This window comes from Psychroflexus maritimus (assembly GCF_011089875.1).
In the GTDB taxonomy this organism is placed as follows: domain Bacteria; phylum Bacteroidota; class Bacteroidia; order Flavobacteriales; family Flavobacteriaceae; genus Psychroflexus; species Psychroflexus maritimus.
Window position 1 is genome coordinate 1 of the sequence record NZ_JAANAS010000024.1, and the last position, 80969, is coordinate 80969.

69 protein-coding genes, 1 other RNA gene and 3 pseudogenes are annotated in these 80969 nt (G+C 33.1%); 35 read left to right on the forward strand and 38 right to left on the reverse strand.

Annotation, left to right across the window (positions count from 1 at the left end; genetic code table 11):
• The first annotated feature begins 236 nt into the window (after positions 1 to 236).
• The gene (locus G7034_RS02100) at positions 237 to 1421 is read left to right on the forward strand and encodes an IS110 family transposase (protein WP_166399234.1); all 1185 of its coding nucleotides are present in this window, start codon (positions 237 to 239) and stop codon (positions 1419 to 1421) included.
• A 489-nt stretch (positions 1422 to 1910) separates the two neighbouring features.
• On the forward strand, positions 1911 to 2633 hold the full coding sequence (locus tag G7034_RS02105; RefSeq protein WP_187349848.1) for an SDR family oxidoreductase: 723 nt from the start codon (positions 1911 to 1913) through the stop codon (positions 2631 to 2633).
• Between the two features lie 207 nt (positions 2634 to 2840).
• Here the strand turns inward: G7034_RS02105 and G7034_RS02110 are convergent, their stop codons facing one another.
• From G7034_RS02110 to G7034_RS02120, 3 genes are all read right to left on the reverse strand, one after another.
• Positions 2841 to 4181: a hypothetical protein gene (locus tag G7034_RS02110; RefSeq protein WP_166399312.1), complete on the reverse strand. Its 1341-nt coding sequence runs from the start codon at positions 4179 to 4181 to the stop codon at positions 2841 to 2843.
• Between the two features lie 55 nt (positions 4182 to 4236).
• Positions 4237 to 4872: a MarC family protein gene (locus G7034_RS02115; RefSeq protein WP_166399313.1), complete on the reverse strand. Its 636-nt coding sequence runs from the start codon at positions 4870 to 4872 to the stop codon at positions 4237 to 4239.
• Between the two features lie 324 nt (positions 4873 to 5196).
• Positions 5197 to 5931: a TrmH family RNA methyltransferase gene (locus tag G7034_RS02120; RefSeq protein WP_166399314.1), complete on the reverse strand. Its 735-nt coding sequence runs from the start codon at positions 5929 to 5931 to the stop codon at positions 5197 to 5199.
• 25 nt (positions 5932 to 5956) lie between these two features.
• Here G7034_RS02120 and tamL point away from each other — a divergent pair, with 25 nt between their 5' ends.
• From tamL to accD, 3 genes are read left to right on the forward strand one after another with little or no spacing between them, the layout of a single operon-like run.
• Positions 5957 to 8524: a translocation and assembly module lipoprotein TamL gene (gene tamL, locus G7034_RS02125; protein ID WP_166399315.1), complete on the forward strand. Its 2568-nt coding sequence runs from the start codon at positions 5957 to 5959 to the stop codon at positions 8522 to 8524.
• A 54-nt stretch (positions 8525 to 8578) separates the two neighbouring features.
• Positions 8579 to 9646, forward strand: a complete 1068-nt coding sequence (fbaA, locus tag G7034_RS02130) for a class II fructose-bisphosphate aldolase (RefSeq protein ID WP_166399316.1) — start codon at positions 8579 to 8581, stop codon at positions 9644 to 9646.
• Positions 9647 to 9667: 21 nt separating this feature from the next.
• Complete coding sequence (accD, locus tag G7034_RS02135; RefSeq protein WP_166399317.1) at positions 9668 to 10525, forward strand: acetyl-CoA carboxylase, carboxyltransferase subunit beta; 858 nt, start codon at positions 9668 to 9670, stop codon at positions 10523 to 10525.
• Positions 10526 to 10722: 197 nt separating this feature from the next.
• Here the strand turns inward: accD and G7034_RS02140 are convergent, their stop codons facing one another.
• Both G7034_RS02140 and aroB read right to left on the reverse strand, forming a co-directional pair.
• A complete protein-coding gene (locus G7034_RS02140) occupies positions 10723 to 11373 on the reverse strand; it encodes a YggS family pyridoxal phosphate-dependent enzyme (protein ID WP_166399318.1) in 651 nt (216 codons plus the stop codon).
• Positions 11374 to 11438: 65 nt separating this feature from the next.
• Positions 11439 to 12515 (reverse strand): 3-dehydroquinate synthase, encoded by a 1077-nt coding sequence (aroB, locus tag G7034_RS02145; RefSeq protein ID WP_166399319.1) that lies wholly within the window; start codon positions 12513 to 12515, stop codon positions 11439 to 11441.
• 164 nt (positions 12516 to 12679) lie between these two features.
• Between aroB and G7034_RS02150 the strand changes: the two genes are divergently transcribed.
• Entirely contained in the window at positions 12680 to 13873 is a 1194-nt protein-coding gene (locus tag G7034_RS02150) for a proline dehydrogenase family protein (protein WP_166399372.1), read from the forward strand.
• Positions 13873 to 14394 (forward strand): DinB family protein, encoded by a 522-nt coding sequence (locus G7034_RS02155; protein WP_166399320.1) that lies wholly within the window; start codon positions 13873 to 13875, stop codon positions 14392 to 14394. The genes G7034_RS02150 and G7034_RS02155 overlap by 1 nt, the downstream gene beginning before the upstream one ends.
• A 113-nt stretch (positions 14395 to 14507) precedes the next feature.
• Here G7034_RS02155 and G7034_RS02160 read toward each other — a convergent pair whose 3' ends face one another.
• Positions 14508 to 15482: a bile acid:sodium symporter family protein gene (locus tag G7034_RS02160; protein ID WP_166399321.1), complete on the reverse strand. Its 975-nt coding sequence runs from the start codon at positions 15480 to 15482 to the stop codon at positions 14508 to 14510.
• A 168-nt stretch (positions 15483 to 15650) separates the two neighbouring features.
• Here G7034_RS02160 and queA point away from each other — a divergent pair, with 168 nt between their 5' ends.
• The 4 genes from queA (at position 15651) to G7034_RS02180 (ending at position 18825) form a co-directional block, all read left to right on the forward strand.
• The gene (gene queA, locus G7034_RS02165; protein WP_166399373.1) at positions 15651 to 16700 is read left to right on the forward strand and encodes a tRNA preQ1(34) S-adenosylmethionine ribosyltransferase-isomerase QueA; all 1050 of its coding nucleotides are present in this window, start codon (positions 15651 to 15653) and stop codon (positions 16698 to 16700) included.
• Positions 16701 to 16833: 133 nt separating this feature from the next.
• Positions 16834 to 17169 carry a rhodanese-like domain-containing protein gene (locus G7034_RS02170; protein WP_246166718.1) on the forward strand — a complete coding sequence of 112 codons (336 nt, stop codon included), beginning with the start codon at positions 16834 to 16836 and terminating at the stop codon, positions 17167 to 17169.
• A gap of 13 nt (positions 17170 to 17182) precedes the next feature.
• Positions 17183 to 17452 (forward strand): heavy-metal-associated domain-containing protein, encoded by a 270-nt coding sequence (locus tag G7034_RS02175; RefSeq protein ID WP_166399322.1) that lies wholly within the window; start codon positions 17183 to 17185, stop codon positions 17450 to 17452.
• A gap of 26 nt (positions 17453 to 17478) precedes the next feature.
• A complete protein-coding gene (locus G7034_RS02180; protein WP_166399323.1) occupies positions 17479 to 18825 on the forward strand; it encodes an MBL fold metallo-hydrolase in 1347 nt (448 codons plus the stop codon).
• Positions 18826 to 19029: 204 nt separating this feature from the next.
• On the opposite strand, the gene G7034_RS02185 is transcribed toward G7034_RS02180, so the two are convergent.
• The gene (locus G7034_RS02185; protein WP_187349849.1) at positions 19030 to 21621 is read right to left on the reverse strand and encodes a TonB-dependent receptor; all 2592 of its coding nucleotides are present in this window, start codon (positions 21619 to 21621) and stop codon (positions 19030 to 19032) included.
• Positions 21622 to 21839: 218 nt separating this feature from the next.
• Between G7034_RS02185 and G7034_RS02190 the strand changes: the two genes are divergently transcribed.
• Positions 21840 to 21992, forward strand: a complete 153-nt coding sequence (locus tag G7034_RS02190; RefSeq protein ID WP_166399324.1) for a hypothetical protein — start codon at positions 21840 to 21842, stop codon at positions 21990 to 21992.
• 235 nt (positions 21993 to 22227) lie between these two features.
• Here G7034_RS02190 and G7034_RS02195 read toward each other — a convergent pair whose 3' ends face one another.
• Genes G7034_RS02195 through pyrR form a run of 4 tightly spaced genes read right to left on the reverse strand, consistent with a single transcriptional unit; the run spans position 22228 to position 24945 of the window.
• Positions 22228 to 23142 (reverse strand): ribonuclease Z, encoded by a 915-nt coding sequence (locus G7034_RS02195; RefSeq protein WP_166399325.1) that lies wholly within the window; start codon positions 23140 to 23142, stop codon positions 22228 to 22230.
• A 1-nt stretch (position 23143) separates the two neighbouring features.
• Positions 23144 to 23476, reverse strand: a complete 333-nt coding sequence (locus G7034_RS02200) for a ribonuclease Z (RefSeq protein ID WP_166399326.1) — start codon at positions 23474 to 23476, stop codon at positions 23144 to 23146.
• Positions 23469 to 24404, reverse strand: a complete 936-nt coding sequence (locus G7034_RS02205; RefSeq protein WP_166399327.1) for an aspartate carbamoyltransferase catalytic subunit — start codon at positions 24402 to 24404, stop codon at positions 23469 to 23471. Before G7034_RS02205 ends, G7034_RS02200 begins: the two co-directional genes overlap by 8 nt.
• Before the next feature lies 1 nt (position 24405).
• On the reverse strand, positions 24406 to 24945 hold the full coding sequence (pyrR, locus tag G7034_RS02210; protein ID WP_166399328.1) for a bifunctional pyr operon transcriptional regulator/uracil phosphoribosyltransferase PyrR: 540 nt from the start codon (positions 24943 to 24945) through the stop codon (positions 24406 to 24408).
• 141 nt (positions 24946 to 25086) lie between these two features.
• On the opposite strand from pyrR, the gene G7034_RS02215 reads away from it, so the two are divergent.
• Together G7034_RS02215 and G7034_RS02220 are read left to right on the forward strand one after the other, a co-directional pair.
• The gene (locus G7034_RS02215; RefSeq protein ID WP_166399329.1) at positions 25087 to 26205 is read left to right on the forward strand and encodes a TlpA disulfide reductase family protein; all 1119 of its coding nucleotides are present in this window, start codon (positions 25087 to 25089) and stop codon (positions 26203 to 26205) included.
• A 173-nt stretch (positions 26206 to 26378) separates the two neighbouring features.
• Complete coding sequence (locus tag G7034_RS02220) at positions 26379 to 27386, forward strand: fasciclin domain-containing protein (protein ID WP_166399330.1); 1008 nt, start codon at positions 26379 to 26381, stop codon at positions 27384 to 27386.
• 169 nt (positions 27387 to 27555) lie between these two features.
• Here G7034_RS02220 and G7034_RS02225 read toward each other — a convergent pair whose 3' ends face one another.
• The 3 genes from G7034_RS02225 to G7034_RS02235 form a co-directional block, all read right to left on the reverse strand.
• The gene (locus G7034_RS02225) at positions 27556 to 29532 is read right to left on the reverse strand and encodes an alpha-ketoacid dehydrogenase subunit alpha/beta (protein WP_166399331.1); all 1977 of its coding nucleotides are present in this window, start codon (positions 29530 to 29532) and stop codon (positions 27556 to 27558) included.
• 331 nt (positions 29533 to 29863) lie between these two features.
• Positions 29864 to 32530 carry a hypothetical protein gene (locus tag G7034_RS02230; protein ID WP_187349850.1) on the reverse strand — a complete coding sequence of 889 codons (2667 nt, stop codon included), beginning with the start codon at positions 32528 to 32530 and terminating at the stop codon, positions 29864 to 29866.
• 79 nt (positions 32531 to 32609) lie between these two features.
• A complete protein-coding gene (locus tag G7034_RS02235) occupies positions 32610 to 32837 on the reverse strand; it encodes a hypothetical protein (RefSeq protein ID WP_166399332.1) in 228 nt (75 codons plus the stop codon).
• A 224-nt stretch (positions 32838 to 33061) separates the two neighbouring features.
• On the opposite strand from G7034_RS02235, the pseudogene G7034_RS02240 reads away from it, so the two are divergent.
• Positions 33062 to 33361, forward strand: a pseudogene (locus G7034_RS02240) (IS4 family transposase); the annotation flags it as partial.
• 100 nt (positions 33362 to 33461) lie between these two features.
• Here G7034_RS02240 and pgi read toward each other — a convergent pair.
• The 4 genes from pgi to pfkA form a co-directional block, all read right to left on the reverse strand.
• Positions 33462 to 35105 carry a glucose-6-phosphate isomerase gene (gene pgi, locus G7034_RS02245; protein ID WP_166399333.1) on the reverse strand — a complete coding sequence of 548 codons (1644 nt, stop codon included), beginning with the start codon at positions 35103 to 35105 and terminating at the stop codon, positions 33462 to 33464.
• Between the two features lie 4 nt (positions 35106 to 35109).
• Complete coding sequence (locus G7034_RS02250) at positions 35110 to 35976, reverse strand: N-acetylglucosamine kinase (RefSeq protein WP_166399334.1); 867 nt, start codon at positions 35974 to 35976, stop codon at positions 35110 to 35112.
• Positions 35977 to 36040: 64 nt separating this feature from the next.
• Entirely contained in the window at positions 36041 to 37036 is a 996-nt protein-coding gene (gene gap / locus G7034_RS02255) for a type I glyceraldehyde-3-phosphate dehydrogenase (protein WP_166399335.1), read from the reverse strand.
• A gap of 35 nt (positions 37037 to 37071) precedes the next feature.
• Positions 37072 to 38058 (reverse strand): 6-phosphofructokinase, encoded by a 987-nt coding sequence (gene pfkA, locus G7034_RS02260; RefSeq protein ID WP_166399336.1) that lies wholly within the window; start codon positions 38056 to 38058, stop codon positions 37072 to 37074.
• Positions 38059 to 38309: 251 nt separating this feature from the next.
• Here pfkA and G7034_RS02265 point away from each other — a divergent pair, with 251 nt between their 5' ends.
• Positions 38310 to 38687, forward strand: a complete 378-nt coding sequence (locus G7034_RS02265; protein ID WP_166399337.1) for a hypothetical protein — start codon at positions 38310 to 38312, stop codon at positions 38685 to 38687.
• Between the two features lie 10 nt (positions 38688 to 38697).
• Here G7034_RS02265 and G7034_RS02270 read toward each other — a convergent pair whose 3' ends face one another.
• Entirely contained in the window at positions 38698 to 39204 is a 507-nt protein-coding gene (locus G7034_RS02270) for a cupin domain-containing protein (protein WP_166399338.1), read from the reverse strand.
• Complete coding sequence (locus tag G7034_RS02275) at positions 39201 to 39773, reverse strand: pseudouridine synthase (protein WP_166399339.1); 573 nt, start codon at positions 39771 to 39773, stop codon at positions 39201 to 39203. Before G7034_RS02275 ends, G7034_RS02270 begins: the two co-directional genes overlap by 4 nt.
• A 140-nt stretch (positions 39774 to 39913) precedes the next feature.
• Here G7034_RS02275 and G7034_RS02280 point away from each other — a divergent pair, with 140 nt between their 5' ends.
• Complete coding sequence (locus tag G7034_RS02280) at positions 39914 to 40549, forward strand: Crp/Fnr family transcriptional regulator (protein WP_166399340.1); 636 nt, start codon at positions 39914 to 39916, stop codon at positions 40547 to 40549.
• Positions 40550 to 40627: 78 nt separating this feature from the next.
• Here G7034_RS02280 and G7034_RS02285 read toward each other — a convergent pair whose 3' ends face one another.
• The 6 genes from G7034_RS02285 to cysQ all read right to left on the reverse strand — a co-directional run bounded on the left by G7034_RS02285 (position 40628) and on the right by cysQ (position 47854).
• Entirely contained in the window at positions 40628 to 43663 is a 3036-nt protein-coding gene (locus tag G7034_RS02285) for an SbcC/MukB-like Walker B domain-containing protein (RefSeq protein ID WP_166399341.1), read from the reverse strand.
• A 192-nt stretch (positions 43664 to 43855) separates the two neighbouring features.
• Complete coding sequence (locus tag G7034_RS02290; RefSeq protein WP_166399342.1) at positions 43856 to 44059, reverse strand: putative signal transducing protein; 204 nt, start codon at positions 44057 to 44059, stop codon at positions 43856 to 43858.
• Positions 44060 to 44251: 192 nt separating this feature from the next.
• Positions 44252 to 45508, reverse strand: a complete 1257-nt coding sequence (locus G7034_RS02295) for a sulfate adenylyltransferase subunit 1 (RefSeq protein WP_166399343.1) — start codon at positions 45506 to 45508, stop codon at positions 44252 to 44254.
• A gap of 39 nt (positions 45509 to 45547) precedes the next feature.
• Positions 45548 to 46453, reverse strand: coding sequence for a sulfate adenylyltransferase subunit CysD (gene cysD, locus G7034_RS02300; RefSeq protein WP_166399344.1), 906 nt, complete (start codon positions 46451 to 46453; stop codon positions 45548 to 45550).
• Complete coding sequence (gene cysC, locus G7034_RS02305) at positions 46450 to 47046, reverse strand: adenylyl-sulfate kinase (protein WP_166399345.1); 597 nt, start codon at positions 47044 to 47046, stop codon at positions 46450 to 46452. The genes cysD and cysC overlap by 4 nt, the downstream gene beginning before the upstream one ends.
• A complete protein-coding gene (gene cysQ, locus G7034_RS02310; protein WP_166399346.1) occupies positions 47039 to 47854 on the reverse strand; it encodes a 3'(2'),5'-bisphosphate nucleotidase CysQ in 816 nt (271 codons plus the stop codon). Before cysQ ends, cysC begins: the two co-directional genes overlap by 8 nt.
• Before the next feature lie 208 nt (positions 47855 to 48062).
• Here cysQ and fsa point away from each other — a divergent pair, with 208 nt between their 5' ends.
• The gene (gene fsa / locus G7034_RS02315; protein ID WP_166399347.1) at positions 48063 to 48716 is read left to right on the forward strand and encodes a fructose-6-phosphate aldolase; all 654 of its coding nucleotides are present in this window, start codon (positions 48063 to 48065) and stop codon (positions 48714 to 48716) included.
• Positions 48717 to 48963: 247 nt separating this feature from the next.
• Positions 48964 to 49827, forward strand: coding sequence for a sigma-70 family RNA polymerase sigma factor (locus tag G7034_RS02320; RefSeq protein ID WP_166399348.1), 864 nt, complete (start codon positions 48964 to 48966; stop codon positions 49825 to 49827).
• Between the two features lie 123 nt (positions 49828 to 49950).
• On the opposite strand, the gene G7034_RS02325 is transcribed toward G7034_RS02320, so the two are convergent.
• The gene (locus G7034_RS02325; RefSeq protein WP_187349851.1) at positions 49951 to 51570 is read right to left on the reverse strand and encodes an amidohydrolase; all 1620 of its coding nucleotides are present in this window, start codon (positions 51568 to 51570) and stop codon (positions 49951 to 49953) included.
• Between the two features lie 303 nt (positions 51571 to 51873).
• On the opposite strand from G7034_RS02325, the gene G7034_RS02330 reads away from it, so the two are divergent.
• The 4 genes from G7034_RS02330 to G7034_RS02345 all read left to right on the forward strand — a co-directional run bounded on the left by G7034_RS02330 (position 51874) and on the right by G7034_RS02345 (position 55686).
• Positions 51874 to 52752: a DUF368 domain-containing protein gene (locus G7034_RS02330; RefSeq protein WP_166399378.1), complete on the forward strand. Its 879-nt coding sequence runs from the start codon at positions 51874 to 51876 to the stop codon at positions 52750 to 52752.
• A 6-nt stretch (positions 52753 to 52758) separates the two neighbouring features.
• The gene (locus tag G7034_RS02335) at positions 52759 to 53775 is read left to right on the forward strand and encodes a DUF368 domain-containing protein (protein WP_246166720.1); all 1017 of its coding nucleotides are present in this window, start codon (positions 52759 to 52761) and stop codon (positions 53773 to 53775) included.
• Positions 53775 to 54503 carry a shikimate dehydrogenase family protein gene (locus G7034_RS02340; protein ID WP_166399349.1) on the forward strand — a complete coding sequence of 243 codons (729 nt, stop codon included), beginning with the start codon at positions 53775 to 53777 and terminating at the stop codon, positions 54501 to 54503. Before G7034_RS02335 ends, G7034_RS02340 begins: the two co-directional genes overlap by 1 nt.
• A gap of 64 nt (positions 54504 to 54567) precedes the next feature.
• A complete protein-coding gene (locus G7034_RS02345) occupies positions 54568 to 55686 on the forward strand; it encodes a serine hydrolase domain-containing protein (RefSeq protein WP_166399350.1) in 1119 nt (372 codons plus the stop codon).
• 87 nt (positions 55687 to 55773) lie between these two features.
• Here G7034_RS02345 and bcp read toward each other — a convergent pair whose 3' ends face one another.
• A complete protein-coding gene (gene bcp / locus G7034_RS02350) occupies positions 55774 to 56226 on the reverse strand; it encodes a thioredoxin-dependent thiol peroxidase (protein ID WP_166399351.1) in 453 nt (150 codons plus the stop codon).
• A 30-nt stretch (positions 56227 to 56256) separates the two neighbouring features.
• Between bcp and G7034_RS02355 the strand changes: the two genes are divergently transcribed.
• From G7034_RS02355 to G7034_RS02375, 5 genes are all read left to right on the forward strand, one after another.
• On the forward strand, positions 56257 to 56919 hold the full coding sequence (locus G7034_RS02355; RefSeq protein ID WP_166399352.1) for an endonuclease III domain-containing protein: 663 nt from the start codon (positions 56257 to 56259) through the stop codon (positions 56917 to 56919).
• 4 nt (positions 56920 to 56923) lie between these two features.
• A complete protein-coding gene (locus G7034_RS02360) occupies positions 56924 to 57631 on the forward strand; it encodes an acetolactate decarboxylase (RefSeq protein ID WP_166399353.1) in 708 nt (235 codons plus the stop codon).
• A 233-nt stretch (positions 57632 to 57864) separates the two neighbouring features.
• Positions 57865 to 58470, forward strand: a complete 606-nt coding sequence (locus G7034_RS02365; protein WP_166399354.1) for an anthranilate synthase component II — start codon at positions 57865 to 57867, stop codon at positions 58468 to 58470.
• Between the two features lie 97 nt (positions 58471 to 58567).
• Positions 58568 to 59356: an indole-3-glycerol phosphate synthase TrpC gene (locus tag G7034_RS02370; RefSeq protein ID WP_166399355.1), complete on the forward strand. Its 789-nt coding sequence runs from the start codon at positions 58568 to 58570 to the stop codon at positions 59354 to 59356.
• A 114-nt stretch (positions 59357 to 59470) separates the two neighbouring features.
• The gene (locus tag G7034_RS02375; RefSeq protein WP_166399356.1) at positions 59471 to 61480 is read left to right on the forward strand and encodes a DUF349 domain-containing protein; all 2010 of its coding nucleotides are present in this window, start codon (positions 59471 to 59473) and stop codon (positions 61478 to 61480) included.
• Positions 61481 to 61611: 131 nt separating this feature from the next.
• On the opposite strand, the gene G7034_RS02380 is transcribed toward G7034_RS02375, so the two are convergent.
• The 7 genes from G7034_RS02380 to G7034_RS02410 form a co-directional block, all read right to left on the reverse strand.
• Positions 61612 to 63036 (reverse strand): tetratricopeptide repeat protein, encoded by a 1425-nt coding sequence (locus G7034_RS02380; RefSeq protein WP_166399357.1) that lies wholly within the window; start codon positions 63034 to 63036, stop codon positions 61612 to 61614.
• Between the two features lie 92 nt (positions 63037 to 63128).
• The gene (locus G7034_RS02385; protein ID WP_166399358.1) at positions 63129 to 64307 is read right to left on the reverse strand and encodes an aspartate aminotransferase family protein; all 1179 of its coding nucleotides are present in this window, start codon (positions 64305 to 64307) and stop codon (positions 63129 to 63131) included.
• Positions 64307 to 66052: an OstA-like protein gene (locus G7034_RS02390; RefSeq protein WP_166399380.1), complete on the reverse strand. Its 1746-nt coding sequence runs from the start codon at positions 66050 to 66052 to the stop codon at positions 64307 to 64309. Before G7034_RS02390 ends, G7034_RS02385 begins: the two co-directional genes overlap by 1 nt.
• A 328-nt stretch (positions 66053 to 66380) precedes the next feature.
• Positions 66381 to 67667: an adenylosuccinate synthase gene (locus tag G7034_RS02395; protein WP_166399359.1), complete on the reverse strand. Its 1287-nt coding sequence runs from the start codon at positions 67665 to 67667 to the stop codon at positions 66381 to 66383.
• Between the two features lie 6 nt (positions 67668 to 67673).
• Positions 67674 to 68126, reverse strand: coding sequence for a Fur family transcriptional regulator (locus G7034_RS02400; protein WP_166399360.1), 453 nt, complete (start codon positions 68124 to 68126; stop codon positions 67674 to 67676).
• A 16-nt stretch (positions 68127 to 68142) separates the two neighbouring features.
• Positions 68143 to 70353, reverse strand: coding sequence for a RelA/SpoT family protein (locus G7034_RS02405; RefSeq protein WP_166399361.1), 2211 nt, complete (start codon positions 70351 to 70353; stop codon positions 68143 to 68145).
• A 22-nt stretch (positions 70354 to 70375) separates the two neighbouring features.
• Entirely contained in the window at positions 70376 to 71608 is a 1233-nt protein-coding gene (locus G7034_RS02410) for a M48 family metallopeptidase (RefSeq protein WP_166399362.1), read from the reverse strand.
• 188 nt (positions 71609 to 71796) lie between these two features.
• On the opposite strand from G7034_RS02410, the pseudogene G7034_RS02415 reads away from it, so the two are divergent.
• Both G7034_RS02415 and G7034_RS02420 read left to right on the forward strand, forming a co-directional pair.
• Positions 71797 to 72152: pseudogene (locus G7034_RS02415) on the forward strand (type II toxin-antitoxin system RelE/ParE family toxin).
• Complete coding sequence (locus tag G7034_RS02420) at positions 72142 to 72432, forward strand: helix-turn-helix domain-containing protein (RefSeq protein WP_166399363.1); 291 nt, start codon at positions 72142 to 72144, stop codon at positions 72430 to 72432. The pseudogene G7034_RS02415 and the gene G7034_RS02420 overlap by 11 nt, the downstream one beginning before the upstream one ends.
• Positions 72433 to 72613: 181 nt before the next feature.
• On the opposite strand, the gene G7034_RS02425 is transcribed toward G7034_RS02420, so the two are convergent.
• From G7034_RS02425 to G7034_RS02435, 3 genes are all read right to left on the reverse strand, one after another.
• Positions 72614 to 74398 carry a T9SS type A sorting domain-containing protein gene (locus tag G7034_RS02425; protein WP_166399364.1) on the reverse strand — a complete coding sequence of 595 codons (1785 nt, stop codon included), beginning with the start codon at positions 74396 to 74398 and terminating at the stop codon, positions 72614 to 72616.
• Positions 74399 to 74528: 130 nt separating this feature from the next.
• Complete coding sequence (locus G7034_RS02430) at positions 74529 to 76313, reverse strand: T9SS type A sorting domain-containing protein (RefSeq protein ID WP_166399365.1); 1785 nt, start codon at positions 76311 to 76313, stop codon at positions 74529 to 74531.
• 95 nt (positions 76314 to 76408) lie between these two features.
• The gene (locus G7034_RS02435) at positions 76409 to 76660 is read right to left on the reverse strand and encodes a T9SS type A sorting domain-containing protein (protein ID WP_166399366.1); all 252 of its coding nucleotides are present in this window, start codon (positions 76658 to 76660) and stop codon (positions 76409 to 76411) included.
• Between the two features lie 106 nt (positions 76661 to 76766).
• On the opposite strand from G7034_RS02435, the pseudogene G7034_RS02440 reads away from it, so the two are divergent.
• From G7034_RS02440 to rny, 5 genes and pseudogenes are all read left to right on the forward strand, one after another.
• Positions 76767 to 77807: pseudogene (locus G7034_RS02440) on the forward strand (IS5 family transposase).
• A 473-nt stretch (positions 77808 to 78280) separates the two neighbouring features.
• Positions 78281 to 78571 carry a hypothetical protein gene (locus tag G7034_RS02445; protein WP_166399367.1) on the forward strand — a complete coding sequence of 97 codons (291 nt, stop codon included), beginning with the start codon at positions 78281 to 78283 and terminating at the stop codon, positions 78569 to 78571.
• A complete protein-coding gene (locus G7034_RS02450) occupies positions 78571 to 78861 on the forward strand; it encodes a cell division protein ZapA (RefSeq protein ID WP_166399368.1) in 291 nt (96 codons plus the stop codon). Before G7034_RS02445 ends, G7034_RS02450 begins: the two co-directional genes overlap by 1 nt.
• 57 nt (positions 78862 to 78918) lie before the next feature.
• Positions 78919 to 79027: non-coding RNA, 6S RNA (gene ssrS, locus G7034_RS02455), on the forward strand.
• 53 nt (positions 79028 to 79080) lie between these two features.
• A complete protein-coding gene (gene rny, locus G7034_RS02460; RefSeq protein WP_166399369.1) occupies positions 79081 to 80646 on the forward strand; it encodes a ribonuclease Y in 1566 nt (521 codons plus the stop codon).
• Positions 80647 to 80969: the final 323 nt, after the last annotated feature.

Genomic DNA, 80969 nt, shown 5'->3' on the forward strand with positions numbered 1-80969 from the left:
CGGGCTCATATCTTTGTATTTTTAAACAGTTAAATCATTAAAGCTAGGGTAGCAAATTGTTTGCGGGCTAGTTACAATCATTGATTGATAATGCTGATAAAGGCAAATCTATCCTAGTCTTTTTCTTAAAGATTCAATAGTACCTAAATACTATAATTTAGTTATAGATATTGTATTACATGAGCAAAGTCTTAGAGAAAAATTTTAATGATTATTACGCAAAAAATACTTTTATTATGAATTTAAAATTTTCAGTAGGTCTTGATGTGTCAAGTAAAAAAGTAGATGCTTGTATAAGCACGATAGACTGTAATCAAAGCGTGAAGGTTAAGTCTTCTTGTAGTGTTTCTAATTCAAAAGCAGGCTTTTTAAAGCTAGTAAAATGGATTGATAAATGGACAAAAAAAGAGTCTATTCCAATAGTTGTTAGCTTAGAAGCTACTGGTGTTTATCACGAAGAACTTGCTTATTATCTAGATGATGCAGGGTATAGAGTTTCTATTATTTTACCAAACAAAGCAAAAAAGTATTTACAATCTATTGGCTTAAAAAGTAAGAATGATAAAATAGACGCTAAAGGTTTGGCACAAATGGGGGCAGAACAAAATTTATCTCAATGGATTAGACCTAAAGATGTTTTTGTAAGCCTAAGGTCTTTAACACGACAGTATCAATCCATTCAGGAATCGATTACGGTAGAAAAGAATAAGCTACATGCAGAAGAACAATCAGCTTTATCAAACAAGCATGTGATTAAGCAAATGAAAAGCCATATACGTTTCTTAGAAAAGCAAAAAACAAAGACAGAAATTGCTATCGAAGAAGTCATAAAAAGTGATGAGGAGCTAAAATTAAAAGTAGAGAATATTTGCACAGTTAGAGGATTATCAATACTTTCTGTAGCTACTGTTATAGCAGAAACAAATGGATTTAATCTGTTTAAAAATTACAAGCAACTAGTGAGTTATTCTGGGTATGATGTTGTAGAAAATCAATCAGGTTCTCATAAAGGCAAGACAAAAATATCGAAAAAGGGAAACTCAAGGATTAGACGAATTTTACACATGCCATCGTTAATAGCAATAGGTTCAGAAGGGACAGTTTTTAAGAACCTTTACCTTAGAGTTTATGAAAGAACAGGCATCAAAATGAAAGGTATTGTCGCTGTTCAAAAAAAATTATTGTTAACAATTTATTACTTGTGGAAAAAAAACGAACCCTTTGATATTAATTATCAAAATAAAGGAAATAAAAATATCCAAGAGGAGGAGAAGGAGCTTTCCTCTCGGTACGCCTCTGAAAGAGGCGAAAAAAATAGCCAAACAAAAAGTTTGGCTATACAAGGTAAACATCCAGTGAGTGATCAAAGTATGCTTCCTCTCGGTAAAATCAAAGATAAAAAAATTATGGTTGAAAATTAAAAAAATGTTTGGATTTAAAGATAGTACCTTTTCACTTCCATCCCTAACGCAAAAAACCATACAAGTAAATAATGTTTAATCCGTTTTTAAAAATGTGTTTTATTTTTTTGGTTTAAGTCAAATCCTACTTTTCATTTTGAATTCCGTTTCAAATCTTTAAAATTTGAACAAGCAATAGGAATGGGATTTATCCCATTCACAACACCAATCCAACAAATAGGATTTAGCTAAAATTTTTAACCAGCAACATCAGAAAACAAAAACAACAAAGAATTGGGCTAAAGCCCGTGCACAATGCATTATCTTATTCCCCCCATCTGAAGATGGGGGCTATTGATTTCATTTATGATTTTGAATTTTAATTAATGTCATTGTATTTTGAATTATTTTTTATAATTCAATAGGAATCTAAATATTGAAGGTTAAAACTTTTTAAAACTTAACCTAATCAATACCACATCAACTAAATTTGAAAAAAAAATTAAAAATATGCAAAATATAAAAGGAAAAGTAGCTTTAATAACAGGGGGAAGTAAAGGAATTGGGTTTGGAATTGCAGAATCACTTATGCAAGTAGGAGTAAATGTTGCCATTACTAGTAGATCAAAGACTTCAGCTGACTTAGCTGCAGAAAAACTAAACAATAAATATTCAGAAGCAAAAGCCATCGGTGTAAAATCTGATGTTAGGCATTTGGAAGATCAGCAGGAATCTGTTAAACAGATTGTGAAGGAATTTGGTCAACTTGATTTTTTGATTGCTAATGCAGGTTTAGGGCAATTTGAAAGTATTATTGACTTAACAGAAAATCAGTGGAATGAAGTAATTGATACTAATTTAACTGGTGTTTTTTATTCTATTAAGGCTGCGGTAGATGAGCTTATAAAAACAGAAGGATATTTTATCAGCATTTCTAGTTTAGCAGGAACTAACTTTTTTGCTAAAGGAAGTGCTTACAATGCAAGTAAATTTGGAGTAACCGGGTTTACACAAGCTGTAATGTTAGACCTGAGAGAACATGGAGTGAGCGTAGCTACAATCATGCCAGGCTCTGTAACTTCTCATTTTAACGAGCACACTCCAGATGCATCTGACGCTTGGAAAATTCAGCCAGAAGACCTAGGAAAACTTGTGGTAGATATGTTTCAAATGAATAAAAGATCTTTACCTAGTAAGGTTGAAATTAGACCCGCAAGACCTGACAAAAAATAATCATCACAAGAATAGAGTATAATAAATTGAAAAGTGATTTTTAACTTTGATGAAATATAGTCAAACCTTTTTTTATCAAATTCTTTAGAAATCGCTTTTTATTTAGTTCGTTTCCATTTGATTAGTTATTGAAAAAATAATGGTTTTAACTAATTTATAAAAGTATGTAATCAATCTAATTTTCTTTAGTTCAAAGCAAGATTAATCCTAAAAATATATATTGGTAACTAAATTAAATTGATTATAATCGCTTCTATTAAATACATTTATTGGGTCATTATTATTTAGATTTTCTTTAAAGACATAAAGTAAATCAAAATTCACACCTTTTAAAAAATTGGCATCATAACGTACACGTGCGTTTACTTGCCAATATTCGTCAATATTATATTTGTTCAAATGAAAGTTATCAATTTCGGGACCAAGCATCTGAATATATTCAACTGCAAAATAGAGCTTACTCTTGGGAATAAAATATTCTCCTTTCAATAAAAAATTATGGGCGTCTCCCAAACCTTCCATTCTAGACCTTGCGGTTGAAGTATAGTACCAATCTCTTCCTAATTCCTTAGGAAACAACATTCTACCTGTTGCCAACGAATAAGAATAAGCTCCTGTTATGCTATAGGTTGAATTGGCATACCTAATTCGTGTACTAATTACTTGAGGACGTTCGTCAGGTTGAATGTAGCGATGAACATAAGCTAACTTACGATTAGTTTTTAGTGGATGTTGATAAGTGTATTGCATACCTAAATTAAACTTTCCTAATGTTTTACGAATTTCGGCAAAACTCATAGTCATGATATCATCTAAATGAAATTGATAGTAATCAATACACCATTGATTATGTTGAAAATTATAATTAAATATCCCAGATCCTCTGCTGTTATATTGGTTTTGATAATCTGCCACCTGACCATTAGGTTGGAAACCATTGGTAATTAAACCAATTGCCTCGTTATTGTTAAACCAGTTGGTCGTAGAGCGTACCAAAGTGTGAGTAAGCCACCAAAATTTTATTTGATGCTTAGAATTTATAGCATAAGCGGTGTTTAAGCCTCGGTAAATAAAAGGTCGCATTCTACCATCGCTTATGCTAAACATAGGTGTTTCAACAAGCATATTTCCTAACCTAATTGATGTTTTTTTAGATTGATAATTCAGGTAGAATTCTTCTAAAAGGAAAAAATTAAAGTTATTTCTATTAAGTACGTCGTAAAGTTCATATTCCCACTTGGTAAATTGCCCTGTTTCTTGGTCTTTTTCAGCAATAACAGAGGAAAAAGTTTTTGTTATATATCTCCCTCCAACAGCTAAATCCAAACCTTTCCATCTTCCTGAATTTAATTTTAGTTTAAGGCCTGATGCATTAGTGTAATAATCAGAAAGGCTTTCGCTATTGTTGGTGTGCATAAAAAAATTCCTGAATTCTCCTTCTAGGCTAGCCTGCTTTATAAAATGCCATTTAGCCTCCTGTTGTTTATTTTTTTGGGCATTTAAACTTAAAGTAAAAACTATAAATAAAAAGTATAAGGTGTTTTTCAATTGATGCAATTTTGGCAAAATTGAAAAAAACATTTCATTTTATCCGTAACAAAAGTTACCCTGCAATGATATCTTGAAAAATAGGTTTGAAACCTGATAAGAAAAATTCAATAGCTATTACCATTACAATTAGCCCCATAAGACGCATTAATACATTATTTCCAGTTTGACCCAGAATTTTTATTATTTTAGAAGCACTTAAAAGTATGATTAAAGTAATCGCAAATACCGCTAAAATTGCGCCAAGTAGAACTAACTTAAACTCTACATCCTGAGCATCTTCCATCATTACAATTGCGTTAGTAATTGCACCCGGTCCTGTAATCATAGGTATAGCTAAAGGAGTAATTGAAATATCAGAAACATAAGTTTTTATTTCTTCCTGTTTTACTTTTACGGTACCAAGTCTTGCTTGAAGCATATCCATTCCCATTAAGAAAAAAATAATTCCTCCAACTACTCGAAAAGAATTGACAGAAATACCAAAAAAATTAAATAAAACCTGACCAGAAAATGCAAAAATAACCAAGGTAATAAACGAAGTTAAAATAGCTTTTTTTGCAGTTAAATTTCGGTCTTGTTTATCCAAATCTTTAGTCATAGTCATAAAGATTGGCATTACTCCTAAGGGATTGATAATGGTAAAAAATGTGGTAAAACACAAAACGCCAAAAGTAATTAGTTCATTCATTTAGAATTGCTTAAACAGAAAATTAAAAGTGCGCAAAAATACTAGCTTATTTTGAAAGTAGAAAATGTAAAAAGAAAGTTTTTTTTACATTTCACAAGAGCCTTGATCAGTGAAAAAGAAGGCAAGATATTTTAGCTTTAGTAAAATTATAAAATCAATGTAAGAATCAAATTAGGCTATTTAGCTCGTTCATTTTCTACTATATACCCTTGCTCTTAATTTGTGTACACTTTCGGGATGTAAATGACTAACAGCCTCATCTTGTAAAAAGTAATTTCGCTTTATTAATATGGCCTATAATAATCTAGTTGTTAAAAATTAAACTTACAAAAAACTTTTACGTTTAATTTCACTTGTTAAAATAGCTCCAGCCATGGCAACGTTTAAACTTTCAGTATCCTGAATTTTACCATATTGAGGTATGCTTACTTTAAGATCAATGAGGCTTTCAACTGAGGGTCTAATTCCATTAGCTTCGTTTCCTAAGACTAGAACAACATCTTTAGCATTGTAGTCTGTATTATAAATAGAGCAGCCATCCATAAAAGCTCCTAGTTTTAGACGTTTTTCCTCGCAAAGGAATTCCTCGAGTTGGGTGTAGATTACCTCGACCCTAGTTAACGAACCCATACTAGCTTGAACTACTTTAGGGTTGAAAGCATCAACCGTATCTAAAGAACAGACCAATTGTTTAATACCAAACCAATCACACTGCCTAATAATTGTTCCTAGATTACCAGGGTCTCTAATTCCATCTAAGACAAGACTAATTCCAGAAGAATTGAGCGTAAATGCCTGGGGAATTTTGAAAACCGCTAAAGCTACTTGTGGAGTAGTTAAATTACTTATTTTTTTTAATTCTTCTTCAGTTATAAAGCTACAATTAGAAGTTTGTTGAATAAAAATATCGGTAGTTGAATATAATGCGTATAATTCAAACTTACTTTTTAAAAATTCTTTGATTACTTTTACGCCCTCGGCAACAAAAAGTTGATTTTTATATCTAAATTTCTTTTTTTGCAAATTAGTAATTAACTTAATTTGGTTCTTGCTGAGCATAATTTTAAAATTTGGTATAAGTTACTTGGAAAAATTTTTAGCAAAAATATCATTTATAATTGTAATAATCATTCTTCTTGTTTCATGTAATGCCACTAAGCATTTTAATGAAGATGAATTTTTATTAACTGAACATCATTTTGAGGAGGATGAAAATTCTATTCGCCCCAGAAAGTTCAGAAATACACTAAAATTAGAACCTAATACAAAAACTTTTGGCACCCCTTTAAAGTTGCATATTTATAACCTTGCTAAACAAAAACCAGATACCTTATTTGAGCATTGGTTTTATAAAAAGCCTAGGCGACCAAAACGAATGGTAAATTTGCTTTCTAAAAAGCAAGTCGTTAATTTAAAAAATTCATACATAAAACTTAACGAACGAATACAAGATTTAGGCGAAAAGCCAGCCATACTAGAAAAAGAAAAAATTGAAGCTACTAAAAACAATGTAAAAGCTTGGTATTGGAATAATGGTTGGTTTAATGCTAAAATTAGTCATGAAGTTAAAAAAGATTCATCAAAGCGAACAGCGCGTATAGATTACTTTATTCGTCCAGGAAATGCTTTTATGATTGATAGCTTAACGGCCTCCATAGATTCGCATGTGGTAGATTCTATTTATCAAGCCAATACAAGTTTTTCTTCTATAAAAATAGGAAAACAATTTAAAACTGAAGACTTTGATGTTGAACGAGAAAGAATTACTCGCTTAATGAGAAATAATGGAATCTTTAACTTTAAACGAGAGCACATCAAATTTACCGCAGACACCATTGATACAGACGGAAAAGTAAATATAAGCTTGCGCATTGAAGATTTGGCTAAAAACAAACAACTGCCAGATTCTTTAGCTCAAGGCTATCAATTGAAAAAAATAAGTGAAGTTAATATTTTTACTAATTACTCGATAGACAATAAAAACGCTATTGTTTCCGATAGTGTGCATTATAAAGGTTATCAAGTTTATTCCTTTGGGAAACTAGAATATAAACCTAAAGTCTTGACAGATGCGGTTTTTATTAAAGAAAATCAACTCTTTAGCGAAAAGCAGCGTACTCAAACTTTTGAGCGTTTTTCAGATATGCGTGTGTTTAAATACCCCAACATTCAATACCAAGATGACCCAAGAGACAAAACGGGAGAGAGTATGATTGCAAACGTATATTTAACACCCAGAGAAAAATTTGGATTTTCCATCAGTAATGATGTTTCACAAAGTAATATTGTAGATTTTGGTTTAGGGTTTAATACTTCTTTGTTGGTTAGAAATGTGTTTAAAGGTGCTGAAATTTTGGAGATTTCTGGAAGAGGAATTATTGGTTCTTCAAGTGATGCTGCTAGTTCTAGCAATCAGTTTTTTAATGTTAATGAAATAGGAGCCAATGCAAGATTAAGTTGGCCAAAAATTGCTTTTCCTATTAAAACAGATCGACTAATAGCCAATGATATGTCGCCTTTTACTTCCTTAAACATCGGTTTTAGTTCGCAACAAAATATTGGTTTAGACCGAAGAAACTTTACGGGAAGCTTTTCTTATGCTTGGCAACCTAAAAAAAGAATTTCTCATCAATTAGATTTACTCAATGTTCAATTTGTAAATAACCTAAATTTAAATAATTACTTCAATGTATTTGGTAATTCATTTAATCAACTAAATAATTTAGCTTTGAATTATCAGGAGTTTTTAGAGCCTAGTTTATTTGAAACAAATCAAGAAGGAGAGCCTACAAAACTTATTATTCCTCAAGGTACTGATGCCTTTATCAATGAACTTCAATCAACTAATGTTCCTTTAAACGATGAAGAAAACCAATTGGCTTCTTCAATTATTGAACGCCAAGAACGTTTAACAGAAAACAACCTTATTATTGCTTCCAATTTTGTTTATAATTATTCTGATCGATTAAACATAGAAGACCAAGCTTACTTTCAATTTAGAGGAAAAGCAGAATTAGCAGGAAATTTACTTGCAGGTTTAGCCTCTCCACTTGGTTTAGAAAGCAATGATAATAACAACTACGATTTATTTGGCGTTCAATTTTCGCAATATGCAAAAACTGAATTAAGTTTTATAAAACAGTGGGATATTGATAAAAAGCGAGTGATTGCTACTCGGGCTTACACCGGCATTGCTATTCCTTATGGAAATGCTAATTCTATTCCTTTTATTCGAAGTTTCTTTGCTGGCGGTCCCAACGATAACAGAGGTTGGCAACCATACGATTTAGGTCCAGGAAAAACGGGTGGGGTAAACGACTTTAATGAAGCTAATTTTAAAATAGCACTTAATGCCGAATACCGTTTTAACCTTTTTGGCTCGTGGAATGCTGCTCTATTTGTAGATGCAGGAAATATATGGAATGTTATGGATAATGTGACCGATGAAAATGCTATCTTTCAGGGGATTGAAAGTCTAGGTGATTTAGCCATAGGATCTGGATTTGGTATTCGCTACGATTTAAGCTTTTTTGTAATTCGAGTAGATGTTGGTTTTAAAACTTTTGAACCTAATCCGCAAGGAGGTGATTGGTTGAATAATTACAATTTTAGCCATGCCGTTTACAATTTTGGAATTAACTATCCTTTTTAAACAATTAAATTTTATTACATTTGACCTTTATTTTAAATCTGAAAACAACTACTTATGAGTCATAATATTAAACCTGGTGTAGCCACCGGAAAAGAAGTTCAAGCAATTTTTAAACACGCTAAAGAAAACGGCTATGCCTTACCCGCTGTAAATGTGATTGGTTCTAACTCAATCAACGCAGTAATGGAGACCGCAGCTGAATTAAATTCGCCTGTAATTATTCAGTTTTCTAACGGAGGGGCTCAGTTTAATGCTGGTAAAGGACTTCCAAATGAAAACGAAAAAGCTGCAATTTTAGGGGCTGTAACTGGTGCAAAACATGTTCACGACCTAGCTGAAGCTTATGGTGTAACAGTAATCCTGCATACCGATCATTGCGCTAAAAAATTATTACCTTGGATTGATGGACTTTTAGACGCAGGTGAAGCTTTTTATAAAATACATGGTAAACCGCTTTACAGCTCACACATGATCGACCTTTCTGAAGAGCCTATTGAAGAAAATATAGACCTCTGTAAAATCTACTTAGCTAGAATGGCTAAAATGGAAATGACCTTAGAAATTGAACTAGGAGTAACTGGCGGCGAAGAAGATGGCGTTGATAATACAGACGTTGATGTTTCTAAATTATATACACAACCTGAAGAAGTTGCCTATGCCTACGAAGAACTGAGTAAAGTAAGTGACCAATTTACCATTGCAGCAGCCTTTGGAAATGTTCATGGAGTTTATAAACCTGGAAATGTAAAATTAACACCTACTATTTTACGTGATTCTCAAGCTTATATTTCAGAAAAATATGGTGTTGCTGAAAATCACATCGATTTTGTTTTCCATGGTGGAAGTGGTTCTACCAATGAAGAAATTAAAGAATCTATTGGCTATGGAGTCATTAAAATGAACATTGATACCGATTTACAATATGCCTTTAACGAAGGAATTAGAGATTATATGACTAGTAAAATTGATTACTTATCATCTCAAATAGGGAACCCTGAAGGTGCTGATGTTCCTAATAAAAAATACTACGATCCTAGAAAATGGTTGCGAGAAGGCGAGCTTACTTTTAAAAATCGCCTAAAACAAGCGTTCAAGGATTTAAACAATGTAAATACCCTTTAATACTCATTTAAATATTTTATTATGGCTTGGTTTAAGCGAAAGAAAAAAGGTATTCAAACTAGCACAGAAGAGAAAAAAGACACTCCTAAAGGATTGTGGTATAAATCTCCTACGGGAAAAATAATTGATGCTGAACAACTGGCAAAAAACTACTATGTTAGTCCAGAAGACGATTATCACGTAAGAATTGGAAGTAAAGAATACTTTGAAATTTTATTTGATGAGGCTAAGTTTGAAGAGATTGATGCGCATCTAACCTCAAAAGATCCGCTTAAGTTTGAAGATACAAAAAAGTACAAAGACCGCCTTAAACAGGTTCAGAAAAAAACTAATTTGAAAGATGCTATTCGCGTGGGTGTAGGCAACTCTAAAGGAAACAAGTTAGTTGTAGCAGCCATGGATTTTTCGTTCATTGGTGGCTCTATGGGATCGGTAGTTGGCGAAAAAATAGGAAGAGCTGTAGATTATTCAATTAAACACAAACTTCCTTTAGTCATTATATCTAAGTCGGGGGGGGCTAGAATGATGGAAGCAGCTTTATCACTCATGCAGTTAGCCAAAACCTCTGTGAAATTAACTCAACTTGCAGAGGCTAAGTTGCCTTATATCTCCTTATGTACAGACCCAACTACAGGTGGAACTACGGCTTCATTTGCTATGCTTGGAGATATTAATATTGCAGAACCTGGCGCATTAATTGGTTTTGCAGGACCACGAGTGGTAAAAGATACCACCGGAAAAGATTTACCTGATGGCTTCCAATCTTCCGAATTTTTAAAAGAACATGGCTTTTTAGATTTCATATCACATAGAAAGGAATTGAAAAATAAAATTAATTTGTACATCGATTTGATTATGAATCAACCGGTAAGGGCATAATTAAACTATATTAAAACCATAAAAAGAGCCAACAAAATTACTTGTTGGCTCTTTTTATTATTAGCTAAGCTTAACGGGAGTTTTTTCGGTTTTACGAACAAAATAACACGCGAACTAACAAATTTTCTTTTTGCTCTAAAGCTTAACTAGAAATAAAAGTTGTTTTTAAATTTAGTAAATCTAAGTAAATGAAATTGTTAATCGCGGGCTCCAAAAATTTTACTTCCAATTCTAATCATGCTACTCCCCTGCTCTATTGCAATTTTATAATCGCCAGTCATTCCCATAGAAAGCACGTCAAAATTATGCGATGATTTTAACTGTTCGTATAAATTCTTAAGTAGAGTAAATTCTCTTTTAATTTGTTCTTTATCATCTGTAAAAGTTGCCATTCCCATTAAGCCTCTTAGTTTTACATTCGTGTAATTTTTTAATTGTTCATCAGCTAAAAACTCAATTATTTCTTCTTTAGTCATTCCATATTTAGAATCTTCTTCTGCAATTTTCATCTGAAGCAAACAATCAATTACACGATTTTCTTTCTTAGCCTGTTTATTAATCTCTTTCAACAATTTCATTTTATGAACTGCGTGAATCATTTTTACATAAGGCGCCATGTATTTCACCTTATTGGTTTGAACATGACCAACCATGTGCCATTCAATATCTTTAGGCAAAGCTTCCCACTTATTGGTCATTTCCTGGATTTTATTTTCGCCAAAAATGCGCTGTCCAGCTTCGTAAGCTTCCATTAAATCTTGAATTGGCTTGGTTTTAGAAACAGCTACTAAAGTTACATCAGAAGTAAATTCTGCTTTAATCGATTCAATATTTTTTGCAATATCCATAAAATTTTTTCCTTTGGTTCAAAGTAAATGAAGTTTACTTAATTGAAAAATTAATTGTCAAAAATTTAAAGCTTTAAACTGTCATAATAGTTAAAAGCATCATTAATTAACGATTCAGGAACTTGACAATCTATCTTACACTTACCAATTTGGTCAAGCAAGACAAAGTTAACCTGATTACCAAAATTCTTCTTGTCGAACTTTGTTAATTCAATAATTTGAGAAATATCCTTAGAAGTAAATTCTATTTTTGTGAAATACTTTCCAATAAGAGCTGAAATTCTACTTAAATCGTTTTCAGAAAATTGGTTAAGTTGAACCGATAAAAAACTAGCTAAAATCATTCCTACAGCTATAGCTTCTCCGTGTAGTAGGTATTTTTGTGGATGGTTTAAGAAATGAGATTCAATAGCATGACCAAGGGTGTGGCCAAAATTAAGTGTTTTTCTCAATCCATTTTCATTGGGGTCTTTTTGGACGATGCTAGACTTAATTTGAATAGATTCAAGAATTAACTCATCTAAGGCAGATATATTCATTTGATGCATTTGCTCAAATTTTTCCCAATAAGCTAAACCCTTAATCAACCCATGTTTTAGCATTTCAGCCAAGCCACTTTTCATTTCTTTTGGAGGAAGAGTGTTTAAATAAGTGGTATTGACATATACCTTCGTTGGAAATTGAATAACACCAACTTGATTTTTTAAACTTCCTAAATCAACACCATTTTTCCCACCAATTGCAGCATCAACCATGGCGAGTAACGAAGTAGGGAAATGAAAAAAATCAATTCCTCTTCGGTAAGTAGAAGCAATAAACCCTCCTAAATCGGTCACTACTCCACCTCCTAAGTTGATGAGTACCGAATTTCGGTCGGCTTTTAAGTCGGCTAAGGATTCCCAAACTTGAACACAAGTAGTTATTGTTTTATTTTCTTCACCAGCGGGAATTTCTATCACTTCAATAGGCAATTCTGTTGGAAAATTTTTAAGAAATTTTGTTAAGCAATGCACGTGAGTGTTCTCATCTACCAAAATAAAAATCTTTGAATAAGCCATGGAGTTAATCCAATTAGACAACTCATTTTCAGCAGTTTGAGAAACAATAATTTCTGAATTATCAAAACTAATACGTTCATTCATAATATCTAATGTTAAATACACAAAATTAAAGGAATTAGATGCAAAAAAATAGCTTTTGTAGTGATATATTTATGGAAATATTTGAATAAATTCGCCCAGCGAAAATGAAGATTATTAGTTTTAATGATTCTCATTCACAAAATCACTATTTAACGAGTACATCTATGATAGATACTAAAATATTCAACAACACCAAACGGGCTTTTATTTTAAAATCTGACTCTGATTTAAGGCGTTCTATTTTCATTTTTAGATTAATGAGTATTCCTTTTTTAGTGCCTTTACTTACCTTTTTTACTAACTTATCTTTAAAACTTAGGTTACCCGTAGAGTGGATTATTCGAAAAACTATTTTTGCTCAGTTTTGCGGAGGAGAATCTCAAGAAGAATGTTTACCATTAGTAAAATTAATGTATGCTAAGAAAGTTCATTCGGTACTAGATTATTCGGTAGAAGGAAAAGAAACCGAAGAAGATTTTGACAAAGCAGCTAATAATAAAATTAGAATTATTGAATTTGCTAGTGAAGCTAAAGAAATTCCTTTTGCAGTTGCTAAACCTACAGGCTTAGGAAGGTTTAAAATATGGCAAAAAGTAAGCTGTAACGAAGAACTTTCTGATAAGGAAAAGCAAGAATGGGAACGCATAAAAGCTAGATTTGAACGTGTTTGCCAGGCCGCTTACAACCACAACACCAAACTTTTAATTGATGCTGAAGAATCTTGGATGCAAGACGCTGCAGACCGATTATGCGAAGAAATGATGAAAAAATTTAATCGAGAAAAAGTGATTATATACAACACCTTACAATGCTATCGCTGGGACCGTTTAACCTACACCAAAGACTTATACGAAAAAGCAAAACAAGAAGGTTTTAAACTAGGTTTCAAAATTGTGCGTGGTGCCTACATGGAAAAAGAGAATAAACGTGCTAAAAGAAAAGGGTACCCAACACCAATTTGTGAAAATAAAGAAGCTACTGATGTAAATTTTAATGCAGTAATGACTTATTGCTTAGATAATTTAGATTACATCTGCATGTTTATCGGTACTCATAACGAGGTGAGTAGTTATATGGCTTTACAATTACTAGGACAAAAAGGAGTTTCGTTAAATGATGACCGAATTTGGTTTGGTCAATTATACGGCATGAGTGATCATATTAGCTATAATATTGGAGCTGAAAATTCTAACGCTATAAAATTACTTCCTTTTGGTCCCATTCGTGATGTAGTGCCTTATTTGATTAGAAGAGCTGAAGAAAATTCTTCTGTACAAGGAGAAGCAGGAAGAGAGTTAGCGCTTTTATTAGAAGAAAAACAACGAAGAGATGGGCAATATGTAAAACGCGTAGAATAATGAAAAAGAAAACACTTGCCAAAAACGAATATGATTCCTACTACCAACTTTACTTAAACTTAGTTGATGAAGAAACTGAACTCATTCAAGGCTTTAAAGAAGAACACAAGAAAAATCTTCACTTTTACCAAAACATACCTGTTGAAAAACTTCATTATCAATATGCTGAAGGAAAATGGACACCAAAGGAAGTTTTCCAACATATTATTGATACAGAACGTATTTTTTGCTACCGAGCACTTCGAATTGCAAGAAAAGATTTTACAGAATTACCAGGATTTGACCAAGACGCGTATGTCCCTAATTCGTATGCCAACTTAAAAAGTTTAGAACAATTACTTGATGAATATTCAAGTCTTAGATTAGCCAATATTTCACTGTATAAAGGCTTTAGTAATGAAATATTAAAAAACTTAGGAAAAGCTAGTAAAGGTCCTGTTTCTGTAAGAGCAATTCCATTTATTTTAATGGGGCATGAAAAACATCACATCAACATATTTAAGGAAAAATACAAAATTTAACACCTATTACAATTCATTTTTTTTAAACTCTTGGATAGAAATTGTTTTGCAGTAAGCTAGTATTTGATTTATGCGCAAGCTAACGAAATTATTATTGGAATTAAACAAGTTTTTTATTGGTTCATATTTACTCTTCTTGAATATCGATTAGCAAAAAAGCTAATTACAAATAATTGTAAAGCATGATAAAGCATAATGGGGAGAAGAATAATTCCTAATGGCAAACTTGCGGGAAGTAATATTTTGGCAAAAACACTTCCATGAACAAGTGATTTTTTTGTTCCGCAGAATTCAGTTGTGATTTGGTCTTTAATAGAAAAGTTGAAAAACTTTGAAATAGCTTTAGAAATAAAATTTATGCTTATAAACAAAATTAGCACACCTACTCCTACTCCGCTTAAATGTTGAAAACTAATGGAAGAAAATAAATTCATTTCAAAAGAACGTGCAAAGCTTTTATAGATAATCAACAAGATGATACTTTTATCAAACCAACTTAAAAAAAACTTATTTCGATTAGCCCAACTCCCCAAAAACTGATGCAGAAATAACCCAACAATTACGGGAAGTAAAATTTCAAGCAATAATTGATAATAGATTTGCGATAAATTAAATGAAGTTTCTTCGCTAGAAATAAATAGACTTAACCACAGCGGAGAAACAAATAGCCCGATTAATCCTGAAATGCTTGCATTGAAAATTGCGGCAGGCACATTTCCTTTAGCTAAACCTACCATGACCACAGAAGAAGATACCGTAGAAGGTAAAACAGCCAAAAAGAAAAAACCTAACCAAAGATTAAAGTAGTCTTCAACTGGAATAATTAAATAAACTAAAAGTATAAGTAAAGGAAAAACAAGGAAAGTTACAGACTGTACAGTTAAATGCAACTTCCAATTTCCTAAATCAGCTTTCATTTGGCTAGGATTTAGTTTTACCCCATAGAAGAAAAAAATAAGGGAAATTCCAAGTGAAGCTACTTGGTCTAAAGCTTCACCTGAAGAACATACCGCCCAATGCGGAAAGCTGAATGCAAGAGCAACACTAATTAATATACCTAGTAAAAATGGGTCAAAAAAAGCTCGCATTTTTCAGTTTAGTGATTAAAATAGTTCAACAAAATAAAGAATTTCTTTTCTTTAAAAAAGCCTTTTTAAACAGAATATTAAATTAAACTAAAATAATCTCGTTAATCACTTGACAAAGGGGGTTTCATAATTGTATATTTGCCAACTTTTAAAACACGAACTATGGGAATGAAATTATCACAATTTGATTTTAACCTACCTGATGAACTATTAGCCGAATATCCTGCCGAAAACAGAGATGAGTCTCGCCTTATGGTCTTGAATAGAAAGGAAGGTACAATTGAGCACAAAATGTTTAAAGACCTAATTGAATATTTTGATGAAGATGATGTGATGGTTTTTAATAACACCAAAGTTTTTCCTGCGCGTCTTTATGGAAATAAGGAAAAAACAGGAGCTAGAATTGAAGTTTTCTTACTTCGTGAGCTTAATGCAGATACCCGCCTTTGGGATGTTTTAGTTGATCCAGCAAGAAAAATTAGAATTGGTAATAAACTTTATTTTGGAGAGAATGAAGAATTAGTTGCAGAAGTAATAGACAATACCACTTCAAGAGGAAGAACGCTTCGGTTTTTGTTTGATGGTTCTTACACTGAATTTAGAAAAAAATTGAAAGAACTTGGCGAAACTCCATTGCCTAAGTACATCCAGCGTGATGTAATTCCGGAAGATGAAGAACGTTACCAAACTATCTACGCTAAACAAGAAGGAGCTGTTGCCGCTCCTACCGCTGGCCTTCACTTTTCAAAGCATTTGATGAAACGTCTTGAAATTAAAGGTGTTAACTTTGCTGAAGTCACTTTACACATTGGTTTAGGTACCTTTAACCCTGTTGAAGTTGAAGATTTATCCAAACATAAAATGGATAGTGAAGAAATATCTATTGAAGAAGAAGCTACTCAAATTATAAATAAAGGTAAAAAAACAAAAAGAAAGGTGTGTGCCGTAGGCACCACAGTAATGCGAACTTTAGAATCGGCGGTAAATGCAGACCATACACTGCATGAATATGAAGGATGGACAAACAAATTTATTTTTCCTCCTTATGATTTTAGTATAGCTAATTGTATGGTTACTAACTTCCACATGCCTAAATCAACTCTTTTAATGATGATATCTGCTTTTGCTGGCCATGAATTAATGGAAAAAGCATACAAAGAAGCCATCAAAGAAAAATATAGATTTTATTCCTATGGAGATGCTATGCTGATTTTATAATCAGTTTAATCCCTCTATTGAAAATCCTTAGTTTTTTTAAACTAAGGATTTTTTTTACTTTCAATTAGTAGCTGGGCTTAGTAACATTGGTTACAATTGAAATACTGAATAATTACTATTTTTGTTTGAAAAAATGAGCTTATTCAATAAATTAAAAAAAGACTCTAATACAATGACTAAATCTGAAATATTTTCCAAAAAAGAATTTAAAAATCATGTAGAAAATACTAATGTAACGCTAATTGATGTAAGAACACCAGAGGAGTTTAGGGAAGGAAAAATTTATCACGCTAAAAATATCAATTATTTTGATAATGAATTTGTAGCCAAAATTAATGAATTAGATAAAGAAAAACCCGTATATTTATACTGCCGAAGCGGAAATAGAAGTCAGAAAGCCGCCAAAAAAATGAAAAAACTTGGTTTTAAACATATTATTGACCTTGAAGGAGGTTACATGAATTGGTAAAACAATAAAAACTATGAGAGAATCACTTATTATACAAAATTTAAAATGCGGTGGATGTGCTTCTACCGTTATCAAACAACTAGAAAACTTAGAAGGAGTTTCTAAGGTGGATGTTGAAGTTGAACTTAGCCAAGTAAATTTTGATTTACAAGCTAATTACTTAATGGAAGAAGTAAAAATACGATTAAAAAAAATTGGCTATCCTGTAGAAGGGGAAGCTAATAGCTTTGGAAGTAAAGCCAAATCTTATATTAGCTGTGCCACAGGAAAAATGAGCGAATAAAAGTGTAACCTTAAAAAAAAAATACGATGATTATTAAACAATATAACGACGAAGCTTTAGCCCATTATTCTTACGCTATTATAAGCGAAGGAAAAATGGCTTTGGTTGATCCCTCTCGAGACCCGTCTCCCTATTATCAATTGGCAGAAGAGCATAATGCGAAAATAGTTGCTGTGTTTGAAACACACCCTCATGCTGACTTTGTAAGTTCACATTTGCAAATTCACAAAGAAACTGGAGCAACGATTTATGTTAGTAAAATGGTAGGTGCAGATTATCCGCATACTAGTTTTGATGAAGGCGATGAGTTTCAGTTAGGAAAAGTGAGCATTAAAGGTATTCACACCCCTGGACACTCACCAGATGGCATCACTTTTTACGCAAAAGATGAAAGTTCTGGAGACCAAGCTATGTTTACAGGTGACACTCTTTTTATAGGTGATGTTGGTCGCCCAGATTTACGCGAAAAAGCAGGTAATATGACTGCTAAAAGAAAAGAATTAGCAGAAATGATGTACCATACTATTCAAAATAAATTTAATGGATACGATGACGAAGTTCTAATTTATCCCGCTCATGGGGCTGGAAGCTTATGTGGAAAAAACATGAGTGATGCTGCCAGTTCAACTTTAGGAAATGAACGAACAGGAAATTGGGCTTTTCTAGCTAAAAGCAAAGAAGATTTTGTAAAAGAAATTTTAAGTGACCAACCTTTTATTCCTTCCTATTTTGGCTATAATGTAGAAATTAACAAGCGTGGTGCACAAAATTATGAGTTGTCAAAAGCAAAAGTACCAACACAATTAAATGTAAAGTCGGTTGAAAAAGATTACCTGGTAGTAGATGCTAGAGATGAAGCTGAATTTAAAAAAGGTCATTTGCCTGGAAGCATCAACATTATGGGAAGAAGTCAGCAGGATAAAATTGAAACTTGGTTAGGTGCCATTGTGCAACCAGAAGAAAAGTTTTATCTTGTTGTAGGCAGTTACGCCGACAGAAATCGTTTATTGAGTAGAATTGCTAAAATTGGTTATGAATCTCAAATTCTTTCGGTAGTGGTATTAGCTAAGAACGCTGAAGTAAAAAAGCAGGAAAAACTAAACCTTGAAGATTTCAAATCTAATCAAGAAAAATACACCATTATAGATATAAGAAATATACCTGAACATAATAATGACCCTAAGTTTGAGGCGGCAATAAACCACCCTCTAAATGAATTAAGAGAAAGTGCTAAAAACATCGACACCACAAAGCCTGTAATAGTTCATTGCGCAGGGGGTTACCGAAGTGCTGCAGGCACTAGTATTATTCAATCAATTATTGGAAATGATACTGATGTATATGATTTAAGCACCGCTATTGAAGAGTTTTAATTTAAAGTCTAACTAATAGTTTAAAATACCTATTTCATAAGATTGAAATTTAATAACAGAAAAATCTCAAGTTTCAATAACTAAAGGGTGAAATGTAATTTAGACAAATACATTCCTTTGACCAATTAGTTAAAAGTTGAAAGTTTGAAATAAAAAAAACGAGACCTGTTAAGGTCTCGTTTTTAAATTAAATTAAATTTCAAATTAGAAATTATACCTTAATGCAGCATTAAACGTTGTTCCATTTAAAATAATAAGTCCAAATCTATCAGATTGTTGAATAGCATCATTATCAAACAAATTATAAACATTAGCTGTAAATGTTAAACTCTGACCACTAATATTAAAGTCGTAATTAAAACCAGCATCTGAAATACTATAAGCAGGAAGCGTACCCACATTTTCAGTTTGCACAGAGTTGCTATCATTTTTCCATAATTGATCATACATATTGATATTGTAATATAAAGAAAAACCTTCAAATGGAGTTGCTCTTATACCTAAACCTGCAGAAAACTGAGGGGCATTAGGTACTTTTATACCATCTCTATCCGTACCGTTTTCTGTACCTACAAGTTCACCTGTTTCATCATTATAAACAGAAACATTAGAAGAATCTTTAAACTGCCAGTTTCCACCAGAGATAAATCCAGTAAAAGTTACTGCATTAATTGGTCTGTATTGTAAATCAAACTCAAAGCCTTTGTGTAATTGTCTTACTCCTCTGTCGAAAATATTCAGCTCAATATCGTCACTTGGGTCATCTGGAGTTCCGTTATCATCAATACCATTATTTAAGATAACTCTATTATCCCAATCGGTGTAATAAAAATTCAAATTCGCTCTAAAGTTTTTATCATCATTTTCAAAAATAAAACCAAGCTCTAATCCTGTAATCTCTTCGTTATCTACAGATGGGTTTTCAAAAATTGCATTTGAACTTCTAATATTTTGGAAAATATTATCTAAGAATGGTTGTCTAGAATAAATACCAAGGTTTGTGAAAGCCTTCACATTTTTACCTATAGCATAAGAAGAACCAGCCTTTAAGTTATATCCAATTTTATTCTCTTTTTCAGATTTACCTGGATCGTCAAATCTTCCTTCTCTTTGGTAAGATTGATTAGATAATGCACCCTGAAAGTAAGCAGTTAAACCATCTTTATCGTATTCAATTTGAGAGAATAAACCTTGATAATTAATATCTTCAGAATAGTCATAGTCAATTCTTTCATCTTCATCTGCGAAGTTAAATAAAGCTGCCCAAGGAGTTGCATCAAATCTTTCTGTTACAACTGCACCATCAGGTCTGTCATTACCCCATCCAGAAAGACCATAAAAGTCGATTACTTGTCTGAAGTGATCACCTGTGTAAAATCTAATATCAGAACCAACACTAAATTCTAGTGATTCGCTTAAATCAGTAGTAAGAGTTGAAACAAGGCCATACCATTGGTGATTATTCATAGAACCTCTTCTAATGTATCCTGCACCAAGCGGAGCTCCATAATCACCTCCAACACCTATTTGTTGATTTTGTGCTGTAATTGCAGCATAATCTAATTGACCAAATAATGGGCCGTCGCCATCAGGATCGGCGGTACGGATTCTTCCATCACCTCTTGGTCCAGTTCCTCCACCTCTACCCCAAGAGGCATAAGCAACAGATGATAATTGAGTTTTTTCATCAATGTCCCAATCCCAGTTAAAGTTTAATACTGGTTTATGATAAAAATTCTGTCTTTCCGATTCAATACCATCCTCAGTATAGCCCCAGTGTTGATTAAACTTTGGGTCTGCATCTAAAACTTCTTGAGATTGTGACCATCTTTGACCATGTAATTGAGGCGCACCTGTTAACAATAAATTAAATGTATGGTCATCATTAGGTCTATATCCAGCAGATAAAAAATAAGTTTGTCCTTGACCGTAAGTTCCTTTTGCCCATTTTCTATGACCTTGCCAGTGATCTAATAAAAAAGAGAAAGACCATCCATTTTCATTTTCACCAGTATCATAAGAAGCTGTTGCTTTCATGTAACTATCGTTACCCCCTAGCATTCTAAAAAATCCACCTTTTTCTCTTTCTGAAGATTTCATAATAAGGTTGATTGTACCACCAACAGAAGATATGGCTAATTTAGAAGCTCCTAAACCTCTTTGAACCTGAACAGCATTTGCTACATCGGCAATACCTGCCCAATTAGACCAATAAACTCTACCATCTTCCATACCGTTTACAGGTTGTCCGTTTAATAAAGTAGCAATATTGGTTTGATCAAATCCACGCATAAAAATTTGAGAATCACCAAACCCTGTTTGACCAGACACATAGGTAGATGGGGTATATTTAATAATTTCAGGCACTTCCACATTTCCTACAGCTCTTTGTTGGATTGTGCTTTTAGTTACAGTTGAAACTGCAACTGGAGTTGCTCTAGTATTCGCTAAGTCAATTACTCCGCTACCTACAACAACCACTTCTTCTAATTGACTGCCAGCTTTCAGTCCAATTTCACCTAAATTGATTGAAGAATTAGAAGTTAAATCGAATTTTAACTCACGTGTTGTAAAACCAAGAAAAGAAATTCTGATTTTACCAGTTGTTGAGCTTACCTTTAAGGTAAAATCACCATCAAAATTTGTAGTCGTTCCATCGCTAGAGCCATCGACTTCGATATTTGCTCCTGGGAGTGGAATTGACGTTTCTGAATCAACAACAGTACCAGTAACCGTTCCTTGTGCAAAAACAATACTACTTACAAATAGCATTAAAATAAGTAAATAATTTTTCATCTTTTTTATGTTTATTTTTATATCTCAAAAGTAGATTTAGATTAAAGTAATTAGGTTAGCTAAATTTTATTTTGATTTTAATTTTGTGTAAACTGATCACTAGGTTACTTTCAGATGAAAAGAACTTATCACAGCTATACATAAACTTCTTAAAAAGTCGCTATTTATTAAGGATAAACAATCAAATCGCTAAAAATAGAATACACAAATCTAGTAACTTGAGTCTTAGTTACGAATTCACTAAAGGAAAGAAGAATAGCTTATTGAGTGATTTATTTAATTCATCTGGTCTAGAAAAAAACATTAAAAACCCTTTAATTGAATTAGAATTAGAGAATTCACTTAGGCATCGCATCAACCAAAAAAAATAGACTCAAGGATTGAATTATTTGATGAGAAGTCCATTTATTTTGGCTTAAATTGTGTTACCGTAAAGTTAATTAATAAATAAATCAAGTGTTTTTTTAAAAAATGGCACTAAATGTAAAACAAGCAAAACAAAGCCTTTCAATGTTAAGCAATTTCAGTGGTCTGCAAATGGATTGGTTTTCCTTGGAAAAATAAAAGCTACTTATACGTAAGATGAAGAAATATAGGATGTGAACTTTATTCGATATCAACTTTTAATCCTGTATAAGCATAACTAGCAGGTTCAAAAATTTCTTGTGCTTCTTTGACAAATAAATTTAAGTCTTTGTATCGAGCAGAAAAATGGCCAAGCAGCAAGTGTTTGGCTTTTGCTTTTCTAGCAATTAATGCGGCTTCAGTAGCTGTAGAATGTCCAGTTTTATGGGCTAAATCTTCATGCGATGCTGAAGCTAAAAAAGTAGATTCGTGATAAAGTAAATTAGTGTAACTAATTAACGGAATTAGTTTTGGATTATACGAAGTATCGCTACAAAAAGAATACGACTTAGGTAGATCTGGGGCTTCAGTGACTTTTTGAAAATCAATTTCTTCACCTGTTTCTGAAATCACATTTTTAGACTGTTTCAATTTGTTGAAGTAAACTGGATTAATCTTTAAATCAACAGCTTTTTGGTAATTTAGTTTACGTTCTCCAGGTTTTTCTTGAAAATGAAATCCATTGGTATAAACTCTGTGCAATAATGGGAGTGTTTTAATCTTGATTAAGTCGTCTTCAAAAATCACTTCAGAAGTTGTACTTGTTAATTCATTAAAGTTCAATTTGTAGGACAGAAATGAAGCACTAAGTTTCAACTGAATTTCAACAAATTCTTTAATACCCTTCGGGCCATGAATGCACAAACTTTCTTTTCTGTTAAGCAAACCAAAAGTAGTTAATAAACCCATTAAACCAAAGACATGATCACCATGCAAGTGAGAAATAAAAATATGCTTAAGTCTTGAAAATTTCACCTTTTGTTGGCGCAATCTTACTTGGGTGCCTTCGCCACAATCTATCAAAAACAAGTGTCCTTTTACTTCTAGAATTTGAGCTGTAGGATGGGCATTTGATTTTGGACTTGCAGAATGACAACCTAGAATTGTTAATTGCATATCAAAAACCTAATTCTCGTTCTAGTTCTTCCATATTCACCATATCTTCTGCTTCTACTAAAGTAGGAACAACGTTTAATTCTTCAGGAACTTCGTCAATATTTATAGTGTCATTTACAATGACGAAAGATTTTTTGGATGATCGATGGTGATTAGAAATCTCTAAATAAGCTAACAATTCATTTAATTGCAATTGGCCATATTTCAGTAAGTCAATTACTAAATTATCATTTTCAAATTGATGATGAATGCTTCCTATAAAATCGGCAAATTTTACAGCATCATCCTTTTCATCCCTTAATAAAATATAGTTGTTTTTCTTTTGGCTAATCATAATTTTTAATTTTTGAAGCTAGTAAATACAAAACAGCCATTCTGATGGCTACTCCATTTTCTACCTGATTAAGAATAATGGCTTGGTTAGAGTCAGCTACATCACTGGTAATTTCAACACCTCTATTAATTGGGCCAGGATGCATAATAGTAATTTCTTTATTCAATTTTTGTAATCGCTCAAGGTTGAGTCCGTATTGTTGTACATATTCTCTAGTGCTTGGAAAATAAGAATTGTCCATACGTTCGTTTTGAACCCGGAGCATATTTGCCACGTCACACCAGGCAAGCGCACGATCTAAATTAGGTTCAACTTCAACACCAAGATGTGCTATATGTTTGGGCATCAAAGTTAAAGGTCCACAAACCTTTACCGAAGCACCTAATTTTTGAAGCGCAAAAATATTACTTAGAGCTACTCTAGAATGCAAAATATCACCAACAATCACTACTTTTTTTCCTGCTACATCGCCAAGTTTCTCACGAATAGAGAAGGCGTCTAAAAGTGCTTGGGTAGGATGTTCATGTGCGCCATCACCAGCATTTACAATGGAGGCATTTACATTTTTAGACAGAAAGATGCCTGCCCCGGGATTAGGGTGACGCATGACCACTAAATCAACTTTCATTGATAAAATATTGTTCACGGTATCTACCAAAGTTTCTCCTTTTTTCACAGATGAAGAGGCTGCAGAAAAATTAACTACATCGGCGCTTAATCGTTTTTCAGCCAATTCAAATGAAAGCCTTGTACGTGTTGAATTTTCAAAAAACAAATTAGCGATGGTCACATCTCTAAGTGAAGGCACTTTTTTAATTGGTCGGTTAATTACTTCTTTAAAGTGATCTGCTGTTTCAAAAATCAGCTGAATGTCTTCTTCGCTAATGTATTTAATTCCAAGTAAATGATTTACGCTAAGTTCTTTCATTTTATTCATCAATCAAAATTACAGAATTTTCTTTGTTGTCTTCAGACCAATTCACTTTTACTTTTTCTTCATTAATTACATCTACATGTTTACCCACATAGTCTGGTTGAATAGGTAAATGTCTGCTAAACCTTCGGTCTATTAGACAGAGTAATTCAACTTCTAAAGGTCTCCCAAAAGATTGCAGTGCCGTAAGCGCAGAGTTAATGCTTCTTCCGGTATATAAAACATCGTCTATAAAAATAACGCGTTTTCCATCTACTACAAACGGTATTTCTGTAGTATTGGCTTCAAGTACTTTTCCAGAACGTCTAAAATCATCGCGGTAAAAAGTAATATCTAGTTTACCAAATTCTACATCGGTTAAGTCATAGTCATTCTTTAAAATTTCTACTAAACGTTCGGCAAGGGCAACGCCTCTAGGCTGTAAACCAATTAAAACTGAATTTTGAAAAGTGGTATGGTTTTCAACCAATTGACAAGCTAAGCGTTGAAGCGTAACTGTCATTTCAGATGAATTGAGAAGCTGTTTCTGACTCATAAGCTATGATTTCCAGTAGCAAAAATACTTAATTATAACTAGTTTTTGCAGATTTAAAAAAACGAAATTTGAATAAATTGTCAAATTCTTCGTTTTAGTCGATGAGATACTTATTTTTGTAGAAAATTAAATGATTTTAAAATGATACAAAGAAATGGATTTTTTGCACTCGTGCTTATGTTATTGTCGTGTGGAAACAACGAACAATCAAAAATAATTGGTACAGTTGAAAATGTTGAAGATGGAGTTAAGGTTTACCGCTCTACATTAGGTGAACAAAATAACGCAGTACCCAAAGATACAGTTGTTTTGAAAAATGGAAAATTTGAGTTTTCCTTAAAAGATGCCGTACCCCAAGAATTAGGTGTGATTAGAATAGACGGGGTTAACACCAATATTTTTTATATCAATGATAATCAAGATATAGTGTTTGATATTTATCCAGACAGCACAAAAACTTTTAAAGTAAATGCTGGAAAAAACAACAAATTAATGAGTGAGTACCTAGACATGATGAATGAGTTTAGAAGTGGCATGCTCAACTTTCAAAATGAATTAAGAGCGGCTACCGTTAAAGAAGACGCTCAAAGTTTAGGAACTATAAAAAAAGAAATGCGCTCATTTGAAAATGAGAAAATGAAGGAAGTAAAAGCTTTTGCTGATGGTAATACTGAATCTGTTGTTGGTATGATTGCTTATTCTGACTTACTGAACCAGAAAAAAGTAAACAATAAAGAGTTAAAAGAATTCTACGATAAAGCAACAGATGAGGTGAAAAATCACGTTATGGGTAGAATGATTAAAGAGAAAATAGCTAAATTTAATGCTACTGATATTGGTGCTGTTGCTCCCGATTTTAAAGGACCAACCCCAGACGGAAGTGAACTTGAACTCCACCAATCGCTTAAAAAATTAACTTTAGTAGATTTTTGGGCTTCTTGGTGTAAACCCTGCCGAATTGAAAACCCAAACATTGTAAGTATCTATAATGATTACAAAGACCAAGGTTTTCATGTAATTGGTGTATCCTTAGACCGTCAAAACCAAAAACAAAAATGGATTCAAGCTATAGAAGATGATCAATTAACCTGGGACCATGTCTCTCACCTAAAGTTTTGGAAAGATCCAATTGCTGTTCAATACGGAGTAAGATCAATACCACAAGCCTACCTATTAGATGAAGATGGAGTAATTATTGCAAAAAACTTAAGAGGAAATCAGTTAAGAGAAAAAGTAGCTGAATATTTAAAAGAAAATTAATTCTTTCAAATTTCACATATTTAAAGAGTAGGTAATTGATAAATAACTACCTACTCTTTTTTTGTTTTAACATTTCAGTGAATTACTAGTTAAAACAATCATAAACTAAAATTAAGAAGTAGGAATAATTGACTTTGTGATGTCTTATTAACGTAAAACCTAATATTATTACTATGAGAATTTTTAAAAATTTATTTTTATTGACAATTTTGAGCTTTGGCATAGTTGCTTGCTCAAGCGATGACGATTCTAGCGGAGCTGTAATTCAGACACCTACAGTTATTGAAGCAGCAGAAGGGGCTGGTTTAACCACTTTATTAGATGCTGTTGATGCTGTTGATGGTTTAGAAACCACTCTTTTAACAGCCGATGCAATTACTGTTTTTGCTCCAACTAATGAAGCTTTCAATGATGCTTTAGCAGCCTTTGATGCAGCCGATTTAAACGAATTAGTTGAAGCCATTGGAGGTGTTGAAAACCTAGAAATTGTTTTGGGCTTTCACGTTGTTCCTGCCGTAGCTTTCTCAACTGATTTAGCTGAAGGAGAACAAATGTTTGAAACATTAGCTGGACAAGAAATTACTGTAACAGCAGAAGGAGGAAGCGTAAGCCTAACCGATGCTAACGGAAACACAGCCAATGTAATTCAAGCTGATGTTGAAGTTCAAAATGGGGTTGTGCATGTCATTGATGGTGTTTTATTACCTGAACTTGAACTACCGGAAGAAGAGTTACCAAATTTAGTAGAAGCTGCTGAAGCTGCAGGATTAACAACCTTATTGCAGGCCGTTTCTGCTGTTGATGGGTTAGCAGATAGTTTGTTAAGTGCTGAAGCAATAACTGTTTTTGCTCCAACAAATGAAGCTTTTGACGATGCACTAGAAGCCTTTGATGCAGCAGATTTAAATGAATTAGTTGAGGCTATTGGTGGAATTGAAAACTTAGAAACTGTTTTAGGATTTCATGTAGTTCCTGCCGTTGCTTTTTCAACCGACTTAAGTGAAGGTGAACAGGTTGTACCTACTTTAGCGGGACAAGACTTAACCGTAACCAAAACAGGTGAAAATGTGAGCGTAACTGATGCTAACGGAAATGTTTCTAATGTAGTTACAGCAGATGTAGCTATTGAAAATGGAGTTGTTCATGTAATAGACGCAGTTTTATTGCCTAATCTTGATTAATTAGTTGTTTGTTTATTGAAGAAATGCCTTTTGAAATGAATTTCAGAAGGCATTTTTTTTCATGCTAATTTTACTTAATGCTTAGATATTGTCTTTTCAATTAATGGGTAAAAGCTCTCCAAAAGATGAGTTTTTTTTAAGTTTTACTACCCCAATCAACGCCCTAAGATTAATAGGCTAACAACTCTTCTATTGTTTTTTCTAACCTTGACTTAGCCAAAAACTGTTCTTCCAAATTAGTGGCAAAAGGAACTGGTGTTGGTAAACTCGAAACGCGTTGAATTGGTCCATCAAGATACGCAAAGCAATTTTCTGTAATTAATGCTGAAATATCTGAAGCTAAGCCTCCAAAACTAGTATCTTCTTGAAGTACAATTACTTTTCCTGTTCGTTTTACCGAAGCAAAAATTGCTTCTTCGTCTAACGGACACAAACTTCTTAAATCGATTATATCTAAACTAGTTTCAGGATGTTTTTCTGCAAAGTCTAAAGCCCAATGTACGCCAGCTCCAAAAGTAATAATACTCAATTGGTTTCCTTCTTTTAGGTGATTAGCTTTTCCTAAAGGAATAGAATAATAATTTGTTGGCACTTCTTCTCTTATACTTCTATACAAAGCCTTATGTTCAAAAAACAGCACTGGATTTGGATCGTTGATAGAAGCAATTAACAAGCCTTTTGCATCCGAAGGAAAGGCTGGATAAACCACCTTTAAACCGGGCGTTTTTGTAAACCATGCCTCGTTGGTTTGCGAATGGAAAGGCCCCGCTCCTACTCCTGCACCACATGGCATTCGTACTACCACATCGGCGTTTTGATTCCAACGATAATGTACTTTAGCTAAATAATTGACTATAGGATTAAAACCTGAAGTCACAAAATCGCCAAATTGCATTTCCATCACCGATTTCATTCCGTTGATGGACAAGCCCATCGAAGCAGAAACAATCGCTGATTCGCATATAGGTGTGTTTCTTACCCGTTGGTTTCCAAACTGTTCTACAAAACCATCGGTAATTTTAAAAACCCCTCCGTATTCAGCTACGTCTTGCCCCATGATTACTAAATCTTGGTGTTGTTCCATAGATTGTCTTAATCCCTCAGAAATAGCATCTACAAATCGTTTTTCAGCTTTTTCTTCTGAAGCTTCAAAAACTTCATGTGCATAAGCTTGATAAACGTCATTTAACTCGGTTTCTAAATCGGCTTCAATGGGAGCTTCATCAAAAGCAAGTTTCAGGTTTTTATTAATTTCAGCCTTAATTTGCTTTTCCATTTCATCAATTTCAGCTTGGCTAATTAATTTTTCTTTCAGCAGAAATTTTTGGAAATTACTAATGGGGTCTTTGGCTTCCCAATGTTGCATTAAATCGTCTGGCACATATTTTGTCCCACTTGCCTCTTCATGACCTCTTCGTCTAAAAGTTTTAAATTCTAATAAAACAGGACGTGGGTTTTCACGCACAGAAGTGGCAATTTCATTCACTTTTTCATAGACTTCTACAATATTATTTCCGTCTATAATATGTGCTTCCATGCCGTAGCCTTTTCCGCGATCGGCGATATGTTCGCATTTGTATTGTTCAGAAGTTGGTGTGGATAAACCGTAGGCGTTGTTTTCTACGCAAAATAAAACGGGTAAATTCCAAACTGAAGCTACATTTAATGCTTCGTGAAAATCGCCTTCGCTTGTACCACCTTCACCAGTAAAAACAGCTGTAAGTTTTTGCTCTTTTCTCAATTGATGAGCAAGTGCAATTCCATCGGCAACTCCTAATTGAGGGCCTAAATGAGAAATCATTCCCACAATTTTATAGTCTTGGGTTCCAAAGTGAAAACTTCTGTCTCTACCCTTGGTAAACCCGTTAGCTTTTCCTTGCCACTGCGAAAAAAGGCGATTGAGTGGGACGTTTCGTGTAGTAAATACCCCTAAATTTCGGTGCATAGGAAGTATGTATTCATCTTCATGAAGCACCGATGTTACGCCAACAGAAATAGCTTCTTGGCCTATGCCAGAAAACCATTTAGAAATCTTTCCTTGGCGAAGAAGAACCAGCATTTTATTTTCAATTAATCGCGGTTTTAATAAAGTTTTAAAAAGTAATTGATAGGTATTTTTATTGGGTTGATTTGACTTAAAATCCATTCATTGAATAGTTAAAATTTAAAAATCAAATTTAATTGAATTAATTTAGATTTCCTGAAAAAGTTGAAGTATTTATTACTGAACAAAATAGATGTTTCATTTTTAAAGAGTAATCAACTTTACTTTTTTACTCCGCAATTGCCATATATTACCTCTTTAAAAAGTTCGTTTCTTAGTATTTATACTTATTTCTGCCTGACTTGCAGATGTAGGCAGGTTGACAAAGTAAGAATAGTGAACTCAGGTTATGAATTTGTTGGTACTAGCTTTTATTTTTTTGTTCTCGCTTATAAAGACGTAAAAAATAATATCAATTCAACTTTTTAAATTACTAAAAATGATAACCCAACTTAAACATAATGATTCTGGGTTGGATAAAAATGCGTTGGTCACTTATTACAAATTCATTCACCGAATTGGTGTTTCTAAAATTGACATCAAATAAATTAGTAACATCTACACCAAACCCCCACGGGCTGTCTTCTTTCTGGTAAAACAAAGAAGCATTACCAATCTCAAAGGTGTTGGTTTGGTTTTGGGTTAAATTGTTGTAATAATTAAAGGTATAATCTGATTTAAAAATAAAATCTTCTAAAAATCGGTAGCTTATGTTTATGTACGGACTGGTTTGTAGAAAATCGTTATCAATTTGAACTGAGCTAAGTGTTGTAAAATTTTGCTTGAAACCGACCTCAAAGTTTGGTAAATCTTTAAATCTTGATTCGGCTTTAAGCTCATAATTATAGGCATTTGAATTGTAAGCAATGGTATCGTTATTAATAATACGTTTATAATCATTTAATCGAATACCTCCACTTAACGAAAAACTGAGTTTTCTTATTCGCTTGGTAATTGAGGTATTTAAATTGTAAGAATTTTCAGGTAAAGAAGTATAAATACTAGTGTTAATTTGGTCTATCCCTTCAATTTGGGTTACATTTCTAATGCTTTCCTCTCTTCGGGTATAACCTAAACTGGCATTAGCAAAAATTCCTTGAAACAAATTAAAACGCGAATACCTTAATCGGAAGTCGTGAAATAACTCATTTTCTAAGGCTTCATTTCCTTGGTAAAGCTGGTTAAAGCTTAATAAACGTAAGCGATTTGCAAAACGGTCTGGGCTACCAAAAGTGCTTCGTAAGTTGTAATCAAAGTTTAATTTTTCGCTTGAATTTAAATCGTATTTCAGCATTAATTCAGGTAAAGTCACCCATTTTTGCTGATTGACTTCTTGCTGACTAAACTGATTTACTTGCCAATGAAAAGAATGCATAATTAATCCTGGGCGTATGCTTAGTTTGTTGATTTTTGTTTTGTATTGAAATCCAAAATAAGCATCTAAAAGACGAAAGTTTAAATCGTTATTAAATCCTGCATCTTGAAAGTTATTGGTACTTCCATCCTCAAGAATTTGTTGGTCTAAGCTAAAATAATCAACATCAAAGGCGCCTAAACCAACCACAGGATAAATGTGATGAAAGTTATGCAAAACCCAATAATGCTTGGCATCTATTTGAGCAGATTTAGTCTGATTTTTAGTCTGTTGAAACAAATTAAAGGTATCTCCTTCAATTTGAAGCGGAATAATATCTGAAAAAATAGGTTGATTAAATAACCAATCGTTGGTATTTTCGCTTTCAGCAAACCTAAGATTGGTATTAATACTTGTAGTGTGTTTGTATGAAAATTGCTTGTTGAGACTTAAACTAGAGTTCACTTCAAATTTTCTAGGTTGTTGGGTGGCATTGACAAAAGTTTCGCGAGAAGGGGTTAATGAGTTTAAAGTTGATGTAGCCGTTGCATCAGAATGTTTCACTACTAAATCGCCAATTAAATCGGTATCACTTACATTATCATACCTAAATTTTAATTTATTAATGCTAAAAAGTAATTCTTGCTCAGAAGTTTGTGTTCTGTTTTCATCTTCAATATTACCAGTTTGGTAAACCATTTCACTTTCAGTAAGTGTTTCTATAATTCCACGGTTAATAATAGAGTATGCATTAAGCTCCCAATTTCTCCCTAAATCTTGCGAAACACTTCCGGCACCAAAATCATTTTGATTAAAGACAAAATCTTCATTCATTAAAAAGCTAGCAAAATCACTATTTCTCATATTAGCCATTGCGCTTGGGCGATCCATCATGGAGGCAAAACCTCCTTCAAAATTCATATAATCACTAAAAGTAAATGCCTTCTGCCCGGCGTTATTAAAGTCGCCTATAAAGTTAATAGAGGTTTTGGGGCTGTAATAAAACAAGGTAGGATTTACGCTATACCGGTCTTGGTGCCCACCTCCTACTTCCACATCACCAAAAACAAATTTGCGTTTAACTTCTTTAAGTTTAATATTTAAAGCCATTTTATCACTGTCTTTTAAACCTTTTAGAAAAGCCACTTCAGAGTAATTATCCAGGGCTTCTACCTCATCAACCGCATCTGCTGGAATGTTATTGACTCCTAATTTAGCGTCACCAAAGAAAAACTCCTTGCCATCTACCATTAATTTCTGTACAGGTTTGCCGTTTACTTTTACATTGCCTTCACGGTCCACCTCAACACCAGGAAGCTTTTTAAGAATATCTCTTAATTTTCGTTCATCACCCGTTTTAAATTGATCGGTGCGGTAGGTAATGGTATCTTCCTTAACCACCACAGCCATTTCTGACTTAATAATCACATCCTCTAATGTTTCTGTACTTTCTTTAAGTTGGTAATTTTTGGAAGTAGAAGCATTTATTTTTAGTGTATCTTTTAATTTAGAAAAGCCCATGTGGGTGATTTCTATTTTGTATAAAATATCTTTAACAAGATTGAGTTTATACCGTCCTTTTTCATCGGTAATAGCAAAGGTAATTTCTTCATCTGCTTCAATGGGCGAAGCAATTAAGTTAGTGTAAGGCAGGGCAACACCTGTGGTATCTTGAACGGTGCCGGTTAGGTTTTGTGCTTGAATAAAATTGATAAAAAAAAGAAAAATTAGTAGTAATCGATTCAAAATATTTTTTTTAAAAATTAAAAAATAAAAACTAAAGGTGGTCTTTCAACCACCTTATTTAACTTTTAAGTATCACTTTTTAAGGTTGTAATTCAAGTTGGACTACATTTGTGCATCTAATGTAAAATGAACTAAATGCCATCCAAGCATATTCATGGTTACCACCAGAGTAAGCTAATGCAGCATTATAAATTTCAACGCCTTCAGCTAAACAACTTGAAGAACTAGGTTGTGGTGTATTTGCTTTAAATCCACTACTTCCAAAAGCAAACACTCCCATTACTAAAGTTAATATTAATTTTTTCATTTTTCTAAAATTTTAATTTTGTTTTAAAAAGGTTCTTTTTACAAGAACAACATCCAATCTTTCTAAAGAAAGTGGTAAGAGATCCATGAAAAAACGTAGATTTGCAATCGTGAGTTGGATGTATGTTTTTTCATACGTTAACGACAAGAAGTCTCTACCTAGTAGAGGCTTTCTTTATTTTGGTTTTACTTTTCAAAGAAAAAAAAAATGAAACTACCAAATTTATTTTTTACTTTTCATTAAAACTAAACTTACAAGCCAAAACATTTTGGGGTACAAGCTAAAATGCTGTTAAATCACAGATATACATTGCTTTGATTAATTATTTACTCTTGGAACTGATAAGAAGAACAATAGATAAAACAAATACAGCATTCTCAAATCTCACTGAAAAAATAAGATTCTGCTTGTATCACTATCTTACTCTAGACTACGTTTGTAATCAAGTTAAGGAGGGGGGTAAGAAAGTTCTACCTAATTCACAAATGGAAATAAAACATAGGATGAACTTATTTTTAGGGTAAAAGCTATAGTTGTAACGCATTTATTGGGCTAAGACTCTGGTTTTAGTCAAAACTAAAAAAGTTTTGGATGCTAGTGAGTTAATAATTAAAAAAGCAAGGTTTATGACCTTGCTTTTTTATATCGGTTGATCAATTGTACTGTAGAAGGATCATGATTTTGCATTTCTGACGAGGTAAAATCCTTAAGAATATGATTAGCTAATTGTTTGCCAAGCTCAACCCCCCACTGATCATAACTAAAAACATTCCAAATAAAACCTTGAACAAATATTTTATGTTCATACATTGCTATTAAGCTTCCTAAAACTTTTGGAGTTAATTGCTCGGCTAAAATAGTATTGGTTGGTTTGTTTCCTTCAAAAACTTTAAAATTCAAAAGTTGGTCAATTTCCTCTTTAGATTTTCCCTGACTAGTTAATTCTTTCTCAACTTCGGCAGCTGATTTACCTTTCAGAAATGCTTCAGTTTGAGCAAAGAAGTTTGACATCAACAAATCTTGATGATGTTGATTTCCATGCAGTGGCTTTAGAAAGCCAATAAAATCGGCTGGAATAAGTTGTGTGCCTTGATGCATCAATTGAAAAAACGCATGCTGCGAATTAGTTCCTGGCTCTCCCCAAACAATAGCTCCGGTTTGGTAATTTACTTTTTGACCATCTCTACCAACTGATTTACCATTGCTTTCCATACTGGCTTGTTGTAAATAAGAAGCTAACTTCTGAAGATACTGAGAATAAGGAATAATAGCTTCACTTTCAGCTTGATGAAAGTTACCATACCAAACACCAAGTAAAGCAAGAATTACAGGAATGTTTTTATCAAAATTAGCAGTTTCAAAATGAGTATCCATTTCATGAGCACCTGCTAGTAATTCTTTAAAATTATCAAATCCTAAAGCACATGCAATTGATATACCGGCAGCACTCCATAAAGAAAAACGTCCTCCAACCCAATCCCACATAGGAAAAACGTGAGCCTCATCTATCCCAAAATCTATCGCTTTAGTTACGTTAGCAGACACAGCTACAAAATGCTTTGCTACTTGAGATTGTTGGGTGTGTTGCAAAAGCCACTCTCTTGCTGTATTGGCGTTATTTAGAGTTTCTTGAGTTGAAAATGATTTAGAAACAACAATAAACAAAGTGGTTTCAGGATCTAATTGATTTAATACCTCATGCACATGGTCTCCATCAACATTAGAAATAAAATGAGTTTTTACAGACTTTTGATAATACGCCAAAGCTTCAACTACCATATTAGGCCCCAAATCAGAACCACCTATACCAATATTAACAATATGTTGGATTGATTTTCCTGAAAAACCTTTCCATTCACCTGAATGAACTTTATGCGTAAATGTTTTTATTTGGTCTAAACTTGCTTGAATTAATGGGGCTACTTTTTGACCATCAACACTAACTTGCGTATGTTCATTTCGCAATGCGGTATGCAAAACAGCTCTGCCCTCAGTTTCATTAATTTTGCCGCCAGAAAAATAGGCTTTAATTCCTTCATTTAAACCAAGTTCTTCAGCTAGACTTATCAATTTAGAAAAAGCATCTTCAGAAATTCTATTTTTTGAAAAATCTAAATACAAATTAGCAGCTTCAACTTGAAAATTTGAAGCTCGTTGGTTTTCTGAAGCAAAAAAATCTAAAATGCTTTTATTTTTATCTAATTCAAAAACTTTTTTTAAGTCGCTCCAAGCTTTTGTAGTACTGGGATTTATAGTTGTTAAGGCCATTTTTTTATGTTAAAGTAGGGATTACATTTTTTTGGTAATGCTGAATAAGACCGTCTATTGGCCTTCTAATAATATTGCCAATATTTAGGTGATAACGCTTCGCCACATCTCTAATAATATCTTCAGAAAAGAAAGCAATAGAACCAATAAAATGAATAGGAACTGTTTGAGCTTCTTTAAAACAAAGTACTCTTCGTTCTATAAATTTTTCCATACCTTCATAAATCAACTTATAAAAATAGCCATTTCGTTCTTCTGAAGTAAAAATAAATTCGGCAAATGAAGCTAAATAGGTATTAGGGTTTTCTTCTTTATATAAGTTATGTTTGATGGTATCTGCATTTAAATCGAATCTTTTTTCAAACTCCCGCATCATATCATCGCCCATAGTTTTGTAGTAGTAATCGCGTATAAGTCGTTTACCAAAATAATTACCACTTGCTTCATCCATTAATATGTAGCCTAGTGATTCAATTTCCATGTGAACCTTTGAGCCATCAAAAAAGCATGAATTAGAACCGGTTCCTAAAATGCAAACAATTCCTGGCTCTGTTGTTGCTGCTAATGCTGCTGCCACCATATCCTCTTGGACTTTTACCTGAGCATGACAAAAAAGTTCTTGCAACAATAATTGTAAGTTTTTAGTTGGTGTTGGAGTACCACAACCTGCTCCATAAAAATCTACTCTAGTAACTTGATCTTTATGTTTTTGAAGTTCTGAGTTCTCTTCAATTCTTTGTCTTAATGTAGCGGGTTTAAAAACGGCTGGATTTAGACCTTTCGTTCTTGTTTTAAGAATAAATTCACCTGTATCTTCATTCAATAAAATCCAGTCACACTTAGTTGAACCTCCATCTGCTATTAGAATCATACCATTGTATATTATAAAAAAAGCTTATCCAGGAAGGATAAGCTTTTTATGTTGAACAAGTCAATTATAGATTAGAAATATGCACGGCTAAATCAACTAATTTAGCTGAATATCCATATTCATTATCGTACCAAGAAATCAATTTAAAGAAGTTATCATTTAAGGCTATTCCTGCATTTGCATCAAAATTACTTGTTTCTACTTGAGAAACAAAATCTTGAGAAACTACCTCATCATCACAATAAGCTAAAACTCCTTTCATAGAGCCATTAGCAGCTTTTTTCATGGCCGCTTTAATATCTTCGTAGGAAGCTGGCTTTTCAGTTTTAACGGTTAAGTCAACTACAGAAACATCGGCTGTTGGTACTCTAAAAGCCATTCCTGTTAATTTACCATCTACCTCTTTAATTACCTTACCAACGGCAATAGCTGCTCCTGTTGAAGTAGGAATAATATTATTGATAGCACTTCTCCCTAGACGGTAGTTTTTAGCTGATGGAGAATCTACCGTATATTGTGTAGAAGTGGCAGCATGAATGGTAGTCATTAAACCTTCAACTAAACCAAATTCGTCATTAATTACTTTAGCTATTGGTGCTAAACAATTGGTGGTACACGAAGCGTTTGAAACTACGGTATCTTCTGGCTTCGCATCTAGGTGGTTTACTCCCATCACAAACATTGGTGTGTCTTTAGTTGGTGCAGAAATAACTACTTTCTTGGCACCTGCTTCTAGATGTGTGGAAGCAGATTTATGGTCTTTAAAAATACCCGTACAGTCCAGGATTGTTTGTGCTCCAATAGCATCCCATTTTAAATCGGCTGGATTTTTCTCTGCTGTAATTCTGATTTCTTTTCCGTTCACTACAAGATTTCCATTTTTTACTTCAACTTCACCATCAAACCTTCCATGAACTGAATCATATTTTAACATATAAGCTAAGTGATTAACTTCTAGTAAGTCGTTAATTCCAACAACTTCAACATCACTATTCTTTGTTGCTATTCTAAAAGCCAAACGGCCAATTCTTCCAAATCCGTTAATTCCAATCTTAGTCATTTTCTTAAATTTTAATTGTTATAAAATGTAGCTTTTTAAATCGACATGATGTCTGCTACTCTAATTAATTCTTTATCTATTTCTTTTTCGCCATTAATGGCAAATTCAAAAGGAACCTGTACTACTTTTTTATGTTGCACACCAATCATGATATGGCTTTTTCCATCTAAAAGAGCATCCACAGCGCCAACACCTAAACGACTTGCTAAAACACGATCGTAACAACTTGGCGAACCGCCTCGTTGAATATGTCCTAAAACCGTTACTTTTACTTCGTATTCGGTAAGGTTCGTTTGAATAAAATCAGCTAACTGACCAATATTTTTTCCAATTTGGTCACCTTCAGCAACTACAATTATACTTGAGGTTTTTCCTGATTTTCTACTGCGTTTTAAAGACTCGAGCAAACGGTCTGTTCCCATATCTTCTTCAGGAATCAATATCTCCTCTGCTCCTGCGCCTATCCCACTGTTTAAAGCAATATCACCGGCATCTCTACCCATGACTTCAACTAAAAAAAGACGGTCATGACTACTTGCCGTGTCCCTTATTTTATCAATCGCTTCAATAACTGTGTTTAAAGCGGTATCGTAGCCAATAGTAAAATCGGTACCATTAATATCATTATCTATCGTTCCAGGAATGCCCACAACTGGAAAATTAAATTCTTTACCAAAAATTGTGGCTCCCGTAAAAGTACCATCACCTCCAATAGCAACTAAGGCATCAACATTGTTTTTTTTGAGATTGGCATAGGCCTTTTCTCTCCCTTCCTTATGCATAAAATCTTTAGACCTAGCTGATTTTAAGAAAGTCCCTCCACGATTTACTGTGTTTTTAACTGAACGCGCGTCTAAATCAACAAACTCACCTTCAATCATGCCTTGAAATCCTCTATAAACCCCAACACATTCTAATTGGTGGTAAGCAGAAGCCCTTACTACAGAACGAATAGCAGCATTCATTCCAGGGGCATCTCCTCCGGAAGTTAAAACGGCAATTTTTTTAATTTCTTTATTCATATGTTCAAATCTATTACATTAAAACAAAAGTACCTAATACAAAAACAGACTAAAACGATTTCGGTTAATAAATTATTATTTTTCAGCAATTAAATGAGAAAAATTAATTAAAAACAAGACTTTATTATAAAATCAAAAAAAAAGCTACTAAAAAAAACATTATTTAAAACTTAAAGGGAGCTACAAAATTACGCCTGAAAACTGAACAAAACCCACTTAAAAGTTTATTTTTGTGACCAAATTTAACTACTATGAAGTTTGTTAAGCGCTTGGGGTATTACCTTTCGGGATTTGCTATTGGATTAGTTTTTTTGTTTTTCTTCCTTTCTGGAAAGAAAACTTCTTGTGATTATAGCCCAAACGCGAGAGTAAAAAAGAATATCAGAATAAAAGACCGCGTTATTTCCAACCAAGCTTGGCATTTTTTTGAAAGTCAAAAAATAGATACCGCATCAATTGCTTCGCTTTTAAACAATGGTAACGTGGACTTTAAAAAAAGTAATACTCAGCTTGACTCTTGCAAAAGGTATCACATAGAAGGCCAACATAAAGAGCTTAAACTAGGTATGGTTTTTGAAAATTGTGATTCCATTGCGCGTGTTTTAGATGCTTTCCGAGTACAAAAATAGACCACTCCATTCATTCTCTGGTTAATCTACGAATAAGTGCTTGGTGTTGAGGGAAATTCTGAATTAAATTGGCTGAGGAGGCTAGTTCAAAATCTCTAAAATCGAAACCTGGTGAAACTGTACAGCCCACAAAGGCAAATGCATCTTTCGCTTCAACTTCAGCAGCAAACCAAACATTTTTAGGGACGGTAAATTGTGGAATTTCACCATTTTCAAAGTCGTTTCCAATAAATACATTAGTGTAATTACTTTGAGCATCAATCATGTGAAGTATAATTTTACTTCCTGAATAAAAATGCCATGTTTCATCCTGCTGAACTCGATGAAATGCAGAAAAATCTTCAGTAGTTAACATAAAGTAAATGCAAGTCGCTGCATTTCTATTACCATCAAAATTAGCGGGTAAAGTTGATTCTGGCAAAATAAAATGAGAACGATAAGTTTCTTTGAAATAGCCTCCTTCAGGATGAGCTTCTAAGTTAAATCGATCAATAATTTCTTGCTGTTGCCTTGTCATAATTCATTTTTGTTTATAGGTTGAACTTCTCCTGCTTTCATTTCTCCTATTGTAAAATTACCCACTCTGTATCTTACCAAACGTAAAGTTGGAAAACCAACTACAGCTGTCATTTTTTTTACTTGTCTAAACTTTCCTTCAGTTAAGGTAATAGAAATCCATGAAGTTGGCCCATGCCGTTCGTCCCTGATTTTTTTGGCGCGTTTTGGTAAAGTTGGTGGTGTAGTTAAATGTTTTGCTTGACAGGGTAAAGTTGAGTAATGTTGCCCATTAATTGAAATTTTTACCCCGCTTTGTAATTGCTTGATTGCCGCACTTGTAATCAATCCATCTACTTGAACATAATATTCTTTTTCTATTCCTGTAGAAGTAATTTGATAGCTAAATTTTCCTGAAGTGGTAATAATTAGCAAACCTTCAGAGTCAAAATCAAGACGTCCAGCTGCCATGCTTCCTTCGGGAAAATATCCAATTTCACCTAACAGCTTTTTATTTTTTCTTCGCGATTCATTACTTACAAACTGACTCAAAAAACCATAAGGTTTAAATAGTTTAAAATGTTGATGCATTTTGTTTATTGACTTTTCTAAAATAGGTAATTATCAAATTTACAAAACATGATTCTTATTTCTTTAAAACTCTGCCAAAGATTGTAGATATTTCAAAAAATAAATTATTTTTACTTTCCAATTTCACAATACTTGAAAAAATGATAGAAGACTTAAATCTTTACTACGGACATTTATTTGAAAAAGAATTACTTGAAGAAATTAACCAAGTTGGCACAATAAAAGAAGTTCCAAAGGGAATGATGATGATGGAAGTTGGGCAATACATTAAATCTATGCCTCTCTTAATTAATGGTGCAGTAAAAATTATGCGTGAAGATGAAGATGGCTTTGAACTTTTGCTTTATTATTTAGAACGAGGCGATACTTGTTCTATGACTTTAAATTGTTGTTTAGGTGATAAAAAAAGTGAAATTAGAGCGGTAGCTGAAAAGGACACAAAACTTATAATGGTACCCGTTAAAAAAATGGAGGAATGGGTGGCCAAATATAGAACATGGCGAAGTTTTGTTTTTGAAAGCTACCATATAAGAATGAAAGAAATGCTTGAAACTATAGATAATATTGCTTTCAAAAAAATGGACGAACGACTTCTGCAATATTTAAGACACAAAAAAGAACTTACCGATACAAATGAAATTAAAGCTACCCATCAAGAAATTGCGCTTGATTTACATACCTCAAGGGTAGTTGTTTCGCGTTTGTTGAAAGCCCTAGAAAAACAAGGTAATATTGTGCTTCACAGGAATTCAATTGAGATCATTAATGTGGATTAGTCTTTTTAATTGAGTTTAAAATATGCGCCCCCTACGTGTTTTTTTTTATAAAATCCAACTTAATATGTCTAATATAAATCAATTGACAACCGTCAAACTAGAATATCCTTGACCGTTTTTGGTCAATTGTATTTGCGTCTGAATGCGCTCTTTTAAGGCTTCTACATGACTAATAATTCCAATAATTTTATTACTTTCTGCTTGAAGTCGTTCTAAAGTATCTAAAGTTTGGTATAAGGTTTCAGGATCTAAGGTTCCAAATCCTTCATCTATAAATAAGGAATCAATTTTCACATTTTGCGAAGCTAGGTCAGATAAAGCTAAAGCCAAAGCTAAACTCAACATAAAAGTTTCTCCTCCAGAAAGTGTTTTTACCGACCTGCGCTCACTGCCCATGTGTAAATCAATAACCACTAAATCTTCTCCTTCTGCATTTTTAGGACGATCCATCTGGTATCGATCGTTTAACTTAGTAAGCCTATGATTAGCCATTGCAAGCAAATGCATCAAGGTTAAATCCTGTGCAAAATTATTGAATTTAGCTCCTCGTGCATCGCCTATCAATTCGTTTAATAACAACCACTTTTTACTTCTTTTACGCTCCTCCTCTACCCGACTACGAATAATTTTTATCTCCTTTACAAGATTATCCTGATTAAGCAATTGATTGGTTGAGTTCAAAATCTCCTTGTCTAAATTTTGAATAGATATTTCAGTTTCTTTTTTCTTATTCTCCAATTCCAACAAATTATTAGCTTCAAAATCCTTACCCATTTCATCTAATTGCTCTTGTGTATTTTCAAGCGATTGATTAATTATCTTTAATTGACTACTGAATTCATTTTCTTGATTAAGTAAATCCTGAAAAACATCTTCTTTCATACGTGCTGCTTGACTTTCTTCTATTGTTAAAAAGCCAACTTGTTCAATTAAATCTTGTAATTTAGCTTCGCGTTGTTTAAAATCTGTTGCTAAATTTGAAAGCTGAGTTTGAAGTTTTTTTAAATCTTCTTTTTTGGTCAGTTGCTGCTGTTGGTTTTTATCCCAAGATGATTTTAACTTACTTACCTCTAAATCAACATCATCTCCACTATAAACACTAGCTAACTTATGTTTAAGAGACTGGCCTTGTTCTATCAAGCGCTGAAGTTCATCTAAGGCTGAAAAAAGAGGGCTTATCAGGCTAAGTTTTTGTTCTAATTCATCTTTTTCTTTGAAGCCTTGTTGAATCTTTTTTAAAACAACAACAAACTCCTCCCAAGAGTGATGATTCTTTTCCTGCTGAAGTTGATTAAAATCTGCTTTCCACTGAAGCTTAATGGATGTTAATTCAGTTTCCAAATCCTTGATTTGCTGCTCGTTGTTTTCCTTTTCCTTAGCTTGGGCAACCACCAAATTTTGAAGTTTTTTCAGCTGTTTTTCTAACTGCTGAAGCCCTTTTTTAGAATCGCTTATTTTCACTTCTAAATCAGATTCAAAAGACACTGCATCCTCTATAAAAGGATGTTCTAAAGAACCACATAAAGGACATTCCTCTCCCGGCTGAAGCTTTTTTCGATGGTCTTCAAAATGCTGAATTAATCGTTGATTATTCCATTTCAACTGAAGATTTTCCAGCTTAGTTTTTGCATTGACTAAGGCTTTCTCCGCTAAACTTAACTCCTGTTGATGGGTACTAATTTTTTTTTCCAATTCTTTAAGCTGAATACCTAATTCGCTTTTCTTTTTATTCAATTGAACTTTACGTTGCTCCAATTGCTTGGCTTCTAAAGAAAATTCAATTTTTTGATTGAGATCGGAAGTTACGTCTTGCAAATTTTTAGTAATCGAATCATGTTGGTTGAGAAATTCGGATGTATTTTGAAAATCTCTTTGCCACTTTTGTTGGTATTCGGTTAATCGATTAACCGTCTCATTAATTTTGTTCAAGTTACTTTGAACGCCTAATTGTTGTAACTTCTCACCCAAAGCTTTTTGTTGAATACTGAAAGTTTTTCTAACATCTTTCAGTTCAAGATCAATAGAAACTACTTTCTTTCTAAAATCTTCCAAACGTTCAACCATTAAATCAGCTTGAACAGGTTGCTTAATTAAATTATTAACTTCCTCAAGATGTTGAACTTCTTGCTTTGTAAGATTATCCAACAGAAGCAGAATAGATTGTTTGTCTTTCTCTAATTTCTTGAATTGCTTTTTCTGATCTTTCCTAACTTGTAAATCTTCAGCAAAAGCTTGTGTTTTTTGATGATTTTGAAGCTTTACTGAATGTTTTTCTTTAAAATCGACTTGTTGTTCAAGTAATTTCGCTCGTTCTTTTTGGTAATTTTCAAGCTTCAAAACTAATTTCTTTCTTCGCTCTGCTAATTCAATTTGAGTCTTGAATTTACTCAGTTTATCAGATTCTTTATTTTTTTGAAGCTTTGCAGCAGCTAATTCAGTTTGTAGTTTTTCAGTGCGCTCTTCCTCAAGCAATTTCTCTTGAAGGTCGGAAATACGTTGTAAATCTAAGTCGATAGCAGATTTAACTTGCTTTGATTTTTCATAGGCAAGCATTCCAATTTTTCTATAAATTTCGGTACCTGTTATTTGTTCTAAAATCTGCTTTCTGTCATTATCTGAAGCTTTAAGGAACTTTGAAAATTCGCCTTGCGCCAACAAAATTGATTTAATAAATTGCTCGTAATTCAACCCGATTAAGTCTTCATTTTTAGAAGGGACTTCAGATTTTTTCAAATCAAACTCTTCATTAGTTATCAGGTTCTTCAATTGCATTTCATAATCGTTCAGGTTATTGTTTCTATTGTATTGAATATCCCAATGAGAAAGAAACTTCCCTGATTTGCATTGATAGGTTACTTGGGCAAAGGCTTGTTTTTGATGCCGCGTAATCACCGAACCCGTTTTAGCAATTTCTGACTTAGAAACTTTACCCATCCGCGGAACTTTGTTAAAAAGCGCCAAACATATTACATCTAAAAGCGTACTTTTTCCACTTCCTGTGGGACCAGTTATAGCGAATAAAGCATTAGATTTTAAAGGTTCAGCTTCAAAATCAATAAAATGCTCACCTTTTAATGAATTGATATTTTTAAATTTTATCTGAAGAATTTTCATGAGTAAAAGAAATATTGACGTAAAAATAAAAAAAGCATCCTTTATAAGATGCTTAACCTAAGTTTTTCTTTTGTTTATCAAAAAAACAAGAATAAGCAGCTGATTAGATAAACAAAAGCAGGGGGCGAGAAAGTTTGAGGAAATAAACCTTGCTCGATCTAAATAAGTTAGTGAAGACATGAAACCTAAGTATCAATCCTCAAAATATTTTTTAATCACTTCTTCTGCTTTTTCCTTGTTGCCTTTTTCTACAAAAATCTGAATAGCTCCAAAAGCGCCTGCGTAAGAGCTGTCTTTTTTATCTACTGTAAAACTATCAATTCCAGCTTCAGCTAAGGCATTTCTAAGACCTGTAACTTCAATTTCCGACTTGCTATTAAATACTTTTTCTTTCATTTTAAATTTTGTTTGTTCACCTATAAATGTAAGAAAAAAAGACTTAATGAAGCTTGATTAGTCGGTCGATTTTAGGATTTTAATTTAGTCCTTAAAAATTTCTGAAGTGCTATCAAATAAAATTTGTGTAAAAAAACCTGCAAAGCAAAAAATACTTTACAGGTTTATTTAAGACTAAACAAAAGTCATTTACTAGACAATCATTCCTGCTGCTACTGTTTCTTTGGTGTTTTCATCAATTAACACAATGCTACCTGTAGTTCTGTTGTTTTTATAAGCGTCCACCATCAAAGGCTTAGTAGTTCTAATTTTGACTCTACAAATATCATTCATATTCAAATCTTTATCATCATTGATTCGCTGATAAGTGTTGATGTCTAATTTATAAACCACTTCTTTAACCATCGCTTTTTGCTCGTTAGAAGTGTGCATTATGGTATATTTAGCTCGTGGTTGAGCCGATTTATTATTCAACCAACAAAGCATTACATCAAATTCTTGGCTTGCTTCCGGTTGATTGTTTTTACGTAAAATCATATCTCCTCTACTTACATCAATATCATCGGTTAGCGTCATAGCTACAGACATGGGTGCAAAGGCTTCTTCAACGGCTGTTTCTCCGGCGTTAATGCTTTTGATTTTCGAGGTAAATCCTGAAGGAAGCACAATTACTTCATCTCCTACGCGATAAACGCCACTAGCAATTCTACCGGCATAACCTCGGTAGTCTCTAAATTCGTCACGTTGGGGTCTTAATACCGTTTGCACAGGAAAACGTGCATCAATTTTATTAATGTCTGAGCTAATATGAAGAGTTTCTAATTCATACAACAAAGGCGAACCTTTAAACCACTGCATATTTTCTGAACGATTTACCACATTGTCTCCATTTAAGGCACTAATAGGAATATAACGTACATCTTTAATGTATAACTTAGAAGAAAATTCTTCAAACTGAGCTAGAATTTTGTTATATACCTCTTCACTGTGATCTACCAAATCCATTTTATTGATACATACCAAAATATGAGGTATTTGCAATAAAGAAGCAATGTAAGCATGACGCTTAGTTTGCTCAATCACCCCGTGTCTTGCATCAATTAGGATTACTGCGGCATTAGCAGTTGAAGCTCCTGTAACCATATTTCTTGTATATTCAATATGCCCTGGCGTATCGGCAATAATGAATTTTCGTTTAGGCGTGGTAAAATAACGATAAGCCACATCAATGGTAATGCCTTGCTCTCTCTCGTCTTTAAGACCATCGGTAAATAAAGCTAAATCAACTCCATCAATTCCTTTTTGCTGACTAGTTTTTTCGACGGCTGATATTTGATCTTCAAAAATTGATTTTGAATCGTAAAGCAATCTTCCAATTAAGGTACTTTTTCCGTCATCTACGCTACCTGCGGTAGTAAATCTTAGTAACTGATTATTATCTATTTGCATTTTTTTTCTTAATTAAGTTCAACTTACTTGAATTGTTGTTTAAAAATAACCTTCTTTTTTTCGGTCTTCCATAGCGGTTTCAGAACGTTTATCGTCTGATCGATTTCCACGCTCTGTTTGGCGCATAGTTGAAACCTCATCAACAATTTTTTCTAAAGTATCGGCATCTGATTCTATTCCTCCAGTAATGGTAATATCACCTAAAGTTCTAAATCGGATACGCTTAGTGACTACCTTTTCTGAAGGCTCTAACTTTAAGAATTCAGAATTTGGTATCCAGGCATCGTTTCGCCAAACTACTTCTCGATCATGAGCAAGGTAAAGCGATGGTATTTCAATTTCTTCCCTTTTTAAATAATTCCACACATCCATTTCTGTCCAATTACTAATAGGAAAGGCTCTAAAATGTTCTCCTTCAAAATGTTTTCCATTTAATAAATTCCATAATTCAGGGCGTTGGTTTTTTGGATCCCATTGGCCAAAATCATCTCTATGTGAAAAAAAACGCTCTTTAGCTCTTGCTTTTTCTTCATCTCTTCTTCCACCGCCAATAGCACAATCAATTTTATGTTCTTCTATGGCATCTAATAAAGTGGTAATTTGCAAGGCATTTCGTGTAGCATTCTTGCCTTTTTCTTCAGCAACACGTCCTTCATCTATAGATTTTTGAACAGAACCTACCCATAATTTTACTCCTAATTTTTCTACCAATTCATCTCTAAACTGAAGGGCTTCAGGGAAATTATGCCCTGTATCTACATGCAACAAAGCAAAAGGAATTTTTGAAGGATAAAATGCTTTTTTTGCCAGGTGAGTGACTAAAATTGAATCTTTTCCTCCCGAAAACATAATTACCGGATTTTGGAACTGTGCCCATACTTCACGAAGAATGTAAATGGCTTCCGCTTCTAATTCGTCTAAATAATTTAAATAATACTGACTCATAATTTGTTTATTTTTTCTTCAATAAATGCTATAATTTTCTTTGCTGAATCTTCAATTGACTCGTTGGCTGTTTGGATGTGCAGAGCGGGGTTCTCTGGTGCTTCATAGGGAGCAGAAATACCTGTAAAATTAGTGATTTCACCAGCTCTAGCTTTTTTATAAAGTCCTTTTACGTCACGTGCTTCGCAAACTTCTAAGGGCGTATCTACAAAAACTTCAAAAAAATCTTTTTCACCTACTATTGAAGCAATCATTTCGCGATCTTTTCGCATAGGCGAAATAAATGCAGAAAAACAAATTTGACCAGCATCTACAAACAACTTTGCTACTTCGGCTATTCTTCTTAAGTTTTCTTTTCGGTCTTCGGCTGAAAAACCTAGTCCTCTGTTCACTCCTTGACGAATGTTATCACCGTCTAAGGTATAAGTCTGAATTCCTTTTTCAAAAAGTAATTTTTCAACCGCATTAGCAAGAGTTGACTTCCCTGAACCAGAAAGTCCAGTAAACCAAAGCACAAAAGAAGGGTGAGCGTTTTGCTTGTTACGTTGCTCACGGGTGATATCGTAGGTTTGTGAAATAATATTTTTATTCATTAGAAATCAGATTTTGATTACTGACCATAAAATAGTTATTTAGTAAGTTTTCTCTATTGTAAAGCATCTCTTGTCCTGTATTATGGTCGATAACCTGCAAACCTACAGCTTTGCAAATAGCTTGTCCTGCAGCGGTGTCCCATTCCATGGTGGGTGCAAAACGCGGATAAATATCGGCCTGTCCAGAAGCTACTAAGCAAAATTTAAGTGAGCTTCCTTTTGAAACAATTTCAACTTTTTTATCGGTTTTCTCTTCCACCGAAGCAATGAAATTTGTTGTGTCTTCATTCATGTGAGAGCGACTTCCAACAATTCTTACTTTAGCCTGATTGTTTTGAAGTTTTAATGAAGTAGATTGATTTAAAATTTCTTCAACTGAAGCATCAATATTTTGAAGTACAATTTCTTTTGCTAAATTTTGAGTCACATCAGCAAAATACAGGTGTTTAGTGGCAGGCACATAAATTACCCCTAATTGTACTTGTTGATTTTCAATCAAAGCAATATTCACTGTAAATTCGCCGTTTTTCTTAATAAATTCTTTAGTACCATCAAGCGGATCTACAATCCAACATTGTTTCCAATCTTTTCTTTCGCTGTAATCTAATTGCTTATTTTCTTCACTGATTATTGGAATTGGAGTTGTTTGAAGATAGTTCATAATTACCTCATTCGACTTTTGATCGGCTATGGTTAAAGGTGAATCATCCAACTTATATTCAACATTAAAATCCTGTTGATAAATGTCCATAATAGCCTCTCCTGCTTCAATAGAAGCTTGAATAGCTAATTTTAAATTTTCGTTCATAGTATTAATTTTCAAAGTGCAAATATAAACAAATATTTAATCTCTATCGGTTTTGTAGAGATTAATTTAAGTAACTCTAATTTGTTAGAACCTTAAATAAAGTTACAGTTTTTTTATCCTGATTTATGCTTCATTTTAAATTTGATTAATCGGTTATAAATGTTAAATAATAAGTCTAAAAATTGTACTTTTGCGCAAAACATACGCAATGAAATTTTTTATAGACACCGCTAACTTAGAACAGATTAAAGAAGCCCAAGCTTTAGGCATTCTTGATGGAGTAACCACTAACCCTTCATTAATGGCTAAAGAAGGAATTAAAGGAGAGGACAACGTAAAAAAACATTACCAAGCTATTTGTGAAATAGTAGATGGTGATGTTAGTGCTGAAGTTATAGCAACCGATTTTGACGGAATGGTGAAAGAAGGCGAAGCTTTAGCCCAACTTCACGAACAAATCGTAGTTAAAATTCCAATGATTAAGGACGGCGTTAAAGCGTTAAAGTACTTTTCAGAAAAAGGAATTAAAACCAATTGCACTTTGGTTTTTTCCGCTGGTCAAGCATTATTGGCTGCTAAAGCAGGAGCTACTTACGTTTCTCCATTTATTGGTCGTTTAGATGATATTTCTACGGATGGGTTAAATTTAATTTCAGAAATTCGACATATTTATGATAATTATGGTTTTGAAACTGAAATTTTAGCAGCTTCAGTAAGACATACTATGCACGTAATTGATTGTGCAAAAATTGGTGCGGATGTAATGACAGGTCCGCTTTCTTCTATTGAAGGTTTATTAAAACACCCACTTACTGATATTGGGCTTGAAAAATTCTTGGCCGATCATAAAAAGAATCAATAAGCTACTCATATTGATTTTCTGATAAAAGTAACACCCTCTTATTTCATTAGAAAGTTATGAATTAAGAGGGTTCTACTTTAGAAGCTTTTTAAATTGAAAATTTTGATATAAAATAATTCAATTTTTTGTTGAATCTTAAATGTAAGTAGTTGTACTTTTGCATTTGCTTTTTTTGAAAGTTGATGTAACCTTTTTATCAAAGCAACGTATAATTAAATAAGAAGATAAAATTTAATAAAGGCTATAGATGAGACAGCTTAAAATTACAAAACAAGTTACCAATCGTGAAACTGCATCGCTTGATAAGTATTTGCAAGAAATTGGTAAAGTTGACTTAATTACTGCCGAGGAAGAGGTAGAATTAGCGCAACGTATTAGAGAAGGTGACGACCGTGCGTTAGAAAAATTAACTAATGCCAACCTAAGGTTTGTTGTATCTGTTGCTAAACAATACCAAAATCAAGGACTTACATTACCCGACTTAATTAACGAGGGTAATTTAGGTTTAATTAAAGCGGCAAAACGCTTTGATGAAACCCGTGGTTTTAAGTTTATTTCTTATGCCGTATGGTGGATTAGACAATCGATACTCCAAGCTTTAGCTGAACAGTCTAGAGTAGTTAGGTTACCCCTCAACAAAATTGGCTCGATTAACAAAATTAATAAAGCTTTCGCTACCCTTGAGCAAATGAATGAGCGCCCACCCAGCGCTGAAGAAATTGCTAAAGAATTAGACATGACCGTTTCTGATGTTAAAGAATCATTGAAAAATTCTGGTCGTCACATGTCTATGGACGCACCATTAAAAGAAGGTGAAGACTCTAGCTTATACGATGTTTTAAACTTTGATGAATCGCCAAATCCAGATAAAAGTTTGCTGCATGAATCACTTCAAACTGAAATTGAACGCGCTTTAGAGACACTTACCCCAAGAGATGCTGATGTTATTCGTTTATATTTTGGATTGAACGGTAACCAACCTATGACTTTAGAAGAAATTGGTGAAACTTTTGGCCTTACCAGGGAACGCGTTAGACAAATTAAAGAAAAAGGCGTTAGAAAACTGAAACACAATTCTAGAAGTAAAATTTTGAAAACCTATCTAGGATAATTTTAAATTAAATTCCGAGTTAAGAATAAAAAATAGTTGTTCAGTTTTAAAACTGTGCAACTATTTTTATTAAGCCTTATTTGTAGAACCTTTTCAATATGCTCCCTTAAAGAAACTGCTTTTTTAGTTCACTTTTTGACCATCAATATAAGTTGAAATTACTTGTGTACTAAGAATTTTCTCTTCGGGAACTTGCATCAAATCCTGATTTAAAATGACAAAATCGGCTTTTTTTCCTACTTCTAAACTTCCAATTAAGTCTTCTTGAAAGTTGGCGTAAGCCGCCCAAATGGTCATTCCTCTTAGTGCTTCTTCGCGCGAAATAGCGTTTTGTTTTTGGAAGCCTCCTGCTGGATAAAAATTTTCATCTTGTCTTGCTATGGCCGTAAAAAAAGTCATTAAAGGGTCAATTCCTTCAATGGGGAAATCGGTGCCTAAGGCCAATATTCCTGCATTATCTAACAGATTTTTATAAGCATAAGCATGTTGAATTCGCTCTTCGCCTAAGCGATTTTCTGCCCAGTGCATATCAGAAATAGCATGGGTTGGCTGAACAGAAGGAATGATGTTTTTACTAAAAAAAGTAAATTCATCTGCATCCATTACCTGTGCATGTTCTACTCGCCATCTTCGGTCTGATTGGTTTTGCAAGAATTTAGCATAGGTTTTTAATACTACAGCATTAGCAGAATCTCCAATTGCGTGGGTATTCATCTGAAATTCTGTTTTAGAAACACGTTCTGCTAATGCGTGAAAGTCATCCAAATTAATTACCATATTGCCAAAATGCTTGACTTTATCGGAGTAAGGCGATTTCAATGCGGCACCGCGTGAACCTAAAGCGCCATCGGCATAAACCTTAACACCTTTAACTACCAGTTTTTCTTTCTTAATAGGAGGCTGATTTAAATAATGTTCCAAATTAGCTTCGGTATTAGAAATCATTGCGTACATTCTCAATTGCATATACTCATTTGTTTGGAGGCTGTCTATTAAGTCGATGATTCGCTTTGGCAAACCAGCATCTGCCACACAAGTTAACCCGTAAGCCAAGCATTCTTTTTCTGCGCTTAATAAAGCTTTTTTTGCCTCTTCATCACTTAATTCTGGATAAGTATCAAAAACTAAAGGCATTGGGCCATCAATAATAATTCCTGTTAACTCTCCATTTTCTTCAAGCAAAACCCCATCTTTAACATTCATTGATATATCTATTCCTGCCAAATCTAAAGCTGCTTGATTGCATAGTAAGGCATGCCCATCAACACGACTTAAGCTAATCGGCGTGTCAGGAAAAAGTTGATTTAAAGTGTCATTGACAGGAAATTCTTGATTTTCCCATAAATTTTGATCCCAGCCTCTACCAATAATGTAATCGCTTTGATTCTTTTCTTGAAAATCAACAATTCGTGTTACTAATTCATCAAAACTTTGCGTATTGTTCAAATCAACGTGTTGTAGTTGTAATCCGTAGTTATATAAATGTCCGTGGGCATCAATAAATCCGGGGAAAATTGTTTGATTTTCAGCATCTAGTTTTTCTTTGTAAATGTATTTTTTAGTCAGGTCTTGAAAGCTTCCAAGGGCTAAAATTTCTCCATTGCTAATGGCCATTGCTTCCGCAGTTGAAAACTTTCTATTTACTTGATAAATTTTGGCATTATGCACCAGTAAATCAATAGCTTGCTTAGGTTGATTACAAGCTGTTACAATTAGAAGGAAAATTAGTAAGCATTTTTTCATTTTAATTTTTCTTGAAAAATAATAAAATAATTGGAAACTGATTCTATAGCTTTTTAGTTTGTCTGTAAAAGCTACATTTATTAAAATGAACGAACTTGAAAAAGTTGATTAAGACTGGACTAAACTCTAGGCATTAAAAAAGATACATGTTTTTATTCTTTTCACTCTACCAATCAAAAAATGATTAAAAACGCTAATAGTAAAGAATATAAGTATAATTTTTAGTTGTATTCAAATCATTGTTTATTTTTGGGTCTAAATTTTACAACATTGAGAAATTATATTAAAATTGGTTTAAAAGGGATGGCAATGGGCGCCGCTGATGTTGTGCCTGGTGTTTCTGGAGGAACTATTGCTTTTATTACAGGAATTTATGAAGAACTCATTAAAAGCATAAGTAATATTGGTCCACAACTATTTATTAATTTAAAGAAAGAAGGAGTAAAAAATACCTGGAATAAAGCTAATGGAGGGTTTTTGTTGAGCTTATTTATAGGTATTGCTATTAGTATTTTCTCCTTAATGAGAATAACAAATCATCTTTTAGAAACTTATCCTATTTTGGTTTGGTCGTTCTTTTTTGGATTAGTTTTAGCAAGTATTTTTTATGTAGGCAAGCAAATAGAGTCCTGGAAACCTAAGCACATTGTTTTTTTTATTTTAGGCTTTGCAGTTGCCTTTGGAATAAGTTTACTTAGCCCTAGTAGTGATTCTACGAGTTTAATCTATTTGTTTTTTGCTGGTTCTATTGCTATTTGTGCAATGATTTTACCCGGTATATCTGGAGCCTTTATTTTAGTGCTTTTGGGTGCTTATAAAAACATTAGTGAAGCAGTTAGTAACTTTGACTTGAAGGTTATTGCAAGCTTTGGTCTTGGAGCTATTTTTGGTTTACTCACTTTTTCACGTATTTTAAAATGGCTTTTTAAACACTATCAAACTTCTACACTAGCCGTATTAACTGGTTTTATAGCAGGGTCCTTAATTAAAATTTGGCCATGGAGAATTACTACCAAAACTATTGAAGTAAAAGACAAAATAATCAATGTCTCGCAAACACCTGTATTACCAAACAATTATGATGGCGAAGCCTTATTATTACCAAGTATAAGTTTAATGATTGTAGGTATAGGCGTTATTTTACTCCTTGAATTTTTTGGAAACAAACCCCTAAAAAAATAAGGTTTAATGAAAGTTAAAAGACAAGCAAAAGATTACTTTCTGTTATTTTTAAAAGGAACGGCTATGGGCGCAGCCAATAAAGTTCCTGGGATTTCGGGAGGAATAGTTGCTTTTGTTACAGGCTTTTATGAAGAATTTATTTTTACCTTACAACGTTTTAACAGACGATCATTTGGCCTTTTAGGCAAAGGAAGGTTCAAGCTTTTTTTTCAGTATATTAATTTTTCCTTTTTGGCATTTTTGTTACTAGGAACCACATTTAGTTATTTTAGTATATCAAAATTACTAGATTACCTTATAAACAATCATGAAATTTTTGTGTGGTCTTTATTTTTTGGAATGATTATAGGATCGGTCTTTTATGTAGCTAAAGATTTTAATTTTAAAATAAAATCTAATATTCTTTTAATAGGCTTAGGCTTACTTATTGGGGTTAGTTTGAGTTTTTTGTCTCCTGCCCAAGAAAATGACCACCTTTTGTTTGTGTTTTTTTGTGGAATAGTGTCTATAGCCGGAATGACTGTACCTGGTTTATCAGGTTCTTTTTTACTCATATTATTAGGTAATTATGTTTTATTATTAGTTGATTCTGTAAATGCACTATTTGATACAGGTGCAGAAGTTTTTAGTGGAGATTTAAGTTTTTTAGAAGATACAGACCGATTAAGATTACTTAAAGTACTAAGCAGTTTTACTGCAGGATCGGTGTTTGGGCTTGTAAGTTTGTCGCACTTACTCGGTTATTTATTGAAACGCTATAAAGCTAAAGTATTTGCGTTAATCACAGGGTTTATTGCTGGTAGTTTAGGTGTGGTATGGCCTTGGAAAAAGCCTATATACAAAGTAAATGCTGATAATGAAATGATTTTGAATACTAAAAACCAACCAATTTTAGAAAATTACGAAAGATTTTTACCAAATTTAGGGAATGTACAAACTTGGTTTGCTTTTTTTTGTATAATATTGGGAATTACTATAATCCTATATTTAGGGTGGTACGGAAAGCAGAAAAAAAATAACTAATGAAGAAATACGGATTAATTGGAAAAAATATAGACTATTCATTTTCAAAAAAATACTTCACAAAAAAGTTTAAAAGTGAAAATATAGAAGCTAGCTATGAAAATTTTGACATCAAAAATATAACCGAATTTCTACAAATCATTAAGCAAGAAAAAAAACTTGTGGGACTAAATGTTACCACGCCTTATAAAGTAGAAATTTTACCTTATTTAGATCAAATTGATAAGCAAGCTGAAATAATTGGAGCTGTTAATACTATAAAAATTAACAATGCTAAGCTAATAGGCTATAATACCGATGCTTTTGGATTTGTAAAATCTATTTTTACACGCATTGAAAATCATCATGAAAAAGCTTTGGTTTTAGGCTCTGGTGGTGCTTCAAAGGCTGTAGTTAAAGGCTTGAAATCTATGTCAATTGACGCTAAAATCGTCTCTAGAGAGCCTCAAAAAGGAGCAATCAACTATTCAGATTTATCAGAAGAACTAATGAATCAATACTTCCTCATTATTAATTGTACCCCAGTAGGAACTTATCCTTACGAAAGCAATTGCCCTGATATACCTTATAAATTTTTAACTCACAAGCACTTTTTATACGATTTAGTGTATAATCCTCCAATGACAAAGTTTTTGGCACTAGGAAACCAGCAGGGAGCAAAAATAATTAACGGAAGTAAAATGTTAACTTATCAAGCAGAGCGAGCCTGGCAAATTTGGAACGAATAAACAAAGCCTTGAAATTAATCCTAACTAATTGCTCTATATAAAAATCGATAATAGTGATAAACGTATGAAAAAATATTTCTCTGCATTTATTGGATTACTGCTTTCAAGTTTCACAAATGGCCAAACTACAGAAGCTAAAAATGGAATTGAAAACAACTATAAAAACTTAAATAATAAACAAGTAAAGCTTTTATTTAATGCCACTAAGTCATTTCCGAATAACACCCAATTATCTATTGCTTTAATCAGAAACAAAAAAATTGATTTCATTGGCGTTAAACGATTAAATGATACTATAAAACCTATTGAAAATCAGAAATATACATTTGAAATAGGTTCAATTACTAAAATCTTTACTGCTACTTTATTGGCCGATTTTGTGGAAAAACAAAAACTAAATTTAGATGATTATATTCAAGACTACCTAGATTTTAAAATCAAAACTGAAAGCAAAATAACTTTCAAACAACTTGCCAATCATACTTCTGGACTTCCAAGATTACCGTCAAACCTCAATCTTTGGCTTGTTGACCATGATAATCCTTACAAAGATTATAACAAAGAAAAACTGATAACTTATTTAACTAAAGAAATAAAACTAAATCAAGAACCTGGAACTAAATATGAATACTCAAACCTTGGGGCTGGAATTTTAGGGTTTGAATTAGCTACTATTGCAAACTCTTCATTTGAATCATTATTACAAGATAAAATATTCACAAAATACAATATGCTAAATTCTAGTAGTAAAAGAGAAAACATAAAAACTAAACTTGTAAAAGGATTAAATCCTAAGGGAAAAGACACACCTAACTGGGATTTCAATGTTCTTGAAGGTGCGGGAGCGGTTTTCTCTACCGCAGAAGATTTAGCTCAATTTGTTTTAGCTCAGTTTAATTATCAAAACAACGCATTAATGCTAACTCAAAAACCCACATTTAAAATAAACGAAGCCATGAGTATTGGTCTTGGATGGCATATTTTAAAAAGTGAAGATAGTAGCGAATTGATCTGGCACAATGGAGGGACCGGAGGTTACACCTCCTCTATGGCAGTGAATGTAAAAAAGAAAAACGGAATAATTATTCTGTCTAACGTATCTGCATTAAATAAAAAAATAGCCAATATTGACCAATTGTGCATTGACTTCATGAAAACATTAGAAGAGGAAGATAAGAAGTGATAAGAAAACCCAAACCTGAATTTAATTACTTTTTAAAAGCTAACTGATTAAATTCAGGTAATTAGTAAATAAACCTATCAAAATAGATTAACTCAAAATTTGTTCAGCATGTGCTTTAGTCTTTACTTTTTGAATTACTTCTTGAATTTTTCCTTCTCCATCAATCACAAAAGAGGTTCTATGAATTCCTTCGTATTCTTTTCCCATGAACTTCTTTGGTCCCCAAACCCCAAAGGCTTCAATTACTGTTTTATCTTCATCGGCTAAAAGCGGAAAAGGCAATTCGTATTTGTTTTTAAAGTTGGTTTGTCGTTTTTGTGAATCGGCGCTTACCCCTAAAATTTCATAACCTTCTTTTTGAAAAGTTGACCAATTATCCCTCAAGTTACAAGCTTCTGCAGTACACCCTGGAGTACTTGCTTTTGGATAGAAAAAAACGACTAATTTTTTCCCCTTATAATCAGCTAACGTATGAGACTTTCCATCTTGATCAACGGCTTTAAAATTTGGTGCTTGATCGCCTGCTTTTAATGTTGTCATAATTCGTATTTTTGTCTAAAATTAAAAAAAATGAATAAACAACAACGTGTGGAGTTCGTTATAAATACGTTAAATGAACTCTACCCAAGCATTCCCATTCCTTTAGACCATAAAGACCCATACACGCTATTAATTGCTGTTTTGCTTTCAGCTCAAAGTACAGATGTAAAAGTTAATCAAATAACTCCCCTACTCTTTCAACGTGCAGATAATCCGTATGATATGGTAAAGATGAGCGTTGAAGAGATAAGAGAAATCATAAAACCCGTAGGGCTTTCCCCTATGAAATCTAAAGGAATTTACGGATTATCTAAAATTCTTATCCAAAAATATCAAGGGCAAGTCCCTAAAAGTATTGAAGCCCTGGAAGAACTTCCTGCTGTGGGACATAAAACTGCAAGTGTGGTAGTGGCCCAAGCTTTTGGAATTCCTGCTTTTCCCGTTGATACACATATTCACCGATTAATGTACCGTTGGAATTTAAGCACTGGTAAAAATGTAAAACAAACTGAAAAAGATGCCAAACGCCTATTCCCTAAAGCGCTTTGGAATGACCTACACCTTCAAATTATTTGGTACGGAAGAGAATATTCGCCTGCTAGGGCTTGGAATCTAGACAAAGACATCATTACAAAAAGCATTGGAAGAAAGTCTGTAATTAATGAATATTACAAAAAAACAGAAAAAAAATAAACGTATGAAAATTAAATTTATAGTAGTTATAAGCCTATTTCTTTTAAGTCATATTTCAACAGCGCAAAACAAGTCAGACAAGCTTATGGTTTCTGGTGCGCTTAGTAATGTGATGAAAAAAGGACAACTTAAAAGTACTATCTTTTTAGACAGCATCTCAGACAAAAAAAACCTATATGGCTTAGGCCCTAAACATTACCTAACAGGCGAATTACTAATTGTTGATGGACGGTCATTTGTGTCATCAATTGATGAGAATCAAGAAATTAAAATGGAAGAAACCTTTCATGTAAAAGCGCCTTTTTTCGTATATACCAATGTAACTAGTTGGAATTCAGAAAAATTGCCAAAAAAAATTACATCAATGCAAGAGTTAGAGCAATATTTAGTAGAAAAATCGAAAGTTTATAAAGGTCCTTTTGCCTTCAGACTTAAAGGAGTTTTTAAAAAAATTAATTTCCACATACAAAATTTACCAGAGGGAACGCAAGTAAAATCGCACCAAGACGCACATCAAGGGCAAAAAAAGTACCTTAGAAAAAATGTAGAGGGAGAAATTATTGGTTTTTTTTCAACTCAACACCAAGGTGTTTTTACGCATCATAATCAATACATTCACATGCACTTTATAAATAAAAACAGAACAGAAATGGGGCATATTGATGAGCTTAAATTCAGTAAAAATAGTCAAGTAAAACTTTATCTTCCCTAATTTAAAAACAAGCAAAAATCGGTTTAAAAATAGGCTTCACCAAAAAATTAATACATGGAAATTAAGGATTTAAGCACAAAAAAAATAAGTTGGGCGTTACCTTTTAAAATTTTATCAATTTTAAAAGGTCAGGCTTTCCGCTCTATCTTTTTTGGCCACTTATGCTAGCCAAAAAAGGATGCCGCTGCAATCCCTAACGCAATTTCGTATGCCAAATTAAACATCAGTTAAACATGAAAATAATAGTTATAGATAATTATGATTCCTTTGTATTTAACCTCGTACATTACTTAGAAGAATTTGCGAATGAAGTTACAGTTATTAGAAATGACGAAATTGAATTCAGTCAAATCCATCAATTTGATGCGCTCCTCTTATCGCCTGGCCCTGGCATACCAGATGAAGCTGGAAAATTAAAAGAAATTATAGTGAAATTTAGTTCTAAGATACCAATTTTGGGCGTATGTTTAGGCCAGCAAGCCATTACAGAAGTATATGGAGGAAAGCTAAAAAATCTTTCAAAAGTATATCACGGTGTAGCCACAAAAATAAAAGTGACAGATTCTTCAGAAGTTTTGTTTCAAGGTTTAGAAGCAGAGTTGGAAATTGGTCGGTATCATTCGTGGGCGGTTCATCAAAATTTACCCGCCTGCCTATTAGCTACATCGGTAGATGAAGAGGGGCATATCATGTCGTTAAGGCACAAAGAATTTGATTTGCGTGCGGTACAATTTCACCCGGAGTCAATATTAACTCCTTCAGGTAAAAAAATAATTCAAAATTGGGTACATCATTTAACTGTAATAAAACAAGCTAAAACTTCTTCGCCAATAAGTTGATTAGCCTTTCATTAAACAAAAACAGAAAAAAACAAGATGAAGCTTGAAAATTACTTTTTTCACAACTAGGAATTAATAAATATAAATCATTGAACTAATGCCTAATTTAAACAAAATTATTTCAGATAAAAAAAAAGAAATTGCCTTACGAAAAAAGCAAGCTAGTGAAACACAATTAAAAAACTTTCATTACTACACTTGCCCTTGCCGTTCTGTAGTAGAAGCTTTTGAACAACAACCAAAAAATATTATTGTAGAAATTAAACCAAAATCAACAAACAAAGCCGATAAACCTAAAGAAATCAACTTCAAGAAAAAGGTATTAAGCTATGAAAAAGCAGGAGCAACAGCTGTTTCTATTTGTACCCATCAAAAGACTAGCAACAACAAATTAGTGTATTTGCAAGAAGCGAAGCAGGTGTTATCCATTCCCATTATTCAAAAAGATTTAATTTTTGAATCCTATCAAGTTCACGAAGCCAAAGCCTATGGAGCAGATTGTATAAGACTAATAGCTAAATTTTTGAGTATTTCAGAAATACAACAATTATCAACTTTAGCTCAAAATTTAGGAATGGAAGTATTGGTTGAAGTACATGCTGCTGAAGAACTTGTCAAAACTAATTTTACCAGTATTAATCTAATAGGAGTAAATAACCAAAATTCTGAAACCGCTGAAATAAATAACAACAATAGTTTAGAAATTGCAGGGCAAATTCCACCTGAATTTGTCAAGATTAGCGAAAATAACATCTACCAAAAAGACCAAATTGACCAATTTTATAATTTTGGTTTTGAAGGATTTACAATTGCAAACAACCTCCTGCACACAGAATATATTTTAGAAATAGTAAAGAATTTATCAAACAAAACTGATCACAATTAATCGTATAAATTTAGTCATTAACTAATTCATTTTTAAATTAAATTTATTTTTTTTGTGTAGTAATCTACAAGTTACTATATTTCAAGATTATTAAGAACCTTAACATTGAAAGATATGTCTGAACAAGAAAAGAATTTAAGCAGCGAAGAAAAAGAAGCTAAAAAAGCAACACAAGATGCACCGGCTAAGTTAGAGAACAACACAGATTCAACTGAAACCCCTGAATCTCAAAAAGAAGAAGAAACTGAAACTTCTGAAGTAACTAAGGAAAAATCAGCAGCTTCTAATGAAGAAAAGAAGGATAAAGAAAATGTTGTTGAAGAAACCAAGGAGGATGATGCACAAAAAGAACTTGATGATGCCAATGCTGAAGATAGTGAAGACCAAGATGTGGGAAGGAGGCATGAGATAGCCAAAAAAGACTACGAATCTATGTCGCTTGATGAACTCGTCATCGAACTTGAAAATCTTCTAAAAAGCGAAAAAGTTCAGGCCATAAGAGAACATGTTAGCGAAATTAAAGTTACATTCGACAAACAATTTAACGAAATTGTTGAAGAGAAAAAAGAAAATTTTTTAGCAGAAGGCGGAAATATCATTGATTTCCATTATTCCTCGCCAATTAAAAAGAAATTTAATTCAATTTATTTTGAGTACCGAGAAAAGAGAGATGCGCATTATTCGCAATTAAAGAAAAATTTAAATCAAAACTTACAAGCGCGCCTTTCCATAATTGAAGAGCTTAAGAATATGATTGGAAGTGGCGAAAGCATGGGTGCGACATTCAAGCAATTTAAAGAACTTCAAGAGCGTTGGAAAAACGCCGGACCTGTTCCTAAAAATGAGTACAACAACGTCTGGAAAAATTACCATCATCATGTAGAGCGTTTTTATGACTTCCTACACTTAGATAGAGAATTTAGAGATTTAGACTTCAAATATAACTTAGACCAAAAACTTAAAATCATTGAACGCGCTGAAGAATTAGCAGAAGAATCTGACATCAACAGAGCTTTTAGAGAACTTCAGTTACTTCACAAAATGTGGAAGGAAGAGCTTGGTCCAGTAGCTAAAGAATTTAGAGATGATCTGTGGGATAAATTTAGTGAGGCTACCAAAAAAATTCACCAAAAAAGACAGGCTTATTTTGAAGAGCTTGACCAAGAAAGAGAAAAGAATTACGAGGTAAAAAAAGAAGTTGTTGAGCAAATTAAAAAGCTTGGCAATAAAGAAATTAAATCTCATAATGACGCCCAACAACGCATTAAAAATATTGAAAAGCTAAGAGAAATATTTTTTAGTGCTGGAAAAGCGCCAAGAAAAGTAAACGATAAAATTTGGGATGAATTTAAAACTAGTGTTCGTGATTTTAATCGTAAAAAAAATGCTTTTTATAAAGAATTAAAAAAGGAGCAATTCGAAAACTTGAAGAAAAAGCAAGAGTTACTCAAAATTGCAGAAGACAATAAAGATAGTGACGATTTTGAAACCACTACACCGGTGATGAAAAGAATTCAATCGGAATGGAAAGAAATTGGTCACGTTCCAAGAAAAGATAGTGATAAAATCTGGAAGCGATTCAAAAAAGCTTGTAATGAGTATTTTGACCGACTTCATAAGGAAAAAAACAAAAGCAGCGATGAAGAGTTTAATAACTTCATTGCTAAAAAAGAATTTATCGCTAAAATTAAAAAATTAGAATTCTCCGCCAATAAAGAAGAAGCTGTTAGTGAAATAAAAGAGCTAATTTCTCAGTGGGGAAGTTTAGGTCATGTACCTAATAGTAAAAGATATATTGAAAGTAAATTTAATAAAGCTTTAAATCAACTTTTTAATAAAATTGACATAGATAAGAAAGATGCTGAGTTGATTAAGTATGAAAATAGGCTACATGATTTAGACGAAATTAACGATAATAATAAAATCAATAAAGAAGCTAGCTTTTTAAGGAAAAAAGTAGATGAAACTAAAGATAAGATTAATCAGTTTGAAAACAACCTACAATTTTTCTCTACCCAAGACGAAAGTAATCCATTAGTTAAAGAAGTTATTGACAACATCAATAAATTAAAAGATGAACTTGAAATGTGGAAAGAAAAATTAACTAAATTAAGAGATTTATAAAAACACTTTATAAATACAAAAACCCCTTCAAATACTTATTTGAAGGGGTTTGTTATATATTTTGATTTTAAATAAATTGACTAGTTGACTACTATATAGTTTTAAAAGATGAACTTTAAATAAATCAAAACCTACTTTTTTACCCAAGAATGAATGATTTGTTCTAGGTTTTTTAATTTAGTTTCATCTATTAATTTCTTGTGTTTAGTAAGCAAAGAATAGAAATAAAAGGCATCCTCTGAAGAAAAATCTTCACTATCATTTAGCGTTTCTAGTTGTAAAAGATTATGATTTTCTCCTACCAAATATTCAAGAATAACCATTCTTAAATAAACATTAAAATGGTCTAAGGTTAAATCCATTTCATCATTCATGATGTCGTTAGCCATTTGTAAATCGCCTATCATAACCAAATGTTCAACTTCTTCAATAAGTTCATCAGCCAATTCTCCTTTAATTTCATCAACTTCAGACCAAGCGTCAAAAGCCTCTTCATGAAGGGAAAGGTGAGTACAAAGAATGGCAAACTTTCGGGTATAGGATAAATTTTGAGGTTCTAGTTTTTTTGCTTTAGACAGAAAACGATAGGCTTTCTCTGGATCTGAATAAAAGAAAATTTCAGCTAATGCATACCAAGCTATAGAAAACTGAGGGTCTTCAAAAACAGATTTTTTAAAGCTAGAAACAGCTTTGTTTTCTTGATTTAATTTTAGATAACAATTACCTATTCTATAATGAATAAATGAAGTTGGTTCTTCCATAGTTAAAGCCAACTGAAAAAACTCAATGGCTTTTTTGTAGTCTTCTGTTTTCTCAAGAACTTTAGCTTTTTCTATAATTGCGCCAACAAAATAATCGTCAGAAATAATGGCATAATCATAGCAATTAATTGCTTGTTCAAAGGCTTCTTCATTTTGGTAAATATTACCTAGCTGATGCCAACCAATAGCAGAATACGGATTTTTATTCAAATATTCGTTTAGAAAACCTTTAGCATCACTTATTTTCCCTAAAAATTCATAACAAAAAACAATATTTTGAAGGCTAATTTCATCATCGCCATCAATTTCAAGTGTTTTTATAAAGTGATCTTTAGCAGTTTGGTAGTTTTCAAGCATCAGGTATTCCATTCCTAACAAGTAGTGCACATCTTCAACGGTAGTTTGACCACCTAGCGAAAGTATTTTTTCTAAACATCGAATGGCTTTTTTATGCTCGTCTTGTTTGGAGTACAAACTAGCTAACATAACGTATAAATCCTCGTTATAAGGTTCAATTTCAAGTAAGTATTTTAGCAAGCTAAAAGCTTCTTTAGACTTGTCTTCAAAGCTTAGTAAGTCGGCTTTTAAAAGTAATAACTTAAAGGAGTTTGGGTGTTGTTGCAAACCCATTTTAATCGCTTTTTTAGCTAAGCCCATTCTACCAAAATCCATATAATATTGAATAATGTTTTCAAATTCTGCTGCATCAAAATACAGGACTTGATTTGAATTCATCATTTCTTCAAAGCGTTTTATTGGGAAATCAAAGCCTTCGTTGTTATTTGAATTCATCATAAAATTGCGTTTACACTGCTAAATTAATTCAGTTTTAATTATAAATGAGTCTATCTAAGAAAATCTTATCAACAATTTAATTAACAGGTCTTCTAGTTGAATTGATTTAAAATTTGAATTATTAATTGACATCCTTTCTTTATCTCTTCGTTTGAAATGTTTAGGGGTGGAGAAATTCGTACAGCTTTTTTTTCAAACAGAAGCCAAAAGAGAATTAAACCTTCTTCCTTAGCTTTAAGAACCAACTGATTAGCCTGTTCTTCAGTATTAAAAATCAGTGCTAACATGAGTCCTTTTCCTCTAATTTCGGTAATTAATGGATGGTTTAAAAGGCTCCTAAACAATTGCTCTTTAACTAAGCTTTGCTCTATAAGTTGAGATTCAAGAAGGAATTTTAATGTGGCTAAGGCGGCACTTGCAATTACTGGATTTCCTCCAAATGTAGTGATGTGTCCTAATTTAGGTTGATGGCTAAGTGTATTCATTAATTCATAAGAAGAAATAAATGCTCCGCAAGGTAAGCCAGAAGCCATGGCTTTTCCAATGACTACTATATCGGGGGTTATACCAAAGTGCTCAAATCCAAAAAGTTTTCCTGTTCGACCAAAACCAGGCTGAATCTCATCCAAAATAAGCAAAGCACCAACTTCTTCACACCGCTTTTTGATATTAATTAAGTAATCTTTTTGCGGTAAAATAAAGCCTGCCCCACCTTGAATAGTTTCTAAAATTACTGCGGCTGTATTTTTAGTGATTACGGAGAAACAAGCTGGGTTATTAAACTCTATATGTGTGATGTCTCCTACTAAAGGTTCAAAAGGAGTTGTACGTTCCTTGTAATCCATCAAACTTAACGCCCCATAAGAATTGCCATGATAGGCATTTTTAGCAGCTATAATTTGTGTTCTACCAGTAACTCTCCGCGCAAGTTTCATGGCACCATCAATCGCTTCTGTTCCACTGTTTACTAAATAGGTACTTTGAAGAGTAGGTGGTAAATTTTCAGCTAAAAGCTTGCAGTACTTCACAGCAGGAGCAAGTGCGTATTCACCATAAACCATAACATGCATGTACTTGTCTAACTGATTTTTGATGGCTTTGATAACCGCAGGATGTTGATGACCTAAGCCACAAGCCGAAACTCCAGCTACAAAATCAAGGTGTGCTTTTCCGTCTGAAGTGTAAATGTAACTTCCTTTAGCTTCAACCACTTCTTCTAAAAGTGGGTGTGGTGTTGTTTGGGCTTGAAAGTTTAAAAAATCTTTTTTCATCAATTACCTGGCTTTGGCTTTTCCTGAAGTTGTATATCTTTTTTTGATTTGAGTTCTTTTTTAGGCTTAAGCTTTGGTTTTAGTTGGCGTTCTCCATCATCACTATTAATTTCTTCTTCAAAACTTGAACGCGGGTTAATTAAACTCTCGCCATCCTTGGTTTCAAAAAATCCATTTTCCTCTTCTTTATTTGAATCAGGGTCTTTAATTCCTTTGATCTTAACCAATTCAATTTCAGATCGGCCTTTAAATAAATCGTCTTTAGACCTAATCATTTCGTCTCCTCTCCATAAAAAACCTTTTAATCGTCTAAAATTAGGAGGAAATTCATTTTCAGGGTATAAATTACTATCAACAGTTTCAAAATAATAAATGTCTAGAATTTCATTATTTTCTAACTTCAATTTTATTGCTGAAGATAAAGCCTTATCTATTCCAACCAAATTACCATCATCTTCTCTAACATAATAAATAGTTTCTGTATTTTTTACAAAATTGACTTCATGCATCTGATTATCTTCATTAAAAAGCGCGTACATCTCTTTACCTTTAACCTGATTGTAGCCTTCAATAGAGTCTTTCATAACCATAAAAGCATCATAAAAGACTTTTAATGAGTCTATTTTATTGGTCTCTAGATGAGAAGTTAATTGAATACTATCTCCTGTAATTTGACTTTCTTCAGCCCATAAGATGGGATTGGTTATCATTTTGGTTAATCCTTTAGATTCACTGCTCCAAATAGAATCTGCTTTTCCGCTAAGGTCTTTTTTAAATATTCTGGCATCATTAAAAGCTCGTAAAATTCGTTGATCAGATTTGCCTGTTACCATTAATATATCGCTTGCTATATGCACCGAATCTTTATCCTGTAAACTTGAAGCAATAGGGTTTTTGGTGATTAAAAGCGAATCTACATCTTTATACATTTCGGCATAATGGCCTTTAACCACCGAATTATTAAGTGTATCTGTCACTTTAATATTATTGGTAGCAGAAGCAAAATTATCAATTTGTCTAAAGTAAATACTATCGCCTTTCAGGTTACGAGTTTCATAATCAATACTCGCATTTTGCTGAAAATGACCTTCGTCTAATTGGGTATCATAAAAGCCTTTTTCGCAGTATATTTTAGAATCTTCGCCAGTAATTATTGAAGGACCGTACAAATAGGCGTGTCCTGTATCGGTATAAAAATCTAGAATATCGGTATGTATTTCATAATCAGGATTGGTAACTACCACGTTTTCTCTGAAGGCATATTTTTCCCTTTCCATATAATATCTACCAACAATACTTTTTATAGTATTGGTAGAATCTTTTACTTTTCCACCGCTTCTATAGTAGCTCTCTTGTTTTTCTCTATTAAAAAAAAGTGTATCGGTAACTAAGGTATTACTTGGTGAGGTTAAAACCACATCTTCACTAGCAAAAGCAAATTGAGTAGTTCCATTGTATTCAGCATATTTACTGGTAAGCGTAATCGTATCTCCTTGCATCATTTTCACATTTCCATAAGCTTTAAAAAACTCATCTGACTTATAAAAAAGTGCTTGATCACACCAAACTTCAATGCCCTCATGATTAAAATAAACTTGATTCTTTACTTTAGTAAATATAAACGCACCTGGAAAATTTTCCTCGTCCATTCGAGTCCTGTCGCTTTCATAGTGAATAGGTTGCTGTTCTTGAGCGTAGATCAAGCTAAAACAATAAAACGCAATAATAAATGAGAAGTATTTCAATACTTTAATATTTTCTGCAAAATTAATCATTTATAATGAAAGCTGAGCGAAATAGTATTTCTTTAAGGAAATGCATGTGATTTATATAACTTATTGATTAGTTAAAGGGTCAGGAATAAAAATACCCCTTATAAATAGTTTAAATCTTAGTTGAAGTTGATGAGAACGCTTGTTAAATTGATTGAATATAATCCTACACTAATAAAAAACTTACAAGCATTTGATGGATTATAAAATTAAAATCGAAATAAAATAGAGGAGAATTCAAATTGAATTTTCCTCTATTGGGTGTATCTCGAAAAAATTGTTTTTATATAAAACGAAAGTCTTAAGCAAAAACCTCTTTTCTTAAAATAGTTTGTGTTCGATCTGGTCCAACAGAAACGATACTAATAGGTACTTGTAAAAATTCTTCAATAAAATCGATATAAGTAGTTAATTCAGCTGGAATAGTAGTTGCTTCACGTTGCTTTGTTAAGTCTTCTTTCCATCCTTTAAAGGTTGTATAAATCGGTTTTAAGCTTTCATCTTCTAAAGTAAACGGAAGATGAGAAATTTCTTCGCCTCTATATTGATAAGAGGTACATACTTTAAGTTCTTCAAAGCCACTTAACACATCGGCTTTCATCATCATAAGCTGAGTTACTCCATTCACTTGAACAGCATATTTTAAGGCTACTAAATCTAGCCATCCACAGCGTCTTGGTCTTCCAGTGGTAGCCCCAAATTCGTTACCTACTTTTGCCATTTTCTTACCATCTTCATCAAAAAGTTCGGTAGGAAAAGGACCGCTACCTACACGCGTAGTGTAGGCTTTAAAAATTCCGTAAACCTGATTAATTTGATTAGGTGCTACTCCTAATCCAGTACATGCTCCTGCGGCTGTTGTATTAGAAGAAGTTACGTAGGGATAAGTTCCAAAGTCAATATCTAATAAAGAACCCTGAGCACCTTCGGCCAAAATTTTACTTCCTTTTTGAATATCTTGTTGTAAATACTCTTCAGAATCAATAAAAGTGAGTGATTTCAGCACTTCAACAGCTTCAAAAAATTCAACCTCTAATTCAGCTAAATTATATTGTACATCAACGTTATAAAATTTAATCATCGCTTCATGCTTATTGGCCAAAGCTCTGTACTTTTCTTTCCAATTAGGAAGTTCTAAATCTCCTACTCGTATTCCGTTTCTACCTGTTTTATCCATATAAGTTGGACCAATACCTTTTAGGGTAGAGCCAATTTTAGCTTTTCCTTTAGCTGTTTCTGAAGCCGCATCTAAAAGCCTATGGGTAGGTAAAATAATATGAGCTTTTCTTGAAATTAAAAGTGTTTTTTTAAGGTCGAGATTAAATTGAGCTAGGTTGTCTAGTTCTTTTTTAAAGATTACAGGATCAATAACAACACCGTTTCCTACCAAATTGGTTGCATTTTTATGAAAAATACCCGAAGGTATGGTGTGTAAAACATGTTTAATTCCATCAAATTCAAGGGTATGACCAGCATTGGGACCGCCTTGAAAGCGCGCAATTAAATTGTATTCTTTAGTTAAATAATCTACTATTTTTCCTTTTCCTTCGTCTCCCCATTGAAGACCTAACAGCAAATCTATTGCCATAAATATTTATTTAGGTTGATTTCTAGTTCCGTAAAAATAAAGTGAATGTTTGTCTATACTAATATCAAAAACTTCTTCAATAGTTTTTTTTATTGATTCAATTCTTGGATCACAAAATTCAATCACTTCGGAGGTATCTGTCAAGATTACGTGATCATGTTGACGATCAAAGTAAGATTTTTCATATTGTGCTTGATTATTTCCAAACTGATGTTTTCTTACCAAGCCACATTCCATCAACAAATCTATAGTATTGTAAAGGGTAGCTCTACTCACTCTATAATTTTTATTTTTCATAGAGATGTAAAGTGTTTCAATATCAAAGTGCTCCTCTTTAGCATAAATCTCTTGAAGAATGGCGTAACGTTCAGGTGTTTTTCGATGTCCTTTGTCTTCTAAAAACTTAGTAAACACGTTTTTAACAACGGCCTGATTATTTTGCTTGGTTTCTTTTTCCATGTTGCAAATTTAAGTTTTATTCACGTGTAATGTTATCAATTCCACTAATTTTTTTCAATTCTAGCATGAGCTTTTTCAAAATACCTCTATTTTTCACTTTAAGACTAATGAATCCCTCAAAAACTCCATGCTTACTATCAAATGATAAACTCTGCATATTCACTCCTAAATTTTTTGAAATAACTAATGTAATTTGATTGATTAAACCTAAATCGTCTAAACCAGTTAGTTTCAATTTTGCTGTAAATTCTTCTTGCGAAGAGTCAATCCATTTAGCCCTAAGAATTCTGTAAGCATAATTACTTTGTAGTTGTATTGCATTGGGGCAATCGTTTTTATGTACTTTAATCCCTTCATTAACCGTTAAAAAACCAAAAACATCATCGCCAGGAATAGGGTTACAACATTTGGCCAACTCATAGCTCAATTTATCTTCATCATCACCAAAAACCAGTTGGTCATAGTTGTGCGTTACCTCATCACTTTTTTGATATTGTGGTGTGCTACCTCGTTTAATTTTGTTTTTGAAAAATGAAACCAAAGCATTGTTTCGGTTATTGACAAATCGTTTAATTTCAGTATTATCAATTGTTCCTATTCCAACTCTGTAGAATAAGTCTTGACTTGTTCGAAGCTTAAAAAATCGGATAAGCTCGGTTTCTGTTTTTTCATTCAACTGAATGCGTTGCGATTTTAGTTTTCTTATCAAGACTTCTTTTCCGTCTTCGGCAATTTGATTTTGCTTGATTTTTAGGGTCGATTTAATTTTGCTTCTTGCTTTTGCAGTGGTTGTAAAATCTAACCAATTTTTTGTGGGTTTAGCCGTAGAGCTTGTAATCACCTCCACTTGGTCTCCACTTTTTAGCGTGTGAGAAAGGGGTTTTAGTTTTCCATTTACTTTAACTCCACGCGTGGTTAAGCCTAAATCGGTGTGAATTGAAAAGGCAAAGTCTAAGGCCGTTGCTCCTTTAGGTAGCGATTTTAAATCGCCTTGTGGAGTAAAAACAAAGATTTCTTTGGCATATAAGTTAAGTTTAAATTGCTCTACAAAATCAACGGCATTTAAGTCGTTATTTTCCAATGCATCTTGTAAGCGGTTTAACCAAACTTCTATTCCTTTTTCTTCGTCTTCACCATGTTTATATTTGTAATGTGCTGCGTAGCCTTTTTCTGCAATTTCGTGCATTCGTTCACTTCTAATCTGAACCTCAACCCACCTTCCCTCGGGCCCCATTACCGTAATGTGTAAGGCTTCGTAACCTGTTGTTTTAGGTGAAGATATCCAATCTCTTAATCGGGTTGGATTAGGCCTAAAATAATCGGTAACGATCGAGTAAATTTTCCAAGCTAAGAATTTTTCATTTTCTGGAGTAGATGCGTAAATAATTCGAATAGCGAATTTATCATAGATTTCATCAAAAGTGATATTTTGAGCGGCGAGTTTTTTTCTAATTGAATAAACCGATTTTGTTCGCCCCTTCAACTGAAAATCAATACCTTCTTTATTAATGGCTTCAGTAATAATTTCAGAGAAGTTATTGATGTAATCATCGCGGTCTGCTTCAGATTCTTTTAATTTTTGTTTTATATCTTTATAGACTTCAGGCTCTGTATATTTCAAACTTAAATCTTCCAGTTCAGTTTTCACATTATACAGTCCAATTCTGTGAGCAAGCGGCGCATAGATATACAATGTTTCTGAAGCAATTTTCACCTGCTTATCTCCTCGCATAGAATCCATGGTTTGCATATTGTGGAGACGGTCTGCTATTTTAATGATAATTACCCGTATATCATCATTAAGGGTAAGCAACATTTTTCTGAAGTTTTCAGCTTGAAAAGAAACATCTGCATCCTTTTTTAAATTGGAAATTTTGGTCAAGCCATCTACAATTTTAGCTACTGTTTCTCCAAACATTTGTTCTAAGTCGGCTAGCGTGTAGTGGGTATCTTCTACAACATCATGTAGTAATGCGGCTGCAATTGAAGTAGCGTCTAAGCCAATTTCTGAAGCCACAATTTGCGCTACAGAAATAGGATGAAAAATATAAGCTTCACCAGATTTTCTTCGCTGTTCTTTATGAGCTTCAAGAGCTGTTTCAAAAGCACGACGAATCATCACTTTATCATCGTCAGACAGGGTGCGGTAGCTTATACTGAGTAATTTTTTATACTCGGCTGCAATTCGTTTATTTTCTTCAGTGATAAATTCTTCTGTTAATTCCATAGTTTAAAAATAAGCATTCATTTTAACTTAGCAAATTTTTAATGCGATCTTTTAAAGGAGGGTGTGAGTAATTAATAAAAACGTTATACGGATGAGGTGTTAGGTTGCTCAAACTCTTTTTATTCAATTTTTTGAGGGCATTAATAAGGTGTTTTGATTCATGGGTTTTTTGCGCGTAATTATCTGCTTGGTATTCAAATTTTCTAGAAAGTAAATTCATAACTATCCCTGTAATTGTGGAAACTGGCCCGTATAAAAAGCCGAAAACCAATAACCCGATATGAAAACTTGGTTGACTCACATTAATTGCTTCACTAAAAATAGGTTCATTAAGCATTAAGGAAAGTAGGTAAAGTGTTAATCCAGTTAATAAACTTGACAAAACTAAATTGTAAATAATGTGCTTGTGTTTATAATGACCAACCTCATGCGCCAAAACCGCCACTACTTCATCTTCAGATAAATCATTCATCAGCGTATCATACAAGGTAATTCTTTTTTGCTTTCCAAAACCAGAAAAATAAGCATTTGCTTTTGTGCTTCTTTTGGAGCCATCAATGACAAAAATATTTTGAATTTGAAATTGAACCTGTTGTGCATAGGCTTCAATTTTATCTTTTAGTTTGCCATCTTGTAGTGGGGTCTGTTTATTAAAAAGAGGAACAATTAATTGTGCATAGAATAAATTTATAAGCAAGCTGAAAGCAATGATAAACAACCAAGCGTACCACCAAAAGTTAGAGGGATAGGTTAAATAAAACCACTGTAATAATGCCAAAACCCCTCCTCCAACTACAATGACAAGAAACCAGGATTTGATTTTATCGAAGATAAAGGTTTGTAGTGTAGTTTTATTAAAGCCGAATTTTTCTTCGATAACAAAAGTAGAGTAATATGAAAACGGAAGTTGAATGACTTCATTAGCAAAATACAAAATACCAAAAAAACTTAAACTAATCAATATTTCATTATCTAATTTTTGTCTTAGCCAATCATCTATAAAGGCAAAACCGTCAAAAAACAACAGACTCAATAAAATGAATAAGCTTAAAATTCCCTTTAACTGCCCAAACTTATGATATGTTAATTTATAAGCTTGTGATTTTTTATATTCGTCCTCGTCAAAAACATCTGCTACCTCATTGGGTAACTGATCATAAAAATGTTTTGCATTTACAGTATCTACAATTAATTGAATTGCATATTCTACCAGTATAATTACAATTATAATCCAGAACAATAGACTTGATGACATTTCTTATTATTTTTTTTGCAAAGTAAGAATAATAAGTATTTTACCCTAAATTGGGTTAAAAATAATACCAGCTATTGTTTGAAATTACTGATATGAGGTATTTATACCACATACTGAAATAAAAATTCGAATTAAAATTACATTAAAAAATATTTTTAAAATAGTAACTTTAAAGTTACCTTTGCCAAATGGAAAAAGTTAGGCAAGTAATACAGTATAAAGATTATTTCGAGAAGTTCTTGCTTGCTCAACCGAAAAAAGTACAAGATAAGATATTTAAGGTCATTGAAATAATCGAAACTTATCAACACGTTCCGAAGACATATCTGGCACCGATGAAAACTCACAAAGGATTATTTGAAGCTCGAATAAAATTAGGTTCGAATATTTGGCGAGTTTTTTGCTTTTCGACAAAGGAAAGCTAGTCATTCTTTTAAACGGATTTGTAAAAAAGACGCAGAAAACTCCGAAAAAAGAAATCGATAAAGCAGTGCGATTAATGAAAGAATATTACGAACAAAAAAACAAAGAAAATGGAAACTAAAAGTTGGAAAGACATAAAAGACAGTGTTTACGGAAAAAAAGGAACTGAACGCAGAGATGAATTAGATAGGGATTTTGAATCTTTTAAAATAGGTTTACTATTACGAAATGCCCGAGAAGAAAAAAAATTGACTCAAGAGCAACTCGGTGTTCTAATTGATAAAAAGAGAACTTATATATCAAGAGTTGAAAATAACGGGAGTAATCTGACTTTAAAAACCTTATTTGATATCGTTGAGAAAGGACTTGGCGGGAAAGTGAATATTTCAATCAAACTCTAGAAAATACGTGGTAGTAAAGCTACTAACTAAAAATAATAAAAAAGTAATTTTTATGAATTGCATAGTTTTTTTCGGTTTTAGGATGTCTGTTGTCTGTTTTCGGTTGTCTGTTTTTCGGTTGTCTGTTTTCGGTTGTCTGTTTCCCCCTTCCCTGTGGGAAGGGTTTAGGGGATGGGCTCTTCTACTCCACCACCAACTTTCTTGTTTCTACTTGTCCGTTTTGGGTTTGTATTTGTACTAAGTAAATTCCTTTTGCTAGGTCACTGACTTGTATGTTATTGTTTTGACTTAAGTTAGCTTGTAAGACTTGTTTGCCAGTAATACTAAAGACTTTTACCTGTTCTAGAGCTAAATCACTTTCAAAAAATACTTGATTATTAGCGGGATTTGGGTACATTTTAATTGATGTTGGTGTGGGAGTAAAATCTGCGGTACTAAAGGTGCAATCATCTGTACCGTATTTAGCAATAAAAAAGTCACTATCGCCACCATTTTTAAATAAAGTAGGTAGAGAATGACTAGAAAGCAAGGTGCTAGAAAAATGTCCTCCCATAACAATATTCCCACTCAAATCTAGGGCAATACTCATAATCTCATCTTGACCAGAAACATTATCGGGCATGCGGATGACTTCCTGCAAGCTTCCTGTAGTTGTGTTAAAACGTAAAATAGTAGGGTCTGGAACTTGTCCACCGGCTTGAATACCGTCGATAATTAAATCATCCCACTCACTATAAAACATGCCTAAGCCTAGATATACATCATCCCCATCAATTGCAATGCTACGTCCAGGAAAACGAGTTGAAATTTCAGCGTTTGTTCCCCAGATTAACTCACCATCACTATTAAGCTTGATTAAAAAAGGAGTACCAACACTAGAAACAAAAGTAATCTCAAATTCATGACCAGCAAAAAAGTCATTCTCATTAGAAGTGCTTGAACCTGCGCCAGTAAAATAAATATTTCCATTACTGTCAAGTTGAATATCTCCTAAAGACCAACCATTAGATATTACATTTTCTTTATACCAGATGACCTCCCCGTCTTCTTCTAAAGCGGCTAAATAAAATGCCTTTTGTGTACCTGAGTCTTCCCCAAATCCATTAATGCTAATTACATCACTAGAGTTACGTTTAGTATCCGCAATGTAGTACCTCGATAAATTGGAATCATAAACAAATTGGTAGTCGTAAGGTCCATTTGTTCCTGGTTGTAAATCAATAAGCGTGTAATCAAGTAAAATACCATTTTCATCAAACTTAGCTATAGCAGTTTGTGAATCATCTGCTTCTACTTCTACTTGCCCATCTAAATGTGTTCCTGTAACTAAATATAGTAAAGTGTGAATGTTGTTATTGTCATCAATATCCATTGCCATTACCGCACTATTGAAAGCAGAGCTTACAGCTCCTTCAGGCTCTACTAGCCATTGAAAATCACCGTCTTTATTATATTTTATAACAAAAGCACCTTTGAATGATTCTGTAAGTGTACCACTTTGTGGTGCTGGATTTTTAATTGAGTCGGTGTCAAAGTGAACAGGAGTATGATTACTTAAATTGATGGTTTTGCCAGTAACATAAACATTATCGTTAGTGTCTATTTTAATAGAATTTGCTAAGTCATGAAAACCTCCTCCAATGCTTTTTTTCCATCTCAATTCTCCTTCACAGTTGGTAGAAAAGACAAAAATATTTTTATAGCCTAGATTATCTCCATAAGTCGTCACACTTTCTCCGTCATAATCAACATTACTACTGCCTACTTCAGCAAGAAAATAATAATTATTCTCGCTATCTACAGCAACTTCTTTCACTCGTTCTCTTCCCGTGCTGTAAATAACACTTCCAGAGGTTAGGCTTATGTTTCCGCCTCCGCGTTTAGCCCATTGCCAGTCTTTGTCTTGGGCTGTGGTAGAAAAGCTACTAATTAAAAATAATAAAAAAGTAATTTTTATGAATTGCATAGTTTTTTTCGGTTTTCTGTTTTCTGTTATCTGTTATCTGTTTTCGGTTGTCTGTTTTCGGTTGTCTGTTTTTTGTTTTCAATTATTCCCCTCCCCAATGGGGGAGGGCTAGGGAGGGGCTTTTGTCTTTCTACTCCACCACCAACTTTCTTGTTTCTACTTGTCCATTTTGGGTTTGTATTTGTACTAAGTAAATTCCTTTTGCTAGGTCATTGACTTGTATGTTATTGTTTTGGCTTAAGTTAGCTTGTAAGACTTGTTTGCCAGTAATATTAAAGACTTTTACCTGCTCCAAAGCTAAATCACTTTCAAAAAACACTTGATTATTAGCGGGATTTGGGTACATTTTAATTGATGTTGGTGTGGGAGTAAAATCTGCGGTACTAAAGGTGCAATCATCTGTACCGTATTTAGCAATAAAAAAGTCACTGTCGCCACCATTTTTAAACAGTGTTGGTAGAGAGTGACTAGAAAGCAAGGTGCTAGAAAAATGTCCTCCCATAACAATATTCCCACTTAAATCTAGGGCAATACTCATAATCTCATCTTGACCAGAAACATTATCGGGCATGCGGATGACTTCTTGCAAACTACCAGAAGAGGCGTTAAAACGTAAAATAGTAGGGTCTGGAACTTGTCCACCGGCTTGAATACCGTCGATAATTAAATCATCCCACTCATTATAATACATTCCTAAACCTACATACACATCATCACCAGCTAAAGCAATACTTCTTCCTGGATAGCGATTACTAAGATCAGCATTTGTCCCCCATATCAATTCTCCATCACTATTTAACTTAAGTAAAAAAGGAACTCTATTATCTGTACTACCGCCAAAAATAAAGTCAAAACCTGCAAAAGAATCTGTATTGACTGTACCGCTATTTGCTAATCCTGTAAAATAAATATCACCGTTAGTGTCAAGCTGTATGTCACCTAAAGTCCAGCTGTTGGATATAGAACTTTCGTGATACCAGATGACCTCCCCGTCTTCTTCTAAAGCGGCTAAATAAAAGCCTTTTTGTGTACCTGAGTCTAAACCAAAACCATTGATACTAATTACATCACTAGAGTTACGTTTAGTATCCGCAATGTAGTACCTTGATAAATTGGAATCATAAACAAATTGGTAGTCGTACCCTCCTATTTCGGCATGAAACATATCTAAGAGGATGTGACTTAGTAAATTACCGTCAGTGTCATACCTAAGTATGGCTGTTTGTGGGTCGTTATCACTATCCACCACAACTTGACCATCTAAATGTGTACCTTGCCTAAAAAACATTAAGTAGTGCAGATTACCGTTAGGTTCAACATAAAGTCGCAATGAGGTTCCAGCAGCATTTTCATATCCTGCTTCAGGTTCAACTAACCATTGAAAATCTCCTTCTTGATTGTATTTTATGATAAAAGCGCCTTTTTTTGATTCATCAAAAATACCGCTCGACATTGCTGATGCTTTTATAGTATCATTATCAAAATGTACAGGCGTGTGGGTAGCTGTATTAATTGTTTTACCTGCAACATAAATATTATCATTCTCATCAATTTTAATGGAATTAGCAAAATCATTAAACCCTCCTCCAATCGATTTTTTCCATCTCAATTCTCCTTCACAGTTGGTAGAAAAGACAAAAATGTTTTTATAGCCTAGGTTATCTCCATAAGTCGTCACACTTTCTCCGTCATAATCAACATTACTACTGCCTACTTCAGCAAGAAAATAATAATTATTCTCGCTATCCACAGCAACTTCTTTCACTCGTTCTCTTCCTGTTGTGTTAGTGACACTCCCAGAGGTTAGGCTTATGTTTCCGCCTCCGCGTTTAGCCCATTGCCAGTCTTTGTCTTGGGCTGTGGTAGAAAAGCTACTAACTAAAAATAATAAAAAAGTAATTTTTATGAATTGCATAGTTTTTTGTATTTAAAAGCGTGTTTGAGCTTTTCCACCCAAACACGCTAAAGTTAATTGTTTATTCTTTAATTAAAACCTGTTGGTTGATGCGCTTACCTTTGTGTAAAAATACAAAAAATATATTTACCGGGTGCTAAATGGCTCAAGTTGAACTCTTCAACGCCTTGGGCTCGCTTAAGACCACGACTTTCAAGCAGGTTACCCGCTATGGAATATAGACGCAGTTCACCACCCTCAAAAGCTTGATCTTCCAGTTCTAATTCATAAGCCACTTGGGTATGCGCTTTGACAGGATTAGGATAGGCTTTAAAGTTAATGAGTTGCTCACTTGGCGCAGGTCGCATTAAGTGACGTAAACTAAGACCCTTGCAAGGAAGAAATGCTAAAAACAAGAAAAAAATAAAGGTTTAATATGTTGCAATACAGCGAATTAAGTATTATATTTACATTATGAAAGCACATAAAAACCCTACTCTTGCCGATAGTATTTGTGATTTACGCACAAGAAAGATTAAAAAAACATTTTTCACCCAAATAGATGCTCTTTTAGATTGGGATAAAATTAGTAAAGTGATAGACAAGCATTACAAAAAAGGAAAAAGTGCCGTTGGTACCCCTAGTTACGATGGGCTGCTTTTATTCAAGATGTGTTTGCTTCAAACTTGGTATGGATTAAGCGATTACGAAGTAGAAGATAGAGTAAATGACAGTATCTCTTTTAGTTACTTTTGTGGGCTAAACATTGATCAAATTGCTCCAGATCATAGTAGCCTTAGTAGATTTAGAACAGCAATGACTAAAGCCAATGCATTTGAACCTTTATTTAAAGAAATTAATGCCCAATTAAAAGCTCATCAAATTATTATTAAAAAAGGAGTTCTAGTAGATGCTAGTGTAGTCGATACTCCTTTAAGACCTAAAGGAAAAACTAACTTTAATGTTACCAAAGACAGAGAAGATCAGCAAGAGGTAAAAGTGGAAAAAGATTACCCAGATAGTGTAGATAAAGAAGCTTCATGATTAAAGAAAGGGGGTAAATTTAGGTAGGCTTACAAAAAGCATTATTTGACAGACGAAGAAGGTTTAGTCTTAGGAGTAGTAACCACTAAAGCTAGTACAAATGAAATTAGCAATTTAGAAGAAGTCTTAGATGCCTCTGACTTGCCAGAAAACATACCACTAAAAGCAGACAAAGGTTATCAATCCAAGAAAAACGAAGAGCTATTAAAACAAAGGAAACTCAAAAATCATATCTTAAAAAAAGCAAAAAAGAATAAACCATTGACTCGATGGGAGAAAAAATTTAACAAGCTTGTTGGTAAAACAAGATTTAAAGTAGAGCGTACTTTTGGAGGAATTAAAAGGTGGTTTTTTGGAGGAGTAGCAAGATATAGAGGAATCGCTAAAATGCATACTCAAAATCTGATGGAAGCAACCTCATACAATTTATACCGAAGTCCAGGGATAATTGCGTCCAATTGTAAAATTTAAGAGAAAAATAGACTAAAAAAGGGAGTTGTGATGACCAAAAATCAAGAAAAAATAAAAAAAACGGCTAAAAAATAAAAAATTAAGCATTAAAAGAAAGAAAAAAGAAAACCATGTTAATTATGCAACGGTCTTGAAAACCTGCCTACCTGCGGCAGTCAGACAGTCCGAAAATTTTGGTATTTTTAGAAACTTAAAGGTTAACCTGCCTTTGCCGGAGGTCATTGAGTTAAGCTGAAATACAGGCAGAAAAAGGAGTTTTTTTGCGGTTAGTTCAATTGATAAATGCTAATAATATCCGAAATTGCTAGTTAAACTTTTAAAGGTATTATCTTCCCTAAATCGTAATAAAAAAGCGCATTTATCTAAGCAAACATATGAACTACTAAAAAAGGTTTTATGGTATTTTGACTAAATCATTGCATCATTAAAAAACTAATGTTAACTTTGCAGGGATAGTATTTGATTAGCAATAGATGAAAGAGGCTTTACAACATATTGATTTACTTGAAATTAATCTTAAAAAGCTCTTCAGTAAAAACAAACAATTGGTGAGCAATTTCCGATTGTTGGAAGAGGAATTAAGCAATACAAAACAATACAACAAAGAGCTTCTAACACAAATTGATGTTTTAAAAAAAGAAATTAGAACATTAAAAACTGCAAATGCTATTTTAGGCAGTAAGGAAAATAAAAGAGAGACTAAACTAAAAATAAATAGTTTAATTAGAGAAATTGATGAATGTATAGTGCAATTGGCTGATTAATGAAAGAAAAGCTCAAGATAAAAATATCAATTGGAGATCGTGTATATCCATTAAGTATATTCCCTGAACAAGAAGAAAGCTTAAGGAAAGCCGCCAAAGAAATTAACTCCATGATGAAAAAATATGAGCAAAGTTATGCCGTTAGAGACAAACAAGATGTGTTAGCCATGTGTGCGTTACAATTCGCCAATCAACTTGAAAGTTTAGGAAAGATAAACAATGAAACTAAAGTTGATATTACTAATAAATTAAAAGATTTAAATAGGTTAGTCGAAAATAATTTAAATTAAAAAACGTTCTTAACATAAGTATTAATTTACTGCCTGTATTAGTTTTATATTTGATAAACTCAACACTTTACAATTAAAAAGGGTGAGTTACAATTGCAAAAGCAAGCCTCCTTTGTAGTGGATTCTTGACCAGTTGTGTAGCCCTAAACCTGTTTTTACGGAGTTTATTTCAAAAACAGTTAACTAATACAGGCTTTTTTTATAACAAAAAACAAAAAAATGGAAACTGTAATAATTGCAATTGTAGCTTTACTTATTGGCTTGCTAATAGGGTTTATTATCAATAAAAATATTGAAAAAAACAAAGCTACCGGAACTTTAAGCTCCGCGGAAAAAGAAGCCAAACAAATTTTAAAAGAAGCTGAAAAAGAAGGTGAAAGCATAAAAAAAGACAAAATTCTTCAAGCCAAAGAAAAGTTTATTGAATTAAAAGCTGAACATGAAAAGGTGATTAATTCTAAAGATAAAAAAATTGCTGATACGGAGAAAAGAATTAAAGATAAAGAGTCTAAACTTTCAAGCGAATTATCAAAAAACCTAAAACTCAATAAATCGCTAGAAGCTAAAGAGGAAGATTTTAGTCATCGAATTACAATTATAGAAAAAAAGCAAATAGAGGTCGATAAAATTCTTCAGAATAAAATAAAGCAACTAGAGGTAATTAGTGGTTTAAGCGCAGAAGAAGCCAAGGAAAGGCTAATGGAATCTATTGAGGAAACCGCTAAATCTGAAGCGATGTCACTAATACAAGACACCGTAGAAGAAGCAAAGTTAACTGCTCAACAAGAAGCGAAGAAAATTGTTATTAATACCATTCAACGCGTAGGCACAGAAGAGGCTATCGATAATTGTGTATCTGTCTTTAACTTAGAAAGTGACGATGTTAAAGGAAGAATTATTGGTCGTGAAGGAAGAAACATTCGCGCCATTGAAGCAGCAACTGGTGTTGAAATAATTGTTGATGACACCCCTGAAGCTATTATCTTATCTTGTTTTGACGCTGTACGAAGAGAGGTTGCAAGATTATCTTTACACCGCTTAGTTACCGACGGAAGAATTCATCCTGCAAGAATTGAAGAAGTAGTTAAGAAAACGCAAAAACAAATTGAAGACGAAATTGTAGATATTGGTAAACGTACCATTATAGATTTGGGAATTCATGGTTTACACCCAGAATTGGTTAGACTTGTGGGTAGAATGAAGTACCGAAGTTCTTATGGCCAAAACCTGTTACAACACTCTAGAGAAGTAGCGAAATTATGTGGTATTATGGCCTCTGAATTAGGTTTGAATGCCAAACTTGCTAAACGCGCTGGACTACTTCACGATATTGGAAAAGTACCAGAGACGGAAACCGAAACACCGCACGCAATTTTAGGAATGCAATGGGCCGAAAAATACGGAGAAAAAGCTGAGGTTTGCAATGCCATTGGTGCTCACCACGACGAAATTGAAATGAACTCGCTCATTTCGCCACTTATTCAAGTTTGTGATGCTATTAGCGGTGCACGTCCTGGCGCAAGAAGGCAAGTGCTAGATTCTTATGTAAAACGACTTAAAGAACTTGAAGATATTGCGTTTGGTTTTAACGGAGTGAAAAAAGCCTATGCTATTCAGGCTGGAAGAGAATTAAGAGTTATTGTTGATTGCGAAAAAGTAAATGATGAAAAAGCAGCTGCACTTTCATTTGAAATTTCTCAAAAAATACAAACCGATATGACTTATCCAGGACAGGTTAAAATTACCGTAATTAGAGAAACACGAGCCATTAATGTAGCGAAATAAAAATTAATGGTTGATAAACTAATTAATGCTAGTTGTTTAAAACAACTAGCATTTTTTTTTGATGCTACTAACCAACTTATAAGTAAACCGAATTAAATGCTTCTTATACTTGTTATTGTTTGAAAAATCACTAAGTCGTCTTAAAAAAGGTTGACGCTTTTTAAGGACAATTCAAAATCACATTCTTATTCAATTTTGTTTGCACTATCACAAATACTATTAACCTGTGTTCGATTATTCTCACTTTGTCAAAACTGTTTTAAATAGTAAGATACGAACTTTTTTAAGACGTAATATCTGGATATTGCGGAGTAAAAAAGTAA

Coding starts and splice junctions, on each gene's coding strand:
- G7034_RS02100 (WP_166399234.1), top strand. CDS start 237: ATGAATTTAAAATTTTCAGTAGGTCTTGATGTGTCAAGTAAAAAAGTA.
- G7034_RS02105 (WP_187349848.1), top strand. CDS start 1,911: ATGCAAAATATAAAAGGAAAAGTAGCTTTAATAACAGGGGGAAGTAAA.
- G7034_RS02115 (WP_166399313.1), bottom strand. CDS start 4,872: ATGAATGAACTAATTACTTTTGGCGTTTTGTGTTTTACCACATTTTTT.
- G7034_RS02120 (WP_166399314.1), bottom strand. CDS start 5,931: ATGCTCAGCAAGAACCAAATTAAGTTAATTACTAATTTGCAAAAAAAG.
- fbaA (WP_166399316.1), top strand. CDS start 8,579: ATGAGTCATAATATTAAACCTGGTGTAGCCACCGGAAAAGAAGTTCAA.
- accD (WP_166399317.1), top strand. CDS start 9,668: ATGGCTTGGTTTAAGCGAAAGAAAAAAGGTATTCAAACTAGCACAGAA.
- G7034_RS02140 (WP_166399318.1), bottom strand. CDS start 11,373: ATGGATATTGCAAAAAATATTGAATCGATTAAAGCAGAATTTACTTCT.
- aroB (WP_166399319.1), bottom strand. CDS start 12,515: ATGAATGAACGTATTAGTTTTGATAATTCAGAAATTATTGTTTCTCAA.
- G7034_RS02150 (WP_166399372.1), top strand. CDS start 12,680: ATGATAGATACTAAAATATTCAACAACACCAAACGGGCTTTTATTTTA.
- G7034_RS02155 (WP_166399320.1), top strand. CDS start 13,873: ATGAAAAAGAAAACACTTGCCAAAAACGAATATGATTCCTACTACCAA.
- G7034_RS02160 (WP_166399321.1), bottom strand. CDS start 15,482: ATGCGAGCTTTTTTTGACCCATTTTTACTAGGTATATTAATTAGTGTT.
- queA (WP_166399373.1), top strand. CDS start 15,651: ATGAAATTATCACAATTTGATTTTAACCTACCTGATGAACTATTAGCC.
- G7034_RS02170 (WP_246166718.1), top strand. CDS start 16,834: ATGAGCTTATTCAATAAATTAAAAAAAGACTCTAATACAATGACTAAA.
- G7034_RS02175 (WP_166399322.1), top strand. CDS start 17,183: ATGAGAGAATCACTTATTATACAAAATTTAAAATGCGGTGGATGTGCT.
- G7034_RS02180 (WP_166399323.1), top strand. CDS start 17,479: ATGATTATTAAACAATATAACGACGAAGCTTTAGCCCATTATTCTTAC.
- G7034_RS02185 (WP_187349849.1), bottom strand. CDS start 21,621: ATGAAAAATTATTTACTTATTTTAATGCTATTTGTAAGTAGTATTGTT.
- G7034_RS02195 (WP_166399325.1), bottom strand. CDS start 23,142: ATGCAATTAACAATTCTAGGTTGTCATTCTGCAAGTCCAAAATCAAAT.
- G7034_RS02200 (WP_166399326.1), bottom strand. CDS start 23,476: ATGATTAGCCAAAAGAAAAACAACTATATTTTATTAAGGGATGAAAAG.
- G7034_RS02205 (WP_166399327.1), bottom strand. CDS start 24,404: ATGAAAGAACTTAGCGTAAATCATTTACTTGGAATTAAATACATTAGC.
- pyrR (WP_166399328.1), bottom strand. CDS start 24,945: ATGAGTCAGAAACAGCTTCTCAATTCATCTGAAATGACAGTTACGCTT.
- G7034_RS02215 (WP_166399329.1), top strand. CDS start 25,087: ATGATACAAAGAAATGGATTTTTTGCACTCGTGCTTATGTTATTGTCG.
- G7034_RS02220 (WP_166399330.1), top strand. CDS start 26,379: ATGAGAATTTTTAAAAATTTATTTTTATTGACAATTTTGAGCTTTGGC.
- G7034_RS02225 (WP_166399331.1), bottom strand. CDS start 29,532: ATGGATTTTAAGTCAAATCAACCCAATAAAAATACCTATCAATTACTT.
- G7034_RS02235 (WP_166399332.1), bottom strand. CDS start 32,837: ATGAAAAAATTAATATTAACTTTAGTAATGGGAGTGTTTGCTTTTGGA.
- pgi (WP_166399333.1), bottom strand. CDS start 35,105: ATGGCCTTAACAACTATAAATCCCAGTACTACAAAAGCTTGGAGCGAC.
- G7034_RS02250 (WP_166399334.1), bottom strand. CDS start 35,976: ATGATTCTAATAGCAGATGGAGGTTCAACTAAGTGTGACTGGATTTTA.
- gap (WP_166399335.1), bottom strand. CDS start 37,036: ATGACTAAGATTGGAATTAACGGATTTGGAAGAATTGGCCGTTTGGCT.
- pfkA (WP_166399336.1), bottom strand. CDS start 38,058: ATGAATAAAGAAATTAAAAAAATTGCCGTTTTAACTTCCGGAGGAGAT.
- G7034_RS02265 (WP_166399337.1), top strand. CDS start 38,310: ATGAAGTTTGTTAAGCGCTTGGGGTATTACCTTTCGGGATTTGCTATT.
- G7034_RS02270 (WP_166399338.1), bottom strand. CDS start 39,204: ATGACAAGGCAACAGCAAGAAATTATTGATCGATTTAACTTAGAAGCT.
- G7034_RS02275 (WP_166399339.1), bottom strand. CDS start 39,773: ATGCATCAACATTTTAAACTATTTAAACCTTATGGTTTTTTGAGTCAG.
- G7034_RS02280 (WP_166399340.1), top strand. CDS start 39,914: ATGATAGAAGACTTAAATCTTTACTACGGACATTTATTTGAAAAAGAA.
- G7034_RS02285 (WP_166399341.1), bottom strand. CDS start 43,663: ATGAAAATTCTTCAGATAAAATTTAAAAATATCAATTCATTAAAAGGT.
- G7034_RS02290 (WP_166399342.1), bottom strand. CDS start 44,059: ATGAAAGAAAAAGTATTTAATAGCAAGTCGGAAATTGAAGTTACAGGT.
- G7034_RS02295 (WP_166399343.1), bottom strand. CDS start 45,508: ATGCAAATAGATAATAATCAGTTACTAAGATTTACTACCGCAGGTAGC.
- cysD (WP_166399344.1), bottom strand. CDS start 46,453: ATGAGTCAGTATTATTTAAATTATTTAGACGAATTAGAAGCGGAAGCC.
- cysC (WP_166399345.1), bottom strand. CDS start 47,046: ATGAATAAAAATATTATTTCACAAACCTACGATATCACCCGTGAGCAA.
- cysQ (WP_166399346.1), bottom strand. CDS start 47,854: ATGAACGAAAATTTAAAATTAGCTATTCAAGCTTCTATTGAAGCAGGA.
- fsa (WP_166399347.1), top strand. CDS start 48,063: ATGAAATTTTTTATAGACACCGCTAACTTAGAACAGATTAAAGAAGCC.
- G7034_RS02320 (WP_166399348.1), top strand. CDS start 48,964: ATGAGACAGCTTAAAATTACAAAACAAGTTACCAATCGTGAAACTGCA.
- G7034_RS02325 (WP_187349851.1), bottom strand. CDS start 51,570: ATGAAAAAATGCTTACTAATTTTCCTTCTAATTGTAACAGCTTGTAAT.
- G7034_RS02330 (WP_166399378.1), top strand. CDS start 51,874: ATGGCAATGGGCGCCGCTGATGTTGTGCCTGGTGTTTCTGGAGGAACT.
- G7034_RS02335 (WP_246166720.1), top strand. CDS start 52,759: ATGAAAGTTAAAAGACAAGCAAAAGATTACTTTCTGTTATTTTTAAAA.
- G7034_RS02340 (WP_166399349.1), top strand. CDS start 53,775: ATGAAGAAATACGGATTAATTGGAAAAAATATAGACTATTCATTTTCA.
- G7034_RS02345 (WP_166399350.1), top strand. CDS start 54,568: ATGAAAAAATATTTCTCTGCATTTATTGGATTACTGCTTTCAAGTTTC.
- bcp (WP_166399351.1), bottom strand. CDS start 56,226: ATGACAACATTAAAAGCAGGCGATCAAGCACCAAATTTTAAAGCCGTT.
- G7034_RS02355 (WP_166399352.1), top strand. CDS start 56,257: ATGAATAAACAACAACGTGTGGAGTTCGTTATAAATACGTTAAATGAA.
- G7034_RS02360 (WP_166399353.1), top strand. CDS start 56,924: ATGAAAATTAAATTTATAGTAGTTATAAGCCTATTTCTTTTAAGTCAT.
- G7034_RS02365 (WP_166399354.1), top strand. CDS start 57,865: ATGAAAATAATAGTTATAGATAATTATGATTCCTTTGTATTTAACCTC.
- G7034_RS02370 (WP_166399355.1), top strand. CDS start 58,568: ATGCCTAATTTAAACAAAATTATTTCAGATAAAAAAAAAGAAATTGCC.
- G7034_RS02375 (WP_166399356.1), top strand. CDS start 59,471: ATGTCTGAACAAGAAAAGAATTTAAGCAGCGAAGAAAAAGAAGCTAAA.
- G7034_RS02380 (WP_166399357.1), bottom strand. CDS start 63,036: ATGATGAATTCAAATAACAACGAAGGCTTTGATTTCCCAATAAAACGC.
- G7034_RS02385 (WP_166399358.1), bottom strand. CDS start 64,307: ATGAAAAAAGATTTTTTAAACTTTCAAGCCCAAACAACACCACACCCA.
- G7034_RS02395 (WP_166399359.1), bottom strand. CDS start 67,667: ATGGCAATAGATTTGCTGTTAGGTCTTCAATGGGGAGACGAAGGAAAA.
- G7034_RS02400 (WP_166399360.1), bottom strand. CDS start 68,126: ATGGAAAAAGAAACCAAGCAAAATAATCAGGCCGTTGTTAAAAACGTG.
- G7034_RS02405 (WP_166399361.1), bottom strand. CDS start 70,353: ATGGAATTAACAGAAGAATTTATCACTGAAGAAAATAAACGAATTGCA.
- G7034_RS02410 (WP_166399362.1), bottom strand. CDS start 71,608: ATGTCATCAAGTCTATTGTTCTGGATTATAATTGTAATTATACTGGTA.
- G7034_RS02420 (WP_166399363.1), top strand. CDS start 72,142: ATGGAAACTAAAAGTTGGAAAGACATAAAAGACAGTGTTTACGGAAAA.
- G7034_RS02425 (WP_166399364.1), bottom strand. CDS start 74,398: ATGCAATTCATAAAAATTACTTTTTTATTATTTTTAATTAGTAGCTTT.
- G7034_RS02430 (WP_166399365.1), bottom strand. CDS start 76,313: ATGCAATTCATAAAAATTACTTTTTTATTATTTTTAGTTAGTAGCTTT.
- G7034_RS02435 (WP_166399366.1), bottom strand. CDS start 76,660: ATGCGACCTGCGCCAAGTGAGCAACTCATTAACTTTAAAGCCTATCCT.
- G7034_RS02445 (WP_166399367.1), top strand. CDS start 78,281: ATGAAAGAGGCTTTACAACATATTGATTTACTTGAAATTAATCTTAAA.
- G7034_RS02450 (WP_166399368.1), top strand. CDS start 78,571: ATGAAAGAAAAGCTCAAGATAAAAATATCAATTGGAGATCGTGTATAT.
- rny (WP_166399369.1), top strand. CDS start 79,081: ATGGAAACTGTAATAATTGCAATTGTAGCTTTACTTATTGGCTTGCTA.